104 protein-coding genes and 3 pseudogenes (1 of these 107 only partly in view) are annotated in these 113,334 nt (G+C 70.2%); 78 read left to right on the top strand and 29 right to left on the bottom strand.

Annotated elements, in window-relative coordinates; all coding sequences use genetic code 11:
- The 24 genes from rpsC to truA form a co-directional block, all read left to right on the top strand.
- Positions 1-131, top strand: the end of a protein-coding gene (rpsC, locus tag ACZ39I_RS31305; RefSeq protein WP_352389237.1) for a 30S ribosomal protein S3. It extends 703 nt beyond the left edge of the window; the window shows 131 of its 834 coding nt (coding positions 704-834); the start codon falls outside the window, past its left edge; the stop codon is at positions 129-131.
- A 5-nt stretch (positions 132-136) separates the two neighbouring features.
- Positions 137-556 (top strand): 50S ribosomal protein L16, encoded by a 420-nt coding sequence (rplP, locus tag ACZ39I_RS31300; protein WP_006140905.1) that lies wholly within the window; start codon positions 137-139, stop codon positions 554-556.
- Positions 556-780, top strand: coding sequence for a 50S ribosomal protein L29 (gene rpmC / locus ACZ39I_RS31295; RefSeq protein ID WP_005481220.1), 225 nt, complete (start codon positions 556-558; stop codon positions 778-780). Before rplP ends, rpmC begins: the two co-directional genes overlap by 1 nt.
- Complete coding sequence (rpsQ, locus tag ACZ39I_RS31290; protein WP_007384073.1) at positions 780-1,067, top strand: 30S ribosomal protein S17; 288 nt, start codon at positions 780-782, stop codon at positions 1,065-1,067. Before rpmC ends, rpsQ begins: the two co-directional genes overlap by 1 nt.
- A 97-nt stretch (positions 1,068-1,164) precedes the next feature.
- Positions 1,165-1,533 carry a 50S ribosomal protein L14 gene (rplN, locus tag ACZ39I_RS31285; RefSeq protein WP_003998823.1) on the top strand — a complete coding sequence of 123 codons (369 nt, stop codon included), beginning with the start codon at positions 1,165-1,167 and terminating at the stop codon, positions 1,531-1,533.
- Between the two features lie 2 nt (positions 1,534-1,535).
- Positions 1,536-1,859 (top strand): 50S ribosomal protein L24, encoded by a 324-nt coding sequence (rplX, locus tag ACZ39I_RS31280; protein WP_467248251.1) that lies wholly within the window; start codon positions 1,536-1,538, stop codon positions 1,857-1,859.
- The gene (gene rplE / locus ACZ39I_RS31275) at positions 1,859-2,416 is read left to right on the top strand and encodes a 50S ribosomal protein L5 (protein ID WP_007384074.1); all 558 of its coding nucleotides are present in this window, start codon (positions 1,859-1,861) and stop codon (positions 2,414-2,416) included. Before rplX ends, rplE begins: the two co-directional genes overlap by 1 nt.
- Positions 2,417-2,421: 5 nt before the next feature.
- Entirely contained in the window at positions 2,422-2,607 is a 186-nt protein-coding gene (locus ACZ39I_RS31270) for a type Z 30S ribosomal protein S14 (protein ID WP_003948630.1), read from the top strand.
- Positions 2,608-2,817: 210 nt separating this feature from the next.
- Entirely contained in the window at positions 2,818-3,216 is a 399-nt protein-coding gene (gene rpsH / locus ACZ39I_RS31265) for a 30S ribosomal protein S8 (RefSeq protein ID WP_007384075.1), read from the top strand.
- Between the two features lie 25 nt (positions 3,217-3,241).
- Complete coding sequence (rplF, locus tag ACZ39I_RS31260) at positions 3,242-3,781, top strand: 50S ribosomal protein L6 (RefSeq protein WP_352389236.1); 540 nt, start codon at positions 3,242-3,244, stop codon at positions 3,779-3,781.
- 3 nt (positions 3,782-3,784) lie between these two features.
- On the top strand, positions 3,785-4,168 hold the full coding sequence (gene rplR, locus ACZ39I_RS31255) for a 50S ribosomal protein L18 (RefSeq protein WP_352389235.1): 384 nt from the start codon (positions 3,785-3,787) through the stop codon (positions 4,166-4,168).
- Between the two features lie 38 nt (positions 4,169-4,206).
- Positions 4,207-4,815 (top strand): 30S ribosomal protein S5, encoded by a 609-nt coding sequence (gene rpsE, locus ACZ39I_RS31250; protein WP_005481208.1) that lies wholly within the window; start codon positions 4,207-4,209, stop codon positions 4,813-4,815.
- The gene (rpmD, locus tag ACZ39I_RS31245) at positions 4,815-4,997 is read left to right on the top strand and encodes a 50S ribosomal protein L30 (protein WP_005481207.1); all 183 of its coding nucleotides are present in this window, start codon (positions 4,815-4,817) and stop codon (positions 4,995-4,997) included. The genes rpsE and rpmD overlap by 1 nt, the downstream gene beginning before the upstream one ends.
- A gap of 2 nt (positions 4,998-4,999) precedes the next feature.
- Positions 5,000-5,455 carry a 50S ribosomal protein L15 gene (rplO, locus tag ACZ39I_RS31240; RefSeq protein ID WP_007384079.1) on the top strand — a complete coding sequence of 152 codons (456 nt, stop codon included), beginning with the start codon at positions 5,000-5,002 and terminating at the stop codon, positions 5,453-5,455.
- A 175-nt stretch (positions 5,456-5,630) separates the two neighbouring features.
- The gene (gene secY, locus ACZ39I_RS31235) at positions 5,631-6,944 is read left to right on the top strand and encodes a preprotein translocase subunit SecY (RefSeq protein ID WP_467248244.1); all 1,314 of its coding nucleotides are present in this window, start codon (positions 5,631-5,633) and stop codon (positions 6,942-6,944) included.
- Complete coding sequence (locus tag ACZ39I_RS31230) at positions 6,944-7,606, top strand: adenylate kinase (protein ID WP_057607909.1); 663 nt, start codon at positions 6,944-6,946, stop codon at positions 7,604-7,606. The genes secY and ACZ39I_RS31230 overlap by 1 nt, the downstream gene beginning before the upstream one ends.
- Positions 7,607-7,754: 148 nt before the next feature.
- Positions 7,755-8,591 carry a type I methionyl aminopeptidase gene (gene map, locus ACZ39I_RS31225; RefSeq protein ID WP_467248242.1) on the top strand — a complete coding sequence of 279 codons (837 nt, stop codon included), beginning with the start codon at positions 7,755-7,757 and terminating at the stop codon, positions 8,589-8,591.
- Between the two features lie 153 nt (positions 8,592-8,744).
- The gene (gene infA, locus ACZ39I_RS31220) at positions 8,745-8,966 is read left to right on the top strand and encodes a translation initiation factor IF-1 (RefSeq protein WP_003948620.1); all 222 of its coding nucleotides are present in this window, start codon (positions 8,745-8,747) and stop codon (positions 8,964-8,966) included.
- 59 nt (positions 8,967-9,025) lie between these two features.
- Entirely contained in the window at positions 9,026-9,139 is a 114-nt protein-coding gene (gene rpmJ, locus ACZ39I_RS31215; protein WP_003998809.1) for a 50S ribosomal protein L36, read from the top strand.
- A 185-nt stretch (positions 9,140-9,324) separates the two neighbouring features.
- Positions 9,325-9,705 (top strand): 30S ribosomal protein S13, encoded by a 381-nt coding sequence (gene rpsM / locus ACZ39I_RS31210; RefSeq protein WP_352389232.1) that lies wholly within the window; start codon positions 9,325-9,327, stop codon positions 9,703-9,705.
- Between the two features lie 70 nt (positions 9,706-9,775).
- On the top strand, positions 9,776-10,180 hold the full coding sequence (rpsK, locus tag ACZ39I_RS31205) for a 30S ribosomal protein S11 (protein ID WP_003956432.1): 405 nt from the start codon (positions 9,776-9,778) through the stop codon (positions 10,178-10,180).
- 159 nt (positions 10,181-10,339) lie between these two features.
- On the top strand, positions 10,340-11,362 hold the full coding sequence (locus ACZ39I_RS31200) for a DNA-directed RNA polymerase subunit alpha (RefSeq protein ID WP_003966937.1): 1,023 nt from the start codon (positions 10,340-10,342) through the stop codon (positions 11,360-11,362).
- An 84-nt stretch (positions 11,363-11,446) separates the two neighbouring features.
- Complete coding sequence (gene rplQ, locus ACZ39I_RS31195) at positions 11,447-11,944, top strand: 50S ribosomal protein L17 (RefSeq protein ID WP_467248237.1); 498 nt, start codon at positions 11,447-11,449, stop codon at positions 11,942-11,944.
- 137 nt (positions 11,945-12,081) lie between these two features.
- On the top strand, positions 12,082-12,936 hold the full coding sequence (truA, locus tag ACZ39I_RS31190) for a tRNA pseudouridine(38-40) synthase TruA (protein ID WP_467248235.1): 855 nt from the start codon (positions 12,082-12,084) through the stop codon (positions 12,934-12,936).
- A gap of 30 nt (positions 12,937-12,966) precedes the next feature.
- Here the strand turns inward: truA and ACZ39I_RS31185 are convergent, their stop codons facing one another.
- A complete protein-coding gene (locus ACZ39I_RS31185; protein ID WP_467248232.1) occupies positions 12,967-17,376 on the bottom strand; it encodes an Ig-like domain-containing protein in 4,410 nt (1,469 codons plus the stop codon).
- A gap of 291 nt (positions 17,377-17,667) precedes the next feature.
- Between ACZ39I_RS31185 and ACZ39I_RS31180 the strand changes: the two genes are divergently transcribed.
- The 6 genes from ACZ39I_RS31180 to ACZ39I_RS31155 all read left to right on the top strand — a co-directional run bounded on the left by ACZ39I_RS31180 (position 17,668) and on the right by ACZ39I_RS31155 (position 25,404).
- Positions 17,668-19,260: a glycosyltransferase family 2 protein gene (locus tag ACZ39I_RS31180; RefSeq protein ID WP_467248230.1), complete on the top strand. Its 1,593-nt coding sequence runs from the start codon at positions 17,668-17,670 to the stop codon at positions 19,258-19,260.
- Entirely contained in the window at positions 19,257-20,306 is a 1,050-nt protein-coding gene (locus ACZ39I_RS31175) for a glycoside hydrolase family 26 protein (protein ID WP_467248228.1), read from the top strand. The genes ACZ39I_RS31180 and ACZ39I_RS31175 overlap by 4 nt, the downstream gene beginning before the upstream one ends.
- A complete protein-coding gene (locus tag ACZ39I_RS31170) occupies positions 20,303-22,213 on the top strand; it encodes an ArnT family glycosyltransferase (protein WP_467248225.1) in 1,911 nt (636 codons plus the stop codon). Before ACZ39I_RS31175 ends, ACZ39I_RS31170 begins: the two co-directional genes overlap by 4 nt.
- The gene (locus ACZ39I_RS31165; protein ID WP_467248223.1) at positions 22,210-24,042 is read left to right on the top strand and encodes a glycosyltransferase family 39 protein; all 1,833 of its coding nucleotides are present in this window, start codon (positions 22,210-22,212) and stop codon (positions 24,040-24,042) included. The genes ACZ39I_RS31170 and ACZ39I_RS31165 overlap by 4 nt, the downstream gene beginning before the upstream one ends.
- A gap of 67 nt (positions 24,043-24,109) precedes the next feature.
- A complete protein-coding gene (locus tag ACZ39I_RS31160) occupies positions 24,110-24,868 on the top strand; it encodes a polyprenol monophosphomannose synthase (protein ID WP_467248221.1) in 759 nt (252 codons plus the stop codon).
- Positions 24,869-24,876: 8 nt separating this feature from the next.
- The gene (locus ACZ39I_RS31155; RefSeq protein ID WP_467248219.1) at positions 24,877-25,404 is read left to right on the top strand and encodes a GtrA family protein; all 528 of its coding nucleotides are present in this window, start codon (positions 24,877-24,879) and stop codon (positions 25,402-25,404) included.
- A 34-nt stretch (positions 25,405-25,438) separates the two neighbouring features.
- Here the strand turns inward: ACZ39I_RS31155 and ACZ39I_RS31150 are convergent, their stop codons facing one another.
- Positions 25,439-26,326, bottom strand: coding sequence for a hypothetical protein (locus tag ACZ39I_RS31150; protein ID WP_467248217.1), 888 nt, complete (start codon positions 26,324-26,326; stop codon positions 25,439-25,441).
- Positions 26,327-26,666: 340 nt separating this feature from the next.
- On the opposite strand from ACZ39I_RS31150, the gene rplM reads away from it, so the two are divergent.
- From rplM to glmM, 3 genes are all read left to right on the top strand, one after another.
- Positions 26,667-27,110 carry a 50S ribosomal protein L13 gene (gene rplM / locus ACZ39I_RS31145; protein WP_352389221.1) on the top strand — a complete coding sequence of 148 codons (444 nt, stop codon included), beginning with the start codon at positions 26,667-26,669 and terminating at the stop codon, positions 27,108-27,110.
- Positions 27,111-27,152: 42 nt separating this feature from the next.
- Positions 27,153-27,680: a 30S ribosomal protein S9 gene (gene rpsI, locus ACZ39I_RS31140; RefSeq protein ID WP_352389220.1), complete on the top strand. Its 528-nt coding sequence runs from the start codon at positions 27,153-27,155 to the stop codon at positions 27,678-27,680.
- A 189-nt stretch (positions 27,681-27,869) separates the two neighbouring features.
- Complete coding sequence (gene glmM / locus ACZ39I_RS31135; protein WP_467248214.1) at positions 27,870-29,228, top strand: phosphoglucosamine mutase; 1,359 nt, start codon at positions 27,870-27,872, stop codon at positions 29,226-29,228.
- An 80-nt stretch (positions 29,229-29,308) separates the two neighbouring features.
- On the opposite strand, the gene ACZ39I_RS31130 is transcribed toward glmM, so the two are convergent.
- The 6 genes and pseudogenes from ACZ39I_RS31130 to ACZ39I_RS31105 form a co-directional block, all read right to left on the bottom strand.
- Entirely contained in the window at positions 29,309-30,229 is a 921-nt protein-coding gene (locus tag ACZ39I_RS31130; RefSeq protein WP_467248211.1) for a DUF389 domain-containing protein, read from the bottom strand.
- 26 nt (positions 30,230-30,255) lie between these two features.
- A complete protein-coding gene (gene coaA / locus ACZ39I_RS31125; RefSeq protein WP_355741571.1) occupies positions 30,256-31,224 on the bottom strand; it encodes a type I pantothenate kinase in 969 nt (322 codons plus the stop codon).
- Between the two features lie 101 nt (positions 31,225-31,325).
- Complete coding sequence (locus ACZ39I_RS31120; RefSeq protein WP_467248209.1) at positions 31,326-32,258, bottom strand: CbrC family protein; 933 nt, start codon at positions 32,256-32,258, stop codon at positions 31,326-31,328.
- Positions 32,259-32,328: 70 nt separating this feature from the next.
- Entirely contained in the window at positions 32,329-32,595 is a 267-nt protein-coding gene (locus tag ACZ39I_RS31115; protein ID WP_467248207.1) for a hypothetical protein, read from the bottom strand.
- Between the two features lie 78 nt (positions 32,596-32,673).
- Complete coding sequence (locus ACZ39I_RS31110; protein ID WP_467248205.1) at positions 32,674-33,096, bottom strand: hypothetical protein; 423 nt, start codon at positions 33,094-33,096, stop codon at positions 32,674-32,676.
- Positions 33,089-37,368: pseudogene (locus ACZ39I_RS31105) on the bottom strand (RICIN domain-containing protein). The gene ACZ39I_RS31110 and the pseudogene ACZ39I_RS31105 overlap by 8 nt, the downstream one beginning before the upstream one ends.
- Before the next feature lie 722 nt (positions 37,369-38,090).
- Here ACZ39I_RS31105 and glmS point away from each other — a divergent pair.
- Complete coding sequence (gene glmS / locus ACZ39I_RS31100) at positions 38,091-39,938, top strand: glutamine--fructose-6-phosphate transaminase (isomerizing) (protein WP_467248203.1); 1,848 nt, start codon at positions 38,091-38,093, stop codon at positions 39,936-39,938.
- On the opposite strand, the gene ACZ39I_RS31095 is transcribed toward glmS, so the two are convergent.
- From ACZ39I_RS31095 to ACZ39I_RS31080, 4 genes are all read right to left on the bottom strand, one after another.
- Positions 39,925-41,700 carry a M16 family metallopeptidase gene (locus ACZ39I_RS31095; protein WP_467248202.1) on the bottom strand — a complete coding sequence of 592 codons (1,776 nt, stop codon included), beginning with the start codon at positions 41,698-41,700 and terminating at the stop codon, positions 39,925-39,927. The two genes, glmS and ACZ39I_RS31095, sit on opposite strands and share 14 nt — an antisense overlap.
- A gap of 17 nt (positions 41,701-41,717) precedes the next feature.
- A complete protein-coding gene (locus ACZ39I_RS31090; protein WP_467248200.1) occupies positions 41,718-42,683 on the bottom strand; it encodes a hypothetical protein in 966 nt (321 codons plus the stop codon).
- Positions 42,684-42,749: 66 nt separating this feature from the next.
- Entirely contained in the window at positions 42,750-42,938 is a 189-nt protein-coding gene (locus ACZ39I_RS31085; RefSeq protein WP_467248199.1) for a DUF397 domain-containing protein, read from the bottom strand.
- A gap of 7 nt (positions 42,939-42,945) precedes the next feature.
- Entirely contained in the window at positions 42,946-43,779 is an 834-nt protein-coding gene (locus tag ACZ39I_RS31080) for a helix-turn-helix domain-containing protein (RefSeq protein WP_467248198.1), read from the bottom strand.
- Between the two features lie 174 nt (positions 43,780-43,953).
- Here ACZ39I_RS31080 and ACZ39I_RS31075 point away from each other — a divergent pair, with 174 nt between their 5' ends.
- Complete coding sequence (locus tag ACZ39I_RS31075) at positions 43,954-44,367, top strand: ATP-binding protein (protein ID WP_467248197.1); 414 nt, start codon at positions 43,954-43,956, stop codon at positions 44,365-44,367.
- A gap of 9 nt (positions 44,368-44,376) precedes the next feature.
- Here the strand turns inward: ACZ39I_RS31075 and ACZ39I_RS31070 are convergent, their stop codons facing one another.
- Positions 44,377-45,000 (bottom strand): histidine phosphatase family protein, encoded by a 624-nt coding sequence (locus tag ACZ39I_RS31070; RefSeq protein ID WP_467248196.1) that lies wholly within the window; start codon positions 44,998-45,000, stop codon positions 44,377-44,379.
- Between the two features lie 743 nt (positions 45,001-45,743).
- Between ACZ39I_RS31070 and ACZ39I_RS31065 the strand changes: the two genes are divergently transcribed.
- Positions 45,744-45,941 carry a hypothetical protein gene (locus ACZ39I_RS31065; protein ID WP_467248195.1) on the top strand — a complete coding sequence of 66 codons (198 nt, stop codon included), beginning with the start codon at positions 45,744-45,746 and terminating at the stop codon, positions 45,939-45,941.
- Positions 45,938-46,309: a holo-ACP synthase gene (locus tag ACZ39I_RS31060; protein ID WP_390002629.1), complete on the top strand. Its 372-nt coding sequence runs from the start codon at positions 45,938-45,940 to the stop codon at positions 46,307-46,309. Before ACZ39I_RS31065 ends, ACZ39I_RS31060 begins: the two co-directional genes overlap by 4 nt.
- A 67-nt stretch (positions 46,310-46,376) precedes the next feature.
- Here the strand turns inward: ACZ39I_RS31060 and ACZ39I_RS31055 are convergent, their stop codons facing one another.
- Positions 46,377-46,667: a hypothetical protein gene (locus tag ACZ39I_RS31055; RefSeq protein WP_467248192.1), complete on the bottom strand. Its 291-nt coding sequence runs from the start codon at positions 46,665-46,667 to the stop codon at positions 46,377-46,379.
- Positions 46,668-47,547: 880 nt separating this feature from the next.
- Here ACZ39I_RS31055 and ACZ39I_RS31050 point away from each other — a divergent pair.
- From ACZ39I_RS31050 to ACZ39I_RS31015, 8 genes are all read left to right on the top strand, one after another.
- On the top strand, positions 47,548-48,024 hold the full coding sequence (locus ACZ39I_RS31050) for a DUF6531 domain-containing protein (RefSeq protein WP_467248190.1): 477 nt from the start codon (positions 47,548-47,550) through the stop codon (positions 48,022-48,024).
- 238 nt (positions 48,025-48,262) lie between these two features.
- Positions 48,263-48,460, top strand: coding sequence for a hypothetical protein (locus tag ACZ39I_RS31045; protein ID WP_467248188.1), 198 nt, complete (start codon positions 48,263-48,265; stop codon positions 48,458-48,460).
- 368 nt (positions 48,461-48,828) lie between these two features.
- Positions 48,829-50,262, top strand: coding sequence for an NAD(P)H-hydrate dehydratase (locus ACZ39I_RS31040; RefSeq protein WP_467248187.1), 1,434 nt, complete (start codon positions 48,829-48,831; stop codon positions 50,260-50,262).
- Between the two features lie 113 nt (positions 50,263-50,375).
- Entirely contained in the window at positions 50,376-50,999 is a 624-nt protein-coding gene (locus ACZ39I_RS31035) for a M23 family metallopeptidase (protein ID WP_467248185.1), read from the top strand.
- Positions 51,000-51,117: 118 nt separating this feature from the next.
- Positions 51,118-52,287 (top strand): alanine racemase, encoded by a 1,170-nt coding sequence (gene alr, locus ACZ39I_RS31030; protein WP_467248183.1) that lies wholly within the window; start codon positions 51,118-51,120, stop codon positions 52,285-52,287.
- Between the two features lie 84 nt (positions 52,288-52,371).
- Positions 52,372-53,625: an alpha/beta fold hydrolase gene (locus ACZ39I_RS31025; RefSeq protein WP_467248182.1), complete on the top strand. Its 1,254-nt coding sequence runs from the start codon at positions 52,372-52,374 to the stop codon at positions 53,623-53,625.
- Positions 53,597-54,103: a tRNA (adenosine(37)-N6)-threonylcarbamoyltransferase complex ATPase subunit type 1 TsaE gene (gene tsaE / locus ACZ39I_RS31020; protein ID WP_467248181.1), complete on the top strand. Its 507-nt coding sequence runs from the start codon at positions 53,597-53,599 to the stop codon at positions 54,101-54,103. Before ACZ39I_RS31025 ends, tsaE begins: the two co-directional genes overlap by 29 nt.
- Before the next feature lie 146 nt (positions 54,104-54,249).
- Complete coding sequence (locus ACZ39I_RS31015; protein WP_467248180.1) at positions 54,250-54,417, top strand: hypothetical protein; 168 nt, start codon at positions 54,250-54,252, stop codon at positions 54,415-54,417.
- 37 nt (positions 54,418-54,454) lie between these two features.
- On the opposite strand, the gene ACZ39I_RS31010 is transcribed toward ACZ39I_RS31015, so the two are convergent.
- Positions 54,455-55,006 carry a hypothetical protein gene (locus ACZ39I_RS31010; protein WP_467248178.1) on the bottom strand — a complete coding sequence of 184 codons (552 nt, stop codon included), beginning with the start codon at positions 55,004-55,006 and terminating at the stop codon, positions 54,455-54,457.
- A gap of 176 nt (positions 55,007-55,182) precedes the next feature.
- Here ACZ39I_RS31010 and tsaB point away from each other — a divergent pair, with 176 nt between their 5' ends.
- Genes tsaB through ACZ39I_RS30990 form a run of 4 tightly spaced genes read left to right on the top strand, consistent with a single transcriptional unit; the run spans position 55,183 to position 57,692 of the window.
- A complete protein-coding gene (gene tsaB, locus ACZ39I_RS31005) occupies positions 55,183-55,839 on the top strand; it encodes a tRNA (adenosine(37)-N6)-threonylcarbamoyltransferase complex dimerization subunit type 1 TsaB (RefSeq protein ID WP_467248176.1) in 657 nt (218 codons plus the stop codon).
- On the top strand, positions 55,836-56,366 hold the full coding sequence (gene rimI / locus ACZ39I_RS31000; protein ID WP_352389199.1) for a ribosomal protein S18-alanine N-acetyltransferase: 531 nt from the start codon (positions 55,836-55,838) through the stop codon (positions 56,364-56,366). Before tsaB ends, rimI begins: the two co-directional genes overlap by 4 nt.
- A complete protein-coding gene (tsaD, locus tag ACZ39I_RS30995; protein WP_352389198.1) occupies positions 56,359-57,444 on the top strand; it encodes a tRNA (adenosine(37)-N6)-threonylcarbamoyltransferase complex transferase subunit TsaD in 1,086 nt (361 codons plus the stop codon). Before rimI ends, tsaD begins: the two co-directional genes overlap by 8 nt.
- Entirely contained in the window at positions 57,441-57,692 is a 252-nt protein-coding gene (locus tag ACZ39I_RS30990) for a hypothetical protein (protein ID WP_467248173.1), read from the top strand. Before tsaD ends, ACZ39I_RS30990 begins: the two co-directional genes overlap by 4 nt.
- Before the next feature lie 9 nt (positions 57,693-57,701).
- Here ACZ39I_RS30990 and ACZ39I_RS30985 read toward each other — a convergent pair whose 3' ends face one another.
- On the bottom strand, positions 57,702-60,002 hold the full coding sequence (locus ACZ39I_RS30985; RefSeq protein WP_467248171.1) for a beta-xylosidase/alpha-l-arabinosidase: 2,301 nt from the start codon (positions 60,000-60,002) through the stop codon (positions 57,702-57,704).
- 128 nt (positions 60,003-60,130) lie between these two features.
- Here ACZ39I_RS30985 and ACZ39I_RS30980 point away from each other — a divergent pair, with 128 nt between their 5' ends.
- The 7 genes from ACZ39I_RS30980 (at position 60,131) to ACZ39I_RS30950 (ending at position 69,377) form a co-directional block, all read left to right on the top strand.
- On the top strand, positions 60,131-61,195 hold the full coding sequence (locus tag ACZ39I_RS30980; protein ID WP_467248169.1) for a LacI family DNA-binding transcriptional regulator: 1,065 nt from the start codon (positions 60,131-60,133) through the stop codon (positions 61,193-61,195).
- Positions 61,196-61,461: 266 nt separating this feature from the next.
- A complete protein-coding gene (locus ACZ39I_RS30975; protein ID WP_467248167.1) occupies positions 61,462-62,796 on the top strand; it encodes a glycoside hydrolase family 10 protein in 1,335 nt (444 codons plus the stop codon).
- 61 nt (positions 62,797-62,857) lie between these two features.
- Entirely contained in the window at positions 62,858-63,904 is a 1,047-nt protein-coding gene (locus ACZ39I_RS30970; RefSeq protein WP_467248164.1) for an LCP family protein, read from the top strand.
- 105 nt (positions 63,905-64,009) lie between these two features.
- Positions 64,010-65,401, top strand: a complete 1,392-nt coding sequence (locus ACZ39I_RS30965; RefSeq protein ID WP_467248161.1) for an FG-GAP and VCBS repeat-containing protein — start codon at positions 64,010-64,012, stop codon at positions 65,399-65,401.
- A gap of 137 nt (positions 65,402-65,538) precedes the next feature.
- The gene (locus ACZ39I_RS30960; protein WP_467248159.1) at positions 65,539-65,895 is read left to right on the top strand and encodes a YciI family protein; all 357 of its coding nucleotides are present in this window, start codon (positions 65,539-65,541) and stop codon (positions 65,893-65,895) included.
- Between the two features lie 47 nt (positions 65,896-65,942).
- A complete protein-coding gene (locus ACZ39I_RS30955) occupies positions 65,943-67,220 on the top strand; it encodes an RNA polymerase sigma factor (protein ID WP_467248156.1) in 1,278 nt (425 codons plus the stop codon).
- A 114-nt stretch (positions 67,221-67,334) separates the two neighbouring features.
- Positions 67,335-69,377 carry a cell wall-binding repeat-containing protein gene (locus ACZ39I_RS30950; protein WP_467248154.1) on the top strand — a complete coding sequence of 681 codons (2,043 nt, stop codon included), beginning with the start codon at positions 67,335-67,337 and terminating at the stop codon, positions 69,375-69,377.
- Here the strand turns inward: ACZ39I_RS30950 and ACZ39I_RS30945 are convergent.
- A complete protein-coding gene (locus tag ACZ39I_RS30945; RefSeq protein ID WP_467248152.1) occupies positions 69,355-70,548 on the bottom strand; it encodes a class I SAM-dependent methyltransferase in 1,194 nt (397 codons plus the stop codon). The genes ACZ39I_RS30950 and ACZ39I_RS30945 overlap by 23 nt on opposite strands.
- 91 nt (positions 70,549-70,639) lie before the next feature.
- Here ACZ39I_RS30945 and ACZ39I_RS30940 point away from each other — a divergent pair, with 91 nt between their 5' ends.
- From ACZ39I_RS30940 to groL, 4 genes are all read left to right on the top strand, one after another.
- Positions 70,640-71,587 (top strand): polysaccharide deacetylase family protein, encoded by a 948-nt coding sequence (locus tag ACZ39I_RS30940; protein WP_467248149.1) that lies wholly within the window; start codon positions 70,640-70,642, stop codon positions 71,585-71,587.
- Positions 71,584-72,360 (top strand): polysaccharide deacetylase family protein, encoded by a 777-nt coding sequence (locus tag ACZ39I_RS30935; RefSeq protein WP_467248147.1) that lies wholly within the window; start codon positions 71,584-71,586, stop codon positions 72,358-72,360. The genes ACZ39I_RS30940 and ACZ39I_RS30935 overlap by 4 nt, the downstream gene beginning before the upstream one ends.
- 297 nt (positions 72,361-72,657) lie before the next feature.
- On the top strand, positions 72,658-72,966 hold the full coding sequence (gene groES, locus ACZ39I_RS30930; RefSeq protein WP_007384130.1) for a co-chaperone GroES: 309 nt from the start codon (positions 72,658-72,660) through the stop codon (positions 72,964-72,966).
- A 112-nt stretch (positions 72,967-73,078) separates the two neighbouring features.
- The gene (gene groL / locus ACZ39I_RS30925) at positions 73,079-74,704 is read left to right on the top strand and encodes a chaperonin GroEL (RefSeq protein ID WP_352389187.1); all 1,626 of its coding nucleotides are present in this window, start codon (positions 73,079-73,081) and stop codon (positions 74,702-74,704) included.
- A gap of 87 nt (positions 74,705-74,791) precedes the next feature.
- Here the strand turns inward: groL and ACZ39I_RS30920 are convergent, their stop codons facing one another.
- From ACZ39I_RS30920 to ACZ39I_RS30910, 3 genes are all read right to left on the bottom strand, one after another.
- On the bottom strand, positions 74,792-75,481 hold the full coding sequence (locus ACZ39I_RS30920; RefSeq protein ID WP_467248144.1) for an ester cyclase: 690 nt from the start codon (positions 75,479-75,481) through the stop codon (positions 74,792-74,794).
- Positions 75,482-75,544: 63 nt separating this feature from the next.
- Complete coding sequence (locus ACZ39I_RS30915) at positions 75,545-76,318, bottom strand: SDR family NAD(P)-dependent oxidoreductase (RefSeq protein WP_467248142.1); 774 nt, start codon at positions 76,316-76,318, stop codon at positions 75,545-75,547.
- A 50-nt stretch (positions 76,319-76,368) separates the two neighbouring features.
- Positions 76,369-77,037: an MOSC domain-containing protein gene (locus tag ACZ39I_RS30910; RefSeq protein WP_467248140.1), complete on the bottom strand. Its 669-nt coding sequence runs from the start codon at positions 77,035-77,037 to the stop codon at positions 76,369-76,371.
- Between the two features lie 80 nt (positions 77,038-77,117).
- Here ACZ39I_RS30910 and ACZ39I_RS30905 point away from each other — a divergent pair, with 80 nt between their 5' ends.
- Entirely contained in the window at positions 77,118-78,014 is an 897-nt protein-coding gene (locus ACZ39I_RS30905; RefSeq protein WP_467248139.1) for a LysR family transcriptional regulator, read from the top strand.
- A 78-nt stretch (positions 78,015-78,092) separates the two neighbouring features.
- Here ACZ39I_RS30905 and ACZ39I_RS30900 read toward each other — a convergent pair whose 3' ends face one another.
- Entirely contained in the window at positions 78,093-78,419 is a 327-nt protein-coding gene (locus tag ACZ39I_RS30900; RefSeq protein WP_007384136.1) for a WhiB family transcriptional regulator, read from the bottom strand.
- 381 nt (positions 78,420-78,800) lie between these two features.
- Here ACZ39I_RS30900 and ACZ39I_RS30895 point away from each other — a divergent pair, with 381 nt between their 5' ends.
- The 4 genes from ACZ39I_RS30895 (at position 78,801) to ACZ39I_RS30880 (ending at position 83,189) form a co-directional block, all read left to right on the top strand.
- The gene (locus tag ACZ39I_RS30895; protein WP_003948568.1) at positions 78,801-79,412 is read left to right on the top strand and encodes a response regulator transcription factor; all 612 of its coding nucleotides are present in this window, start codon (positions 78,801-78,803) and stop codon (positions 79,410-79,412) included.
- 286 nt (positions 79,413-79,698) lie between these two features.
- Positions 79,699-80,286, top strand: a complete 588-nt coding sequence (locus ACZ39I_RS30890) for a sigma-70 family RNA polymerase sigma factor (RefSeq protein WP_007384137.1) — start codon at positions 79,699-79,701, stop codon at positions 80,284-80,286.
- A gap of 158 nt (positions 80,287-80,444) precedes the next feature.
- A complete protein-coding gene (gene guaB, locus ACZ39I_RS30885; RefSeq protein ID WP_467248135.1) occupies positions 80,445-81,947 on the top strand; it encodes an IMP dehydrogenase in 1,503 nt (500 codons plus the stop codon).
- 117 nt (positions 81,948-82,064) lie between these two features.
- Complete coding sequence (locus ACZ39I_RS30880; protein WP_393600370.1) at positions 82,065-83,189, top strand: GuaB3 family IMP dehydrogenase-related protein; 1,125 nt, start codon at positions 82,065-82,067, stop codon at positions 83,187-83,189.
- A gap of 685 nt (positions 83,190-83,874) precedes the next feature.
- Here the strand turns inward: ACZ39I_RS30880 and ACZ39I_RS30875 are convergent.
- Together ACZ39I_RS30875 and ACZ39I_RS30870 are read right to left on the bottom strand one after the other, a co-directional pair.
- A complete protein-coding gene (locus ACZ39I_RS30875; protein ID WP_467248132.1) occupies positions 83,875-84,447 on the bottom strand; it encodes a hypothetical protein in 573 nt (190 codons plus the stop codon).
- 123 nt (positions 84,448-84,570) lie between these two features.
- Positions 84,571-85,776: a nucleotide sugar dehydrogenase gene (locus ACZ39I_RS30870; RefSeq protein WP_467248130.1), complete on the bottom strand. Its 1,206-nt coding sequence runs from the start codon at positions 85,774-85,776 to the stop codon at positions 84,571-84,573.
- A 311-nt stretch (positions 85,777-86,087) separates the two neighbouring features.
- Between ACZ39I_RS30870 and ACZ39I_RS30865 the strand changes: the two genes are divergently transcribed.
- Positions 86,088-87,794, top strand: a complete 1,707-nt coding sequence (locus ACZ39I_RS30865) for a glycerol-3-phosphate dehydrogenase/oxidase (RefSeq protein ID WP_467248128.1) — start codon at positions 86,088-86,090, stop codon at positions 87,792-87,794.
- A 97-nt stretch (positions 87,795-87,891) separates the two neighbouring features.
- Here ACZ39I_RS30865 and ACZ39I_RS30860 read toward each other — a convergent pair whose 3' ends face one another.
- On the bottom strand, positions 87,892-88,962 hold the full coding sequence (locus tag ACZ39I_RS30860) for a serine hydrolase domain-containing protein (RefSeq protein WP_467248126.1): 1,071 nt from the start codon (positions 88,960-88,962) through the stop codon (positions 87,892-87,894).
- A 542-nt stretch (positions 88,963-89,504) separates the two neighbouring features.
- Here ACZ39I_RS30860 and ACZ39I_RS30855 point away from each other — a divergent pair.
- The 9 genes and pseudogenes from ACZ39I_RS30855 to ACZ39I_RS30815 all read left to right on the top strand — a co-directional run bounded on the left by ACZ39I_RS30855 (position 89,505) and on the right by ACZ39I_RS30815 (position 104,778).
- The gene (locus ACZ39I_RS30855; RefSeq protein ID WP_467248498.1) at positions 89,505-91,637 is read left to right on the top strand and encodes a serine/threonine-protein kinase; all 2,133 of its coding nucleotides are present in this window, start codon (positions 89,505-89,507) and stop codon (positions 91,635-91,637) included.
- 174 nt (positions 91,638-91,811) lie between these two features.
- The gene (locus ACZ39I_RS30850) at positions 91,812-94,478 is read left to right on the top strand and encodes a protein kinase (RefSeq protein ID WP_467248124.1); all 2,667 of its coding nucleotides are present in this window, start codon (positions 91,812-91,814) and stop codon (positions 94,476-94,478) included.
- A gap of 152 nt (positions 94,479-94,630) precedes the next feature.
- The gene (locus ACZ39I_RS30845) at positions 94,631-96,388 is read left to right on the top strand and encodes a serine/threonine-protein kinase (RefSeq protein ID WP_467248122.1); all 1,758 of its coding nucleotides are present in this window, start codon (positions 94,631-94,633) and stop codon (positions 96,386-96,388) included.
- 58 nt (positions 96,389-96,446) lie between these two features.
- Positions 96,447-98,057 (top strand): serine/threonine-protein kinase, encoded by a 1,611-nt coding sequence (locus ACZ39I_RS30840; RefSeq protein ID WP_467248120.1) that lies wholly within the window; start codon positions 96,447-96,449, stop codon positions 98,055-98,057.
- 75 nt (positions 98,058-98,132) lie between these two features.
- The gene (locus ACZ39I_RS30835; protein ID WP_467248118.1) at positions 98,133-99,716 is read left to right on the top strand and encodes a serine/threonine-protein kinase; all 1,584 of its coding nucleotides are present in this window, start codon (positions 98,133-98,135) and stop codon (positions 99,714-99,716) included.
- Positions 99,716-100,287, top strand: a pseudogene (locus tag ACZ39I_RS30830) (DUF3710 domain-containing protein). The gene ACZ39I_RS30835 and the pseudogene ACZ39I_RS30830 overlap by 1 nt, the downstream one beginning before the upstream one ends.
- Positions 100,284-101,216 carry a serine/threonine-protein kinase gene (locus tag ACZ39I_RS30825; RefSeq protein WP_467248116.1) on the top strand — a complete coding sequence of 311 codons (933 nt, stop codon included), beginning with the start codon at positions 100,284-100,286 and terminating at the stop codon, positions 101,214-101,216. The pseudogene ACZ39I_RS30830 and the gene ACZ39I_RS30825 overlap by 4 nt, the downstream one beginning before the upstream one ends.
- 126 nt (positions 101,217-101,342) lie before the next feature.
- On the top strand, positions 101,343-102,956 hold the full coding sequence (locus tag ACZ39I_RS30820) for a succinic semialdehyde dehydrogenase (RefSeq protein ID WP_467248114.1): 1,614 nt from the start codon (positions 101,343-101,345) through the stop codon (positions 102,954-102,956).
- Positions 102,957-102,999: 43 nt separating this feature from the next.
- Positions 103,000-104,778 carry a GMC oxidoreductase gene (locus ACZ39I_RS30815; RefSeq protein ID WP_467248112.1) on the top strand — a complete coding sequence of 593 codons (1,779 nt, stop codon included), beginning with the start codon at positions 103,000-103,002 and terminating at the stop codon, positions 104,776-104,778.
- A gap of 92 nt (positions 104,779-104,870) precedes the next feature.
- On the opposite strand, the gene ACZ39I_RS30810 is transcribed toward ACZ39I_RS30815, so the two are convergent.
- Entirely contained in the window at positions 104,871-105,902 is a 1,032-nt protein-coding gene (locus ACZ39I_RS30810; RefSeq protein ID WP_467248497.1) for an LPXTG cell wall anchor domain-containing protein, read from the bottom strand.
- Between the two features lie 214 nt (positions 105,903-106,116).
- On the opposite strand from ACZ39I_RS30810, the gene ACZ39I_RS30805 reads away from it, so the two are divergent.
- Positions 106,117-107,214, top strand: coding sequence for a hypothetical protein (locus ACZ39I_RS30805; RefSeq protein WP_467248110.1), 1,098 nt, complete (start codon positions 106,117-106,119; stop codon positions 107,212-107,214).
- A gap of 573 nt (positions 107,215-107,787) precedes the next feature.
- Here the strand turns inward: ACZ39I_RS30805 and ACZ39I_RS30800 are convergent.
- On the bottom strand, positions 107,788-108,042 hold the full coding sequence (locus ACZ39I_RS30800; RefSeq protein ID WP_390003735.1) for a chorismate mutase: 255 nt from the start codon (positions 108,040-108,042) through the stop codon (positions 107,788-107,790).
- Positions 108,043-108,358: 316 nt separating this feature from the next.
- Between ACZ39I_RS30800 and guaA the strand changes: the two genes are divergently transcribed.
- The gene (guaA, locus tag ACZ39I_RS30795) at positions 108,359-109,936 is read left to right on the top strand and encodes a glutamine-hydrolyzing GMP synthase (protein WP_467248107.1); all 1,578 of its coding nucleotides are present in this window, start codon (positions 108,359-108,361) and stop codon (positions 109,934-109,936) included.
- Between the two features lie 18 nt (positions 109,937-109,954).
- On the opposite strand, the gene ACZ39I_RS30790 is transcribed toward guaA, so the two are convergent.
- Positions 109,955-110,422: a pyridoxamine 5'-phosphate oxidase family protein gene (locus tag ACZ39I_RS30790; protein WP_467248105.1), complete on the bottom strand. Its 468-nt coding sequence runs from the start codon at positions 110,420-110,422 to the stop codon at positions 109,955-109,957.
- A gap of 140 nt (positions 110,423-110,562) precedes the next feature.
- Between ACZ39I_RS30790 and ACZ39I_RS30785 the strand changes: the two genes are divergently transcribed.
- Positions 110,563-111,369 carry a class II aldolase/adducin family protein gene (locus tag ACZ39I_RS30785; protein ID WP_467248103.1) on the top strand — a complete coding sequence of 269 codons (807 nt, stop codon included), beginning with the start codon at positions 110,563-110,565 and terminating at the stop codon, positions 111,367-111,369.
- A gap of 74 nt (positions 111,370-111,443) precedes the next feature.
- On the opposite strand, the gene ACZ39I_RS30780 is transcribed toward ACZ39I_RS30785, so the two are convergent.
- Positions 111,444-112,301 carry an ANTAR domain-containing protein gene (locus ACZ39I_RS30780; protein WP_467248100.1) on the bottom strand — a complete coding sequence of 286 codons (858 nt, stop codon included), beginning with the start codon at positions 112,299-112,301 and terminating at the stop codon, positions 111,444-111,446.
- A gap of 232 nt (positions 112,302-112,533) precedes the next feature.
- Positions 112,534-113,334: pseudogene (locus ACZ39I_RS30775) on the bottom strand (glycosyltransferase family 2 protein); the annotation flags it as partial.

Raw genomic sequence — 113,334 nt, 5'->3', positions numbered from 1 at the left:
CGGCCCGTGGTGGCCGTGGTGGCGAGCGCGGCGGTCGCGGTCGTAAGCCGCAGACGGCTCCCGCTGCCGAGGCCCCCAAGGCCGAGGCTCCGGCTGCCGCTCCGGCTGAGAGCACCGGAACGGAGGCCTGACCGACATGCTGATCCCCCGTAGGGTCAAGCACCGCAAGCAGCACCACCCGAAGCGCCGTGGTCAGGCCAAGGGCGGTACGACGGTTTCGTTCGGCGAGTACGGCATTCAGGCCCTCACGCCGGCGTACGTGACCAACCGTCAGATCGAGGCGGCCCGTATCGCCATGACCCGCCACATCAAGCGTGGCGGCAAGGTCTGGATCAACATCTACCCGGACCGCCCGCTCACGAAGAAGCCTGCCGAGACCCGCATGGGTTCCGGTAAGGGTTCGCCGGAGTGGTGGATCGCGAACGTGCACCCGGGCCGGGTCATGTTCGAGCTGTCCTACCCCAACGAGAAGATCGCCCGTGAGGCCCTGACTCGCGCAGCCCACAAGCTGCCGATGAAGTGCCGGATCGTCAAGCGCGAGGCAGGTGAAGCGTGATGTCGGCCGGTACCAAGGCGTCCGAGCTGCGCGAACTGGGTGACGAGGAGCTTCTCAACAAGCTCCGCGAAGCCAAGGAAGAGCTGTTCAACCTCCGCTTCCAGGCGGCGACGGGTCAGCTCGAGAACCACGGTCGGCTCAAGGCCGTCCGTAAGGACATCGCGCGGATCTACACCCTGATGCGTGAGCGCGAGCTGGGCATCGAGACGGTGGAGAGCGCCTGATGAGTGAGAGCAACGTGACTGAGCAGACTGCAGAGGCCCGCGGCTTCCGCAAGACCCGTGAGGGTCTCGTCGTCAGCGACAAGATGGACAAGACTGTCGTCGTCGCCGTCGAGGACCGCGTCAAGCACGCGCTGTACGGCAAGGTCATCCGCCGTACCAACAAGCTCAAGGCGCACGACGAGCAGAACGCTGCCGGCGTCGGCGACCGGGTCCTCCTCGCGGAGACCCGCCCGCTGTCGGCGACCAAGCGCTGGCGCGTCGTCGAGATCCTCGAGAAGGCCAAGTAATTCCTGCGGGGATCATCCCGCAGGACAGTTCCGCCAGGCTCCGGGAGCCGCTCGCTGAGCGGCTCCCGGGGAACCGGCAGACAAACAGGAGATAGACGTGATCCAGCAGGAGTCGCGACTGCGTGTCGCCGACAACACTGGTGCGAAGGAAATCCTTTGCATCCGTGTGCTCGGTGGCTCCGGTCGCCGCTACGCGGGCATCGGTGACGTCATCGTCGCCACCGTCAAGGACGCGATCCCCGGTGGCAACGTGAAGAAGGGTGACGTCGTCAAGGCGGTCATCGTTCGCACCGTCAAGGAGCGCCGCCGTCCGGACGGCTCGTACATCCGCTTCGACGAGAACGCCGCCGTCATTCTGAAGAACGACGGCGACCCTCGCGGCACCCGTATCTTCGGCCCCGTCGGCCGTGAGCTGCGCGAGAAGAAGTTCATGAAGATCATCTCGCTCGCGCCGGAGGTGCTGTAAGCATGAAGATCAAGAAGGGCGACCTGGTCCAGGTCATCACCGGTAAGGACAAGGGCAAGCAGGGCAAGGTCATCGCGGCCTTCCCCCGCGAGAACCGTGTCCTGGTCGAGGGTGTCAACCGGGTCAAGAAGCACACCAAGGCCGGCCCGACCGCTCGCGGTTCGCAGGCCGGTGGCATCGTCACGACCGAGGCGCCGGTCCACGTCTCCAACGTCCAGCTGGTCGTTGAGAAGGACGGCAACAAGGTCGTCACACGTGTCGGTTACCGCTTCGACGACGAGGGCAACAAGATCCGCGTTGCCAAGCGGACGGGTGAGGACATCTGATGGCTACCACCACGACTCCGCGTCTCAAGACGAAGTACCGCGAGGAGATCGCGGGCAAGCTGCGTGACGAGTTCAAGTACGAGAACGTCATGCAGATCCCCGGCCTCGTCAAGATCGTGGTCAACATGGGTGTGGGCGACGCCGCCCGCGACTCCAAGCTGATCGACGGCGCGATTCGCGACCTCACCACGATCACCGGTCAGAAGCCGGCCGTCACCAAGGCCCGTAAGTCCATCGCGCAGTTCAAGCTGCGTGAGGGCCAGCCGATCGGTGCCCACGTCACACTTCGTGGCGACCGCATGTGGGAGTTCCTGGACCGCACCCTGTCGCTCGCGCTGCCGCGCATCCGCGACTTCCGTGGTCTGTCCCCCAAGCAGTTCGACGGCCGTGGCAACTACACCTTCGGTCTCACGGAGCAGGTCATGTTCCACGAGATCGACCAGGACAAGATCGACCGTACCCGGGGCATGGACATCACCGTGGTCACCACGGCGACCAACGACGCTGAGGGCCGCGCGCTCCTTCGTCACCTCGGCTTCCCGTTCAAGGAGGCGTGAGCGAGATGGCGAAGAAGGCTCTGATTGCCAAGGCTGCTCGCAAGCCCAAGTTCGGTGTGCGTGGCTACACCCGCTGCCAGCGCTGCGGCCGTCCGCACTCCGTGTACCGCAAGTTCGGCCTGTGCCGCGTGTGCCTTCGTGAGATGGCTCACCGTGGCGAGCTGCCGGGCGTGACCAAGAGCTCCTGGTAGTCCCGTACTTCGGGACTGCAGGAACTCTCGGTAAGTAAAGGGCAGTGTCAGGTGCCCACCCCTTCATGGCTTAGGCTAGGAGGGTTGGGCGCCTGGACGCCCATACGACTTACTACGCCGTAGGTCCACCGCACCGCACCCGCCTCGTCTCGGATCGAGGAGAGGGATGGGCACCTGGAAACCCCGGCGAGAGAGGCCGAAGGCCAATTCATGACCATGACTGATCCGATCGCAGACATGCTTACGCGTCTGCGGAACGCGAACTCGGCGTACCACGACTCCGTGACGATGCCGGCGTCCAAGATCAAGTCTCACATCGCGGAGATCCTCCAGCAGGAGGGCTTCATCACGGGCTGGAAGGTCGAGGACGCCGAGGTTGGCAAGAACCTCGTTCTCGAGCTGAAGTTCGGCCCGAACCGTGAGCGCTCCATTGCGGGCATCAAGCGGATCTCCAAGCCCGGTCTCCGGGTTTACGCGAAGTCCACCAACCTGCCGAAGGTGCTGGGCGGCCTGGGCGTGGCGATCATCTCCACGTCGCACGGGCTCCTCACCGACAAGCAGGCCGGCAAGAAGGGCGTAGGCGGAGAAGTTCTCGCCTACGTCTGGTAGCGGAAAGGAATCGGAGGAAACAGCTATGTCGCGTATTGGCAAGCTCCCCATCACGGTTCCCGCCGGCGTGGACGTCACCATCGACGGCCAGACGGTCTCGGTCAAGGGCCCCAAGGGCGAGTTGACCCACACCGTCGTGGCGCCGATCGAGATCGCCAAGGGTGAGGACGGCGTTCTGAACGTCACCCGCCCCAACGACGAGCGTCAGAGCAAGGCCCTGCACGGCCTGTCCCGCACGCTGGTGGCGAACATGATCACCGGCGTGACCCAGGGTTACGTGAAGAAGCTCGAGATCAGCGGTGTCGGTTACCGCGTTCAGGCCAAGGGATCGAACCTCGAGTTCGCTCTGGGCTACAGCCACCCGATCACCGTCGAGGCCCCCGAGGGCATCACCTTCAAGGTGGAGGCCCCCACCCGGTTCTCGGTCGAGGGCATCGACAAGCAGAAGGTCGGCGAGGTTGCGGCCAACATCCGCAAGCTGCGCAAGCCTGACCCGTACAAGGCCAAGGGTGTCAAGTACGAGGGCGAAGTCATCCGCCGCAAGGTCGGAAAGGCGGGTAAGTAAGCCATGGCATACGGACAGAAGATCCTGAAGGGCGACGCCTACAAGCGCGCCGCGATCAAGCGCCGTCACATCCGGATCCGCAAGCGGCTCTCCGGTACGGCGGAGCGTCCCCGTCTGGTCGTTACCCGCTCCAACCGCCACATCGTGGCCCAGGTGATCGACGACATCAAGGGTCACACCCTGGCGTCGGCGTCCACCCTGGACACCACGGTCCGCGGTGGCGAGGGCGACAAGTCTGCGCAGGCCAAGCAGGTCGGCGCCCTGGTCGCCGAGCGCGCGAAGGCGGCCGGTGTCGAAGCTGTCGTGTTCGACCGTGGTGGCAACCAGTACGCCGGGCGCATCGCCGCCCTGGCGGACGCCGCCCGCGAAGCCGGGCTCAAGTTCTGAGCCGCTTCCGTAGCTAGCGGAAAGAGAGAGGTAATCCAATGGCTGGACCCCAGCGCCGTGGAAGCGGTGCCGGTGGCGGCGAGCGGCGGGACCGGAAGGGCCGTGACGGCGGCGCTGCTGCCGCCGAGAAGACCGCGTACGTTGAGCGCGTTGTCGCGATCAACCGCGTCGCCAAGGTTGTGAAGGGTGGTCGTCGCTTCAGCTTCACCGCGCTGGTCGTGGTGGGCGACGGTGACGGCACCGTGGGTGTCGGTTACGGCAAGGCCAAGGAGGTGCCGGCCGCCATCGCCAAGGGTGTTGAGGAGGCCAAGAAGCACTTCTTCAAGGTCCCCCGTATCCAGGGCACCATCCCGCACCCGATCACGGGTGAGAAGGCGGCGGGCGTCGTCCTGCTCAAGCCGGCGTCCCCCGGTACCGGCGTTATCGCCGGTGGCCCGGTGCGTGCCGTGCTCGAGTGCGCCGGCGTTCACGACATCCTGTCGAAGTCGCTCGGTTCGTCGAACGCGATCAACATCGTGCACGCCACCGTGGCGGCCCTGAAGGGCCTGCAGCGTCCCGAGGAGATCGCGGCTCGCCGCGGTCTGCCCCTCGAGGACGTCGCTCCCGCGGCTCTGCTGCGTGCGCGTGCCGGGGCTGGTGCTGCGTAATGGCTCAGCTCAAGATCACGCAGACGAAGTCGTACATCGGCAGCAAGCAGAACCACCGTGACACCCTGCGTTCCCTTGGTCTCAAGGGCATCAACACGCAGGTCGTCAAGGAGGATCGTCCCGAGTTCCGCGGCATGGTGCACACCGTCCGCCACCTCGTGACGGTCGAGGAGGTCGACTGATCATGGCGGAGAACAACCCGCTCAAGATCCACAACCTCCGTCCCGCCCCGGGCGCCAAGACCGCCAAGACCCGTGTGGGTCGTGGTGAGGCGTCGAAGGGTAAGACGGCCGGTCGTGGTACCAAGGGTACGAAGGCCCGTTACCAGGTTCCGGAGCGCTTCGAGGGTGGCCAGATGCCCCTCCACATGCGTCTTCCGAAGCTGAAGGGCTTCAAGAACCCGTTCAAGACCGAGTTCCAGGTCGTGAACCTCGACAAGCTGGGCGCGCTGTACCCCGAGGGTGGCGAGGTCACCGTCGAGGACCTCGTGGCCAAGGGTGCCGTTCGCAAGAACAGCCTCGTCAAGGTCCTCGGCCAGGGCGAGATCTCCGTGGCGCTGCAGGTGACGGTGGACGCCGTCTCCGGTTCCGCCAAGGAGAAGATCACCGCCGCCGGCGGCACGGTCACCGAGCTCGTCTGAGCACGATGACCTGAAGCAGTACCCACCGGGGATACCTCACAACGAGGTATCCCCGGTTGGTCGTTCCACGGCAGGCGGCGGCCCGGGTAAGGTGGCCTGCACTGCTTTCTCTCATATTCGTGAACCTCAAGACCGTCACCCTTGACGCAGTAGCGCGGGGGTCGCAGGAGGCACCGTGCTCACCGCGTTCGCCCGGGCGTTCAAGACGCCCGACCTGCGCAAGAAGCTGCTCTTCACGCTCGCCATCATCGTGGTGTACCGCGTGGGTACCCACGTCCCGATCCCGGGCGTCGACTACAAGTCCGTCCAGGAGTGTGTGGACCAGGCGTCCGGCAACCAGGGACTCTTCGGTCTGGTCAACATGTTCAGCGGTGGCGCGCTGCTGCAGATCACGATCTTCGCGCTCGGCATCATGCCGTACATCACGGCGAGCATCATTCTGCAACTGCTCACCGTGGTCATCCCACGCCTGGAAGCCCTCAAGAAGGAGGGCCAGGCCGGTACGGCGAAGATCACGCAGTACACCCGTTACCTCACGGTGGCGCTCGCCATCCTGCAGGGCACGGGCCTGGTGGCCACCGCCCGCAGCGGCGCCCTCTTCTCCGGCTGCACCGTCGCGTCGAGCATCGTCCCGGACCGGGCGATCTTCACCACGATCGTCATGGTCATCACGATGACCGCCGGTACGGCCGTCGTCATGTGGCTCGGTGAGCTCATCACCGACCGCGGCATCGGCAACGGCATGTCGATCCTGATGTTCATCTCGATCGCCGCCACCTTCCCGTCCGCGCTCTGGGCCATCAAGAAGCAGGGCACCCTGGCCGGCGGCTGGATCGAGTTCGGCACCGTCATCGCGGTCGGCCTGGTCATGGTCGGTCTGGTGGTCTTCGTCGAGCAGGCCCAGCGCCGCATTCCGGTGCAGTACGCGAAGCGCATGATCGGCCGCCGTTCCTACGGCGGTACGTCGACGTACATCCCGCTGAAGGTCAACCAGGCCGGTGTGATTCCCGTCATCTTCGCCTCGTCGCTGCTGTACATCCCGGCGTTGGTGGCGCAGTTCTCGAGTGGTACGTCGAGCTGGAAGACCTGGATCGAGGCCAACCTCACCAAGGGCGACCACCCGATCTACATCAGCATGTACTTCTTGCTCATCGTTTTCTTCGCGTTCTTCTACGTGGCGATCTCCTTCAACCCCGAGGAAGTCGCCGACAACATGAAGAAGTATGGTGGCTTCATCCCGGGCATCCGGGCTGGCCGACCGACCGCTGAGTACCTGTCGTACGTACTCAACCGGATCACCTGGCCGGGTTCGCTGTACTTGGGTCTGATCGCACTCGTACCGACGATGGCGTTGGTTGGCTTCGGGGCAAGCCAGAACTTCCCGTTCGGTGGGACAAGCATCCTGATCATCGTGGGTGTGGGTCTCGAGACGGTGAAGCAGATCGAGAGCCAGCTCCAGCAGCGCAATTACGAAGGGTTCCTCCGCTGATGCGTATCGTCCTCGTCGGGCCGCCGGGCGCCGGTAAGGGAACGCAGGCCGCGTTCCTCGCCCAGAACCTGTCGATCCCGCACATCTCCACGGGCGACCTGTTCCGCGCCAACATCAGCCGGCAGACGGACCTCGGCAAACTCGCGAAGTCCTACATGGACGCGGGCAACCTGGTTCCGGACGAGGTCACCATCGGCATGGCCAAGGACCGCATGGAGCAGCCGGACGCCGAGAACGGCTTCCTGCTCGACGGCTTCCCGCGGAACGTCTCGCAGGCCGAGTCGCTCGACGAGATGCTGCAGCACGAGGGCATGAAGCTGGACGCGGTGCTGGACCTCGAAGTACCCGAGGAGGAGGTCGTCAAGCGCATCGCCGGCCGCCGCATCTGCCGCAACGACTCGGCGCACGTCTTCCACGTGTCGTACAAGGCGCCGAAGCAGGACGGCGTCTGTGACGTCTGCGGCGGCGAGCTGTACCAGCGTGACGACGACTCCGAGGAGACGGTCCGCAAGCGCCTGGAGGTCTACCACACCCAGACCGAGCCGATCATCGACTACTACAAGGCCCAGGGCCTGGTGGTCACGATCTCGGCGCTCGGCAAGGTGGAGGACGTCACCGGCCGTGCCATGGAGGCGCTCCAGCACGAGGGCGACGCCGCGTAAGCGGTCTTCCCCAGCGGTTTTTCGCGTACGACAGCCGCGGTTCCCTTCCCAGGGGGCCGCGGCTGCTGTGTGGGTGCACGTATCGTTGAAGACGCCTTGTCGAAGGCGCTCCCCGCAGGTTTCCCGGTTTCAGAAAGGCTTCCGCCGCATGGTGCAGATCAAGACCCCCGAGCAGATCGCCAAGATGCGCGAGGCGGGGCTGGTCGTCGCCGCCATTCACGCGGCGACCCGAGAGGCCGCGGTGCCCGGGGCCACGACCAGGGATCTCGACCAGGTCGCGCGCAAGGTCCTCGCGGAGCACGACGCCAAGCCGAACTTCCTCGGTTACGGCGGCTTCCCGGCGACGATCTGCACCTCCGTGAACGAGGTCGTCGTCCACGGCATCCCGTCCGACGAGGTCGTCCTCAAGGACGGCGACATCATCTCCATCGACTGCGGCGCGATCATCGACGGCTGGCACGGGGACGCGGCCTACACGGCCTTCGTGGGCTCGGGCCACGCCCCGGAGCTCCTGGAGCTCTCGCGGGTGACCGAGGAGTCCATGTGGGCCGGCATCGCGGCGATGAAGCAGGGCAACCGGCTCGTCGACGTCTCCCGGGCCATCGAGACGTACATCCGCCGCCAGCCGAAGCCGGGCGGCGGCCGTTACGGGATCATCGAGGACTACGGCGGCCACGGCATCGGCACCGAGATGCACATGGACCCGCACCTGCTGAACTACGTCGACCGGCGCCGGGGCAAGGGGCCGAAGCTGGTCACCGGGTTCTGCCTGGCCATCGAGCCGATGGTGTCCCTGGGCACACCGAAGACGGAGGTCCTGTCGGACGACTGGACGGTCATCACGACGGACGGCACGTGGTCCTCCCACTGGGAGCACTCGGTGGCGCTGACGGACGAGGGACCGCTGGTCCTGACGGCTCCCGACGGGGGCAGGGCGAAGCTGGCGGAGCACGGCGTCACGGCCGCTACCGACCCGCTCGCTTAACGATCTCCGTTCCGGGGCATCCTTCCTCGATTCGTGTTTCGGAGTGGCCTGACGTAGACTGACTCGTCGGCTCTCGTGCACCCGCATGTCCGCATGCGCCCTTCAGGGAAATGCAGGAGAACCGATCAAGGTAGTCGATTCGAAGGGCGAAGCGTGGCCAAGAAGCAAGGTGCCATCGAGATCGAGGGCACTGTCGTCGAGTCTCTTCCGAACGCCATGTTCAAGGTCGAGCTCCAGAACGGCCACCAGGTCCTGGCTCACATCAGCGGCAAGATGCGTATGCACTACATCCGTATCCTCCCTGACGACCGGGTCGTGGTGGAGTTGTCTCCGTACGACCTGACACGTGGCCGGATCGTCTACCGGTACAAGTAGATCTTGCCCGCATCCCGCTGCGGCGGGGTGGTGGCACTGACCCGGAGAACCTCAATCCCATGAAGGTCAAGCCGAGCGTCAAGAAGATCTGCGACAAGTGCAGGGTGATCCGCCGTCACGGTCGGGTCATGGTCATTTGCGAGAACCCGCGCCACAAGCAGCGCCAGGGCTGACGCACGACCGACCCTCTGCTCTCGCAGAGTTTCGCGCGACGCAAGCTGAATTGTTCATACGCAGGACCCAGACGTCTTTCGTCTGACACCCCCGGTTCGGAGGCCGGGGACCCAGTTCGTACCTAGTACGGCGGCTGGGAACCGGTCCTGCGGAAGACCTCCGAAGATCACCAGGAGCCATTGAAGTGGCACGCGTTTCCGGTGTTGACATCCCGCGCGAAAAGCGCGTGGAGGTCGCCCTGACCTATGTGTTCGGCATCGGCCGGACCCTTTCGCAGAAGACGCTGGCCGAGACCGGCGTCAACCCGAACACCCGCGTTCGCGACCTCTCCGAGGAGGAGCTCGTCGCGATTCGTGAGTACGTGGACAACAACCTCAAGACCGAGGGTGACCTTCGTCGCGAGGTCCAGGCCGACATCCGCCGCAAGGTCGAGATCGGCTGCTACCAGGGTCTGCGCCACCGCCGTGGACTGCCCGTCCGTGGTCAGCGCACCAGCACGAACGCTCGTACCCGCAAGGGCCCGCGTCGCGCCATCGCCGGCAAGAAGAAGCCGGGCAAGAAGTAGTCCTCAGCGGACAACGCTTCATCAGCGGTCTTCGCTGTAGGACCGACCACCTCCCCGTAGGAGTTTGTAGATGCCCCCCAAGGGTCGTCAGGGCGCTGCCAAGAAGGTGCGCCGCAAGGAAAAGAAGAACGTCGCTCATGGGCACGCCCACATCAAGAGCACGTTCAACAACACCATCGTCTCGATCACGGACCCCTCGGGCAACGTGATCTCCTGGGCCTCCGCCGGCCACGTCGGCTTCAAGGGCTCGCGCAAGTCCACCCCCTTCGCCGCGCAGATGGCCGCCGAGTCGGCCGCCCGCCGCGCGCAGGAGCACGGCATGCGCAAGGTTGACGTGTTCGTCAAGGGTCCCGGCTCCGGCCGCGAGACCGCGATCCGCTCCCTCCAGGCCACCGGCCTCGAGGTCGGCTCGATCCAGGACGTCACGCCGACCCCGCACAACGGCTGCCGTCCGCCGAAGCGTCGCCGCGTCTGACGCGTCGGCCCGGGGCAGCTGGGCTGTCTTGAGGTTGCGGGCGGTACGGCTCTTCGGGGCGGTGCCGCCCGTACCCTTGCAGTACCCCGCGCTTTCGCCGGTGCGGGTCCGTCGGGCGTCAAATAGCGGGCGTCCACGAAAGAAGGATCTGATCCACACATGCTGATCGCTCAGCGTCCGTCACTGACCGAAGAGGTCGTCGACGAATTCCGCTCCCGGTTCGTCATCGAGCCGCTGGAGCCGGGCTTCGGCTACACCCTCGGCAACTCCCTCCGCCGCACCCTCCTGTCGTCGATCCCCGGTGCCGCTGTCACCAGCATCCGCATCGACGGCGTCCTGCACGAGTTCACCACCGTGCCCGGCGTCAAGGAGGACGTCACCGACCTGATCCTCAACATCAAGCAGCTGGTCGTCTCCTCGGAGCACGACGAGCCGGTCGTGATGTACCTGCGCAAGCAGGGCCCGGGTCTGGTCACCGCCGCCGACATCGCGCCCCCGGCCGGTGTCGAGGTGCACAACCCCGACCTCGTCCTCGCCACGCTCAACGGCAAGGGCAAGCTGGAGATGGAGCTCACGGTCGAGCGCGGCCGCGGTTACGTCTCCGCCGTGCAGAACAAGCAGGTGGGCCAGGAGATCGGCCGTATCCCGGTCGACTCCATCTACAGCCCCGTGCTGAAGGTCACGTACAAGGTCGAGGCGACCCGTGTCGAGCAGCGCACCGACTTCGACAAGCTGATCGTCGACGTCGAGACCAAGCAGGCCATGCGTCCCCGTGACGCCATGGCGTCGGCCGGTAAGACCCTGGTCGAGCTGTTCGGTCTCGCCCGCGAGCTGAACATCGACGCCGAGGGCATCGACATGGGCCCGTCCCCCACGGACGCCGCCCTTGCCGCTGATCTCGCCCTGCCGATCGAGGAGCTCGAGCTCACCGTTCGGTCGTACAACTGCCTCAAGCGTGAGGGCATCCACTCCGTGGGTGAGCTCGTGGCGCGTTCCGAGGCCGACCTCCTGGACATCCGCAACTTCGGTGCGAAGTCCATCGACGAGGTCAAGGCGAAGCTGGCCGGCATGGGCCTGGCCCTGAAGGACAGCCCGCCCGGATTCGACCCGACCGCCGCTGCCGACGCCTTCGGCGCCGACGACGACGCGGACGCGGGTTTCGTGGAGACCGAGCAGTACTGATCGGTTGTTGCCGGTGAGCATCCGCTCGCCGGGTTCCTGACCCCGGTACCTGATACGGCCGGGGCAGATACCAAGGAGAAACACATGCCGAAGCCCACCAAGGGTGCCCGTCTGGGCGGCAGCGCCGCGCACGAGAAGCTGCTCCTCGCGAACCTCGCGAAGAGCCTCTTCGAGCACGGCCGTATCACCACCACCGAGGCGAAGGCGCGCAAGCTGCGTCCGTACGCCGAGCGTCTGATCACCAAGGGCAAGAAGGGCGACCTTCACAACCGCCGTCAGGTGCTTCAGGTGATCACGGACAAGAGCGTCGTCCACACGCTCTTCACCGAGATCGGCCCGCGCTACGAGAACCGTCCCGGTGGTTACACCCGCATCACCAAGATCGGTAACCGCCGTGGCGACAACGCGCCCATGGCTGTCATCGAGCTGGTCGAGGCGCTGACGGTCGCGCAGCAGGCGACGGGTGAGGCCGAGGCCGCCACCCAGCGTGCCGCCAAGGACGCCGAGGCTGCTCCGGCTGCCGAGGAGACCAAGGTCGACACCACCAAGGCCGACGAGGCCGAGGAGTCCAAGGACGCCTGACGCTTCCGCGTCGTGACGGGCCCGCCCCTTTTGGGGGCGGGCCCGTTCGCGTGGTGCGGACGCACGCGGGAGGGCTCCGGCCGGTCGGGTCCGCCCCTCGGGGTGGGCCCGTGCCGGGTTCCTGAGAGGATCCAGGGGTGAGCGACGAAGTACAGCCCGGTTGTGTCCGTGTCCGCCTCGACCTGTCCTACGACGGCACCGACTTCTCCGGATGGGCCAAGCAGGCCGGTGGTCGGCGGACCGTACAGGGTGAGATCGAGGACGCGCTGCGCACGGTCACGCGGTCGAAGGACGTGACGTACGAGCTGACCGTGGCCGGACGGACCGATGCCGGGGTACATGCGCGGGGGCAGGTGGCGCATGTGGATCTGCCCGAGGCGCTGTGGGAGGAGCATCGGGAGAAGCTGCTGAAGCGGCTGGCGGGGCGGTTGCCGAAGGATGTGCGGGTGTGGGGGGTCACGGAGGCGCCGGGGGGGTTCAATGCGCGCTTCGCCGCTCTGTGGCGCCGGTACATCTACCGGGTGGGGGACCGGCCCGGTGGCGTGGATCCGCTGCTGCGCAACCATGTGCTGTGGCACGACTGGGAGTTGGACATCGCGGTCATGGACGCCGCCGCCAAGTCCCTCGTCGGGGAGCACGACTTCGCGGCGTACGCGAAGAAGCGTGAGGGGGCGACGACGATCCGCGAGATCCTCGACTTCGGTGTGCGGCGCCGAGCGGACGGGGTCGTCGAGATCGAGGTGCGGGCCGACGCCTTCTGTCACAACCAGGTGCGGTCGATGGTGGGTGCCCTGCTGTTCGTGGGAGACGGACACCGCGGCGCGGAGTGGCCCCGGAAGGTGCTGGACGCCGGTGTCCGGGACAGTGCCGTCCATGTCGTATGGCCGCACGGGCTGACGCTGGAGGAAGTGGGCTACCCCGCCGACGAGTTGCTGGCGGCGCGGAGCAAGGAAGCGCGGAACCGGCGGTCGTTGCCGGCGGCCGGTCGCTGACCGGCCGCCGGCCTCGGACCGCAGTCGGGGTCACTGCCTGACGGTGAAGTACTGCCAGGCCCCCCAGGTGCTGAGGTTGGTGTTGTCCCGGCTGCTGTGGACGTACTGCGCGGCCACCCGGTACTTGTTGTTGACGCCGTTGGTGAGGGACATCTGCTGGTTGCCGGTGCTGGCGGAGGTGAGGGCCGAGCAGGGCGAGGTGCTCTGCGTGTGCCAGGCGCCGCTGTAGTACCGCTGTACGCGGTAGAGGACGCACTGGCCGGCCTTGTTGGGCGAGACGGTGACGTCGAGCCGCTCCTTGGCGGTGCGGTGGTACACCCGGTAGAGGGTGCTTCCGTACTGCGTGTTCGTGTAGTAGCCGGACAGCTTCTCCGCGACCCCCGCATAGGAGTGCACGGCGTGGGCGGCGGTCTTCGGGGCGTACCGGTAGTCACCGGCGAACACCGCGCTGAACGTGGTGTTGCGGGCGAGCTTGTAGGACGCCGTCAGATTGCCGTGGGAGTCCACCGCCCCGGACTTCACCAGGACCTTCGTGCCGCTGTAGGGCTGAGCGTAGATCGACACCGTACGGCTGTTGTAGGTCGTGCCGAGGTGCGCGGTGATCTTCGCGGACTGACCGTAGTTGTAGGTGGAGTGGTCCGTGGTGACGGTCAGGGAGGTCGAGGCCCGGGACACCTGGACGGTGGCGGTGCTGCTGCCGGACTTGTGCGAGACGTCGCCGCCGTAGGACACCTTGTAGGTGTTGGCGCCGCCGATCTGCGGGGTGTCCTTGAGCGTGAACGAACCGTCCGTGGCGACCTTCACGTCGGCCAGAGCGACACCGGACGCATGCGCCAGGTCGGTCTTCGTCACCTTGACGACCTGACCGGCGACGAAGGGCGCGCCGGAGAGCTTGCCCGGCACGGTCAGCGCGGCGGCGCGGCCGGACGTGGCCGGAGCCGTCAGGGTGACCGAGGTGGGCAGCTTGGCGACCTGGACGAGGCCGGTGGCGCTCGCCGCCTCGTGGGTCGCGTCCCCCGCGTAGCTCGCCGCGTAGGTGTACGTGCCTTCCGTCGACGGGGTGTCGGCGAACGTGAAGGTACCGTCCGCCGCGGTCGTCACATCGGGCAGTGCCGTTCCGTTCCTCGTGAGGTGGACGACCTGGCCGGCGGCCAGTGCCGAGGCCGAGTCCAGCGTGCCCTTGAGGGTCAGCGCCCGGCCCGGAACACCCGTGCCGGGGGTGGTGAGCTGGAGCGAGCTCGCCGCCTTCGGATCCGTCACCGGGGGCGCAGCCTCGCTGACGACCGGGCCGCTCACCGTCTGCACGTCGGGGCTGTCGGCGGTGCCGCCGGAGAAGGCGAGGAGCGCGCTGGACGGCAGCGTCGGTGTCGCGTCCACCACCTGGGTCCCGTCGATCCGGACGTACAGATGGCCGGCGTCGATCTGGACGTCGATCTGGTGCGTGCCCTGGCGCAGGGCCGTGGTGAGGGGGACCACCGACTGGTAGTCGATCGCCGTCGAGCCGGCCGAACTGCGGCCCACGCCCACGAAGTTCATCGCCTGGAGCGTGTTGTTGAAGCCGGTGCCGAACGCGATCACCGTGCCCGGCCGCCCCGCGATGCCGAGGCCGTCGCCGTTCGCGCCGAGCGCCGAGGCGGAGTTCTGGGCCGGGTCGAGCAGCGAGAGCGTCATGCCCTTCCCGCCGGTGCCGGGACCGAACTTCGCGGTGAAGGTGGCCCGCAGACCGTCGGTGCGCAGCGCCTTGCCGTACACCGCTGTGCCCGCCTGGTAGTCGGTGGCCGGGGTCAGCTGGACGCCGCCGCCGTCGGCGGGCACCGCCGAGCCGTTGGTCTGCCACTGTCCGTCGGCGACCGAGGTGGTGGTGGCGGTGCCGGTACCGGTGCCCTTGATCGGCACGTACATGGCGCCCTGGGCGTTGCCGTTCTCGTCGGTCCCGGTGCCGGTGACCTCGTAGAAGGCGTTCAGGTCCGCCGCCGATCGCGGGGTGAACGTCACGGTCTGCACGGCGGTCTGCTCGGGGCCGATGACCAGGCCCTCCGACAGCTGCACCGGGCTGTTGAAGTCACCCGTGGGCGCCTTGGCCTTGGTCACCTTCACCGGGATGTTGCCGGTGTTGGTGATCGTGAAGGACAGCGACCTGGAACTGCCGATCGGGACCTGTCCGAAGTCCAGCGCGTCGGTGGAGAACTCCAGGTGCCCCTGCCCGGTGATGGCGGTCGCGGTGATCGGCACGCTCAGTGTGTGCGTGGCACCGCCGCCGCTGCTGCTGAGCACGAGTGCGTCGTTGTCGTCCTGGTCGCTCTGCGGCGCGTAGGTCACCGAGACCACGAACGAGCCACCGGCCGGTACGGCCGTGCCCGTGCTCGGCAGCCCCGAGGTGGAGAAGGCGCCGCCGGGCGAGGCGACCGAGTCGATGGTCTCCGGTTCGGTACCGGTGTTGGTGATCTGGAGGTTCAGCGTCGAGGTGCTGCCGGTGGGCACTTCCCCGAAGTCCAGGGCGGCGGGTGCCGCTCCGAGACCGGGCCTGGTGCCGACGCCGTGGAGGGCGAAGACCAGCTTCTGGCCGTCCGACAGGTTCGCGGTCAGCGTGCCGTTGACACCGCCGGTGGCGGTGGGGGCGAAGCTGATCGGAACGTCCAGGGTGGCGTCCGCCGCCAGCGCCTTGGGCTGCTCGGGGGTGGGTACGGCGGACGGGTCCACCGAGAACGCGCCGGAGGCCTTGAGCCCGGTGATGCTGACGTCCTGAGTGGCGGTCAGCTTCATGGCGGCCGAACTGCTGCTGCCCAGGCCGACCTGGCCGAAGTCCAGCGAGGTCGCGGTCAGGGCCGTCCTGGCCGGGCTGCCGAAGCCGTAGAGGACCCCGTCCCGGGTGCCGACGTACACCTTGCCGCGCTCGGCGGTCGGCGTGCTGAACTTCGTCGCGGTGCCGATCGGTGCCGACCACAGCAACGGGAGGTGGCCGTTGCCGTCGGGGGTGGGGCCGTAGGCGCGCAGGGTGCCGTCGGCACCGGAGGCATTGCTCGCGGAGGTCATCCACACCAGGGCGCTGGACTCGTCCGTGCCGTCGGACGTGACCAGGGGAGAGCCGCTGGTGTAGCCGAAGGTGTCCTGGCTCTGGCCGGTGAGGGTGAGCGCGGGCGTACCGCCGTTGCGCACGCCGTACTTGAGTGCACGCAGCGGGCCCTGGTTGCCGACGACGTAGACATAGCCGCCGTCGCCGCCCCAGAACGCGGGGTGTCCCCACATGCCCTGGTAGGGGCCGGACGTGCTCACCGCGGCGTCGCCGCCCTGGGGGCCCTGGCCCATGCCGCCGAGGTTGTCGCGGTCGAGCAGGAAGATCCGCCCGTCCTTGCCCTGCTGGATCAGCAGATGGGGGTGCTCGGCGGTACCGAAGCCGTCCGGCAGCGCCATCGGGGCGCCCGAGGAGATGTCCTGGTCGGTCAGGTCCAGGGTCGCGGCGTCGCTGGGGCTGAAGAAGTCGGCGGTGCTGAGGCTGTTGTCCGCGCCCACCTGGAGGCGTACGACGGACTCGGCGAGGGTGCCCTGAACGGTCTTGCCGGGCCCGGGCGCCGGACTGATGCCGTTGCCGGTGCTGAAGAAGATCCGGCCGGACTCGTCCGAGACCAGTCCGCCGCCGGACTGCCAGATGCCGGCGCCGCCCGTGCTGGCACCGGTCACCGAGGCCCACATCGAGGTGATGCTGTGTCCGGTGGTGCTCACGCCGACCACATAGCCGCGGTAGGGCCACGCGTCGCAGTGGCCGCCGAAGCCCGCGTAGACGACGCCGTCCATCAAGAGCAGGCCGGGGCGCTGCTGTTCGTAGTAGGCGTCGAACTCGTTGCCCGGGTCGTTGACGGGGCTTCCGGCGATGGTGACCGGCCACCCGGCGCGTTCGGCTCCGGAGGACGGGTCCACCGCGTGCATCAGCCACTTCGGGTGGCGGTGGGTGGAGGTGCCGTCGTCGACCTTGGTGGTGAAGTAGAGGGAGCCGGTGGCGGAGTCGTAGACGGGGGTCGCGGTGGCGCCCACGTTGGGCACCAGGTCTCCACAGCCGATCGCCGAGGCCGGCCAGGCCGGTCCGTAGTTCTTGCTCCACTCGATGGCACCGGTCGTACGGTCGAGGCCGTACAGGGTGTTGCTCTCGGTGACCGCGATCACCTGGTCGCCCAGCACCAGCGGCTGGGCGTATATCTGCCCGTCCAGCTTGGTGGCGAAGAGCCGGCCGAACGCGGAGGACTGGACGACCGCCGGGGAGAGCGCCGACTCGTCCTGGTCCCAGTTGGTGCGCAGGTTGTCGACGCCCTGGGTGGTCTGGTCGGCCTGGGCCGAGGACGCCACCAGGCTGATCGTCGTGCCGATCAGTGCCGAGGTGGCCAGGGCGACGATGGAGAGCAGCCATGTGCGCCGCCGGCTGCGGTGACGGCCACCGCGTGCGGGCATGAGAAACCCGGGCAAATCGGAACCCCCCTCTGGCGTCCGCGCCCGGAGCGGTCACAGGTACGGCACAAACGTGAAGACTGAGTGGTTGTTCCTATCATCAGTTGGGCTGATTGTGCACCGGGGCGTCGCTGTTACCCCTGCGACCCGTGATGAAACCCTCACTTAACAAGAAAGTTGAGACGTAACGAGAGAAGCCGGTTAGGCTTTCGCAGTCCGGCCGAGAGTTCGATTTATGGGGATGGCCGAACATCCGGTGGGGTAGGCAGGGCCGCTTCGGCCCTGGGGGGTTTGATGACTAGTGCAGTTGGCGTCGCCGCGCGCTCTCGTCGGCGCAGGCGGGTCGTGGAGACCCACGGGCTCCTGCCGCAGCCGCCGGACGACATCGAGAAGTACTCCTACACGCGCCGCCACCTGTGGGTTCTGACAGCGGGTTCACTGATCAGTTTCGCGTGTCTCGCGGTGAGCCAGCTCCTGTTCACCGCGTCCAGCCCGTGGTTCTGGCTGACGATGCCGCTGCTCGCCTTCGTGGTCGCGGACTACCTGATCTCGCTGTACCTGGACGGGCTGAGCAAGGACTTCGACGTCAAGGGGCACAAGCGCCTCGTCCGCGCGTGGCGGCCCGCGAGGTATCCGAGCGTGGACATCTTCCTGCCGGTGTGCGGTGAGCCCCTGGAGGTGCTCCACAACACCTGGGTCCATGTGAACCGGCTGGCCGGCAGCTATCAGGGCGTCGTGAAGACGTACGTCCTCGACGACGCCGCCGAGGACGAGGTCGGGGCCATGGCCGCCGACTTCGGGTTCCACTACGTGGTGCGGCCCAACCGCGGCTGGTTCAAGAAGGCCGGCAACCTCAACCACGCCTTCGAGAAGACCGACGGCGACCACATCCTCATCCTGGACGCCGACTTCGCGCCGCGCGCCGACCTGCTCGACGAACTGCTGCCGCACATGGACGACGACGACAAGGTCGCCATCGTGCAGTCGCCGCAGTTCTTCCGCATCGTCGACGCGCAGAACTGGATCGAGCGAGGCGCGGGCGCCGTGCAGGAGCAGTTCTACCGCTCCGTCCAGACCTCACGTGAGGACCATGACGGGTCGATCTGCGTGGGCTCGTGCGCCGTCTACCGGCGCACGGCGCTGGAGCAGACCGGCGGCATCACGCTGATCGAGCACTCCGAGGACATGTACACCGGCTTCGATCTGCGGGCCCTCGGCTGGAAGCTGCGCTACGTGCCCGTCGCGCTGTCCGCCGGCGTGTGCCCGGACACGGCAGGTGCGTTCCACAACCAGCAGTACCGCTGGTGCATGGGCTCGCTGGAGCTGCTCACCAGCAAGCGGTTCTGGGAGATGGACCTCAAGTTCAAGACGCGGCTGTGCTACGTCTCGGGCTTCCTCTACTACCTCCAGACCGCGCTCGCCACGTTCATCGCGCCGATCATCCCGCTCGGCCTGATGATCCTTCGCCCGGACCTGATGCGCGCCGAGGCCACCCTCTGGGTGCTGCCCAGCGTCGCGTACGTGACGCTGGTGCTGCCGCTCTGGCACCGGGCGCCGTACCGGCTGGAGGCCTGGGCCGTCCGCATCATGTACGGGTGGTCGCACGTCTTCGCCGTCTGGGACGTGATGCGGGGCCGTCCGATGGGCTGGAAGCCCACCGGTTCGGCGGGCGCCAAGAAGAACGGCATGCGCCGCTACTGGAACTGCATGATCCTCTGGACCGGCGGCACCGCCGTGGCCTGGATCCTCATTGCGGCCTGGCGGATGCTCACCCTCTATCCGCCGGACTTCGCGCTGATGCTGTCCGCCGGCCTCTTCTACGCCATGGTCGTCGGCCGTGTTCTCGTCCAGCCGCACGCCCACGAAGTGCAGGAAGCGACCGTATGAGTCTCTCCGTACGCCACGTACGAGTCCTGCGTCCCGTGCGGGTGCTGGCAGCCGTCCTGCTCGCCGGCGCGCTGACGGCCGGATGCAGCACGTTCTCCGACGAGGGCCGCTCCCAGTACGAGCGCAGCCAGGGCGAGCACCCGGACGCCACCGGCACGGCCGAGGCCACCGGGTCGGCGAAGCCCGAGCCGCCGTACGACGTGCGGCCACTGCTGGAGCCGAAGAAGAAGTACCTGGGCCTGGCCGCCGACGGGGCCCCCGCCAAGATGACATCCGTCGAGGACTTCGCCGGGCGGGCCGGCAAGAAGCCCAACCTCCTGGAGTTCTACTCGGCCTGGGGCGACCAGTACGAGCAGCGGCTCGTGCAGAACTCCTGGGACTACGGCGCGGTGGCGTTCATCGCCTGGGAGCCGTTCAAGACGAGCATGAAGGACATCGCCTCGGGCAAGGAGGACGCGTACATCCACGAGTACGCGCAGTCCGTCAAGGAACTCAACCTGCCCGTGGCGATCAGCTTCGGGCACGAGATGAACGGCTTCTGGTACCCGTGGGGCACCAAGAAGACCACCGCCGCCCAGTTCACCGCCGCGTACAAGCACATCCACGACATCTTCGACGACGAGGGCGCCACCCAGGTCATCTGGGTGTGGAGCCCGAACGTCACCCACCCGATGCCGAAGGTGAAGCTCAAGCCGTACTGGCCGGGCGACGACTACGTCGACTGGGTCGGCGTCATCGGCTACTACGGGGCCACCGGCCCCAGCACGTACCAGACGCTGTACGGGCCGACGATGACCCAGATCCGTGCCTTCACGAAGAAACCGTTCATCATCGCGGAGACCGCCGCGCAGGCCGGTGAGCGCAAGCCCGCCGACATCAAGTCCCTCTTCCGGGGGACCGCCGAGCGCGACGACGTCATCGGGTTCGTCTGGTTCAACTTCGACAAGGAGACGGACTGGCGCATCAACAGCGGTCCGCTGTCCGAGAAGACCTTCAAGGAGCAGGCCGCGAACCCGGACTTCGGATTCGATGTGGCGAAGCCATGAGCGATCCCACCACGCCCACGTGGGCGGACGACTCCGAGCTGCATGACGCATACACGTACGGGCAGGAGTCGTACGGCCGTACCGACCAGCAGCAGTACGGTCCCACCGACGACAGTGGGCGGCGGTACGCACAACGGGAGAGCCTGCGCCAGTATGCGCAACAGGCCCACTCGCCGGACCAGGAACAGGCCGGAAGCTACCAGCCCGGCCACTTCACCGAGACCGGCAGCTGGCGCTTCGACGTCCACGACCGGACGTCCTCGTACACCGACCAGCAGGCGTACGACACCTTCGCGCCCTTCGACCCGTACGCCTCCTACACCGCCGTCGAGCCCGAACCGGCGGCTCCCGCCGCCGCGGAGCCCGAGTCGCGGAAGCCCGCCTACACGCTGGCGCCCGTCGCGGAGTCGTCGTGGGCGGTGGACACGCGTCGCAGCAAGCTGCTCGGGCGCGGGGTGCTGCTGTGCATTCTGCTCGTGCAGGCGGGGCTCTCCCTGCGGCTGACCGGGACGGCCTTCCAGGACGAGGCGCTCTACATCGCGTCGGGCCACTACGAGCTGGCCAACCTGCTGCACGGCACCAAACTGCCGGTGGACTTCGCGGCCTACTTCTCCGGGCACCCCAAGCTGTATCCGGTGCTCGCCGGCGCCGTGGACAGCCAGTTCGGCCTCGCCGGTGTACGCGTGGTCAGCCTGCTGTTCATGCTGGGCGCCACCACGCTGCTGTATTCGCTGACCCGGCGGCTGTTCAACCTGCGCGCCGCGCTCGGCGCGGCCGCGCTCTTCTCGGTGCTCCAGTCGACGATGGTGCTCGGCAACTTCGCCACGTACGACGCCGCTGCCATCTTCCTGCTCGGACTGTCCGCCTGGGCGGTGGTGCGCACCGACCGGATGAAGTCCATGGCCGTGCTGCTCGCGGCACCGCCGGCCGCACTGGCCTTCGGCGTGAAGTACGCCTCCGGTCTCTACCTTCCGACCCTGGTGGTTCTCGCGGTGATCACCGCACACCGGCACCGCGGCCCCCGCGCACTGGGCCGGGGTGTCGTGCTGGGGACGGGCATCGCGGTCCTGCTCGGGATCGGCTACTACTTCTCCGGTCCGCTGGGCGGCATCAGCTCCACCACCACCGACCGTGCGAAGGGCACGGACACGGCGGCGACGATGCTCCAGCACAGCGCGGAGTGGGGCGGGCTGGTCTTCCTGGCCGCGCTCGGCGGCACCATCGCCTACGCACTGCGCGCGCGGATGGGCGAGATGCCGTGGATCGGCGGTGAGACCCCGGGGCGCTGGCGGCGCGCCGCGCTCGGCCTGGTCCTGACGGGCACCGCACTGCTCGCTCCCGCCTACCAGATCCACCTCCACACCGAGATCTCGCTCTACAAGCACGTCGGCTTCGGACTGTTCTTCGCCGCGCCGCTGGCCGGCCTCGGCATGGCCCGCCTGGTCGGCCCGCACTTCCGGCATCCACAGCTGGGGATCCTGCTGTACGTCGTCACCCTCGTGTTCGGCATGGTGCAGGCCCAACGGGCGTACAGCTTCCCCGACTCCACGCAGATGACCGCGTACCTGCGCACGGTCGTCGACAAGAAGGGCACCTACCTCGCCGAGGAGCAGGAGGTCCCCGCGTACTACCTGCGGGACAAGACCGACTGGACGCAGTGGCAGAACTCCTACTTCATGGACTACCGCGGCAAGGACGGCAAGCAGTACACCGGCCCCGACGCGTTCCGCCAGGCCGTCCGTGACGGAAAGTTCGACGCGATCGTGATGCACGGCAACGTCAGCCCGGTGACGTACGAAGCGGTGAAGGAGGGGTTGAAGAACAACTCCCACTACCGGCTGGCGGCCGTGTTCCCGTACACCACGAGCAGCGGAGATCACGCCTACCGGATTTGGGTGAAGCGATGAGTCCCCATGCCCCCGCTCCGTACGGTGGCGGCTACCCCGATGCCTCGGGCGGCCACGATCCCTACGCGGAACAGGGCGCCTACGCCGGGCAGGGCACGTACGCCGGCCCGGGGCAGGGCACCTACGCCGGCCCGGGGCAGGGCACCTACGCCGACCCGGGCGCGTACGGCGCTCCTGGCCAGTACGCCGATCCGGGCAGGCATCAGGGCGGGCAGGACTCGTACGCTCCCGAGCCCGCCGCTCCGGAACCGGTCGACCCGCAGTCACCCGCGGACGAGCCGGCCGAGGAGGAGCCCGAGGGCCAGAAGGGCAGCCGGCTCGCCACCGCGGTGGTCTTCCTGGTGCCCACGGCGCTCGCCCTCGCGCTGATCCTGCGCGGGATCGGTGACCGCCAGCTGTGGCGCGACGAGCACGCCACCTGGTGGGCGGCCACGCTGTCCTTCCACGACCTGAGCCTGCTGATCCGCTCCATCGACGTCGTGTTCACGCCGTACTACGTGCTCATGCACCTCTGGATCGCCCTCGCCGGGGACTCCCCGACCGCGATGCGCATCCCCGGTGCGGTGGCCATGGCGGCCTCCGCGGGCCTGCTCGCCCTGCTCGGGCGGCGGCTGTTCACCACACAGGTGGGACTGCTCGCGGGGCTTGCCTTCGCCGTCGTGCCGGTCACCACGCGGTACGGGCAGGAGATCCGCCCGTACGCCTTCGCGGTGGCCGCGGTGCTGCTGTCGACACTGCTGCTCGCCCGGGCGCTGGACAAGCCGTCGTTCAAGGTGTGGGTCGCCTACACGCTGTCGGTGCCGCTGATCGGCTGGAGCCACCTGGCCTCGATGGCCGTCCTGGGCGCGCATCTGGTGATGATCCTCATCGCCCGGCGGGCCGGCGACAGGATCGTGGGCTGGGCCTATGCCGCGGCCTGCACTCTGGGCATGTGCTTCGTCATTCCCATGGCCGTCTCCGGCTCGGGGCAGAGCGGACAGATCGCCTGGAACAATCCGGTGCTCAAGGACCTGATCGACTTCCCCAAGAACCTCTTCGGGTCCTGGGCGGTGGCCGTGCCGGTCATGGCGCTCGGCGCGCTCGGGCTGTTCTTCGCGGGACGGCGTGCCCTTCCGCTGGCCGTCTGGATCGTGCTGCCGCCCGTGGCGACCTACGCCACCGCCGAGCAGCTGCACCTCTTCCTGCCGCGCTACCTGCTCTTCACCGCGCCCGCCTGGGTACTGCTCGCGGCCGTCGCCGTGGTCCGGATCGCAGGGCCGGTGGCCGGGGCGAAGGCCGGTACGGGAGCGGCGGCGCGGCGAGGCCTCGGCTGGGTGCTCGTGGCGGCAGCGGTCGCCGGGATCGCCTTCCAGTCGCTGCCGGGCATCCGTGAGACCCGGCAGAACGCACTGGGCGAGCCCGATTTCCGCGGCGCCGCCCAGCTCATCGAGGCCGGGCAGAAGAAGGGCGACGGCATCGTCTTCAGCGGTGTGATGTCCGAGCGCCGGGCCATGGACTACGAGCTCCGGGACGACGCCGGGCGCCCGCGTGACTCGCTGATGTACCGCACTCCGCAGGAACTGGGGTCGTTCGGCGCGCTCGAATGCCCGGATTCCGCGAGGTGCCTGGCCAAGGCCGACCGACTGTGGCTCGTGTCGACGACGCTCGACGGGCAGCCGTTCAGCGGCATGCCGAAGACGACGGCGACCGTGATCCAGAAGAGCTTCAAGGTCGTGCGGACCAAGAAGCTGAACTACCTCCAGCTCGTCCTCCTCGAAAGGACACGCGCGGCGACGGACGACCCGTCCGAGGACAAGGACGACGCCGCCAAGCGCAAGGTGCACACCTGAGCCGGGTTCCGGACGCGGGACGACCCGCGTCCGGCGGGGGGAGTAATCAATTGGGGAGGGAAAGAAGATGACGTACGACGTGGGGGCGGACGTGCCTGTCACCGTGGTGATGCCCACGTACAACGAAGCCGCCAACCTGCCGAGAATGGCCGAGGCGGTGCTTCAACTTCCGCTCAGCGGGCTCCACTTGAAGATAGTGGACGACTCCAGTCCGGATGGTACAGGACAGATCGCCGAGGAGCTCGCCGAGAAGTACAACGCGGACGGACGGCGCCGGATGAGCGTGCTGCACCGGACCGAGAAGGACGGCCTCGGGCGCGCCTACGTCGCCGGCATGAGTGCCGCCCTGGACGAGGGCGCCGCGTACGTCGTCCAGATGGACGCCGACGGCAGCCACCCGGTGGAAGCGGTCCCACGCATGCTCGGTACGGCCGTGGCGTCCGGGGTCGGCCTGGTCGTCGGCAGCCGGTACGTGGAGGGCGGCTCACTGGACGAGGAGTGGGGCAGGCACCGCGTCCTGCTCTCCCGCTTCGCCAACCGGTACGCCCGGACCGTGCTCGGCACCAAGATCCGGGACATCACCGCGGGCTTCAACCTGTGGTCGGCGGCCACCCTGCGGGACCTCGACCTCACGACCCTGGACAGCGCCGGGTACAGCTTCCAGGTCGAGCTGAAGTTCAAGGCCGTCCGGGCCGGGCACAGCGCCGTGGAGATCCCGATCCGCTTCGAGGAGCGCACCGAGGGCGTCTCCAAGATGAGCCTCTCGACCCAGATCGAGTCGGCCGTGATGCCGGTGCGGCTGCGACTGCGCAACCGACGGGGTTGAGCGCGGCGGTGAGCAGCGGACGTCACGCGCTTCCCTCCCGGTGGGGGAGGCTGTACCGCGAGATCGCGAAGTTCGGCATGGTGGGGGCGTCCGGCTTCGTCGTCAACCTCGGGGTCTTCAACCTCATCAGGACCGTCACGGACTGGCAGACCGTCCGGGCGAGCGTCCTGGCCACGGTCGTCGCGATCCTGAGCAACTACCTCGGGCTGCGGTACTTCGCGTACCGCAACCGGGCTCAGGAGGACCGCAACAGCCGCAGGAAGGAACTCACCCTCTTCCTGCTGTTCAGCGCGATCGGACTGGTCATCGAGAACTCGGTCCTCTATGCCACGACCTACGGGTTCGGCTGGGACGGCACGCTCGCCACCAACGTCAGCAAGTTCATCGGCATCGGCGTGGCGACGCTCTTCCGCTTCTGGTCCTACCGCACCTGGGTCTTCAGGACGGCCGGGAGCCGGCGGACGGCCGGCAGCCTGCCGGAACCCGTCGTGCCGTATCCCGAGCCCGCCCTGATCGGCTCCCGGGAGCGGACCTGACCTGACCGGACCCGGCGCGCCGAGGCGCGCCGGGTCACTCGCCCGCGGCCGTCGAAGCCTGTGCCTCGCCGCGGCGGTGGATCTGGCGGAAGGTGAACTCGGCCAGGTTGTCGCCGATGCCGAAGACCGCGGTGTCCTTCTCCGTGACGTTCTTGCCGCTCGCGAAGCCGGCGATGGTGAAGTAGGCGTAGCGGCCGTAGGAGTTCGAGGTCGTGCGGCAGATCGCCGAGTTGCAGAAGGCCTTGACCGCGCCGCCGGACAGCGACTTGACGATGTCCTTCTTGGTGTTGACCTGGCTCTTCGCCTTCGTCGCCCGGGTCTCGGTGTCGAAGACGGCCACGCCGACCGTCACCGAGACGCCGTCCTTGGTGTAGCTGACGCGCATGAACTGGGTGCAGCCGTTGGCGTTGAGGATCTTGCCGAGGCTGGCCTGGACGCTGTCGGCCGCGGCGCAGTTCTTCGTGTCGGCGGTCGCGCCCTTCTTGTACACGGTCGAGCCCATGGTCAGCTGGGTGCCCGGGAAGAGGATCTTCGCGCTGAGCGGGGCCGTGTCCTTGGCCTTGCTGGCGATGAAGTCCTTCGGGTCCAGCGGCGGCGGGGCGCTGGTCGGCGCGAACGACGGGGCGGTCCCCGTCGCGCTGGGGATGGCGGCGGCCGACAGCGAGGACGCCGGCTTGTTCGCCTCGTCGTCGCCGTTCGCCGATACGACGGCCATCGCCACGGCGGTGCCTATCGCGACCGTGGCGAGCGCGCCGCCGACGATGAAGAACAGCCGACGCCGTCGGTTGCGGATCTCGGAGGCCTCGGCGAGCGCGGCCCAGTCCGGAGTCTGCTCGCTCCCGCCGTCGCCCCACGGCTGCTGTGACTGCGGTTTCCAGGGATCCCACTGGGACGGGGGTCCCCCCTGCTGCCCAAAGCTCATGGGGCGCATCTTAGACGGGGGACGGGAGGTGCTGTGGGGCCTCTCGCGGGGCTCCCGGGGACCTTTCCGGCAGGGGTGCACATCTCGGTCCCCGAGGTGCTGTGACGCTTGCCGCGGCGGACTCGTTTTGACCCGTCCGGGGCAGCGCGGGTAACCTTGCGGTTTGTTATGCGTATCGGCTTGGTCGTTCTCACGCGAGAGGCCCTTACGTAGGTTCCCTGGAGCAGTTACCAGTGGGCGGCATACGGGCAGTGTCCCCGGCCATTGTCGTCCCCAGCTGCACGATCGCTTCAGTGATGCCATGTGTCAGCACCCATCCACTGAAGAAGAAGGCTGCGAAGTGCGTACGTACAGCCCCAAGCCCGGCGATGTGACTCGCCAGTGGCACGTCATTGACGCTCAGGACGTCGTCCTGGGCCGTCTGGCCACCACCGCTGCGAATCTCCTCCGTGGCAAGCACAAGCCGACCTATGCCCCGCACATGGACATGGGCGACTTCGTCATCATCATCAACGCCGACAAGGTTCACCTGTCCGGCAACAAGAAGACCCAGAAGCTGGCGTACCGCCACTCCGGCTACCCGGGTGGTCTGCGCTCCGTCCGCTACGACGAGCTGCTGGCGAAGAACCCCGAGAAGGCCGTCGAGAAGGCCATCAAGGGCATGATCCCCAAGAACACCCTGGGCCGTCAGATGCTCTCCAAGCTGAAGGTCTACTCGGGCGACCAGCACCCGCACGCTGCCCAGCAGCCGGTGCCGTTCGAGATCACCCAGGTCGCGCAGTAGTTCCGGCCACCCCCTAAGACAGAAAAGAATCTGAGGAGCATCGTGGCCGAGACCACTGTTGAGCAGCCGGTCGAAGAGACCGAGACCGAGCTCGTCGACATCGACAGCTACACCACCGAGTCCGAGGTGCCCGTCGAGGGCGAGTACACCTCGGAGTCGCTCGCCGGCCGTTTCGGCGACCCCCAGCCGGCCGCCGGCCTGGGCCGTCGTAAGAACGCCATCGCCCGCGTCCGGATCGTCCCGGGCACCGGCAAGTGGAAGATCAACGGTCGCACCCTCGAGGACTACTTCCCGAACAAGGTGCACCAGCAGGAAGTCAACGAGCCCTTCAAGGTGCTCGAGCTCGAGGGCCGCTACGACGTCGTCGCCCGCATCTCCGGTGGCGGTGTCTCCGGTCAGGCCGGTGCGCTCCGTCTCGGTGTCGCCCGCGCGCTGAACGAGGCCGACGTGGACAACAACCGCGGCGCCCTCAAGAAGGCCGGCTTCCTCCGTCGCGACGACCGTGCGGTCGAGCGCAAGAAGGCCGGTCTCAAGAAGGCCCGCAAGGCCCCGCAGTACAGCAAGCGTTAATCTCGCTGCCTGTTCTGCTCGTACCGGCTCGTTCCCGCGAGTCAGCAGTACGTCCGTTCGCCCCGGCGGCACGCCACAGTGCCGCCGGGGCGTTCGTTTATCACAGCCTCGGGCGTATAACGGCACAAGGCGCTCAAAGGCTCATGTGATCGGATGATCTCCGTAATGACGCTTTCCTCAGGAGGACAAGTGGGACGACTCTTCGGCACGGACGGCGTGCGCGGTGTCGCCAACGCGGATCTGACGGCCGAGCTGGCGCTCGGTCTGTCCGTCGCGGCGGCGCACGTGCTGGCCGAGGCGGGTACGTTCCAGGGCCACCGGCCGACCGCGGTGGTGGGACGGGATCCGCGTGCGTCCGGGGAGTTCCTGGAGGCCGCCGTGGTCGCGGGCCTCGCGAGCGCCGGCGTGGACGTGCTGAAGGTCGGCGTGCTGCCCACGCCCGCCGTCGCGTATCTCACCGGTGTGCTCGGCGCCGACCTCGGCGTCGTGCTCTCCGCCAGCCACAACGCCATGCCCGACAACGGCATCAAGTTCCTCGCGCGCGGCGGGCACAAGCTCGACGACGAGCTGGAGGAGCGCATCGAGGCGATCTACGACGCGCACCGGCACGGTGAGCCCTGGGAGCGGCCGACCGGCGGCGGTGTCGGCCGGGTCCGCGAGTACACCGAGGGCTTCGACAAGTACGTGGCGCATCTGATCGCCGTACTGCCGAACCGGCTCGACGGGCTGAAGATCGTCCTCGACGAGGCCCACGGCGCCGCCGCCTGGGTCTCGCCGGAGGCCTTCTCGCGGGCCGGCGCCGAGGTGATCACCATCGGGGCCCAGCCGGACGGGCTCAACATCAACGACGGTTGCGGCTCCACGCATCTCGGACCGCTGAAGACCGCCGTCGTCGAGCACGGGGCCGACTTCGGCATCGCGCACGACGGGGACGCCGACCGGTGCCTGGCCGTCGACCACACCGGCGAGGAGGTGGACGGCGACCAGATCATGGCCGTACTCGCGCTGGCGATGAGGGACCGGTCGGCGCTGCGGTCCGACACCGTCGTCGCGACGGTCATGTCGAACCTGGGCTTCAAGCTGGCGCTGGAGCGCGAGGGGCTCCGGCTCGTCCAGACCGCCGTCGGGGACCGGTACGTGCTGGAGGAGATGAAGCAGCACGGGTACGCCCTCGGAGGCGAGCAGTCCGGGCACGTCATCATCCTGGACCACGCCACGACCGGGGACGGGACGCTGACCGGGCTCATGCTGGCGGCTCGCGTCGCGGAGAGCGGGCGGTCGCTGAAGGAGCTGGCCTCCGTGATGGAGCGGCTTCCTCAGGTGCTGATCAACGTGCCCGACGTCGACCGGTCGCGGGTTTCGACCTCCGGCGAGCTGGCGGCGGCCGTGACCGAGGCCGAGAGTGAACTGGGCGCCACGGGGCGGGTGTTGCTGCGACCGTCGGGGACCGAACCGCTGGTGCGGGTGATGGTCGAGGCGGCGGACATCGATCAGGCCCGGTCGGTGGCGGGGCGGCTGGCGGATGTGGTGAAGTCGGCGCTGGGCTGAACTGCCGGGTAGGGGTGGCGGGTTGCTGCGGTGCGCGGGCCGCTGGCCGGTTGTGGCTGATCGCGCAGTTCCCCGCGCCCCTAAGGGCGCTTGCGCCACAGCCACTTCTGGAAGAGCAGGGTGAGGGTGCCTGCCAGGACGATGCCCAGCAGGTTCAGCAGGAGCTGGTTCGTGGAGCCGACCGTCTGGCCCATGTCGCCGTAGGCCAGGGCCACCGCCGCGTTGGCCGCCGCCGGGACCGTGGTGACGGAGATCGCCACTCCCACCAGGGCCCCCGACTTCGCCGAGGTCAGGCTGAGGGTGCCGGCGATTCCCGCCAGGACCGCCACCACGAACGAGAAGGCGTCGGGGGCGTAGACGAAGGCGGTGTTGGGGCGGTCGCCCTCCAGGTCGGACTTGTGGAACAGGTTCAGGGCGTCCATGAACCAGGTGAAGCCGACCGTCACCGCCATCGCCGCCGCGAAGCCCACCAGCAGGGCGATCAGTGAGCGCACCGCCAGGCGTGGGGTGCGCTGCACGATCGCCGTGCTGAAGGCCGCCAGGGGCCCGAACTCCGGGCCCACCGCCATCGCGCCCACGATCAGGATCGCGTTGTCCAGCACCACACCGCAGGCCGCGATCATCGTGGCCAGGGTGATGAAGGCGAGATAGGTGATGGAGAGCGTCGACTCCTCGTGCGTCGCGTCGGTCAGGTGCTCCCAGATGACCGCGTCCACGCCTTCGCCGGGTGCGTCGTCCTCGGCCTTGTCCGCGCGGTCGGAGAGGGACAGGTCGATGTTCTCGACGGCGATGGAGCCGGTCTTGTCGAGGTCCAACTTCCGCAGCTCGCCGATGAGTTCGTCACCGGCCTCGCGGGCCACGTCACACATCACGACGTCACCCGCCGGGTTGCGGGCGGCGCCCGGCATGACGACGAGGTGAGTGGCGCCGACCGTGGTCTCGATGAGTCGGACCACGTCGTCGGTCGTCCCGGCCGGTGTGATCAGGCGCAGATGCAGCATGGCGCCTATTTAACAGGCGCGGCTTTCTAGAGCTTGCGGAGGCTGAGTTTGCGCACCTTGTGGTCCTGGCCCTTGCGGATGACGAGGGTGGCGCGGCCGCGGGTGGGGGCGATGTTCTCGACCAGGTTGGGCTTGTTGATGGTGCGCCAGAGGGTGCGGGCGTAGTCGACGGCCTCCTCCTCCGAGACCTGGGTGTACTTCCTGAAGTACGAGTCGGGGTTCTGGAAGGCGGTCTGCCTCAGCTTCTTGAACCGGCTGAGGTACCAGCGCTCGATGTCCTCGGCGCTCGCGTCGACGTACACGCTGAAGTCGAAGTAGTCGGCGAGACCGACGCGGGTACGGCCGTCCGTGCCCGGGAGGGCGGGCTGCAGGACGTTGAGACCCTCGACGATCAGGATGTCGGGGCGGCGGACGGTGAGCCGCTGGTCCGGGACGATGTCGTAGATCAGGTGGGAGTAGACGGGCGCGGTGACCTCGCCCTTGCCCGCCTTGATGTCGGCGACGAAACGGGTCAGCGCGCGACGGTCGTACGACTCCGGGAAGCCCTTGCGCGACATGAGCCCGCGGGCCTCCAGCTCCCGGGTGGGCAGCAGGAAACCGTCGGTCGTGACCAGCTCCACGCGCGGGTGCTCGGGCCAGCGGGAGAGCAGGGCCTGGAGAAGACGGGCGACGGTGGACTTGCCCACGGCGACCGATCCGGCGACCCCTATGACGAACGGGGTGCCGGACTGGGAGCCCTGTTCGCCGAGGAAGGTGTTCAAGGCTCCTCTCAGGCCGTCCGTGGCGCCGACGTAGAGGTTGAGGAGCCGGGAGAGCGGGAGGTAGATGTCCCGCACCTCGTCGAGGTCGATGACGTCACCGAGACCGCGCAGCTTCTCGACCTCTTCGGCGTTCAGCGGGAGCGGCGTTTTTTCGCGTAGCGCACTCCACTCGGAGCGGGTGAGGTCGACGTAGGGAGTCGCCTCCGGCTTGTGCCGGTGGGCGCTCCGGGGCATCGGGGAGACCGGGGAGATCACAGTCCATTGTTAACGGAGTTTGAACGGGGTGGGGGGTGGAGTGGGTCACGTCGGGCTGTGGGGTGCCTGTTCTGGCGTGGTCAGGTGAAGTCCGCGTAGGCGAGGTGGGTCGCGCAGACCCGGCAGCGGAAGAGGTACGCGGTGGGCCGGCCGTCCTTGTCGAGGGAGGCGAGGAAGTCGTCGAACCGGTCGTCCGGCCACCGCCCGCGGAGATGGTCGACGGCGTCCGGGTACTTCCCGAGCTCCTTCGCTCCGGCGGGACCGAGGAATACGGCGCCGTCGCCGCAGTGGGTCAGCCAGTTCGGGGTCTGCCGGGCGAGGAATCCGGGGGTGCGCTTCAGGAGGGTTTCCGCGACGTTCTGGGGTACGTCACCCTCGATACCGTCGATGAAGGTGGCGTCGTAGCGCTCGGCGGCCTTGCCGAAGGCGATGCAGTACGGGCAGATGCCGCTGTCCGGGGCGTCGGCGGCGTAGAGGGGGCCGGTGTACACCCAGCCGCGTTCCTGTCCGCAGCACACACAGGGGGCGTCGGAGGTGGTGACGGAGCCGGTGGCGACCGGGCTGGGGTGGTAGGGGAACCGGGGGAGGACGGGGCGTTGGCGGGGTTCCGGCCGCGGGGAGATCAGGAGCTGGATCGCGGGTCCGGTCAGGACCTCGGGTGCTACGACGATCACTTCTGTGCGGAGGCTCTCCGGGAGGTGTCTCCGGTCGGCCTCCCTCGTCAGGATCACCGGGCAGTCGAGCGGCAGGACGGCGGCACCGGTGCGGCGGGCGAGTTCGGCCACGCGGTCCAGGATCTGCCCGGGAGAGAAACGGTTGAACGTGAGGCCGAGGGCGTCGCCGTAGACCTCCGATCCGCCACCGTCCTCGGCTTCGAGGTCCCAGGAGCCCGGGAGACCGGTGGCCGGCATTCCGCCGACGGTGACGGGACCGAGGACGTCGCGTATCGCGGTCTCGTCCATGGGGGTGGGTTGTCCGTCGGCGAAACGGCAGAGGTACAGGCTGTAACTCATGCTGTGCCTTTCTATACCGAGCTCATCGGCAGGTATCTCACCACCCAAAAGTGCATGAGTCCCGGTCGGGTTACTGCTTCGCAAGCCAAGGCGAAAGGATGGCGGAAAACTGCTCGTCAGAAATAGACGTGCCTACCCAACCGAATCGCTGCCACGCTTGGGCGCGCTGCAGAACGGTCAGTGGAATGCTGAAAGCGAGACGGAAGGAAGCAATGAATGAGATGACGCCGAAGGTCACACCCAGCTTCTCTCGGCAAAGCAAAGCGAGATCCACGGCATTCATACCTTCAGCGTGAGCGGCTCGCAGTTCGCCTGCGATTTTCTCCAGATCGACCATCTCGCCCTCCTTGCAGGCGCGCAGGCCCCGCTGAAGCCAAGCTGTGCTGGCTTCGGCGGGGCCTGACGAGCGGTTGGATTACGGTTGGTGGCCCTTCACGTGGACCGCGCTTCCATGCCCATGCGGATCCGGTACTTCAATCTCGAACCCCGCCGAGGTGAGGATTCCCAGAAGGGCAGCCTGCATGTGCTTGTGGACGGAGTTGTGGTGGCGGACGACCGGAGGTGGGTTGGAGTAGTCGATCCCTTTCGCGAAGAGATCGATAGCGGCATTCCTCAGCTCCGCATCCGTCTCCCAGTCCACATACACCCCGCCGTCGATGAAAGGCTCCACGTGTACTTCCGCCCCCATCTGGCTGTCCGGGTAACTGGTAAGGTCCCCCCGGTACACGGGAAGACCGGCACGCTCCAGTTCTCGGCACACCTCCTCGGCCAGCGCCTCGCGCTGAGAGATGACCTCCGGTGAAGCCTTCGGGTCCAGGTCGAACTCGGGTTCAGCCATGAGCCTCTCGTTCCTCGCTCCTCTGATCGTTCGTTGCAGAGCGTGCTGCACGTCCCCCACCGGCCTGTCTGACGTAACGGGCGAGCAGTTCCTCTGCCTCCTTGCGGAATTCGGGGCTATACGGGACCGACCAAGTGACCGGCGTTCCCGGCTTGAGAGCGTCGGTCAGAGCAGAGTCACACTTCGGGCAGGGTTGTCGCTCAGTGTAGAGAATGGTGATCTGCTTGGGGTCGAATCCCTTTGCTTTCAGCATGTCCAGGATCGCTGTCTCTGAGTGGCCGTCGAAGCCGCTGTTGGCGACCACGAAGTCACCGGTCTTGGGGTCGTTCCATCCCGGTACCTTTGCCACAGCGACGTTACGCTTCCCCGGGGGGTATCCGTTCTCCGTCCTGTACTTGTACGCAAGGTGGCTCATTTCATCGCTGTTGTAGGCGATCAACCCCGTAGGACAACCCTCGGCGGCCATGGTCGCCCGTACGGCCAGAGGCGCGCGGACCTTGGTACAGGTCTGGACGAGTTCGTCGAGTCCCTTGACGCCGATACGCAAGACGACGTCCTCCGCCAGGCCGAGGCCACGCAGGGCCTGATAGGCCTCGGTGAAGCCGATGCCGGTGCGCGCGGCGGCGTCCACCGCCCTGACGGCGTCCGCGATCGGCCGGAGTACCTTGCCCGCGAACAGGCTCGCGACGTCCACGGCCGCCCAGCCACAGCCACCCCAGCTTCCTGCCGCGCCGCCCGGGGTGAGCTTCTGGACGCACTTGATCCAGCTGCCGAAGAGGATGTCGATCGGGTCGATGTCCTTCTGGAACTCCGCGATCGTGATGGTGTGCGTGACCTCGGTGGAGAGTCCCTTCGTGGGGTACTCGCCGAGGTACGTCGTCGCACCGGAGGGGCAGGTGTACCGCTCCAGATCCAAGTCCTGCGCACTGCACATGTACAGATCGAGGACCGCCTTGAAGCGGATCTTCGAGGTCATCGTGCAGTCGCCGTCGTAGAAAAGCTTGTCCCACCAGCCGTCGCAGCCGTCCGTCTTCTTCAGGACTTCCGGTTTGCTGACGTTTTCGAAGTGGTCGATGGTGTAGAACATGCCGCCGATGAGCGCACCGGTCTCGTCGGGGACTGTGCCCGTCTCGATCTGCTGCGCGTTCTCCGCTCGCTCGGCCCTGTCGGCCGCCTCCTGGGCCTCCTTCGCGTACTTGTCGGCGTCCTTCGCCGCTTCTTCCGCCTCCGTCGCCGCCGCGTCCGCGCGGTCGGCCGCTGCTCGGGCGTCCTTCGCCGCCTGTTCGGCTTCCGCCGCGGCCGCGTGGGCCGCTTCCGCGTCGAGGGCGGCCTGGTCGGCTGAGGCTCGGGCCGAGGTGGCGTAGCCCTCGGCGCGGCCGGCTGCCGCGTCGGCGGCTGCCGCGTCCTCGGTGGCCTGGCGGTCGTACTCGACCGTGCGGGCCAGCGACTGCGTGGCCTTGGCGGCGGCGCTCGCCGCGTCGGCCGCGTATCCCAGGGCTTCCTTCGCGTAACCGCGGGCGTCCCTGGCGTAACCGGCGGCGTTGGCGGCGTGCTGGTAGGCGGCCTTGGCGTCGGCCGTCGCCTGGGCGGCGAGGGACTTGGCCGCGTCGGCCTCCGCCTGGGCGTTCTTGGCGTGGGCGTCGGCGACGGCCTTCTGCTGCTCGGCGATCGACTTCGATGCCTGCCCTGTCAGGACGACGAGGCTCGCGGCGGAGTCGGTGTCCACATAGGGGGAACCGAGCTGGATCGCATCGTTGGCCGGGTTGGCGACCTGCGCGGCCGCCTTCCCCGCGTCCACGGCCGCCTGCGCGGTGACGTGGGCGAAGCCCACGGCCTTCGCCGAGGCGGCCATGGCTTTGGCGACCTCCGCCCGCGCCGCGTTCGCCTGGGACTTGGCGGTCCTCGCGTGGGCTTCGGCCTCGGCAGCGAGCTGGACCGCCGTCTTAGCTTCGGAGGCGGCGTTCTGGGCGGCGGCGATCGACTCCGCCACGGCGGCGGTCGCGGTCCGCACTGCGGCGTCGGCCCTCAGCTTGGCGGCCTGGGCGGCGTCCGAGTTCGCGCGGGCCCGCTCGGCGGCGGCCTCGGCGCGGGTGGCGGCCGCGTCAGCTTCGGCCGCTGCCCGGGTCGCCGCGTCGGCCTCGGAGCGGGCCCGACCTGCGGCCGCCTCGGCATCGCTCGCGTGCCGGTCGGCCTCGTCGGCGGCGGCGCGCGCCGCGGTCGCCGCGTCGCCGGCGTCCAGCGACTGGGCGTAAGCCTCCTTGGCGTCGGCCTTGGCGCGGGTGGCGTCGGCCTTCTGCTCGGCCTCCCAGGCGTCGTCGCGTTTGGCCTTGGCGTTGTCTCGGGCCGTGACCGCGTCGTTCTTGCGCGCGACCGCGGTCTGCTCGGCGGCCTCGGCCTTCTTCTTGGAGTCCTGCGCGTTGGCAGCCTCCGCCTGGGCGTGCTGCTTGTGCTGGTTGGCCTCGGCCTGCTTGGCGGCGGCGGTCTCCTTCTCCGCCTTGGCCGTCTTCTCTTCGGCCTCGGCGGCCAGCCGCTTGGCGTGGGCGTCGGCCGCGGCAGCCTTGGCGTCACCCTCGGCCTTGAGGGTTTCGGTGAGCTTGGCCTCCGCCGTCTCCTTGTCCTTCTTGGCGTTGTCTCGGTGCAGTTTGGCCGCGTCTGCCGCGGCCTTCGCCTGCGCCTCGGCCGCCGCGGCGGCGGCCTTGCGGAACTCGGCCTTCGACTGTGCCGCCTGTGCCAGCGCCCGCTGAGTGATCGTCTTGCTGTTCCCGGCGGAGGCCCGGGTGGCCGCCTCGGCGGTCTCAGCGGCCTTCGCCAGGGCCTCCAGCCCGGCCACGGCCCCCTTCGTCACCTGGGCCTTCTGCTGACCCACCAGCAGTCCTCGGCCGCGCGGGGCGCCACCCGCGTCCGCGATCCGGTAGGCGGCCTGCTCGGCGGCCTCACTCGCGGTGGCGGCCTTCTTCGCCGCGGCCAACTGTGCCTTGATGGCGTCGAGTTGCTTCTTCGCCTGGGTCTGCGCCGCGGTGATGCCCGCCTTGGCCTGGTCGAACTGGGCCTTGTCCGGGTAGCTCAGGCTGTCTGTGCCGTTGTGGCCCTTGGGGACGATCCGGAACTTCTGCGGATTGGTGCCGTTGCACGTCCACAGCCACGAGTCCTGACTGTTGTCGAAGGTGTGCAGGTCCAGGCACTTGTCCGTGACGACGTTGCGGAGCTCGCCCGCGGCGCGGACGTCGAAGGTCCACTGCTGGGCCTTACTGCCGTTGCAGGTCCAGATCTGGATCTTCGTGCCGTTGGCGGGATTGCTGCTCTGGACGTCGAGGCACTTCTGGGAGTTGACGTTGACCAGGGCGTAGGCGTCACCGGACGCTTCCCATCGCCACTGCTGTCCCGCGGTGTTGTTGCAGGTGTACAGCTGTACGGGGGTGCCGTCGGTCTCCTTCGCACCGGCCACGTCGAGGCATTTGCCCTGAGCCGCCTCGACCTGGATGACCGCCGGGGAGTCACCGATCCAGCCGAGGCCACCGGGGGACCAGTAGTCCTGCCAGCGGGCCAGGTGATCGGCGATCCAGGACTGGCCGAGCAGATCGGCCATCGACTCGGCGCTCTGGGTCAGCGCTGTCGTGGCGTCACGGTTGGCGGTGAGGATCTGGTTGCGCTGGGCGGCCTGGGAGGCGATCTCCTGCTGCCACTCCGCCGCGGCGGTGTCCTCCACCTGGCGAAGCGTCTTGTTCGGGTCGATCGGGTCCTGCCACCCGCAGGACGCGAAGCGGGTCTTCATGTCCTCGACGGCGATGCGGTACTCGACAGTGCCCGGCTGAGGGGCGGTACGAGGGAAGCCACCGGAGGCCAGGAAGAGACGGGCGTCGTCGGCGCCCTTGCCGCGGTAGGAATCGAACATCGCCTCGAACGCATTCTGTTCGTAGTACTGCCGATTCTGCTCCTCGGCTGGGAGTGACGGGTCGTAGGGCTTTTCGCCGTAGAGCGGTGAACCGAGTCCTCGCCGTCGTGGACGCCGGGCACCCACTTGAACTCGATGTCGCTGAACCCGCCCGGGGTCTCCAGACCGTGGACGGGCTTCTCCCAGGCGTTTCGTTTCGCGTGGAGGCGCTCCCAGTTGGCCTTCCAGGCGCTCTCGTCCTTCTCGTGGGCCTGACGCAGGGGACCGTCGAACGCGCCGTCCATGGTGGCGAGTTCGCGTAGTTTCTGCGGCGTCTGGTTCAGGGCGTCCTGAGCGAAGCCGTACATGCCGGGTCCACCCAGGCGTACGGCGTCGGCCATCAGGCACTGGTCGAACCGCAGCTGTTCGTCGGTCGTGGTCTCGAACCAGTCGTCCGGCCTGTCACTGGAGCTGGTCGAGGCATCACCCGCGAGGAGTCCCGCGAGCTCGGGTCGCACAGCGAGTGTGGCCAGCACAGCGACCGCACTCAGAAGAAGAACGACACGGGCGAAGAGCCCTTGCCTTCCCGACGCCGGGGTCAGGAAGGCAGGTGGTCTGGAACGCAAGAGCGCATCCCTTTCGTCGCAAGGAACCGACCGGGAGCCTGCCGATGGCGGCTCAAGGGTTGTGGAGACTGGCGAGTTGGCCTACCCCGGCGTCAGGGACGCCTGGGGCAGGCGGGCGTGGGACACGCGGATGGCAGGTATTGCGGCACAGAAGTCCCTCCCCCGTAGCGACACCGTTCCCCCGGTCGCTGACTGACGTGCACGCACTCCGGATTGGTCATGGTCCGGTCAAGCGCGGGTTACTTTAGGCAGCTTCCCCGCGGTGTGGGCAAGAGCTTTCCGCTGCCTGGCGCAAAGCCACCCCAAGTCTGGAGCGGTCACACGGAGGGTGCCTGCCCTGTGGGCGCAAGGGAAGCCTGTGTTCTTTCTGTGGCGATTCAGTGAGGGCCGTTGGGGTGGAGTGGATCGAGTTGGCTCGATCCCGCCCCCGCCGCAATATCCGGAATCGGGCACGAAGTGCCGTGTTCCGGCGGCTTCCGGCCCCTAGGCTGCCGCGCATGTGCGGAATCGTGGGATACGTGGGGTCGCAGTCGGCGCTCGATGTCGTGATGGCCGGGCTGAAGCGGCTGGAGTACCGGGGGTACGACTCGGCGGGTGTCGTCGTGGCGGCGGACGGCGGGCTGGCGGCGGCGAAGAAGGCCGGGAAGCTGGTGAATCTGGAGAAGGAGCTGGTCGACCGGCCGTTGCCGGCGGGGCTCACCGGTATCGGGCACACCCGGTGGGCCACGCACGGCGGGCCGACCGACGCCAACGCGCACCCTCATCTGGACAATGCCGGCCGGGTCGCGGTCGTCCACAACGGGATCATCGAGAACTTCGCCGCGCTGCGGGCCGAGTTGGAGGAGCGGGGGCACGCGCTCGCCTCCGAGACCGACACCGAGGTCGTCGCGCACCTGCTGGCCGAGGAGTTCTCGGCGACGGCCGACCTCGCGGAGGCGATGCGGCTGGTGTGCCGGCGGCTGGAGGGGGCGTTCACCCTGGTGGCCGTGCACGCCGACGAACCGGACGTCGTCGTGGGTGCCCGGCGGAACTCGCCGCTGGTGGTCGGCGTCGGCGAGGGCGAGGCGTTTCTCGCCTCCGATGTCGCCGCGTTCATCGCCCACACCCGCTCCGCGATCGAGCTCGGTCAGGACCAGGTCGTCGAGCTGCGCCGGGACGGGGTGACCGTCACCGGGTTCGACGGCCGCCCTGCCGACGTCCAGCCGTACCACGTCGACTGGGACGCCTCAGCCGCGGAAAAGGGTGGCTACGACTACTTCATGCTCAAGGAGATCGCCGAGCAGCCGAAGGCGGTCGCCGACACGCTGCTCGGCCGTATCGACGCGGCCGGCTCCCTCACGCTGGACGAGGTCCGGATCTCCGACGCCGAGCTGCGGGAGGTGGACAAGGTCGTCATCGTGGCCTGCGGTACGGCCTTCCACGCGGGAATGATCGCCAAGTACGCCATCGAGCACTGGACCCGGATCCCCTGCGAGGTGGAGCTGGCCAGCGAGTTCCGCTACCGGGACCCGATCCTGGGGCCACGGTCCCTCGTGATCGCCATCTCCCAGTCCGGCGAGACCATGGACACGCTCATGGCGCTACGGCACGCCCGCGAGCAGGGTTCCAAGGTGCTGGCGATCTGCAACACCAACGGGTCGACGATCCCCCGGGAGTCGGACGCGGTGCTGTACACGCACGCGGGGCCCGAGGTCGCCGTGGCGTCGACGAAGGCGTTCCTGACACAGCTCGTGGCCTGTTACCTGGTCGCGCTGTACCTGGGGCAGGTGCGGGGGACCAAGTGGGGCGACGAGATCTCCGCCGTCGTCCGGGACCTCGCGCAGATCTCCGGTGAGGTCGATCGGGTGCTGGAGACGATGGAGCCGGTCCGGGCGCTGGCGCGGTCGCTGGCCGACAAGAAGACCGTGCTGTTCCTCGGGCGGCACGTCGGGTATCCGGTCGCGCTGGAGGGCGCGCTCAAGCTCAAGGAACTCGCCTACATGCACGCTGAGGGCTTCGCGGCGGGGGAGCTGAAGCACGGGCCGATCGCCCTGATCGAGGAGGACCTGCCGGTCGTGGTGGTCGTGCCCTCGCCCCGGGGCCGGTCGGTGATCCACGACAAGCTCGTGTCCAACATCCAGGAGATCAGGGCCAGGGGAGCGCGGACCATCGTGATCGCGGAGGAGGGGGACGAGGCGGTGGTGCCGTACGCGGATCACCTCATCCGGATCCCGGCCACGCCGACCCTGCTGCAGCCGCTGGTGGCGACCGTGCCGCTGCAGGTGTTCGCGTGCGAGCTGGCCACCGCCCGGGGCAACGAGGTGGACCAGCCCCGGAACCTGGCGAAGTCGGTCACTGTGGAGTAGTCGGCTGCCCGGTCAGGTACAGGTTGCGGGCGGCGCGGATCAGCCAGAACTCCAGCACGCATCCGGCGATGACGGGCAATCTGATCGAGGGTTCCTGGATTCCGTTGACCAGGAAGGTGACGAGGAGCACGGGCCACACCGTGGCCAGCGCGGCCACGAGGACGAAGCGGCCCGACACCCGCCCGGCCGCCCTCGCCCCCCGGCCGCCTTCGCTCTGCTTGGGCCCGTCCGCCGGGGTCCGCGGGTCGGGGACCGTCCGTTCGCCCGGCTGAGGTATCTCCTTCGCCGGACGGGCCGGGAGGGGGACGACCGCGGTGGCGGGAACCGCCTTGTCCAGTACGGCGATCCGCTCGGCCGTGACGTCCCCGAAAAGGGTCGGCTCCACGGCCACGCGGAAGCCGTCGAGGCCGGTCAGGCGCCGGGCCCCGTCGGGGCGGGTGGTCATCGCGGCGCAGTCGTCGTACCGCACGGTGACCAGGCCGCCCGGCGTCGACAGCGTCACGCCCGCCACCCCGATGATCAGCGTGACGTCGTCGTCCTCCAGGGAGGGGTGCAGGGTGCCGGAGACCCCGGACGGCGAGAAGTGCGGGGCGCGGGTGAGGCCGGCCCAGTCGGCACTCTCGGTCGGTATCTGGAGCAGCCCGCCGTCCCACGCCTCGCGGGCGACCTCGCGCAGGTCGGCGACGCCGACCGCCTCGAGTTCGGCCCGGTACTGCTCGGGAGCCAGGATCCGGTGGCCGGTCAGCAGGCTGAGCGCGTACGACGGCAGCAGCGCCGCACCGAGGTCGGGGGTGTCGTACGACTTGAGCAACTTCCCGCGCGCGGAGTCCAGTTCGGCCTGCTCGATACGGCCGGCGCGCAGCCGGGCGAAGGCGTCGACGAACCCGCCCACCGCGGCGTCCTGCTTGTGCGGCAGCGCGTCGGCGTACGCGGTGAGGGTGGCGAAGTCGGGGTCGCGCGGGGAGTAGTCGGCCTCAGCCGAGTACGAGTAGCCGCCCTTCTGACGCAGGTCCTGGAAGAGGGCGCGGCCCAGCACCTCGGCGAACACGGCGGCCGCGGTGGAGCGGCGCAGGACGGAGGTGAAGACGAGGTGGCCGTCTTCGCCGCGGAAGTACGCCGGCGTGACGGGAAGCGCGCCGGTCGCGGCCGGGGTCGGGAAGCGGCGGCCGGCGGGCAGGGTGAGGTCGAGGCCGTCCGGCACGCGGTCCGCGCTGAGGAACAGCACGGCGTTGTCCCGGGTGAAGCGGGTCTCGGCCCAGTGCCGCACCTGGTCGGCCGTCACGCTCCGGGTGCCGAGTTCGTCGTAGCCGGCCAGGCCGTAGCCCTGGGCACCGTAACGCCAGGGCGGCATCGAGGACGTGGGACCCTTCCCGCGGCTGCCCGCCTCCGTGCGCAGGATCTCCTTCTCCGTCTCCAGCCGGTCCATGGGGAGGTCGCGCAGGGCCGCGCAGACGCTGTTGAGGTACGTGACGACCTCCTCCTCGTCGCCGGTGACGTGGAAGAGGGTGTACGTGTCCGCCGTGGCCCCGTTGTAGTGCAGGTCGGACAGGCCCAGGCGGTACAGGGCGAGGTGCTCCACGAGATGCGTGATGCCGGAGGTGGGCAGGGTCTCGTCGGCGTGGCCCACCCGGAAGGTGAGACCGGCGGTGATCGGGCCCGGGCGCGGGGAGAAGAGGGTGGGGATGCCGTGGACGGTGGTGTGGCGGACGAGGCCGTCGAGGGCGTCCAGTTCCGGGGCGGCCGAGTGTTCGTGCGTGGTCATGTCGGGTGTCGCCTTCCTCAGCGCGTCGCCGACGCGGCGGTGCGGTACTCCGTGAACCGGGTCTTCCAGCCGGGCAGCTTCCGCCAGACGGACTCGGACACCGTGTCGCCCAGGGCGGCGAAGTGCCGGGCGGCGTCGCCGAGATGGCCGCCGAGGGAGAAGGCCAGGGCGAAGGCGCTGTGGCTCTCGGTCCCGTGCCAGTCGCGGCGGTGGTCGGGGTGCAGGACGGACGCGCGGGCGGCGCGGCGCAGTTCGTCGCGGACCGCTACGTCCCGCAGGTACTCGGTGGCCTCGGCGGTGTCCTGGTGGTCCTGGTGGTCCGCCCAGTGCTCGATGTGCGCCTCGGCGACCAGGACGCCGGCGTGTGATCCCTCCGGCGCGGCGCTCACGCACTCCTGGGCGAAGCCGTGAGCGGCCTCCCAGGAACCGCCCCACTCGGGGCACAACTGTTGCAGCAGGTGCGACTGCGCGCGGAAGTGGTGCGGGTGGTGCTCCGTGAGCCGGTCGTAGCGCCGCCGGGCCTCGGACTGCCCCAGCACCAGCCCACGGGCGGTCGCCAGCCGGGCGGTCCACGCCGGGACGTACGCCGGCTGCTCCGCACACACCTCGATCAGCAGCCGCTCCGCCTTGCGCAGCCAGTCGCGGGACTGCTCGGCCTGGTCCCACGAGAGGTCCTCGGCGAGGCCCCGGCCGCGGGCCCGCCAGCCGAGGTGGATGTACCGCTCGGCGAGAAGCGTGCGGGGGAGTGGGTCGGTGGGCTCTGCTTTCGCCGCCTTCTCCAGGTACCACTCGGTCCGGTCGACCCCGGCGAGGAGCGCCGCCGCGAAGGAGACATCCACGGGGGAGGAGATCTCCTCGAAGAACGCCCGCGTGGCCACCCAGTCCCCGTCCCACGCGGCGGTGCGGAGCGGTTCGAGTCCGGGCACCGCGGCGAACGGGTCGGTCACCGGTGGTGTGGTCCCGCCGACAGTACTTTCGCCCATACGACGGTCCCCCTGGCCTGGCCGATACGCGGTGCTGCGCAGGCTAGCAGGAGGGGTTACGCGGGGTTACTGAGTTATGGGGGTGGTCTTGAGGGCGTCGATGAAGGCGGTGAAGGTGGGGGTGGGGAGGGTGAGGGTGGCTCGGGTGGGGGCTTTGGAGTCGCGGATGGATACGTGGGTGGGGGAGTCGGCTATCTCGACGCATTCGTTGCCGTCGCCCTCGCCCGAGTATGAAGACTTCTGCCAGTGGTCCATGAAGGGCTCACAGCTCCTTTGCCAGCCTGTGGATGAAGTCGCGGGACTCGTTCGGTTCGAGTGATACGGCCTCCACCATATGGAAGCGAGTCCGGTAAATGTTGAGTTGCGCCTCGGAGTCGATGAGGACCGAGCCATGAGGCGCGTCTCGTACCACGGTGTCCAGCTTGGGCAGAGGGCCACCCGCGTACGTCATCGTGCTGGAAGCGGCAAAGCCGTCCAGGTCGAACGGAACGGCTCGCAAGGTGACGTGCTCCGCTTCGGAGAGTTCAAGGAGCCGTGTGAGCTGGGCCTTTGAGGTGGCGCGATCTTTGACTCTGATGCGAAGCGCCGCCTCATGTACCAGTGCCTGGTATGGGATGGCGATCTTCTGGCGCGCCTTGCGGTGCTGGATGCGCAGCTCAAGCTCTTCATGAGGGAGTTCGGGCAGCCTGGACGAGAAGACGGCACGGGCGTAGCCCTCCGTCTGCAACAGGCCCGGCACATACAGGACGGCTACGTGGTGCAGGAACCGGGCATGGTGCTCCAGTTCCGACAAGTCGAGGAAGGGCGTGGGCAGCAGGCCCCGGTACTTCTCCCACCAGCCGCGCGTCCGGTCGGTGGCCATTGAGATCAGGGCTTCGATGAACTCCTGGTCGGTGCAGGCGTAGTGGGAGGCGAGGCGGCGCACCCGCTGCTCGCTCACGCCGGTGATGCCGGATTCGATGTGGGTGATCTGAACCCGGTTCACTCCTAGCAGTGCCGCGGCCTCGATGGTGGTCAGCCCCGCAGCTTCACGGAGCCTTCGGAGTTCGACCCCGAGGCGCATCTGACGTGCGGTTGGTTCGCGCCTCTGGACCATCTACTGCTCCTCGTTCGGGGGCGGACTACGCGATCGCCTTGCTCCGACATACATGTTACCCCTACTGTCGGTGACGCAACGAACACGCTACGGAAGCGCACCGCTCCGCCCTGCCATGGCGACCGCGGCACTGCCACCGGAGCCAATCCCCCTCCAAGTGAACGGAGTTGACGTATGCCCGAAAACGGGCCCGAACCCTGGGAGTACACCCTGTACATCCCCAACGACCTCCGAGCCGTCACCGTCGCTCGCCGCACCCTCCGCCTGATCCTCACCCTGCACGGCCTGATCCGCCTGACCGACACCGCGGAGCTGCTCGCGGCAGAGTTGGTCTCGAACGCCGTACGCCATACGAAAGGGCCGGCCGCACTGCGAGTGCGCTGGTCGGCCGGCGTGCTGCGGATCGGGGCGTGGGACGCGTGCCCCGAACCTCCCGAACCGCCGGGGGAGTTCGACCTGTTGGGGGAGGCGGAGGAGGGGAGGGGGCTGGCGCTGGTGCGGGCCTGCGCGGATCTGTGGGGGTGGCAGCCGCTGGCCCGGCACGGTAACCGGGGGAAGTGCGTGTGGTGCGAGCTGGCCGCGGCCTGACCGGCACGGTTAGACGTGTGACTCGTCAGGGAAGCCGGTCCAGCGCAGCTCGGTGGGCAGGTGTCTCATGTCGTTGGAGACAAGCACGGAGGCCGCTCGGCCGGGCGCGTATCGGATGACCGTGAGTGCCGCGTTCGCGTGGTTGAGGCCGAGCCAGCGCCACTTCGGGGCGTGCAGGGCGTCCCGGACGAGCCAGGCGACGAGGAAGTTGTGGGTGACGACCAACTCGTGGCGGTCCTCCTCGCCGTCCACCGGTCCGGTGAACAGGTCGAGTGCCTGACGCGCCAGCACGGCACCCTGCTCCCGTTCCTCGGCGGTGGTGTCGGCGAGGAAGCGGAGGTAGAAGTCCGCTGATTCGGGCGGGAGTTCGTTCTTCTGGGGGACGTAGGGCACGTAGTCCCCCGCGACTTCCGAAGTGAGTAGGGGAAGGTCCTTCAGCTGGTCGTGGATCAGTCGGGCCGTCTGTGCCGCGCGCGGCAGCGGGCCGTGGTGAACGGCTGTAAGGGGGATGTCCTGAAGGCGTCGGCCGAGCAGTGTGGCCTGCTGTCGGCCCGCCGGGGTCAGCCCGCTCTCGTCCGGCAACGCCTCGCCGTGCCGGGCGAGATAGAGGTAACGGGTGGCTGTGCCGGTCATCGCAGGCTCCCTCTGTGAGCGATCTCCTGGACCTGTATACCTGGCGTGATCACGGTCACTTTGGCCTGGGGAAAGAAGGCGAGGCCCTTGCGGGCTGCGTAAAGGCCGCATAAAACTCTCTTCGCTCTTGGTTCCTGAACGTGGGAGGTCCCGTGCGTCCGGCACGTCCGCTCGGTGTCCCTGCCGCCTTCGGGCTGGCCATGGTCGTGACTGTGTTGTGTGTGGGCGGATGCTCGGCAGATCCCGAGAGGGCGGACCGTTCGCCGGCCAGCTCGCAGTCTCCGACGGAGGATGCCCTGAACGCCAAGCCCTCCCTGTCCCCCTCTCCGAGCGAATCCCCCTCCGCGTCCGCCACGCCTTCGCCCTCCCCCACGTCCACGCCGACGCGGCGGGCCCGGACTTCCTCGTCCCAGGTGGGTGGGTCCGGCGGATCAACCGGTGCCGGTAGTTCCGGTACGACGGGCGCTGGTTCGGGGGACGGCTCCGGCACCGTTCCCCAGAACCCCAACCGCGGCCAGAATCCTCCGCCCGCACCGCCCCGGCCGTCCCCCACTCCGGAGTGGACTTCCGGCGCGTGGCAGCCCGGCGGCCCTGTGGAGACGACCGCTCCGGTAATGACACCCAGTCAGGGCTGACCCGCGAGGGGAACGTTTCGGTGCCGCTCGAAAGGGTGAACGTACTCCGGGTTTTCGGATGGGCCGGTCGGTGATCGATCGGAAGGCGAGGCCGAGGGGATCCTCTCCGTGCTGGAGGTGCGCGGCATCCCCGTGACCGGCCGGGTGCGCGAGCGCATCACCAACTGCACCGATCTCGACCGCATGGACACCTGGCTGGAGCGTTCCCGCACGGTCGAGCGGGCCGAGGACCTGTTCGACGACGACGGAAGTGCCGACAAGCCGATCCGTGACCGGCGCCGAACGGATCGTAGAGTGCCCGGATGAGCATCATCGGGGTCGGTATCGACGTAGCCGAGATCGAGCGGTTCGCGGCGTCGCTGGAGCGTACGCCCGGCCTGGCCCAACGGCTGTTCCGGGACGACGAGTTGCTGCTGCCCGGCGGGGAGCGGCGGGGTGTCGCCTCGCTGGCGGCGCGCTTCGCCGCCAAAGAGGCCCTGGCGAAGGCGCTCGGGGCCCCCGCGGGCCTGCACTGGACGGACGCCGAGGTCTACGTCGAGGACAGCGGCCGGCCGCGGCTTCGGGTGACCGGGACGGTCGCGGCGCGGGCGGCGGAACTCGGGGTGCGGTCCTGGCACGTGTCGCTCAGCCATGACGCCGGGGTTGCGTCGGCGGTGGTGATCGCGGAGGGATGACGAACGGGCGCGGGGCGGCGGGCGTTTGCTCAGGCCGCGTTGTCGTGGCGGACGCGGGCGACCGTGTTCAAGCGGCCTGGTCCCACTCCGCGTAGACCTCCTCCTCGGCCTGCGGGTCGTCGTCACCGCCGCTCAAGACGTGCTTCTCGCGGGCGCGCAGCACGGCCCAGAGCAGGGCGGAGACGACCGTGGCGTACCAGGGCAGCGGCCACAGGGTCTGCCACCAGGAGGTGCGTGGGGCGACGGTGAGATCGACGGCGGCCGTGGCCATGCCGGCACCCAGGCTCCAGCACAGCAGGCGCGCGGCCCAGCGGACTGCCAGGGCGAGGGACCGGAGGGAGCTGTCCGGATCGGTCATCGCGGGAAAGTCCTCCACGGCATGGGCGACGGCCACGGCTGGGGCTGCGCTCGCTGAACGCCCACAGTGTGCATTTCGTGAAAGGCCGTGCACAGGGGCGTTCTGTGGCGGACGGGCCATCTGAGACAGTTTCAGGTTCGGGCATATGCCAGCAACTGCGCGATCGAACCTGGTAAGCGCTTCCTCGAACATGGTACGGCGACGGCAAAAGATGGCTCAAAGTCGCCGAGCAGGAGGCCTGGGCGGCGCGCTGACCTGGAAGGGAATGTTCTTTCGGGCATCTGAATTGCCCTGACCCTGGCCGGAATTGATCATTCCTCGCCTCCTCCGGGGTAGTTGCTGGGCATTCATCCCTGTATCTCCCTGATAACAGGTAGGGCCGATTCCGGCTCGCATGGCAGGCAGCTTCATGGGCACGGCGAGTTCATTTGCGTGCTCCTTGTGACAACTTGTGCGGCACCTGTGACCGCTGGGGTCACTGGTTCTGACTTCCTGTGGGGGGAAGCTGATGCATTCGCGTGCCGCACGCACGCTGTCTCGGCGTGCCCGGAGATCACCCAGAATCGCTCTCACCGCCGCCTTCGCCACGGCCGCGTTGGTGGTGGCCGCCGCGCCCGGTCTGGCGGCCACTCCCAAACCCGAACTGCCCACGCCGGAAAGCCCGTGGACGAGGCCGACGAAGGTCGACGTCCCGGCCACCCCGGCCGGCGTGACGAAGGCGCCCGCCTCCAGGGCCGAGGCGCCACGCCACCGTCCGAGGTCACCGCCTGGCGGACGGCACAGAAAGCCCGTACCTCCCAGGGGGCGACCGCGGCCGGGGCGGCCGGTGCCGCTGTCGCCGCCGAGATCCCCCCCGTACGTCCCCGAGGGCCAGGGTCAGGTGCCCTGGCACCGCCTCCTCGACACCCGCCTGAGCGATTCCGTGGTCGCGCGGACGAACCTGTCCAACGGCAACCTGATGCTCGCCGCCACCGACTTCGACATCGCCGGCGTCGGCCAGAAGCTCCGGCTGGCACGGACGTACAACAGCCTCGAAGCCCCCTGGGGCAAGGTCTCGCAGCGCTGGTGGCAGGAGTACGAGCGTTACCTCCAGATCAGCGACACCGAGGTCGACGTCTTCGACGCCACCGGCGCAGGGCTGCGGTTCAAGGAGACCAGCACCGGCGGCTTCACGACCCCGACCGGCTACTCCAAGGACCTGACGAAGAACGCGGACGGCACGTACAGCCTCACCGACCGCAAGTCCGGCAGCCGCGACACCTACGACCATGCGGCGGCTTCGAGGGCCAGCGCTGCACCGCCAAGGACGGCAACGGCAAGGTCACCTCGTTCACCTACGACGACGAGGGCAACCTGAAGAAGGTCACCCCGCCCGCACCGCTGGGCGCGACCTCGTACACCTACGACGAACTGGGCCGCGTCGAGACGGCGACGGACGGGCGTGGCATCAAGACCGTCTACGGGTACGACACCCGCGACCGCGTGAAGACGGTCTCCTCGACGCGGGCGGCGACTTCATCAACAACAGCGACCCCACAGGTCTCGTCGCATGGGCGAAATACGGTAAGGCCTGCTTGCAGGGCGGAGCGCAATCGGTGGTGGTCGGTCTCTTCACCGGCGCGTCGGGAACGGGCGTGGGAGCCGTCGGCGCCTTCGCGGGTGGCTGTGCAACCGACGTCGGTCTGGAGGTTCTGGCCGATTACGGGGGCGAAGACGGTTCGTCGGCATCTCAGGCGATAGACGTGGTCACGAAAGCCAAGGACGTCGTCGACGTCGCCAAGGCTGTGCTCTGACATTCATCCACCGGGAGGCGAGGGGTTCTGCCCTCGCCTCCCCCGGTAAAGGAGGATCAGGTGAACGGATTCGGTCTCGTTGTACTCATCGTCATAGTGGCAGCGGTGGCTGCGCTGGGCATGTGGCTGCAGGGCACGGGATTCCGTGACTATCTGCGTCGTAGGCGTGGAGAGAGGTGAGTGGGGCCGCCTGGCCGACGCTTCTCGGCATCTCCGCCACCGTGGTCCTCTTCGTGCTGATCTACATCTTCATGCGCAACCGGTGAGACGTGGGCCCCGGCGATCCGCCGCGGGCGCGGAGGGTGCCGATGTTCGTGCCATGACCGGCTCTTCGCGTTGCACGGCGGTTCTGCGGCAGACTCGATCACATGCGTACTGCGTACAGCGTGGAGACGGTCAGGACCGCCGAGCGGGAGTTGATGGCGCGGCTTCCGGACGGGGCGTTGATGCAGCGGGCGGCGGCCGGGCTGGCCGCCGCCTGCGCGGATCTGCTGGGGCGGGTGTACGGCCGGCGGGTCGTGCTGCTCGTCGGGAGCGGGGACAACGGCGGCGACGCCCTGTACGCCGGAGCCCGGCTGGCCCGGCGTGGGGCCGGTGTCACCGCCGTGCTGCTCGCGCCCGAGCGGGCCCATAACGGGGGGCTCGCGGCGCTGCGGCGGGCGGGAGGCCGGACGGTGGCTCCGGGCGGCGCCGAGGAACTCATCGAACGCGCCGATCTCCTCCTCGACGGCATCGTCGGGATCGGCGGCAAGGGCGGGCTCCGCCCCGACGCGGCCCGGCTGGCCGAGGTCGCCGAGCGGTCCCGCGCCGCCGTCGTCGCCGTGGATCTGCCCAGCGGGGTCGACGCCGACACCGGTGAGGTGCGCGGGGCGGCCGTGCGGGCCGACCTCACCGTCACGTTCGGGACGCACAAGCCAGGGCTGCTGATCGATCCCGCGCGGGAGTACGCCGGGTCGGTGCGGCTCGTCGACATCGGACTCGCGCTCCCGGCGGAGGCCGAACTGGAGGCCCTCCAACACGCCGACGTACGGCGGCTGTTGCCCGTGCCGGCCGGGGAGAGCGACAAGTACCGGCGGGGCGTCGTCGGGATCGCCGCCGGGTCCGCGCGCTATCCCGGGGCCGCCGTGCTGGCCGTGTACGGGGCGCTGCGGGGTGGCGCCGGAGCCGTACGGTACGTCGGGCCCGCCGGGGACGCCGTGATCGCCCGCTTCCCCGAGACGCTCGTCTCCGACCGGGGGCCGAAGCAGGCCGGGCGGGTGCAGGCGTGGGTGGTGGGACCGGGGGCCGGGGACGACGCCTCGGCCGTCGCGGAGGTACTGGCGTCGGACGTGCCGGTGCTCGTCGACGCGGACGGGCTGCGGCTCGCCGACCGGGAAGCCGTACGCGCGCGTACCGCCCCGACCCTCATGACCCCGCACGCCGGAGAGGCCGCCGCGCTCCTCGGGGTGGCGCGCGAGGAGGTCGAGAGGGCCCGGCTGGCCTCCGCGCGGGAACTCGCCGGGCGCTACGGCGCGACCGTGCTGCTCAAGGGCTCGACCACGCTGGTCGCCGACGCGGGCGGCGGGGCCGTACGCGTGAACCCGACCGGGACGGCCTGGCTGGCCACCGCCGGCAGCGGGGACGTCCTGTCCGGCCTCGCGGGGTCCCTGCTCGCGTCGGGGCTGAGCGCCCTGGACGCCGGCAGCGTGGGCGCGTACCTGCACGGGCTGGCCGGACGGTTCGCGGCCGACGGGGCCCCGGTGGGTGCCCACGACGTGGCGGAGGCGGTACCGGCGGCCTGGCGGGACGTCACGGACGCGTGACCCTGGGCCATTTGGCCCGGCAAACGGGCGAGTCACCGCGAACTACTACCTGATGGGACCAATACCGGTCGGTCGAATATGCGGAGCCGAAAGAGCGATGTTTCGCTGGCCGCATGGATGAGCCAATAATACGAGGCACCACCCGGCGTGAATTGCTGGGAGGAGCGGCAGTCGTTCTGGGGAGTCCCGTTCTCGGTTTCCGCGGGGACAGCCCAGAACCGTTAGAGGAAGAGCGCGACGGGAATTGCGGCAGCGACTACGACGCGGAATACGAGGAGCTCCTCGAGTCCGCCGAGGACGTCGAGGTCAGCGACCGCTCCCTCGCAGCGGCCAAGTGGACTCGCCCCATCCGGAAGCGGGCCAGAGTGACCATGCGCTACCGCGTGCGGGGAAACTGGCTGGCCGGATACCACACCGGAGTGGATCTTGCCGTGGCCAAGGGAACCCCGGTTTACGCGGTGGGCACCGGCGTCGTCGTCCTGGCCAGCTGGTCGGGGTCGTACGGAAAGGCCGTGACGATCAAGATGAGCGATTCCCGGTACGTGCTCTACGCCCACCTCTCGCGCATCTCCGTCGCGCGCGGTGCCAAGGTCAGGGCCGGCACCCGCATCGGGAGCAGCGGCGCCACCGGGCGCGCCACCGGCCCGCACCTGCACTTCGAGGTGCGTTCCCGCCGCCCGTACGGCTATGACATCGACCCGGTGAAGTACCTGGCCCGGCACGGTCTGATCCTCTGAGCCGCGCGACCCACATGTGCCCCGACGTGTCACCCGACGTGTGACCCACACGCGTGTGGGTGCGTCCCGGGACGTGCTCATCGGCGGTGTCAGTCGCCTCTGAGACACTGGGGGCGCCATGAACGAGACACCAACCGCCCCGACCGCACCGCTGCGCGCCCGCGCCGAGATCGACCTGGCCGCGCTGCGGGCCAATGTGCGGGCCCTGCGCGCCCGCGCGTCGGGGTCCGCCCTCATGGCCGTGGTCAAGTCCGACGCGTACGGCCACGGCGCGGTGCCCTGTGCCCGCGCCGCGGTCGAGGCGGGGGCCGGGTGGCTCGGGACCGCCACGCCGGAGGAGGCTCTGGCGCTGCGCAGGGCGGGGCTGCCGGGGCGGATCATGTGCTGGCTGTGGACACCCGGCGGCCCCTGGCGGGAGGCGATCGAGGCCGACCTCGACGTCTCCGTCAGCGGGATGTGGGCGCTGCGGGAGCTCGTCGCGGCGGCCCGCGAGGCCGGCGTACCCGCGCGCGTGCAGCTCAAGGCCGACACCGGCCTCGGGCGCAACGGCTGCCAGCCCGGCGAGGACTGGGCCGAGCTGGTCGCCGAGGCCCTGCGCGCACAGTCCGAAGGGCTCCTGCGCGTCACCGGCCTCTGGTCGCACTTCGCCTGCGCCGACGAGCCGGGCCACCCCTCCATCGCCGCCCAGCTCACCCTCTTCCGCGAGATGCTCGCGTACGCCGAGGGCCAGGGCGTGCGCCCCGAGGTGCGGCACATCGCCAACTCGCCCGCCACCCTCACTCTTCCGGAGAGCCACTTCGACCTCGTCCGGACCGGCATCGCGACCTACGGCATCTCGCCGAGCCCCGAGATGGGCGGCCCCGCCGACTTCGGACTGCGCCCGGTGATGACGCTGTCGGCGTCGCTCGCGCTGGTCAAGCGCGTTCCGGCAGGCCATGGCGTCAGCTACGGCCATCGCTATGTCACCCCGGGCGCCACGACCCTCGGTCTCGTGCCCGTCGGATACGCGGACGGCATCCCACGGCACGCCTCCGGCGCCGGGCCGGTGCTGGTCGACGGCAAGTGGCGCACGGTCGCCGGGCGGATCGCCATGGACCAGTTCGTCGTGGACCTCGGCGGCGACGAGCCCGCCACCGGCACCCGGGCCGTGCTCTTCGGCCCCGGCGACCGGGGCGAGCCCACCGCCGAGGACTGGGCGCAGGCAGCGGGCACCATCGCCTACGAAATCGTGACCCGCATCGGAACGCGCGTTCCCCGCGTCTATGTGAATGAGGGACAAGCGGGGTAACCGCAACAGTGCGCGTCAGATCAGCCAGTCCCGCAACACCGGTATCACCCGGCCCTTGAACGACCCAGCGAACAGGAGCGGTACGTGAGCGAGAGCAGTGCGGAGGCCGTCGTCGACGCCGCCGCTTCGGTGGCCCTCGCCTCCGCTACGGCGGCGGGTGGCGGGTGGCGCCGGGCGACCGGGGTCGCCGGCGCCGCGATAGGCGTGATCGCCGCGGGCGCCGCGGCGGGTGTCGCCCTCGAGCGGCTCACCGTCGGACGAGGCATGCGGGAGCGGGCCCGGCTCGCCCTCGACTCGACCGGGCCGTACGGCGCAGTGCGCGGCACCCCCGGCAAGGCGCAAGCCGACGACGGCACCGAGCTGTACTACGAGGTCGACGACGTCGATCCGGAGGCCGCTCCCGCGCTGTCGCCGCGCCGGCGCCGGCTGTTCGGGCGCAAGGCCCCCGCTCCCGTGACGGTCGTCTTCAGCCACGGCTACTGCCTCAGCCAGGATTCCTGGCACTTCCAGCGCGCGGCGCTCAGGGGTGTCGTACGGACCGTGCACTGGGACCAGCGCAGCCACGGGCGGTCCGGGCGGGGTGCCCGGCAGGTGCGGGACGGGGTGCCGGTCGACATCGAGCAGCTCGGACGCGACCTCAAAGCCGTCATCGACGCTACCGTCCCCGAGGGCCCGATCGTGCTCGTCGGTCACTCCATGGGCGGAATGACCGTCATGGCACTGGCCGACCAGTACCCCGAACTCATCCGCGACCGCGTGGTCGCGGTGGCCCTGGTCGGTACGTCGTCCGGGCGGCTCGGCGAGGTCAACTTCGGATTGCCCGTCGCGGGCGTCAACGCCGTACGGCGGGTGCTGCCGGGCGTCCTCAAGGCGCTGGGGCAGCGCGCCGACCTGGTGGAGAAGGGCCGACGGGCCACCGCCGACCTGTTCGCCGGGGTCATCAAGCGCTACTCCTTCGCGTCCCGGGACGTCGACCCGGCCATCGTCCGGTTCGCCGAGCGGATGATCGAGGGCACCCCGATCGACGTGGTCGCCGAGTACTACCCGGCGTTCGACAACCACGACAAGACCGCCGCCCTCGCCCACTTCGTGGGCAAGCCGGTGCTCGTGCTCGCTGGAGTGGGCGACATGGTCACACCCAGCGAGCACAGCGAGGCGATCGCCTCCCTGCTGCCGGAGGCGGAGCTGGTGCTGGTCCCCGACGCCGGGCACCTCGTCATGCTGGAACACCCGGAAGTGGTCACCGACCGCCTCGCCGACCTGCTCACCCGCGCGGGAGCGGTACCCGCAGGGGCTACCGTTGGCGGTTATGGAAGCAGTACCGCGCAACCCGGTTGAGACCGAGCTGACCGTCACCTCCCCCGAGCAGATGCGCGAGCTGGGCCTGAAGCTCGCCAAGCTGCTGCGCGCCGGGGACCTCGTGATGCTCAGCGGGGAGCTCGGCGCGGGCAAGACGACACTGACCCGCGGACTCGGTGAGGGGCTCGGGGTGCGGGGGGCCGTGACCTCGCCGACCTTCGTGATCGCCCGGGTGCACCCGTCCCTGGGGGACGGGCCGCCGCTCGTCCACGTCGACGCGTACCGCCTGGGCGGCGGGCTCGACGAGATGGAGGACCTCGATCTCGACGTCTCGCTGCCGGAGTCGGTGATCGTCGTGGAGTGGGGCGAGGGCAAGGTCGAGGAACTGACCGACGACCGGCTCCAGGTGCAGATCCACCGCGGGGTCGGTGACACGACCGACGAGGTGCGGCACGTGACGCTGACGCCGGTCGGGGAGCGGTGGGCCGCGGCCGACCTCAGCGTGCTCACGGCCTGAGAAGCCGTCCGCCACCCGCCGTGTGAACGTTTCCGACAATCCGTCGGCAAGATATTGCACAGTGCGTCATGTGCGTGGTCACATGGTACCCAGCTCGTGGTTAGGCATACCTAACCACGCCCGCCCCCGAACTCCTGGAGGCGTCCATGTCGGCCACCGAGAACCGGCCCCAGCCGTACGTGCTCGTCGGCGGTGTGTCCATGCGTGATCTGCTGGCGTCCTGTGCGGCCGCGGAGGCCGTCTCCGCACCGCCGCGGCTGCCCGACCCGGGGACGACACGGACGGCTGCCACCGAGCGCCCCAAAGCGGCCTGAGCTCCAAACCGGCCTGAGCCGCCCCAAAGCGGCGGGGTCAGTGGATGACCGCGACCTTCGCGCCGATCGTCGCGAAGGCCCACATCGCGTCGCCGTCCTCGCGGGACTCCCGGATGCCGCCCGTCGGCACCGTGGTCGCGGCGGGAGCCGGACGCCCCGCCTGCTCCACGGCCGAACTGAAGCCGATCGCCACGCCGTCGATGCTCGTGAAGCGGACCACGTGCTCGATGGGCGTGCCGTCGGTGCCGGTCACGGAGTTCGAGCGGGAGGTCACCACATAGACGCCGGGCGCGGGGTCGATGGTGCCGGGGATGACCTGGAAGGTGCGGGTGACCTGGCCGCCGGCGTTGACCAGCCAGACACGGTTGTCGTCCAGGGAGTACACGACGCGCTCGCCGGCGCCCGAGCCCGGCGGCAGCGCGGCGGGGTTGCGCTCGTCGCGGGGGACCTTCGAGGTGACGGCCGCGGGGCCACTGCTGGTGTGCGCCCTGGCGGGGACCGTCGCGGAGGCCTGGTAGGCGAGGAAGCCGACCGTCGCGAGGGCCGCTGTGGTGAGAGTGGTCACGAAAGCCGCGTTGCTGGTTGCCACCGGTCACCTCTCGAGTACTTGGTCCTGATTTGTGGCGACCGTAGCAGGTCGTCGAGGGGGTGCCGTGCCGTCATGGCTGCTCGCGCCCGCGCGCCGGAACCGTAGGCCGTCACACCCCCGAGGGTCAGTAGCGGCCTGCGGCCACCCGGGTCCTCCCGGAGCCGTAGGCTGTTTGCGTGCTCTTGCTCGCTCTGGATACCGCCACCCCCGCCGTGACCGTCGCCCTGCATGACGGGCGGGACGTCGTCGCCTCGTTCAGTCAGGTGGACGCGCGCCGGCACGGGGAGCTGTTGTTGCCGGCCGTCGACCGGGTGCTCGCGGACGCGGGGGTGAAGCTGGACGCGGTCACCGGGATCGTCGTGGGAATCGGACCCGGGCCCTACACCGGGCTGCGCGTCGGGCTCATGACCGCCGACACCTTCGGCCTCGCGCTCAAGATCCCCGTGCACGGGGTGTGCACCCTGGACGGACTCGCCTACGCGGCCGACGTCGGCGACGGCCCCTTCGTCGTGGCGACCGACGCGCGGCGCAAGGAGGTCTACTGGGCCACCTACTCCGACCCCCGCACCCGCGTGAGCGATCCCGCGGTCGACCGGCCCGCCGACATCGCCGAGCAGGTCGAGGGGCTGCCCGCGGTCGGCGCCGGGGCCCTGCTCTACCCCGACACCTTCCCCGACGCCCGCGAGCCCGAGCACGTGTCGGCAGCCGCGCTCGCCGCCCTCGCCGCCGAGCGCATCGAGGCCGGGGCGGAACTGCCCGCGCCGCGCCCGCTGTATCTGCGGCGGCCGGACGCGCAGGTGCCCAAGAACTACAAGGTGGTCACCCCCAAGTGACCACACCCGTGATTCCTGTGCTGCGTGAGATGCGGTGGTGGGACATCGAGCCCGTCCTGGAGCTGGAGCGGGACCTGTTCCCGGAGGACGCCTGGTCCCGGGGCATGTTCTGGTCCGAGCTCGCGCACTCCCGGGGCCCCGAGGCGACCCGGCGGTTCGTGGTGGCCGAGGAGGGCGAACGGATCGTCGGATACGCCGGACTCGCCTCCGCGGGCGAGCTGGCCGACGTCCAGACGATCGCCGTCGCCCGCGACCACTGGGGCACCGGACTCGGGGCGACGCTGCTGACCGAGCTGCTGCGGGCCGCGACCGCCTTCGAGTGCGCCGAAGTGATGCTGGAGTGCCGGATCGACAACATCCGCGCCCAGAAGCTCTACGAGCGCTTCGGCTTCGAGGCCATCGGGTTCCGGCGCGGCTACTACCAGCCGGGCAATGTGGACGCCCTGGTCATGCGGCTGACCACAGCATCCGACAGCGGCTCCGCCGAGCGACCGACATCAGAACGAGGAACCGAGATCAATGGCTGACGAACCGCTTGTCCTGGGCATCGAGACCTCCTGTGACGAGACCGGCGTCGGCATCGTCCGGGGTACCACCCTGCTGGCCGACGCCATCGCGTCCAGCGTCGACGAGCACGCCCGGTTCGGCGGCGTGGTGCCGGAGGTGGCCAGCCGGGCGCACCTGGAGGCGATGGTGCCGACCGTCGAGCGCGCCCTGAAGGAGGCCGGTGTCTCCGCCAAGGACCTCGACGGCATCGCCGTCACCGCGGGTCCCGGACTCGCCGGCGCGCTGCTTGTCGGGGTCTCCGCGGCGAAGGCGTACGCCTACGCGCTCGGCAAGCCCCTCTACGGCGTGAACCACCTCGCCTCCCACATCTGCGTCGACCAGCTGGAGCACGGGGCGCTGCCCGAGCCGACGATGGCGCTGCTGGTCAGCGGCGGGCACTCGTCGTTGCTGCTGTCCTCGGACATCACCTCCGACGTACGGCCCATGGGCGCGACCATCGACGACGCCGCCGGCGAGGCCTTCGACAAGATCGCCCGGGTGCTGAACCTCGGCTTCCCGGGCGGCCCGGTCATCGACCGGTACGCGCGCGAGGGCGACCCGTCGGCGATCGCGTTCCCGCGCGGACTGACCGGGCCGCGCGACCCGGCGTACGACTTCTCCTTCTCCGGTCTGAAGACGGCGGTGGCCCGCTGGATCGAGGCCAAGCGGGCCGCGGGGGAGGAGGTGCCGGTGCGTGACGTGGCGGCCTCCTTCCAGGAGGCGGTGGTGGACGTGCTGACCCGCAAGGCCGTGCGGGCCTGCAAGGACGAGGGCGTCGACCATCTGATGATCGGCGGTGGCGTGGCCGCCAACTCCCGGCTGCGGGTCCTGGCCCAGGAGCGCTGCGAGGCCGCCGGGATCCGCCTGAGGGTCCCGCGGCCCAAGCTGTGCACCGACAACGGCGCGATGGTCGCCGCCCTCGGCGCCGAGATGGTGGCCCGCAACCGCCCCGCCTCCAGCTGGGACCTCTCCGCCGACTCCTCCCTGCCGGTGACCGACCCCCATGTGCCGGGCCACGACCACGTGCACGAGGTCAGCAAGGAGAACCTCTACTCGTGACGGTCGCGTTGATGTGGGAGGCCCGCGCGGTCGAGGGCCGGGGCGACGACCTGCTCGCCTGGGCCCGCCGACAGGAGCTTGCCGTACGGCCGTTGCGGCGCGAGACCTTCCGGGCGCCGCAGGACCGCGTCCTCGTCATCACGTGGTGGGACGCGGCCTACGACGCCGAGCTGCCCGAACTCCCCGAGCCGGACGGTGAGTTGGCAGCGAGGGCGGTGCACCGGTGGCGGTTCGAGTCGGTGGGGTGACGGCGACCGCTACGACACTTCCGTCTCGCAGCGCAGTCGGCGGTCCGCGCCCAGCTCCCGCACCGGGCCCGTCAGACGCAGCCGTGCCGTATGCCGGACCTCCGCGCTCGACGCCGACAGCCGTAGCTCCAGGTCGCCCGGTTCGACGATCCGGCGGCCCTTGCGGTCGGTGAACGCCGACAGCTCCGCGTGGAAGCGGAAGGTCACGCGCCGGGACTCGCCCGGCTCCAGCTCCAGCCGCTGATAGCCGATCAGCCGGACGTCCGGGCGGGTCACCGAGGCGACCGGGTCGTGCAGGTACAGCTGGACGACCTCGGCGCCCGCCCGGCCCCCCGCGTTGCGCACGGTCAGCGACACGTCGTACGTGCCGTCCGTGCCGATCTCCGCCGGCGCGCCGCCCGTGAAGTCCTCCCACGCGAACTGCGTGTAGGAGCGGCCGTGTCCGAAGGCGTACAGCGGGGTCGGGTCCAGGTTGCTGACCTCGCCCGCGAGGCCGAGGGGCGGCTGGAGATAGGTCCACGGCTGACCGCCGGGCACCCGCGGCACGCTCACCGGGAGGCGGCCCGAGGGGTTGATGCGGCCCGACAGCACTCCCGCCACCGCCGGGCCGCCCTCCTCCCCGGGGAAGAAGGCCTGCACGACCGCGCCGAGCCGGCCGTCCCAGCGGCCGAGCGCGTAGGGGCGGCCGGTCAGCAGGACCAGCACGACCGGGACGCCGGTGGCGACCAGCGAGTCCAGCAACTCGCCCTGCACGCCCGGCAGTCGCAGGTCCGTCACATCGCAGCCCTCGCCCGAGGTGCCCCGGCCGAACAGGCCCGCCCGGTCACCGAGCACCGCCACACAGACGTCCGCCTCGGCCGTCCGGGCCACCGCCTCCTCGAAGCCGCCGGTGTCCGGCTCGTCGACCCCGCAGCCCTCGGTGAACGTCACCTTGGCGTCGGGGAGTTCGGCGCGCAGCGCCTCAAGGACCGTGGGGATTTCGATGCCCATCGGGATGTCGGGGTGGTGGGTGAGGACATGGGAGGGGAAGGAGTAGCAGCCCAGCATGGCGAGGGCGTCGGCGGCGCGGGGCCCGACGACCGCGATCCGGGTGTCCGGGACCAGCGGGAGCAGGCCGTCCGGGTTGTCGAGGAGGACCACCGACTCCTCGGCGAGGCGGCGGGCCAGTACGCGGTTCGTCCTCGAGTCGAGGTCGATCCGCTCGGTGGGCTCCGGGCTCCAGTCCTCGTCCAGGAGGCCCAGCTCGCACTTCTGGAGCAGGACCCGGCGGGCCGCCCGGTCGATCAGGGTCTCGGGCACGTCCCCTGCCCGGACGGCCTCGAGGAGCGGGTTTCCGTAGCACTTCACCGTCGGCAGTTCGACGTCGAGGCCCGCCGCGAGGGCCGCGTGCGCCGCGCCCGCCTCGGTGCCGGCGATCCGGTGCTGGGTCTGGAGGAAGCCGACGCCGAAGTAGTCGGCGACCACCGTGCCGGTGAACCCCCACTCCTCGCGCAACAGTTCGGTCAGCAGGCCGGGGTCGGCGGAGGCCGGGACGCCGTCGGTGTCGGTGTACGCGGCCATCACCGAGCGGGCCCCGCCCTCGCGCAGGGCGAACTCGAAGGGCGGCAGGGTGATGTCGGCGAACTCGCGCACGCCCGCCCGCACGGGCGCGAGGTTGCGGGCACCGGCCGAGGAGGCGTACCCGGCGAAGTGCTTGAGCGTGGCGACGATCCCCGCCGACTCCAGGCCGCGGACGTAGGCGGCGCCGATCGTGCCCACCAGGTACGGGTCCTCGCCGATCGTCTCCTCGACCCGTCCCCAGCGCGGGTCGCGGACGACGTCCAGGACGGGGGCCAGACCCTGGTGGACGCCGACCGTGCGCAGGTCGCGGCCGATGGCGCCGGCCATCTCCTCGACCAGTTCGGCGTCCCAGCTCGCACCCCAGGCGAGCGGGACCGGATAGGCGGTGGCCCGCCAGGTGGTGAAGCCGGCCAGGCACTCCTCGTGCGCGAGCGCGGGAATGCCGAAGCGGCCGGCCTCGGCGATACGGCGCTGGGCGCGGGCCAGTGCCTGCGCGCCCAGCGCCGGGTCCACGGGGGCGGTGCCGAAGGGCCGGGTGAGCTGCCCCAGACCCCGGGTGATCAGCTCGTCCCAGTCGTAGTCGGCGGTCATCTCGCGCTGGAGGGGGGCGACTCCGTCCCCGTCCGTGCTGGCGCCCACCCACACGCCGTAGAGCTGGGCGGTCTTCTCCTCCAGGGTCATCCGGGAGAGGAGGTCGTCGACGCGGGCGGAGGCGGTCAGTGCGGGGTCACGCCAGGGCGCGGTGGTCATGTAACTCCTGTCGGGCTCGACTGTCGGGCCGACTTCGCGAATGTTTCGACATTTAATCCGAATGTTTTGGGAACCTAGGGCCGCACGGAGGGTTCGTCAAGAGGTCGTGCAGGGATACGATCGCCGCCATGACGCCCCCCGAGCCCGCTGAAACCCGGACGACTTCCCCGACGGCAGGACGGTCGCCGCAGACGGCCACGCTGGCCGAGATCGCCCGCGAGGCGGGTGTGTCGGCGCCGACAGTTTCGAAGGTCCTCAACGGCCGGGCCGACGTCGCGCCCGCGACCCGCGCCCGCGTCGAGGACCTGCTGCGCGCGCACGGCTACCGGCGCCGGCGTGCCGAGGCGAGCCGTTCGCCCCTGATCGACCTGGTCTTCCACGAACTGGAGAGCGCGTGGGCGATGGAGGTGATCCGGGGTGTGGAGAACGTGGCCCGTGACGCCGGGCTCAGCGTCGTGCTGAGCGAGAGCGCGGGACGGCTCACCCCCGGGCGCACCTGGGCCGACCAGGTCGCCGCCCGCCGCCCGCACGGAGTGGTCCTGGTGCTGTCCGGGCTCGACGAGTCCCAGCGCGCGTTGCTGGGCAGCAGATCGATCCCGTTCGTGGTGATGGACCCGGCCGGCGATCCGGGCGCCGACGTGCCCTCCATCGGCGCGACCAACTGGCAGGGCGGGCTCGCCGCGACCCGCCACCTGGTCGAGCTGGGGCACCGCAGGATCGGCGCGATCAGCGGGCCCTCCCGCATGATGTGCAGCCGCGCCCGCATCGACGGCTACCGGGCCGCCCTGGAGACGGCGGGGCTGCCCGTCGACCCCGGGCTGATCATGGCCGGTGACTTCCACCATGAGACCGGCTACCGCCAGGGCCTGGAACTGCTGCGCCGCCCGGACCGGCCCACCGCGGTCTTCGCCGGCAACGACCTCCAGGCGCTCGGCCTCTACGAGGCGGCCCGCGAGCTGGGCCTGCGCATCCCGGAGGACCTGAGCGTGGTCGGCTTCGACGACCTTCCGGTGGCGCCCTGGGTGGGCCCGCCGCTGACGACCGTACGGCAGCCGCTGACCGAGATGGCCGAGGCCGCGGCCAAGCTGGTGCTCGACCTGGGCCGGGAGGGCGGGAGCCCGGCGGCGACCCGGGTGGAACTGGCGACGAGCCTGGTGGTGCGCAGCAGTACGGGGACACCTCCGGCGGTTTGACCGGGCGGGTACGACCCCGACCGCGCTCCGGCCGACGGCCCCCGCGCCAACGGCTTGGTGGTGCTCCTCGTGGGGCGGCCGCGGGTTTGTCGTGGCTGGTCGCGCAGTTCCCCGCGCCCCTGGGTGGGACATCGCGGCCGGTGCCATGGACTTCGGGTGCCGCAGTACCGCCGAGGCCGGGGAGTGGTTCTTGACGGGTGCGGTGCGTGCCCCCACACTCCACCGAAGCCAATCGGTTGCACGACCGAAACTTTCGGAGGCCCCGCATGAGATCTCTGAGAACCGGCTTACCCCTCCTCTTCCTGGGCGCGCTCCTGGCCACCGCGCCCGCCGCCCACGCGGCCGGCACCACCCTGCGGGACCTCGCCGCCGCCAAGGGCAAGGTCATCGGTACGGCCGTCACCGGGTCCAAGCTCACCGGCACCTATGGCGACCTCGCCGGGACCCAGTTCAACTCGCTGACCCCCGGCAACGCCATGAAGTGGGGCTCGGTCGAGCCGAGCCGCGGCAGCTACAACTGGGCCGAGGCCGACCAGATCGTGAACTTCGCCGAGGCCCACGGCCAGCAGGTGCGCGGCCACACCCTGGTCTGGCACAACCAGAACCCGGACTGGCTGACCAACGGCACCTGGACCCCGGCCCAGCTCAGCCGGCTCCTGGACGACCACATCGCGCTCGAAGTGGGCCGTTACAAGGGCCGGCTCGCCGCCTGGGACGTCGTCAACGAACCCTTCAACGAGGACGGCACCTACCGCCAGAGCCTCTGGTACAACGGCCTCGGCACCGGCTACATCGCCCAGGCCCTCACTGCCGCCCGCGCCGCCGACCCGGCCGCCAGGCTGTACATCAACGACTACAACGTCGAGGGCGTCAACGCGAAGTCCACCGCCCTGTACAACCTGGTCAAGTCGCTGAAGGAACAGGGCGTCCCGATCGACGGCGTCGGTCTCCAGGCCCATCTGATCGTCGGCCAGGTCCCCGCCACGCTCCAGCAGAACATCCAGCGCTTCGCCGACCTCGGGGTGGACGTGGCGATCACCGAGCTGGACATCCGGATGACGCTGCCCTCCGACAGCGCCAAGCTCACGCAGCAGGCCGCCGACTACAAGGCCGTCATGAACGCGTGCGTGGCGGTCGCCCGGTGCGTCGGCGCCACCGTCTGGGGCTTCACCGACTCCGACTCCTGGATCCCGAGCACCTTCCCCGGCCAGGGCGCGGCGACGCCGTACGACGAGAACTACGCGCCGAAACCGGCGTACCACGCGATCGCGGAGGCGCTCGGCGGTACGACCACCCCGCCGCCGACGGGTGCGTGCAGCGCGGTCTACAGCGTGACCAGTCAGTGGAACACCGGCTTCACGGGGCAGGTGACGATCTCCTGCTCGGGTGCCGCCCTGCCGTCCTGGAAGGCCGGCTGGACGTACGGCGCCGGGCAGCGGATCACCCAGGCCTGGAACGCGATCTGCACCCAGTCCGGGACCGCGGTCAGTTGCACCAACGCCGCCTACAACGGGACGGTGCCGGACGGCGGCTCGGTGACCTTCGGATTCAACGGCTCGTGGAGCGGGAGCAATCCGGTTCCGGTCGTGACGCTGGGTTGAGAAGTCTGAGATTTTCCGAAGAAAGCTGCCCGAGAGGCGTTCCTCGTAATAATTCGGACTTATGTTCCTCTCTGTGATCGGAGACGACGAGGACAGACGAGTGGGTCGGCGGCCGGGCGTACTGAAGGCCGTCGGCCTCACCCTCGCGGGTGCGCTGGTCGTGGGCTGCGCCGCGGCGGGCTGGGCGTACTGGCACCTCAACAGCAACATCAAGAGCGTCGACATCAACAGCGCGCTCGGCGACGACCGCCCCGCCAAGGCGACCCCGACCCCCTCGGTCGCGCAGCAGGCACCGCTGCCCACCGAGGCGCTGAACATCCTGGTCCTGGGCTCCGACTCGCGCAGCGGCAAGGAGAACCAGGCGCTCGGCGGCGGCAGCAGCACCGGCGCCCGGTCCGACACCGCGATGGTCGTGCACATCGACGCGGGCCGCATCACGGCCACCGTCGTCAGCATCCCGCGCGACACCCTCGTCACCCGGCCGTCCTGCCCCCTGGAGAGCGGGGGCTCCACGGCGGTCTCGTACGGCGCGATGTTCAACAGCGCCTATGCGGTGGGCGGTCCGGTGTGCGCGGTCAAGACCGTCGAGTCGATCACGGACGTCCGCATGGACCACTACATCGAGATCGACTTCTCGGGCTTCGCGAAGCTGGTGAACGCGCTCGGCGGGGTCACGGTGACCACGGACGAGGACATCGACGACAACGACAGCCACCTGCATCTGAAGGCGGGCACCCATCGCCTCGACGGCAAGCAGGCCCTCGCCCTCGCCCGCACCCGGCACGGTATAGGCGACGGCAGCGACCTGGGCCGCATAGGCCTCCAGCAGAAGCTGGTGACGGCTCTGCTGGAGCAGATCTCCTCGACGAACCTGCTGACCAGCCCCACCAAGCTGTACTCCGTGGCCGACGCCGTCACCGGCAGCCTCACCACCGACACCGGCCTGGACTCCCTGACCGGGCTGATGAGCCTCGGCGAGAGCCTGAAGGGCCTGGCGGCCGACGACGTGAAGACGGTGACCATGCCGGTCGTGACCGCGCCCTCGAACCCGAACCGGGTGGTGGCGAGGGAACCCGCGGCGAGCGAGCTGTGGGAGTCGCTGCGCTGAGCCCTCGCTGACGTGTTCACCGAAAAATGAACGCCTGCTGCAACCAGTGAGCGCCCAGGGATGTCTGTTGCGGTGACCACATTGCAGTAACCAGGGGGAACACCGATGTCCAACTCGCGTTCGTACAAAGCTTGGTCCGTGCCGCTGATCGCCGGAGTGCTCGCGCTCGGCGGGATACCCGCCCTGGCGGGCACTGCCGCGGCGGCCGAATCGAAGGCCGTCCAGAACGACTTCAACGGCGACGGCTACAAGGACCTCGCCGTCGGCGCCCCGATCGCCACGGTCGGCGGCAAGCAGGGGGCGGGCTACGTCACCGTCATGTACGGCGGCCCGCACGGCCTGACCAAGGACAGCCGCACCATCATCAGCCGTTCCACCAGCGGGATCCCGGGCGATCCCGCCGCGGGCGAGAACTTCGGCTACCAGCTGTCCACGGGGGACCTGGACGGCGACGGACGCACCGACCTGATCATCGGGCAGGCCTCCTCGACCCGGGACGCGGTCGTCGTCTGGGGCACCAAGGAGGGCCTGTCCGGCGGGGTGTCCGTGCCCGCGGCGACCACCCAGGCGGGCGACTTCGACGGTGACAGCTGGCCGGACCTGGTCCTGTTCCGCGGCGGCCGTTCCCCGGGCGACGACCCGCTCGGCACCGAGGCCACCGTCTGGCGGGGCCCGATCTCCCGGACCGGGAAGCCGGCCGCCACGCAGGACTTCGGCTCGCCCAAGGTGGAGCCCTTCGACGTGATGAACGCGGCCGCCGGGGACGTCAACGGCGACGGCCGCGACGACCTCGCGCTGACCGTCTACACCGGCGACGGCGGCATCGGCTCCCAGCTCTACCTGTCCAACGCCTCGGGAGGCGTTTTCACCTATGTCGCCGGCCCCGAGGGCAGCGGCCAGGTGGCCTTCGGCGACGTCAACGGCGACGGCTTCGACGACGTCGTCCGGGGCGTCCCGAACCAGTCCACGGTCACCGTGGCCCTCGGCTCGGCCTCCGGTCTGAAGCCGGCGTCGACCTGGAAGTCGTACAGCCAGGACACCGAAGGGGTTCCCGGCGCCACGGAGGAGGAGGACCGTTTCGGCGACGCGGTTTCCGCCCGTGACGTCAACGGCGACGGTTACGCCGACGTGGCCGTGGGCGCGCCCGGCGAGGCGCTCGGCGACAAGGGCGGGGCGGGCATGGTCAACGTCCTGTACGGCAGCCGCGACGGCCTGACCGGCTCGGGTGCCCAGGGCTACACCCAGGACACCGACGGCGTCCCCGGTGCCGCGGAGTCGAGCGACAACTTCGGCGGCTCGGTCAGCCTCCTCGACATCAACGGCAACGGCTACGCGGACCTCGCGGCGGCGGCGCCCCGTGAGAACACCGGTGACGGAGCGGTCTGGTCGCTGCGGGGGCGTCCGACCGGCATCGTGACGGACGCGGCGTTCACCTTCGGCCCGGTGACGATCGGGGCGCCGTCCGCCAAGGCGTGGTTCGGCGGGGTGCTGTCGTAGCAGGTCAGGACCCTGTTTCGGGGCCCTGGAAAAAATCTCCGAGGAAATCCGCGGGGTCTGTCGATCCCGGCCTCTCCCGATCGACGCACTGGTGAGAGGCCGGGAAGGACCGGCCCCGTAGCGACCGAGGAGTCACCATGCCGCGTTACCTGTCGATGGTCCGGATCGACGAGAAGACCGCCCCTGCCGAGGGCCCCAGCGACGCCCTGATGCAGCGCATGGGCGAGCTGATCGAGGAGATGACGAAGGCCGGGGTGCTGCTCGACACCGCCGGGCTCACGCCGACCGCGCAGGGGGCCCGGGTGCGCTGGGAGAAGGGGCAGCTGTCGGTGACCGACGGGCCCTTCACCGAGGCGAAGGAGGTCGTCGGGGGGTACGCGATCATCCAGGCCAAGGACATGGCCGAGGCGATCGAGTGGACCAAGCGCTTCCTGAAGGTGCACGAGGAGCACTGGACGGTCACCTGCGAGGTGCGGGAGATCGCGGAGGGCTGAGCCCGCTTCCTTGGCCGCGGGGACGTACGGGTGTCGAATGGGGGGTTGTGACCTCACAGCCCCCCACCACCGACGCCCGCTCCTCCGTGCAGACCGTCGTGGAGACCGTCTTCCGGATGGAGTCGCCGCGCATCATCGCCGGTGTCACCCGGGTCGTCCGGGACGTCGGCATCGCCGAGGAACTCGCGCAGGACGCGCTGGTCGCGGCGCTGGAGCAGTGGCCGCGCGACGGCGTCCCCGACAACCCGGGCGCCTGGCTCACGGCCATCGCGCGGCGCCGGGCCGTGGACCTGGTCCGCCGCCGGGAGAACTACGCCCGCAAGCTGGCCGAGATCGGCCGGGACCTGCCGGAGACCGCCCCGCCGCAGGAGCCCGCCGACCCCGAGGACATCGACGACGACCTGCTCAGGCTCGTCTTCACCACCTGCCATCCGGTGCTGTCCGCCGAGGCCCGTACCGCCCTCACCCTGCGGCTGCTCGGCGGTCTGACCACCCCGGAGATCGCCCGCGCCTTCCTCGTCCCGGAGGCGACGGTCGCCCAGCGCATCGTGCGCGCCAAACGGACCCTCGCCACGAAGAACATCGCCTTCGAGGTGCCCTACGGCCCCGACCGCGAGGCCCGCCTCGGCTCGGTCCTCGACGTCATCTACCTGATCTTCAACGAGGGGTACGCGGCCACCGCGGGCGACGACTGGCTGCGCCCCTCCCTGTGCGAGGACGCCCTGCGGCTGGCCCGCCTGCTGTCCGCCCTCATGCCCAAGGAATCCGAAGTGCACGGCCTGGCGGCCCTGTTGGAGTTCCAGGCCTCCCGCACGGCCGCCCGCACCGGACCGCGCGGCGAGCCGGTCCTGCTCAAGGACCAGAACCGCAGCCGCTGGAACCGCATGCTCATCGCCCGCGGCATCAAGGCCCTGAGCCGCGCCGACGCCACGGCCACCGGCGCCCCGGGCCCCTACGTCCTGCAGGCCGCCATCGCCGCCTGCCACGCGCACGCGTACTCCTACGACGAGACCGACTGGCCGGCCATCGCCACCCTCTACGCCCTGCTCGCCGCCCGCACCCCCTCCCCGGTCGTCGAACTCAACCGCGCGGTCGCCGTCTCGATGGCCGAGGGCCCGGGCCCGGCCCTGGAGATCGTCGACGCACTCATCGACGAACCCGCCCTGGCCGACTACCACTTGCTGCCGAGCGTGCGCGGCGATCTCCTGGCCCGCCTCGGACGCACGACGCAAGCACGGGCCGAGTTCGAGCGAGCGGCGGCGCTGACCCGCAACGAACGCGAGCGGGAGATGCTGCTGGACCGGGCGCGGGAGTGCGGTCGGTAATCCGTTTTCGAACAGTTGCACATCAGTAAATTTGTTCCCCTGCTGTCCCGTTGGCGTCCTACAGTGGCCCAGTCTCTGTGTGGAGACCGTGAAAACCCTGTAGAGGATGACAACTTGAGACTGTTCACGCGCCGCCGTGCCGCGGCGCTCGCGACCGCGGCGGCGCTCGCCGCGGTGGGCACCCTGGCCGCCGCACCCGGCGCCGCCGCCGACGACGCGGGCCCCTGGCCGGGCGTCGAGGGCCGGATCCTCACCGACGGCCCGGTGCTCGTCGACACCGCCACAGGCAAGCAGACCGCGGTGCCCAACACCTACGGCGGCTACGCCGCCTGGGCCCCGGACGGCAGCCGTCTGGTCACCTCCGCGAGCCAGATCAGCAGCATCCGCCCCAGCGGCGGCTCGAAGTTCACCCTGCCCTGGGCGGAGGGCGTGCGCTCCAGTGCCCAGTACCAGGACCTGACCTTCTGGTGGGGCGGCCGTTACGTCGTCTTCTCCACCGGCGGCCAGCTCGCCTACGGCCCCTCCGACGCCTCCTGGGCGCCCCGCCCGCTGCTGTCGTCGGCCCTGGAGCCGGACACCGTCTGCGACACCGACCCGACGGTGAGCCCGTCCGGCACGGTCGCCTTCGAACGCCGTATCAACTACGGCTGCTACGACAACGCCGGCGTGTACGTCTACGACCCGACCGCCAAGACGGTCAAGCGGGTCCTCACCAACGCCGGGCAGCCCGCCTACTCGCCCGACGGCACCAAGCTGGCCTTCGTCCGCAAGGACACCGACGGCAAGCAGCAGATCTTCACGGCCAAGGCCGACGGCACCGGCGTCAAGCAGCTCACCACCGGGCCCGGCTACGTCGCCAACCCGTCCTGGTCGCCCACCGGCACCCGGATCGTCTTCGACGCGCACACCACGGGCGACAGCACCGACGTACAGACCACCGAGTACGCCGACGTCGCCACCGGTGAGCGCACGGCCGTCCCGGGCACCCCGCAGGGCGGCAACCCCAGCTGGCAGCCGCTGCGCAAGAACACCACCGCCCGGATCTGGGGCTCCGGCAGCACCCCGACCGTCGTCGCGGCCTCTCGCTGGACCTGGAACAAGGTCGGCACCAGCGCGCCGGGCCTGATGGACGCCAAGGCGGCCGTGCTGACCAACCAGGACAGCACCGCGTACGCGCTGACCGCGCCCGCGCTGGCCGGCAAGAAGCAGGGGCCGGTCCTCGCGACCCCGAAGGGCGGGCTGTCGGCGGCGGTGAAGGCCGAGCTGAAGCGGGTGCTGAAGCGAGGCGCCAACGTCTACCTCCTCGGCTCCCCGTCCGTCCTGAGCTCCACGGTCACCTCCCAGGTCAAGGCCCTCGGCTTCACGCCCAAGCGGCTGACCGGCGCGGACCGCTTCGCGACCTCGGTCGCCGTGGCCAAGACGATCACCACCAGCCCGAAGTACGTCTTCCTGGCCTCCGGCACCGACGCCTACGCGTCCCTCCCGGCCGCCGCAGCGGCCGGCGCCGACGGCACGAGCAGCGCGGGCGGCCTCGTGCTGACCAACGGCAAGAAGCTGTCCTCGTCGGTGAAGTCGTACCTCAACGGCCTCAACCCCGCGAAGACCATGCTCATCCCGGTGGGTGCGGACGCCAGGTACGCGCTGACCCACACGGACTTCTCCCGGTGGCCCTCCTCGTACTCGTACTACCCGATCTCGGGGAAGACCAGGGCCGCCCTCTCGGTGGCCGTCGCCAAGTTCTGGTGGAGCACGCCGAGCAACGTGGCCCTCGCCTACTCCGGTTCCTGGCGTGACGGGCTGTCGGCGGCCGGGGCGATGAACGTCTTCGGGCCAATCCTGTGGACCTCCCGCGCCTCCCTCTCGCCCGAGCTGACGAGCTATCTGCTGCGTGAGTCCGCGAGCACCAACGCCGTGATCGCCTTCGGCGGTACCGGCAACCTCTCGGCGAGCACCCTCGGTTCGGCGGGCGCCTCGGTCGCCGCGAACAGCGCCCAGGTCCTCTACACGCCGTTCCGCAACGGCGACGAGCCGGCGAGCAGCCGCACGAGCGCCCTGCGCACCGGCGGCGACGAGACCCGGAACGCCACCGCGGCGCGCACCGGCCCGGTCGGCGCCGACCCGCACCTGGAGTCGCTCAGGACGGTCCAGCACCAGTAAGAGCCCTCGCGGGGGCGCCGATCAGCATGGTCGGCGCCCCCGCGACCCGGGTCAGGAACACGGTCGCCGAGTGCGGCCCCTGCGGCTTCGGCAGCGCCTTGCGCCGCAACTCCTCCGGCTCGACGGCCGACCCCCGCTTCTTCACGGTGAGGATCCCGACCTCCCGCTCCCGCAGCAGGGCCTTCAACTTCTTCACGTTGAAGGGGAGTTGGTCGGTGATCTCGTAGGCGGTGGCGTACGGGGTCGGGTGCAGTGCGTCGGCGGTGACGTAGGCGATGGTCTCGTCGACCAGCCCGCCGTCCAGGTCCTCGGCCACCTCGGCGACCAGATGGGCCCGGATGACGGCTCCGTCCGGCTCGTACAAGTACCGCCCCACGGACCGGACTTCGGGGTCGGGGAGACCCCGCCCCAGCAGCGTCCGCGGTCCCGGCAGCAGCGTCGCCCGGACGGCGCCCGGCGCGGTGCCGAACCACAGCACCGCCTCCTTCACGTCCCCGCCGTCGGAGATCCACTCCGCCTCGGCCTCCGACGGAACCGCCTCGTGCGGGATGCCCGGCGCGACCTTCAGCGCGGCGTGCGGGGCCTTCAGAGCCGCCCGCACGGCCCAGGACAGCGGCGGTGAATAGGCCTCCGGATCGAAGATGCGGCCCCGCCCGCCGCGCCGCGCGGGATCCACGAACACGGCGTCGTACGCGGCCGTGTCGACCTCCGTGACATCCGCCTCCAGTACGTCGATCAGGCCGGCGAGTCCCAGCGCGTCCGCGTTCGCCCGCGCGGCCGCCGCCGTCAGCGGATCCCGGTCCACCGCGAGGACCCGGATCCCGGCGCGGGCCAGCGCGATCGCGTCACCGCCGATCCCGCAGCACAGGTCCGCGACGGAGGTGACCCCCAGGGCCCGCAGCCGCTCGGCCCGGTACGCCGCCACGCTCGCCCGTGTCGACTGCTCGACCCCGTTGGGCGTGAAGAACATCCGCTCCGAGTCCTCGGCCCCGAACTTCGCCGCCGCCCGCTGCCGCAGCCGGGCCTGGCCGAGCGCCGCGGAGACCAGCTCGGCGGGGTGCTCGCGGCGCAGCCGGGTGGCGACGGCGAGTTCGTCGGCGGGGGCGGTGCCGCGCACGTCGTCGAGGAGGGCACGGCCCTCGGGGGTGAGGAGGGGGGCGAGGTCGGTCACCGGGTCATTGTGGGCCAGTCGGTGGACGGTCCGCTTCCGGGCGGCGGTGTCGGCCCGGGTGCTCCGCCCTGACCTGCGAGGATCCGGCGCCATGGGAACAGTAGGACAAAACGATAAAAATGGTGCGTTGAGGGTGTCGATCCGCGGCGGACTCGTCCTCCTGGCCGTGGCCGCCCTGGTCTCCGGCTGCGCCCGTCCGGCCGGGACGGACGCACGGCCGCAGCGGCCCCTCAAGGCACCTCCGGCCCCCACGGCCGCCCCCGCCGCCGACCTCCAGGCCGACAAGACCGTCATCCGGGCCGCCAGGCTCCGCGCCGAGCAGAGACGGATCGCCATCGCCAGGCACTGGGGGTTGAAGCAGGTCCCACTGACGGCGCCGCCCGCGCCCGTGAACAAGCCCCGCATCACCACCCGCGATGGCTTCGAGGTCGAGGGCCACGAGGAGAAGGGGCTGCCTCCGGTCTTCACCACGATCCCCACCGAAGAGAAGATCGTCTTCCTCACCATCGACGACGGCGCCGAGAAGGACCCCGCGTTCCTGCGGATGATGAGCGAGCTGAAGATCCCCTACACCGCCTTCCTCAGCGACTACCTGGTCAGGGGCGACTACGGCTACTTCGCGAAGATGCGGGACGCGGGGGTCGTGCTGAACAACCACACCCTCCACCACCCCTACCTGCCCGCGCTGTCGTACGCCCGCCAGAAGCGCGAGATCTGCGGCATGCAGGACGTCATCGAGAAGCACTACGGCACGCGGCCCGCGCTCTTCCGCCCGCCGTACGGCAACTACAACGAGGACACCCTGCGCGCGGCCAGGTCCTGCGGCATCGGATACGCGCCGATCTGGAACGAGGAGGTCTTCGTCGACCACTGGGAGTACCGCGAGGAGGACCAGAGGATCCACCCCGGCGACATCGTGCTCAGCCACTTCCGGGGCCGGGAGGACTGGAAGGGCACGATGACCGACATGGTCCGCCGCTTCCTGGACAAGGTCACGGCCGAGGGGTACGCCGTCGCACGCCTCGAGGACTACCTGTGAGACCGCGGACCCTGCTCTCCGCCGCACTGGCGGCCGTACTCCTCGCCGGCTGCGCCCAGTCCGTCGATCCCATCGAACGGCTGGGCAAGAAGGCGGCCCAGCGCGTGGGGTCCTACGGGCCGGCAAGGGCGGACGGACGGCCGTACCGCCACTGGGGTCTCGCGGCCCCGCTGCCGTCGCCCCCGCGGGTGCCGGCGCGCGCGGTGGCGGGCCCGGGCCGGGTGCCGCCGGTGGTGAAGCGGGTGCGGACGTCCGACAAGGTCGTCTTCCTCACCTACGACGACGGCGCGGAGAAGGACCCGCGCTTCGTCGACCTGGTCCGTGAACTGCGGCTGCCCGTCAGCATGTTCCTCACGGACAGCGTCGTCGGCCCCGGCTACGGCCACTTCGCGCGCCTCAGGTCGGTCGGCGCGAGCATCCAGAACCACACCCTGGACCACCCCGCCCTGCGCGGACTGCCGTACACCGGCCAGCGCGCCGAGATCTGCGGCCAGCAGGAGAAGGTGCGCTCCCGCTTCGGGATCCGGCCACGGCTGTTCCGGCCGCCCTACGGCACGTACGACCGCACGACCCTGCGCGCGGCGGCCGACTGCGGGCTCTCGGCGGTGGTGCTGTGGAGCGTGTCGGCGGAGGGCGGCGTGCCGGAGGGGCCGCTGCGGGCGGGCGACATCGTCTCGGTTCCGTCGGGAGCGGCGACGGGCCCGACCCTGAGACTGCTGCGGGAGATCCAGCGCCGAGGGCTGACAGTGGGTCGACTGGAGGACTACCTGTAGGCATTTCAGCCTGTCCGGCGTTTGAGGACGAGGCCCTTGGGCCGAAGCGGGGGTCCGGGGGCGGCAGCCCCCGGGACGGCAACCCCCACCCACGCGCACCCGAATTCCGCTCAGCCGCGCCGCGAATTGGCACTCCGCTTGACCGAGTGCTAATCACGGTCATAGTCTCGGGTCTGGCACTCCCCCCTGGAGAGTGCCAACACAGCGACGGGCAGGTCCGGCACCCGCGACGACGGATCCACCTGGTCGCCACCTCAGACAGTCAACCCCGTGATCTCCGAAGGGGGAGGTCGGATCGTGACGACCACCAGCTCCAAGGTTGCCATCAAGCCGCTCGAGGACCGCATTGTGGTCCAGCCGCTCGACGCCGAGCAGACCACCGCCTCTGGCCTGGTCATCCCGGACACGGCGAAGGAGAAGCCCCAGGAGGGCGTCGTCCTGGCCGTGGGCCCGGGCCGCTTCGAGGACGGTAACCGTCTTCCGCTCGACGTCTCCGTCGGCGACATCGTGCTGTACAGCAAGTACGGCGGCACCGAGGTGAAGTACAACGGCGAGGAGTACCTCGTCCTCTCGGCCCGCGACGTGCTCGCGATCATCGAGAAGTAATTCACCGAAGCATTTCTTTGAGCTGCGCCCCTGGCCCCCCGACCACTGACAAGCCGGGCGCCCGGGGCGCAGTCTCTTTTTCCCCTAGATTTCCGAGAGGGCTCACGCTCCCATGGCGAAGATCCTGAAGTTCGACGAGGACGCCCGTCGCGCCCTCGAGCGCGGCGTCAACAAGCTTGCCGACACGGTCAAGGTGACGATCGGCCCCAAGGGCCGCAACGTCGTCATCGACAAGAAGTTCGGCGCTCCCACCATCACCAACGACGGTGTCACGATCGCCCGTGAGGTCGAGCTCGACGACCCGTACGAGAACCTCGGCGCGCAGCTGGTGAAGGAGGTGGCGACCAAGACCAACGACATCGCGGGTGACGGTACGACCACCGCCACCGTGCTCGCCCAGGCGCTGGTCCGCGAGGGCCTGAAGAACGTCGCCGCGGGTGCCTCCCCGGCCGCCCTGAAGAAGGGCATCGACGCCGCGGTGAAGGCCGTGTCCGAGGAGCTCCTCGCGACCGCCCGCCCGATCGACGAGAAGTCCGACATCGCCGCCGTAGCCGGTCTGTCCGCCCAGGACAGCCAGGTCGGCGAGCTCATCGCCGAGGCGATGGACAAGGTCGGCAAGGACGGCGTCATCACCGTCGAGGAGTCCAACACCTTCGGTCTGGAGCTGGACTTCACCGAGGGCATGGCCTTCGACAAGGGCTACCTGTCGCCGTACATGGTCTCCGACCAGGAGCGTATGGAGGCCGTCCTCGACGACCCGTACATCCTGATCAACCAGGGCAAGATCTCCTCGATCCAGGACCTGCTCCCGCTGCTCGAGAAGGTCATCCAGTCGGGTGCCTCCAAGCCGCTGCTGATCATCGCCGAGGACGTCGAGGGCGAGGCCCTGTCGACCCTGGTCGTCAACAAGATCCGCGGCACCTTCAACGCGGTCGCCGTCAAGGCCCCCGGCTTCGGTGACCGCCGCAAGGCGATGCTCCAGGACCTGGCGGTCCTCACCGGTGCCACGGTCATCTCCGAGGAGGTCGGTCTCAAGCTCGACCAGGTCGGCCTGGACGTGCTCGGCACCGCCCGCCGCGTCACCGTCACCAAGGACGACACCACGGTCGTCGACGGTGCCGGCGACTCCTCCGAGGTCACGGGCCGCGTCGCCCAGATCAAGGCCGAGATCGAGAACACCGACTCCGACTGGGACCGCGAGAAGCTCCAGGAGCGCCTCGCGAAGCTGGCCGGCGGCGTGTGCGTGATCAAGGTCGGCGCCGCCACCGAGGTGGAGCTGAAGGAGAAGAAGCACCGCCTGGAGGACGCCATCTCCGCGACCCGCGCCGCGGTCGAGGAGGGCATCGTCTCCGGTGGTGGCTCCGCTCTGGTCCACGCCGCCAAGGTGCTCGAAGGCGGTCTGGGCAAGACCGGCGACGAGGCCACCGGTGTCGCCGTCGTCCGCAAGGCCGTCGTCGAGCCGCTGCGCTGGATCGCCGAGAACGCCGGCCTCGAGGGCTACGTCATCACCGCCAAGGTCGCCGAGCTCGACAAGGGCCAGGGCTTCAACGCCGCGACCGGCGAGTACGGCGACCTGGTCAAGGCCGGCGTCATCGACCCGGTCAAGGTCACCCGCTCCGCCCTGGAGAACGCCGCCTCCATCGCCTCCCTCCTCCTGACGACCGAGACCCTGGTCGTCGAGAAGAAGGAAGAGGAGGAGCCGGCCGCCGGTGGTCACAGCCACGGCCACTCCCACTGAGCCTCATCGCTCGCAAAGGGCCCCGTTCCGCACACGAGTGCCGGACCGGGGCCCTTCCCCTTCGCGGGTCACTTCCCCCTTCGCGGGTCACTCCCCGAGCACTCCCAGCTGTTCCAGCAGCCCGGCCCGGTCGTACTGCCACCAGCCCTCGCAGATCATCCCGTCCCGGAACCGGTGCCAGGTGGTGCCGGTCATGGTGACGTTCTGGCCGGTGGCCGGAATGCCGAGGAAATCGCCCTTGTGCCGGCCGGCCAGGGTCCAGCGGGTGCACACCTGGTCGCCCTGGGCGATCTGGTCGTCGACCCGGAAGGCGAGATCGAAGGCCTGGCTCCACTCGGCGTACACCTGGCGCGAACCCTCCAGGTCCACGTCGTCGGGGTTGCCCGGGACATGCTCCAGGTAGTCGTCGGAGAACCCTTCGAACACGAGGTCCGTCTCGGACCGCCCGGCCCGCTCGAAGAACTGCCGTGAGGTCGCCGGGTCGAGCTGCTCGTCCCGCACCACGTCCAGATCCGTGAAGGTGGGCGTCTCCTCGCACAGGGCGACCATGTCCTCGAAGATCCGCCCCGTCTCCGGCAGTCCGGAGTTCCGCATCGCCTCCTCGTACGACGGGAACTCCACGATCTCGACGAAGTGCGACGCGTCGGAGCGGTCCTTGCCGACCACCGCGTGCGTCGCGGTCCGCTTCCCCTTGGTCTGCTCGACCCAGGTGTCCATCAGCCGGTCCATCTCGTCGAAACGGCTGGTCCTGCAGTCGATGAGCTGTACGAACGTCATACGCGATCGCCTCCGGCCCCCCTGGGTCCGGCATTACGGCACCATTGTCCGCCTTTTCGGGCCCTACTGCGGCCCGTACTTGCGCCCAGTCCTCGACGTGATCCCGCCCAGCAGCCCCCGCGGCGCCACCTTCACCAGCCCCATGAGCGCCTTGTACCGCGGATCCGGGATCGACAGGGTCTTGCCGCGGGACAGGTCACCGAGGGCCGCGGCGACCAGTTTGTCCGCGTCGAGCCACATCCAGCCGGGGATGTTGTCTGTGCCCATCCCGGCCCGCTGGTGGAACTCGGTCCGCACGAACCCCGGGCACAGGGCCATCAGCCGGACCCCGCTCCCGGCCAGATCCTTCGCCGCGCCCTGCGTGAACTGCACGACCCACGCCTTCGAGGCGCCGTACGTCCCGCGGGGCACGAACGCGGCCACCGACGCGACGTTCACGACACCCCCGCGCCCGCGCTCCCGCATCCCCTCCGTCGCCGCCGACGTCAGTCGCAGCACCGCCTCGCAGTGCACCTTGAGCATCTTCAGCTCGTCGGCCATGGAGACGTCGAGATAGCGGCCCTTGTTGCCGAAGCCGGCGTTGTTGACGAGGAGGTCGACGGGGGACCTGCGGTCGGCGAGGCGGGCGGCGACCGCCTCGATGCCGGGGTCGGTGGCGAGGTCGGCGGTGAGGACCTCGGCCTCGATGCCGTGCCGGTCGTGGAGTTCGGTCGCCTGCTCCCGGAGCCGCTTGGTGTCGCGGGCCACCAGCACCAGGTTGTGCCCGTCAGCCGCGAGCCGTCGTGCGAACGCGGCACCGATGCCCGCGGTCGATCCCGTAATCAATGCCGTTGTCATGGCGCAAGGTTAATGACCGGGGCCGACAGCGTCCGCTTGCCGAGGGCCCGTCAGGCCCCGTACTTCTCCACATACTCCAGCGCCCACTGCCGCACCTCCGGATGGAGCGCCTCGCCCGCCGCCAACAGCCGTGGCTGGAGCGGCCGTTCGGTGGTCATCGCCCGGAACGCCAGGGCGACCGTCACGTCGTGGTCCGGCCGGTGCACGATCTCGACCGGGTCCCCGGTACGGATCTCGCCCGGCTGGATCACCCGCAGGTACGCGCCCGGCGCGCCCTTCTGCGTGAACCGCTTCACCCACCGCTCCTCCGCCATGTGGCCCTGGAAGGTGCCGCACGGTATCCGCGCGCTGGTGACCTCCAGCACCACCTCGCGCCCGATGCGCCAGCGTTCCCCGATCCGCGCGCCGGAGACGTCGATGCCCTCGGTCGTGAGGTTCTCGCCGAACGCGCCGTTGGCCAGGGTGCGCCCCAGTTCGCCCTCCCACACGTCCAGGTCCTCGCGCGCCATCGCGTACACGGCCTGGTCGTCGCCGCCGTGGTGCTGCTTCTTGCACACCGCGTCCCCGGCGAGCGCGCTGCCGCCGATGCCCTTCGGTCCGGGCGCGGTCACCCGCACCGGTCCGTCGACCGACCGCTTGTCGATACCGGTGACACCCTCCGGGTTGTCCGTGTACGGAACGGCCTGCGCGCGGCCCACATTCACCGACAGAAGCTTCATGCCCGCCACGGTAGGGGCCCGGACTCAAAGGTGCCATGCATTATTCGGCGCCACATCAAAGCGCGGCTTATCCTCGTAGGGTGATCGAGGCCCGTCATCTCCGTGTCCTGCGCGCCGTCGCCGCCACCGGCTCCTTCTCCGCGGCGGGGCGCGAACTGGGCTGCACCCAGCCCGCCGTCAGCCAGCAGATGAAGGCCCTGGAGACGTCCGTGGGCACGCCGTTGCTCATCCGCACCGGACGCGAGATGCGACTGACCCAGGCGGGGCAGGCCCTGGTGCGGCACGCCGCCGGCATCCTGGCGGGCCTCACCGCGGCCGAGGAGGAGGTCGCCGCCATCGCCGGGCTGCGGGCCGGGCGCGTCCGGCTCGTCTCCTTCCCCAGCGGCAGCTCCACCCTCGTCCCCACCGCCCTCGCCGCCCTGCGCGCCGCCCACCCCGGCACCCGGGTCTCCCTGGAGGAGGCCGAACCCCCGCAGTCCGTCGCCCTGCTGAGGGAGGGCGACTGCGACATCGCGCTCGCCTTCCGGTACGAGGGGGCCGCGGGCGGCGACGAGTGGGACGACCTCGTCGTACGGCCCCTGTTGACCGACCGGCTCGTCGCCCTGGTACCGGAGCGGCACCGGCTCGCGCGCGCGGAGTCCGTGGCCATCGGGGAGCTCGCCGGGGAGTCGTGGATCGCCGGATGCCCGCGCTGCCGGGGCCAGTTGGTCGAGGTGTGCGAAAGCGCCGGCTTCACGCCCCGCATCGACTTCGCGACCGACGACTACCCGGCGGTCGTCGGCCTGGTGGGCGCGGGTCTCGGCGTCGCCGTCCTGCCCCAGCTCGCCGTCGAGTCCGTACGGCCCCGGGGTGCGCGCACGGTGACGCTGGAACCGGCGGTCCGGCGGGAGATCGTCGCGCTCACGCTGCCCGATCTGGCACAGGTGCCGGCGGTGGCGGCGACCCTGGAGCAGCTGGCGCACGCGGCCGACCGATAGGCACAGGCGGCGCCCCACCGCCCCGCCGAACAGAAGGAAGGGCACGCGCGTGCGTGCCCTCTATGGAGAAACGTTCCTTCAATTGTTCGATGCGCCGCTCCCGACGGATGAAGCCGACACCAGCCGGTGCCGCGCCCGCCCCATGAGCTCCTCGCGCTCGTCCTCGGTCAGTCCGCCCCACACGCCGTACGGCTCTCTCACCGCCAACGCGTGCGCCGCACACTGTGCGCGCACCGGGCATCTCATGCAGACCTCCTTGGCCGAGTTCTCGCGAGCGCTCCGGGCCGCACCGCGCTCGCCCTCCGGATGGAAGAAGAGCGAGCTGTCCACTCCGCGACAGGCGGCCAGGAGCTGCCAGTCCCACAGGTCCGCGTTCGGTCCGGGAAGGCGGGAGAAATCTGCCATTGCGTGACCCCTTGTAGCCGTTCTGGGCGGATACGGTGTCTACGACCGTACATCTACGATCTAAGGAGATGAAAATATGACTCATTGCGAATCTAGCCTCAGACACCAAGAAATGGGAAGAAAAGGGTCTGAATGGGGCATGGGTTGTGATGAAACGTTGTGGGTCCGTCGTGCATGTCTGCACCGTGTCCGACCCCTCACGTAGAGTGCCGAAGACAGTGCGCAGCCCCGTAACTCTTTCGGGTGACCGTCGTTGAGAGTGCGGAGGCGGTTGAAACAAGAAGTGCTCGGGCAGGCGTCCGAGACGGTCGACCGCACAGGTGACGATTTCGTACCAGCCTGGAGGCTCAAGGTGACGTGCATCAGCTGCGGAGGACGGCCATGACATCCGTCCTCGTCTGCGACGACTCCCCGCTTGCCCGAGAGGCGCTCCGCCGCGCGGTCGCGACCGTGCCCGGCGTCGAGCGCGTGACGACCGCGGCCAACGGCGAGGAAGTCCTCCGCCGCTGGGGCGCGGACCGTTCGGACCTGATTCTGATGGACGTACGCATGCCCGGTCTGGGCGGCGTCGAGACCGTACGGCGGCTGCTGTCCGCGGACCCCGGTGCGCGCATCATCATGCTCACGGTCGCGGAGGACCTCGACGGGGTCGCTCTCGCGGTCGCCGCCGGTGCGCGGGGCTACCTCCACAAGGACGCCTCACGCGCGGAGTTGCGCGCCACGGTGACGCAGGCGCTCGCCGACCCGACCTGGCGGCTCGCCCCGCGCCGGCTGCGGTCGGCGGAGATGGGCGCGGCGCCCACGCTCACCGCGCGTGAGATCCAGGTCCTCGAAGGCATGAGCCACGGTCGGTCCAACGCGGAGATCGGGCGGGAGCTGTTCCTGTCCGAGGACACCGTCAAGACCCACGCGCGGCGGCTGTTCAAGAAGCTCGGTGCCTCGGACCGGGCGCACGCCGTGGCGCTCGGGTTCCGGTGGGGCCTGGTTCGCTGAGCACCTCGCCGTAGTGAAGCTGCGGGTCGCCACCGGCTGGTCCTGCAGCTCTCCGCGCCCCTGGAGGGGCGCGGTCGCGGGGTCGGCCGGGCAGTCACATCGGCGCCCGCTGCTTGTTTCGGCGCGGATGCCGCATCCTTGAGATGTGGAGTCTCTCGGGGACGATTCGGTCGAGCGGAAGGGGAGGGCGCAGGGTATGGCTTCCGGCGCACCTGCTCATAACGCTTCGGTGCACAACAACCAGCGCGATGCCGCGGATCCAACGACGCCAAGGCACCATGGACCGATGCGTGACGACGAGGCGGCTCATCCCCATGGGGCGATCGGTGCGCTCGTCCACAGTGCCGTGGAAGGGGACGAGCAGGCCACGCACGACCTGCTCGCCCATGTCCACCCCCTGGCCCTGCGCTACTGCCGCACCCGGCTGTCCCGTCTCCCGGGTGATGCCCGGCACTTCGTGGAGGACCTCGCGCAGGAGGTCTGCGTAGCCGTTCTCCTCGCCCTGCCGCGCTACCGCGACACCGGGCGCCCCTTCGAGGCGTTCGTCTTCGCCATCGCCGCGCACAAGGTCGCCGACCTGCAGCGCGCGGCCATGCGCCACCCCGGTTCGACGGCGGTGCCGTCCGACGAGATGCCGGAGCGGCCCGACGACTCGCTCGGCCCCGAGGAGCGCGCGCTGCTCAGCAGTGACGCCGAATGGGCCAAGAAACTGCTGGCCAACCTCCCCGAGAACCAGCGCGAGCTGCTGCTGCTGCGCATCGCCGTGGGGTTGACGGCGGAGGAGACGGGTCAGATGTTGGGAATGTCACCCGGTGCGGTCCGTGTGGCGCAGCACCGGGCGCTGAGCAGACTGCGGGCGCTGGCCGAGCAGTAGGGCGCGCTCCTGAACAGGCGGCACGCCCGTCCCGTACGAACATACAAAGCCCGGAGCGGGTCCGAAACCGTGGATCCGCGAAATCCGTGGAATGTGACATCCCTGCTTCCCGTTAGCATGGACATCCGCACCGATCAAGGCCATTTGGGGAAGGTGTCATGACTGCAAACGTCGACGGAGTGCCCGGTAAATTCGCGACGCTCGGGCTGACCTACGACGACGTGCTGCTGCTGCCGGGAGCGTCCGAGGTGCTCCCCAACGCGGTCGACACCTCGTCCCGCATCTCCCGCAACGTCCGGGTCAACATCCCGCTGCTCTCGGCCGCCATGGACAAGGTGACCGAGTCCCGCATGGCCATCGCGATGGCCCGCCTCGGCGGCGTCGGCGTGCTGCACCGCAACCTCTCCGTCGAGGACCAGGTCAACCAGGTCGACCTGGTGAAGCGGTCCGAGTCCGGCATGGTCACCGACCCGATCACCGTGCACCCGGAGGCGACCCTCGCCGAGGCCGACGCCCTGTGCGCCAAGTTCCGCATCAGCGGTGTCCCCGTCACCGACCCGGCCGGCAGGCTCCTCGGCATCGTCACCAACCGCGACATGGCCTTCGAGTCGGACCGCAGCCGCCAGGTGCGCGAGGTCATGACGCCGATGCCGCTGGTCACCGGCCAGGTCGGCATCTCCGGCAGCGAGGCCATGGAGCTGCTGCGCCGCCACAAGATCGAGAAGCTTCCCCTGGTCGACGAGGCGGGCGTCCTCAAGGGCCTGATCACCGTCAAGGACTTCGTCAAGGCGGAGAAGTACCCCCACTCCGCCAAGGACGCCGAGGGCCGGCTCCTCGTCGGTGCCGCCGTCGGTGCCAGCCCCGAGGCCCTGGAGCGGGCCCAGGCGCTCGCCGAGGCCGGTGTGGACTTCCTGGTCGTCGACACCTCGCACGGCCACAACAGCAACGCCCTCAGCTGGATGTCGAAGATCAAGTCCAGTGTCGGCGTCGACGTGATCGGCGGCAATGTCGCCACCCGTGACGGCGCCCAGGCGCTGATCGACGCCGGTGTCGACGGCATCAAGGTCGGTGTCGGACCGGGCTCCATCTGCACCACCCGCGTGGTCGCCGGCATCGGCGTCCCGCAGGTCACCGCCATCTACGAGGCATCCCTCGCCGCCCGTCCCGCGGGCATCCCGCTGATCGGCGACGGCGGCCTGCAGTACTCCGGCGACATCGGCAAGGCGCTCGCCGCCGGCGCCGACACCGTGATGCTGGGCTCGCTGCTCGCGGGCTGCGAGGAATCGCCCGGCGAGCTGCAGTTCATCAACGGCAAGCAGTTCAAGTCGTACCGCGGCATGGGTTCGCTCGGCGCCATGCAGTCCCGGGGCCAGGGCAAGTCGTACTCCAAGGACCGCTACTTCCAGGCCGAGGTCTCCGCCGACGACAAGCTCGTGCCCGAGGGCATCGAGGGCCAGGTGCCCTACCGCGGCCCGCTGTCCAGCGTCCTGCACCAGCTCGTCGGCGGCCTGCGCCAGACCATGGGCTACGTGGGCGCGGCCACCATCGACGAGATGGAGTCCAAGGGCCGCTTCGTACGGATCACCTCGGCGGGCCTGAAGGAGTCGCACCCGCACGACATCCAGATGACGGTCGAGGCACCGAACTACAGCCGTAAGTGAGCCTTCGCTGAAGTCCACGCGCGCGTGAGGGCGGTCCCGGAGCACCGGGGCCGCCCTTGTCGTACCCGTCGGGGATACTGGGAGGCGCTGCAACGCATCAGGGAAAGGCCACACATCGTGACTGAGATCGAGATCGGGCGCGGCAAGCGCGGCCGCCGGGCGTACGCCTTCGACGACATCGCCGTCGTCCCCAGCCGTCGTACGCGCGACCCGAAGGAGGTCTCGATCGCCTGGCAGATCGACGCCTACCGCTTCGAGCTGCCGTTCCTGGCCGCCCCCATGGACTCGGTCGTCTCCCCGGCCACCGCGATCCGCATCGGTGAGCTCGGCGGCCTCGGCGTGCTGAACCTCGAGGGCCTGTGGACTCGGTACGAGGACCCGCAGCCGCTGCTCGACGAGATCGCCGAGCTGGACGTGGACGCCGCGACCCGGCGCCTCCAGGAGATCTACGCCGCTCCCATCAAGGAGGAGCTGATCGGGCAGCGCATCAAGGAGGTGCGCGACGCTGGCGTGATCACGGCGGCCGCGCTCTCCCCGCAGCGCACCGCACAGTTCTCCAAGGCCGTCGTGGACGCGGGCGTGGACATCTTCGTGATCCGCGGTACGACCGTCTCGGCGGAGCACGTCTCCGGTTCGCACGAGCCGCTGAACCTGAAGCAGTTCATCTACGAGCTCGACGTCCCGGTGATCGTCGGCGGCTGCGCCACGTACACCGCCGCCCTGCACCTGATGCGCACCGGCGCGGCGGGCGTGCTGGTCGGCTTCGGCGGCGGCGCCGCGCACACCACGCGGAACGTGCTGGGCATCCAGGTGCCCATGGCGACGGCGGTCGCGGACGTGGCAGCCGCCCGCCGGGACTACATGGACGAGTCCGGCGGCCGGTATGTGCACGTCATCGCCGACGGTGGCGTGGGCTGGTCCGGCGACCTCCCCAAGGCGATCGCCTGCGGCGCGGACGCCGTGATGATGGGCTCCCCGCTCGCCCGTGCCACGGACGCGCCGGGCCGCGGCCACCACTGGGGCATGGAGGCCGTCAACGAGGAGCTGCCGCGCGGCAAGAAGGTCGACCTCGGCACGGTCGGCACCATCGAGGAGGTCCTGGCGGGCCCGTCGCACATCCCGGACGGCTCGATGAACTTCTTCGGAGCGCTGCGGCGGGCGATGGCCACGACCGGGTACAGCGAGCTGAAGGAGTTCCAGCGGGTCGAGGTCACGGTCGCGGACTCGCAGCACAAGCGGTAGGGCTTACGACGGGAGGGGCCGGTCGCCTGGTGGGTGACCGGCCCTTTTGCGTACCCAAAAGGGCTGGTGGGGGCGCGTTTTGCAGATGAGGGGCGTGCGGTTGGGTTCGGGGCGAATATGGGCTGAATGGGCGTAGCGGGGCAGGAGTGTCCTTGATCGGCGACCCGCTCTCAGGGGCGCCCCCTTCCAGGAGCACGTCTCCGGACCCGGTGGCCCGGGGCCCGGCCCGGAGCTCCAATGGACCGCCCAACCGGGTTGACGGGCGGCGTCATGGAAGGGGGCGTGCCCATGGGCCGTCACCGCAAGCCCACTCGTCGGGACAGGATCCGTCTTCGGATGGTGCAATGCCGGAGGAGGTGGGTTTTGCGGATTTTCGGCTGGTGAGCGGCCGCCCCCATAAGGGCTAGGGGCGGACACCCGTAAACCAGTCAGGGGCCCACTGCAGCACCCACTGCGGTGGGCTCCACCTTGTTGGTGGGCTGGTGAGCGGCTGCCCCCATAAGAGGTAGGGGCGGACACTCCGTGAACCATCCAGGAGCCTGCCGCAGCACCCACTGCGGAAGACCCCACCTGTCTCCGTAAGGTACCCGCGCCGCGCCCCGCATGCCACCGGCTCCGGAGCCGGGTCCACCCGTGCGCCCCCTTCACAACCGATGCGCCGCCCCTTCGCCGGGCACTGGCAGCGTCAGAGCGCCGCCTTCTTGGCGCCGGTGAAGGCGACGTACGCGGCGATCGCGAAGAACAGGAACGTCAGCGGGTCGGCGTCCGCCTTCCACGCCTCATGGAGGACGTCGAAGTGCTGGAAGAAGAGTTCGCTGAAGCTCAGCGGGGTCTCCTTGGCGCCGATCACGGCCTCGCCCACGAGCTGGCCGATGTAGACGGAGCCCAGCGACAGGACCGCGCTCGCGACCGGCAGCACGGGGTTGCGGCCACCGAGACGCCCTGCGGCGAGGCCGACCAGAAAACCGACGCCGACCGCCGCCCAGCCGATCTCGTGCTTGGTCAGGCCGATGATCGCACCGTAGACACCGCCGGCGACCACGGCGGCGACGAAGGCGGCCACCAGACCGAGGCCGAGGTTGTTGCGCACCGGAGCGGGGGCGGGGACGGCCCCGTACGGGACCCCCGGTGCCGGAGGCGCGGGTACGGCGCCCGGCTGCTGGGCGTACGGGTTGCCGTCGACCGGCTGGGGCTGGGGCTGGGGCTGGGCCTGCGGCTCGACAGGCGGCTGGGCAGGCGGTGGAGCTGACTGGCTCATGACAGAAATCCCCCCACGGGATGGAACGAGCGGAATGGTGAAGCAGAGATGCGTGCGCACGACTGTGCGACAAGTGAGGGGAGATTAACAGGTGGGTCCGACAGAGCCACCTGCGTTTTGACGTCAGAGGCGGTGCGCCGCCCCCGTAGGCGTGGCCCCCCGTGTGTCCAGCAGCAGCTGGGCCTTCACCGACAGGCCTTGCAGGTCGTAGGTCCGGTGCTGCTGGAGCAGGATCGTGAGGTCCGCGTCGGCCGCCGCCTCGTAGAGGGAGTCCGCGCGTGGGACCGGGCGGTCCAGGACGCTCCAGGACGGGATGTGGGGGTCGTGGTAGCTCACGGCCGCGCCCAGTTCCATCAGGCGTACGGCGACCTCCTGGGCGGGGGTGCCCTGCTGGTCGGCGAGGTCGGGCTTGTAGGTGACGCCGAGGAGGAGGACACGGGCCCCGCGCGCGGACTTGCCGTGCTCGTTGAGGAGGGCCGCGGCGCGCTGGACGACGTAACGGGGCATCTGGTCGTTGACCTGACGGGCGAGTTCCACCATGCGCAGGGAGCGGCCGGCGCTGGTGAGGTCGCGGGGGATCGCGTGGCCGCCGACGCCGGGGCCGGGGCGGAAGGCCTGGAAGCCGAAGGGCTTCGTCTCCGCGCAGCGGATGACGTCCCACAGGTCGACGCCGAGGTCGTGGCAGAGGACGGCCATCTCGTTGACCAGGGCGATGTTGACGTGCCGGTAGTTGGTCTCCAGGAGCTGGACCGTCTCCGCCTCGCGCGGGCCACGCGCGCGTACCACCTTGTCGGTGAGGCGCGAGTAGAAGGCGGCGGCCGACTCCGTGCACGCGGGCGTGAGGCCGCCGATCACCTTGGGGGTGGTGGCGGGTGTGAAGTCGCGGTTGCCGGGGTCGACCCGGGTGGGGGAGTAGGCGAGATGGAAGTCGCGGCCCGCGCGCAGGCCGGAGCCCGTTTCGAGGAGCGGGCGCAGGAACTCCTCGGTGGTGCCCGGCGGGACGGGGGACTCCAGGATGACGGTGGTGTGCGGGCGCAAGTGTGTGCTCAGTGTGCGGGCGGCCGCCTCCACCTGGCTCAGGTCCGGGCCGCCGTCCGGGCTCGGCGGGGTCGGGGCGCAGATGACCGCCGTACGCACCCGGCCGAGTTCGGCGGGGCCCGCTGCCGTCCGGAAGCCCCCCGAGAGCATCCGGCGCAGTTCGGCGGGGCTGAGGGAGCCGGCCTCGGGGCCGGTGCGGTAGCCGAGGGTGGAGATGCCGGCGGCGACAGCGGCCTGGGCCAGGGGCAGTCCGTAGGGACCGAGTCCGATCACGGCGAGATCTGCGGGCATGGCGGGGGCCGTCCTTCCCAGTAACCGAAGCGGGACAGGTGCGCAAGCCCTGTGGACTGGACGAGCGAGCGCAATGTCAGACTAGGAGTAAATATGACCGATATACGGGATTGATTCCGTGTGTCTTCCTGTGGGGTTGTGAGCGTTGGCCCACGCAGCGGTGAAAGTTATCCACAGGCTGAGAGTGACTGGTGGCTGAAGTCGGGCAAGCCGGTCAGGATTGGGCATGAGGGATACGGACCGGGCCACTCCTCAAGGACGATCCGGCCCGCGACGGTGACCGGCGCGATCTACAGCTGGAGGCAGCAGTGGTGAGGACAGCGACACTGGGGCCGGCGCAGCGCGCCGAGTCACTCGCGGCAATGGCCGAGCGTGAACTGGACATCCTGGTGGTGGGAGCCGGTGTGGTCGGTGCGGGAACCGCGCTCGACGCGGTGACCCGTGGCCTGTCCGTGGGCCTTGTCGAGGCGCGTGACTGGGCCTCCGGCACCTCCAGCCGCTCCAGCAAGCTGATCCACGGCGGTCTGCGCTATCTGGAGATGCTCGACTTCGCCCTCGTCCGCGAGGCGCTGAAGGAGCGCGGACTGCTGCTCGAGCGGCTCGCCCCGCATCTCGTGAAGCCCGTGGCCTTTCTGTATCCCTTGCAGCACAAGGGCTGGGAGCGCCTGTACGCCGGTTCGGGCGTCGCGCTCTACGACGCCATGTCGATGGCCCGTGGACACGGCCGGGGCCTGCCCACGCACCGGCACCTGAGCCACCGTCACGCCCTGCGCGTCGCGCCCGCCTTGAAGAAGGACGCCCTGGTCGGCGCGCTGCAGTACTACGACGCCCAGATGGACGACGCCCGCTTCGTGGCCACCCTCGTGCGCACGGCGACGGCCTACGGCGCCAAGACGGCCAACCGTGCGCGGGTGACCGGGTTCCTGCGCGAGGGCGAACGGGTGGTCGGGGCCCGGGTGCAGGACGTCGAGGCGGGCGGGGAGTACGAGATCCGCGCCAAGCAGGTGGTCAACGCGACCGGGGTGTGGACCGACGACACCCAGGCGATGGTCGGCGAGCGGGGACAGTTCCACGTCCGCGCCTCCAAGGGCATCCACCTCGTCGTGCCCAAGGACCGCATCCACTCCACGACCGGACTGATCCTGCGCACCGAGAAGTCCGTGCTGTTCGTCATTCCCTGGGGCCGGCACTGGATCATCGGCACCACCGACACCGACTGGGACCTCGACAAGGCCCACCCGGCCGCGTCCAGCGCGGACATCGACTACCTGCTGGAACACGTGAACTCGGTGCTCGCGGTACCGCTGACCCGTGACGACGTCCAAGGCGTGTACGCGGGCCTCAGGCCCCTGCTCGCCGGTGAGTCGGACGCCACCAGCAAGCTGTCGCGCGAGCACACCGTGGCGCATCCGGTGCCGGGACTCGTCGTCGTGGCGGGCGGCAAGTACACGACCTACCGGGTGATGGCCAAGGACGCCGTCGACGAGGCGGTGCACGGGCTCGACACCCGGGTCGCCGCATGCGTCACGGAGGACGTACCGCTGCTGGGCGCCGAGGGCTACCGGGCGCTGTGGAACGCGCGGGCGCGGATCGCGGCACGCACCGGGCTCCATGTCGTCCGGGTCGAGCATCTGCTGAATCGGTACGGCAGCCTTGCGGAGGAGGTCCTCGACCTCATCGCCTCGGACGTCACGCTGGGCGAGCCGATGCAGGCCGCCGACGACTATCTGCGTGCCGAGATCGTCTACGCCGCCTCGCACGAGGGCGCGCGGCATCTGGACGACGTGCTGACCCGGCGCACCCGTATCTCCATCGAGACCTTCGACCGGGGTGTGCGCTCCGCCCGCGAGGCCGCCGAGCTGATGGCGCCGGTGCTGGGCTGGGACAAGGACCAGATCGAGCGCGAGGTCGAGCACTACGAGAAGCGGGTGGAGGCGGAACGGGAGTCACAGCGGCAGCCGGACGACCTGACGGCGGACGCGGCGCGGTTGGGGGCGCCGGACATCGCGCCGTTGTAGTCCGCGTAGGCCGCGTAGTCCGCCGGAAGAGGCCTCTCCACTGGCCGCACCCGAACGAGTGTCGGGAGTCGGGATCTCCGTTCGGAACCCGGTCGTTCTACGAGGTGCGGGGGCAGAACTCGGCGGCGAGCAGGGCCGGTTCGAGGTCGGGGTCTGCGATCGACGTCGTGTTCACGCGGAAGGTGAGGACGCGACGGCCGCCGACCGTGGCTGCGGTGCGTACGTAGCTGCCGGCGATGCGGCCGTTGTGCCCCCACACCGTGGTGCCGCACGGCAGCTTCACCGGGAACAGGCCCATGCCGTACAAGCCGTGTGCGGTGCGGGTGTTCGTCATCTCGTGCAGCCAGTACGGGGACAGCAGCCGGCCGCCGAGCAGCGCCGCGTAGAAGCGGTCCAGATCGGCGAGGGTGCTCACCAGCTCGCCCGCGGCCCCGGCCACCCGCGGGTCGAGCCCGGTGATGTCGGATCCGCCGGTTGTGTAGGCGCGGCCGTGCGGGGCGGGCAGTGAGGTGCGCGAACCAGGAAAGGAGGTGCCCGTCAGGCGCAGTGGGGCGATGATCCGCCGCTCGGCCTCGGTGGCGTAGGAGTCGCCGGTGACCTGTTGGATCACCATGCCGAGCAGGACGTAGTTGGTGTTCGAGTAGGAGTAGCGGCCGGGGTCGGCCGGAGGGTGGGTGAGTGCGATACGGACGGCTTGAAAAGGAGTGAGGGGGACCAGGCCCCAGGTGTCCGTGGTGAAGTCGCTCAGGCCGCTGGTGTGGGTGAGCAGGGCGCGCAGGGTCAGCGCGCGACCGTCGTTGCCCGCTCCGCGCACCAGGCCGGGCAGGTGCTGCTCCACCGTGTCGGAGAGCTTCAGGCGATGCTCCGAGGCCAGTTGGAGGACGACCGCCGCGATGAAGGTCTTGGTGATGCTGCCGGCGCGGAAGTGGTCGGCGCGGGCGATGTCCGGTCCTGCCTCGGCGTAACGGGTCCCGCCGTCGTCGCCGCTCTGCTCCGTCGCCAGAAGCGCCGCGGCGGGAGCACCGCCCTGCGCGACCAGCAACGGGAGCAGTGTGTCTGTGGGCTGGGCGGAGGGGGCGGAGGGGGCCGGGGAGGCTGCGGGGGTCAGGGCGAGCAGCATCAGGGACACCGGGACGGCCAGCAGTGCCCGTGCACGAAGTGGCAGCATCGCGGAACCTCCCTTTCGGGGACATCATGCAGGGTGGCGGGGGTGCGGGTTCGGTGGGGGGCGGGCGTTGTGCGCAGTTCCCCGCGCCCCTGAGTGCCTGCGGCGGCCTGTTCGGCTCCGGTGGGGGCGTGTGTAGCGCGTGCGGTTCGGTGGGCGGGTCACCCCGTCCCCTCGCCGCCGTACGCGGGTGCACGAGTCCCACCCAGGGGCGCGGGGAACTGCGCCACCAGGCCCCACCTGCCCGCAACCGTCCGACGACCTGACCCGGCACCCCCACAGGCGCCCCGCTCAAGCCCAGCGCAGCGGCACCGCGGGGAACTGCGCGACCAGCCACGATGCACCCGCGCCCGCCCGACAACCCGACCCGGAACCCCCATGGGCGCCCCGCTCAAACCGAGCGCAGCGGCACCGCGGGGAACTGTGCGACCAGCCCCCACTGACCCGCACCCGCCCCACAAACCGACCCGACACCCCTGGGCGTCGGGCACTTGTCGGGTGAGGGACAATGGAGGCTCTGTCAGGGCGGGTTCATGAGGGGACGCATGTCGGACGCGGAGCGGGCGGGAGCATCCCGGCAGGACGAGAGCGAGCGTCTCCTCGCCGGGCGGTACCGGCTGGGAGGAGTGCTCGGCCGCGGAGGCATGGGCACGGTGTGGCGGGCCGAGGACGAGACCCTGGGCAGGACGGTGGCCGTCAAGGAGCTCCGGTTCCCGTCCAGCATCGACGAGGACGAGAAGCGCCGGCTGATCACACGCACGCTGCGTGAGGCCAAGGCGATCGCGCGGATCCGCAACACCAGCGCGGTGACCGTGTACGACGTGGTCGACGAGGACGACCGGCCGTGGATCGTGATGGAGCTCGTCGAGGGCAAGTCGCTCGCCGAGGTCATCCGGGAGGACGGGCTGCTGGAGCCCAAGCGCGCGGCGGAGGTGGGCCTCGCGATCCTCGACGTGCTCAGGTCCGCGCACCGCGAGGGCATCCTGCACCGGGACGTGAAGCCGTCCAACGTGCTGATCTCCGAGGACGGCCGGGTCGTACTCACCGACTTCGGCATCGCCCAGGTCGAGGGCGACCCGTCCATCACCTCCACCGGCATGCTCGTCGGCGCCCCCTCCTACATCTCCCCGGAGCGGGCCCGTGGGCACAAGCCGGGGCCCGCGGCCGACATGTGGTCGCTCGGCGGGCTGCTGTACGCGGCGGTCGAGGGCGCCCCGCCGTACGACAAGGGGTCCGCGATCGCGACGCTCACGGCGGTGATGACCGAGCCGCTGGAGGAGCCGAAGAACGCCGGTCCGCTCAAGGACGTCATCTACGGCCTGCTCACCAAGGACCCCGCCCAGCGGCTCGACGACGTCCGCGCGCGGGCCATGCTCACCGCGGTGATCCACGCCCCCGAGCCGAAGCACTCCGAACCGGAGCCGGCGGCCGACGCGACCCGGGTGGTGCCGTTGCCGGCGCAGCCGCAGGAGCGGGCGGGCGGGGAGCGGCTGCGCGGGGCGCTGCGTTCCGTGCGCAAGGCGGCCGGGGCGGCGGCGACGTCCGCGGCCGTGTCCCTCACCAAGTCCGGGAGTGGCACGGCGGGTTCGGGCGGGTCGGGTTCGGGTGAGGCGGGTTCGCGTGGCGGCAAGGTGCCCGCCCAGGCTTCCGGGGCTGCTTCGGCGGCTCCGGCCCCCTCCAAGGCTCCGGCCTCCCCGGCTGCTTCGGCCTCTCCCGCTTCCCCGGCGCCTTCCGCGTCGGAGGCGCCCCCGGCCCCGGCATCGGCTTCGGCGCCCGCTTCGACGTCGGCCACCACTGGGGCGGCCGGGGTCCGGGACGCGAAGACGCGGGAGGCCGACGCGGTCTCCGGCGGGCGGAGTTCGGGGTGGCCCGTGATGACGCCGCCGCCGGACCTGGCTCCGAGGCCGGTGCCCAGGGCGCCGCTGACCGACGTGGTGCCGCGGCGGACGCTGGTGATCATCGCCGTGGTCGTGGCGCTGGCCGTCATCGGTACCGTGCTGGCCCTCACGCTCGGCGGGGACGACGGCAGCGACGGGGCGAAGGGCGGCGGCGCCAAGGTGACGGCGAGCGCGAGCTCCAGTGCCGGCACCAAGGAGGACAAGAGCGGGGGCACCGGGACCGACGGGTCCTCCACCGGGTCCGCTTCGCCGGAGACGGGCGCGGGGGCCGCGAACACGCCCAGCACGGAGGAGAGCGGCCGGACTTCGGAAGGGGCCTCCGGTTCGGGGGGCTCCGCCGATGACGGTGCGGTGGCCTCGACGTACACGGGGAGCCAGGGGTACTCGATCGGGCTGCCCGAGGGGTGGAAGTTCCGGACCAGCAGCTCCGCGGGCGACCGGTTCACCGGGCCCGAGGGGCAGAAGCTGCTCATCGCCTGGACCAGCACGCCCAAGGGTGACCCGGTGGCGGACTGGAAGAGCCAGGAACAGGGCATGCGCCGCGCGCAGTACACCAAGATCCGCATAGAGAAGGTGGGCTACCGGGGCTGGAACGCGGCCGACTGGGAGTTCACCTATGCGGAGAGCGGGACGAAGTACCGGACCATAGACCGTGGGTTCGTCGTGAACGGCCATCTCGGATATGCCCTGATGTACACCGCGAAAGCCGCGAACTGGGGCACTGAGCTGCGCAAGGACACATGGCACACGCTCGCTCGCACCTTCGAACCGAAGTCGTGAAGCGCTGTGCGGTAAACGGTCATGTGTTTGAAGCCTGAGATCTGGAATCCCCTCTTTGCGGGTTGCCTCCGGCACGTATCGTGAAGGTTCGTGGACCGTCCGCATCCAGGTTCGGGTGCGGAACGGGCCGCGAGGCGAACGGAATTGACCAACCGGGCGGCCGGGGGAGGCAACGTGGACGACTATGCGGGTCGGGTGCTCGCCGACCGCTACCGCCTGCCGCTGCCTCCGTCCGACGAGTACGAACTCACCGAGACGCGCGCCTTCGACACCTACAGCGGGCAGGAAGTCCTGGTCCGGCAGGTCCCGTTGCCCGAGGTCGTCGAGGCGGAGGTGCTCGACGCCGAGGGGCTGCCCGACGGGTTCACGGCCCGGGAACCCCGGGACGCGCGGCGGGCCCCGGGGAGGCGCGGCGCACGCCGGCCCACCGAGCCTGCCGTGCGGCGGGCCGTCGAGGCCGCGCAGGCCGCCGCCCGGATCCCCGACCATCCGCGGCTCGACCAGGTCTTCGACGTGTTCGCCGAGGGCGGTTCGCTGTGGATCGTCAGCGAGTTGGTGCCCGCGCGGCCGCTGGCGGCGCTGCTGGCCGAGAAGCCGCTGACGCCGTACCGGGCGGCCGAGGTCGCCTCCGACGTGCTCATGGCGCTGCGGGTGCTGCACGCGCACGGCTGGGTGCACCGCAACATCACCGCCCGTACGGTGCTGGTCTGCGACGACGGCCGCGTCATGCTGACCGGCCTGGCGGTCGGCGCGGCCGAGGAGGCACTGTGCGGCTATGACCCGGTGCCGGCCGAGGCGGGTGAATGGGGCGCCGGGGGCGAGGAGTTCGGGCCCGGGGCGGACGACGGTCCGGGCGCCGGGGCCGACAGGCGTGGTGCACCGGGTGGACACGTGGTTCCCGGCCAGGCGACGGGCAGGGCCGGTGGAGCCGGGGTACCCGGAGGGGCGGCCGGCGCTCGTACGGCTCTCGGCAAGAGTGGGGCCGGTGCGGCCTTCGGACTGGGCGCCCAGAGCACCGGACCGGGTCCGGGCAGTGCGCTCACCTTCGGTGGAGGCGATCCCGAGGCCGCCCGGCGGGCCGCCATCGAGGCGCGGGAGGCCCGTGGGCTGCCCAGCGCCGGGGTGGAGGCGGCGAACGGGACCGGGGCGTCGGCCGAACTCGTCCGCAGGGAGCCCGACAGCGGTACGGACATCCGCGCGGCGCGGGCCGGAGCGATCGCCGCGTACCGCGCGGGCGCACGGGCGGCGGCCCGGGTCCAGGAGGCGCAGAGCGGCAGGACCGCCCTGCCCGGAGCCCGCCCGGCACCGGAGGCCGACCCCGCCGTACGCACACGGGACGCCGACCCCGCCGTACAGCCCAACGTCGTGCCACAGCCACCGCAGTCGCCGTATCCCTCCGCCAACGGGCTTGCGCAGTCGCCGTATCCGGCCGTGGACGGTGTCGAGCACGTGCCCGACGCCGGGGCGGCGGGGCGGACGGCCGATCCCTACGGAGTGCGTCCCACCCCCTGGCACGGGGCGGTGCCGCGCGATGCGGTCGCCGCGTCCGAGCCCGCCCGCTGGGAGGACCTGCGGCCGAGCGGTGCCCCCGCCCGCCGCGGCCCCGCCACCGCGCTCGCCGCCGAGCGGGCCCGGCAGGCACGGATGGCCGTGGTGGGCCCCGTCACCGAGCGATGGGCGCCGGAGCAGGCCGGGCCGGTGCACGAGAACTGGCAGCTCGCCGCGCCCATCGGGCCCGCGACCGACCTGTGGGCTCTCGGGGCGTTGCTGTTCCGGGCCGTCCAGGGGCACGCGCCCTATCCCGAGGAGTCGACGGCCGAGCTGGTGCAGCTGGTGTGCGCCGAGCCGCCCGCCTTCGCGGAGGAGTGCGGGCCGCTCAGGCCGGTCGTGGAGTCGCTGCTGCGGCAGGACCCGACCGAGCGGCTGGACTTCGAGGAACTGCGCGGCTGGCTGCGGTCGTTGGTGCGGTCCGCGCCCGAACCGGAGGCCGGCGCCCATGTCATCGCCGCGCCGCCCGTCGACGCGAGCCGGCTGCCGATCGTGCGGCGCCGGGGCGAGTTGGTGCGCCGGCGGCGTGCCGGGCTGCCCGCGAGGCACGGACGGCACAAGCGCTCCCGGGAGGAGGCCGCCCCCTCACCGCGCCGCCTCGGCCGCACCCTGCTGCTGCTGATCCTGCTGGTGATGGCCGCGGCGATCGCGTACGCCATGTACTTCATGCCGAAGGCGAACCCCGACGACAAGGGCGCCGCACAGGAGACGGGCTCCACCAGCCAGGCCAATCCGGCGCAGTCCCCGGAGGCCGGCGGTGAGCCCCGGCCCGAGCCGACCACCCCCGAACCCTCGCAGTCCAGCGGCGCTGCCGAGACCCAGACCGCCGGGCCCGAGGTCGCCGACGGCTTCACCCTGCGCACGGACGCCGAGGGCTTCAAGGTCGCGGTGGCCGGCGGCTGGGACCGCACCCCGAGGAACGGCCGCGGCCAGGTGGTCTACTCGCAGGGCAACTTCGAGCTGATCGTCGTCCCCGGGCGGGACACCGCGGCCGCGAACGGCAGCGATCCCATGGTCTACCAGCGCGAGAAGGAGCCCGAACTCCAGCCGTACCGCGACTCCAGCTGGGCCACCGCCACCGGCCTGAAGTCGATCCAGGTCGGCACCAGGAGCATGGCCGAGGGACAGTTCACCTGGACCGGCGACGACGGGCGCGAGCTGTACGTGCGCAATGTCGCGATCCTGATCGGCGGGAAGTACCACGTGGTGCAGGTGCGCGGTCCGGAGGCGGAGCGGGACGAGGTGACCCGGCTCTACGAGCAGGCGTCGGCCACGTACCAGGTGACCGGCTGACGGACGCCGTACCGGCGCTGCAGGTTCACCCGTTCTTCGCGGAAGCGACAACCGTCACAGTGAGGTCTCCTTGACGCCCCCCTGGTTCCCCTCGGCGCGGGCCGGTCCTTAGTCTGACTGCGTCAAGAGCATTGCGGGGAAACGTGAATCAAATGCAGGGCCTGCTCCTCGCGGGGCGCTACCGGCTCGCCGACCCGATAGGCAAGGGCGGTATGGGCCGGGTCTGGCGTGCCCATGACGAGGTGCTGCACCGGGGCGTGGCCATCAAGGAGTTGACCGCCGCGCTCTATGTTTCCGAGAGCGATCAGGCCGTACTGCTCGCCCGTACCCGCGCCGAGGCACGCGCGGCCGCCCGGATCAACCATTCGGCCGTCGTCACCGTGCACGACGTGCTCGACCACGACGGCCGGCCCTGGATCGTGATGGAGCTGGTCGAGGGCCGCTCGCTGGCCGACGCCGTCAAGGAGGACGTCCGCATCGAGGCGCGCGAGGCGGCCCGGATCGGGCTGTGGGTGCTGCGGGCCCTGCGCGCCGCGCACACCGCCGGCGTCCTGCACAGGGATGTGAAACCCGGCAACGTCCTTCTCGCGCGCGACGGCCGCGTCCTGCTCACCGACTTCGGGATCGCCCAGATCGAGGGCGACACCACCATCACCCGCACCGGGGAGGTCGTCGGCTCGGTGGACTACCTCGCCCCCGAGCGGGTCCGCGGCGCCGACCCCGGCCCGTCCGCGGACCTGTGGGCGCTCGGGGCCACGTTGTACACGGCGGTCGAGGGACGTTCGCCGTTCCGGCGTACGACACCGCTGACCACCATGCAGGCCGTGGTCGACGAGGAGCCCGCCGAGCCGCTGAACGCCGGTCCGCTCGGGCCCGTCATCGCCGCCCTGCTGCGCAAGGACCCCGCCGTGCGGCCCGAGGCGGCCGAGGCCGAGCAGATGCTCGCCGAGGCGGCGGAGGGACGGCGGCCGAGCGCGGCACAGGCGTATGTGCCGACGCAACATGTGCGTTCCCGCCATGAGCCGGGGGCGCACAGCGGGTCCCACAGCGGGTCCCACAGTGGGTTCGGCACACCGACGACGGGCACACAGGCGACGGGCACACCGGTCGGCGGAACCTCGTATCCCTCGGCCTCGGGGCCGTCGTACTCCTCGGGCTTCGGCCCGACGTACCACTCCGGTTCCCCGTACGCCCAGGTCCCCGTCCCCACGGTCATCGGCCCGCCGCACCACACCGGGACGGCCCCGGCCGGTCCTTCCAGGCGCCGCAGGCTGCGCTCCGTCGCGCTCATCGTCGCGCTCGCCGCGGTCGTCAGCGCGGGGACCGTGGTCGCGCTGCAGAAGTGGGACGAGAGGCGGGACGGGGGCGGCACCTCGGCCTCCGCCTCCTCTAGCGCCTCGCCCAGCACCACGGCGGGGGCGGGCTCGGACGAGGCCCTGGACGGCTGGATCCGTTACCCCGACCCCGTGGGCTTCAGCGTCTCCCTCCCCAAGGGCTGGGACCGCTCGGTCTTCGGGACCCCGGCCGACGGCCTGACCCAGATCGACTACTCCCCGGACGAGGGCAAGCACTTCCTCCGGATCGCGATCGACACCTCGCCGGACTTCGACGATCCCCTCCAGCACCAGCGCGACCTGGAGAAGCAGATCGACGGGCTCGAGGACTACCACCGCGTGGGCATGGTCGAGAACACCTACCGGGACCGGCCGGGCGCCCGGTGGGAGTACACCTGGACCGCGCAGGCGAAGGACAGAGCCTTCCCCGGACCGCGCCGGGCCGTGGAGGAGACGTACATGTCCCGGGACGGCGTCGAGTACGTGATCTACATGTCGGCGCCCACGGAGAGCTGGCCGACCACCAGCAAGCAGTTCACGAGGGTGCTCCAGGGCTGGAAGGAGCCGAACAGCTGATGGAGTTGGCCGGTCACCGCCCCGGAGGGCATCCGTCCGCTGCGGCATGATGGGGCGCATGGGGACCGAGGGGGACACCTTCCGTGTGATCGCGGGCCGCTACCGCCTGGAGGCGAGGATCGGGCGCGGCGGCATGGGCGTGGTGTGGCGGGCGACCGACCAACTGCTCGGCCGGCAGGTCGCCGTCAAGGAGATCCCGCTCGACGAGACACTCTCCGCCGAGGACGCCCGGCTCCAGCGCGAGCGCACCCTGCGCGAGGCCGGCGCGGTCGCCCGGCTCAGCCACCCGCACATCATGGTGGTCCACGACGTCGTCGAGCAGGACGAACGGCCGTACATCGTCATGGAGTTGATCGACGGTGGCTCCCTCGCCGACCGGATCTCCGCCGACGGCCCGGTCGACGCCGCCGAGGCCGCCCGGATCGGCGCCGACCTGCTGAGCGCGCTGCGCGCGGCGCACGCGGCCGGGGTGCTGCACCGGGACATCAAGCCCGCCAACGTCCTCGTCGAGTCCGGCACCGGCCGGGTCGTCCTCACCGACTTCGGCATCGCCCAGGTTGCGGGCGCCACCACGCTCACCGAGACCGGCTCCTTCGTCGGCTCGCCCGAGTACACCGCGCCCGAGCGGATGTCCGGGGTCAGGACCGGTCCGGAGGCCGACCTGTGGTCGCTCGGCGCGCTGCTGTGCACGGCCCTCAGCGGTGAATCGCCGTTCCGCCGCGACTCGTTGGGCGGCATCCTGCACGCCGTCGTCATCGACGAGATCCGGCCGCCCGCACAGGCCGCGCCGCTCCTCCCGGTCGTACGGGGCCTGCTGGAGCGGGACCCCGAGCGGCGGCTGGACGCGGTGGAGGCCGAGCGGATGCTGCGGGCCTTCCTGGAGACGGGCCGCACGCCCACGCGCCGGGCGCCCGAGCGGTCGTACACGCCGACCCAGCGGGATCTTCCGCTACGGCGTTCCCCGGCGCCGGAGCGGCCGAGGCGGAGCGTGCTCATGGCGCCGCTGCGGTCGAGGCGGGGCGTGCTCACGGCGGCGCTGCTGGTCGCCGTGCTGGCGGGAGCGGGGGCGTCGGCGGCGGTGCTGCTGATGGACCGGGGCGGGCGGGACGGCCGTACGACCGTCGGCACCTCGGCGCCCGGGACACCCGCGAGCGGCTCCACCGGGACAGGGGAGCCCACGCCCACCGGGCCCACTGGGCCCACCGCGCCGACCGCGACCCTGCCCTCCGCGCCCTCCGGATATCACGTCGCCGAGGACCCCGCCGGGTTCGCGCTCGCCGTGCCCGACGGGTTCACCCGTGAGCCGCAGGGGGAGCGGGTCTTCTATCTGTCGGCCGGGGAGACCTTCCGCCTCGGTGTCAAGGTCACCGACCCCCAGCCCGGGGGCCCACTGGGCGTGATGCGGCGAGCAGCCGCCAAGGGGCCGGAGGCCAACCCCGGTTACCGCGACGGCCGGATCACCTCGGTCACGCACCGTGGACATCCCGCCGCGCTGTGGGAGTTCACCTGGGACGGCTTCAGCGCGGCCGAGGGCGCCCGGCACACCTACGACATGTGCTGGGAGGAGAACGGGCGGCTGTACGACGTGTGGGTGTCGGCGCCGGTCGGGAAGGTGCGGGAGGCCAGGGAGCACTTCGACGTGGCCGTCGACACCTTCACGAGACGGTAGGGATACGTCACGGGTGTGTGACCGGAACGCGTCACCTCTGGATGCCCGCGGGTCTGGCGCGATATGGATGAACCCATGAGCACCAGCGGGGGAGTCGGCCACGAGTCCGACGAGACGACGAGTTATGTTCTGCAACCTCCCAGGCCCCGTCAGTCGGAGCCGGGCGTCGGCCGGCTCATCGCGGGCCGGTACCGGCTGCTCGCCAAGCTCGGGCACGGTGGCATGGGTACGGTGTGGCGGGCCAAGGACGAGACGGTGGACCGCGAGGTGGCCGTCAAGGAGCCTCGCCTCCCGGATCATCTTCCCGAACGCGAACAGGGAAACGCCTTCGAGCGGATGCGCCGTGAGGCGCGTGCCGCGGCCCGGCTGGACCACCCGTCTGTCGTGAACGTGCACGACGTGGCGGTCGTGGACGGCCGGCCGTGGATCGTGATGGAGCTGGTGCAGGGCCGTTCGCTGGGTGACGCGTTGCAGGAGGGCACCCTCGGGGCACGGGAAGCGGCGAGAATCGGCCTGGAGGTGCTCGGGGCGCTGGAGGCCGCGCACGCGGCGGGCATCCTGCACAGGGATGTGAAACCGGACAACGTCCTGCTCGGCCGCTACGACCGGGTCGTGCTCACCGACTTCGGCATCGCCCAGATCGAGGGCGAGACCAACCTGACCGACACCGGCGGCTTCGTGGGCTCCCCCGAGTTCATCGCCCCCGAGCGGGTGCTGGGCCAGCGCCCCGGCCCCGCCTCCGACCTCTGGTCCCTCGGTGTTGTCCTGTACGCGGCGACGGAGGGCGTCTCGCCGTTCCGCCGCAGTAACACCCCCGCGACCCTCCAGTCCGTCCTCCACGCCACTCCCGCGCCGCCGGCCGCCGCGCCCGGCCCGCTCGCCGACGCCATCAACGGCCTCCTCCAGAAGGACCCGGCGCACCGCCCGAACGCCGCCCAGGTCAGGGCGCTCCTGGAGGCCACCGCCAACCCGCCCGCCCCGGAGCCCACGCAGGTCGTGCGGACCGTGCAGGTGCCGGTGGCCGGCGGCCTCCGGCTGGGCCGCAAGGCGTGGCTCAGGCTCGGGATCGGGCTCGGCGCGGTGGTCGTCGCGGCCGCGGTGGCGGCGTATCTGGTGATCGCGGACCCGTTCGCGGGACCGCTGCCGGACGGCTGGACGAAGAAGCACACCAAGGACGTGGCCGCGACGCTGGCGGTGCCGGCGGACTACCGGCCCACCACGCCCGACCGGAAGACGGACAAGACCCACTGGATCACGTACGCCGACTACAGCGGCGGCATCTGGATCGGCCTGAGGCTGGACCGGAAGGCCGAGGACACCGCCAACAACATCGCGGGCTCCGCGGCGGCCGAGATGTACGACGACGACAGCCGGTTCAAGGAGAGCGGCGACTACGACCTCAGCATGCCGGACACCCCGAAGACCCGGCCCGAGGACCGGACCTACCAGGGCCGGAAGGCCGCGGCGAACACCGTCACGTACGAGACCACGGACAGCCAGAACCCCCGCCCGCGCGAGCTCCAGATCTTCTACTACCGCACCTCCGCCGGCGACATGTACGAGCTCACCGTCAGCTATCCCGGCAAGGGGGACTTCACGGACAGGGGGCGGGAGGTGGCGCGGACGGCGATCGCGAATCTGGGGGTGGACAGGCTCTGATGCCGGAGGAGGAGTCCGACGCCGGTCGGCCGCGGGACGGTGAACCGGTCGATCTCGGGGGCCTGTTGGTGCCGACCGGGCCGGGAGTGAAGATGGAGCTCATGACGTCCCGTGACGGTTCCCCAGCGGCTGTCACCGTCATTCGCGGCCGGACGGCGATCCAGCTCCAGGCCTTCCGCGTGCCCTCGGACACCTCTTGGGCGACCATCCGTGAGCGGCTGACCCGGTCGATACGCGGTCAGGGCGGTTCCGCGAGGAGCGCGTCGGCCCCGCGGGGACCGAACTCCAGGCCGTCGTGCGGATCCAGGGACCTCCCGGCAAGGACCGCCAGACCGCGCGGGCGCTGGGCCACGACGGCCCGGGGTGGATCCTGCGCGCCTTCGTGACGGGCGTCGGCGCGGAACCCGACAGCACCGAGGAGTGGCCCTACGCCACGTTCCAGGGCGGTGGTCCGCCCGCCCTCCGCTCCCTCGGACACCGACCCGCTGATCCGGCCGCACCGGCCCAAGTCGGGGGTCTGAGCCCGCCGCTTAGACAAGGGCATGACCCGCACGGTACTCATGTGCCATGAGTGAAGACGGCGAACTCCCGCCCGACGGACGTCTGATCGGTGGGCGGTACCGGCTCGTCGAGCGGGTCGGCTCCGGGCCGGGCGGCACGGTGTGGCGGGCTCGTGATGAGCAGGACGAGCGGTACGTCGCCGTCAAGGAGCCCCGGCTGACCGGGGATCCGGAGGACGAGGAGCGGCGGCGGGCCGCGCACCGGCTGCCGCACGAGGCACGGGCCGCGGCGTGGGTCGACCACCCGGCGGCTGTCGCCATCCATGACGTACTCCTCGACGACGGACTGCCCTGGATCGTCATGGAGTTGGTGGAGGGCGAGTCGCTGGACGCCGCTCTCGCCGGGCGTGGGCCGCTGCCTGCCGCCGAGGCCGCCCGGATCGGGCTCGCCGTCCTCGGCGCACTCCACGCGGCCCACGGCGTCGGCATCGTCCACCGCGACCTCAAGCCGTCCAACGTCCTGCTCGAAGCGGGGACTGGACGCGTCGTCGTCACCGACTTCGGGATCGGCGGCGCCGGCCACACCGATGGCCGGGAGGTCTCCGCCCAGTTCGCCGCCCCGGAGTGCGCGTCGGGGCCCGGCGCCGGACCCGCTTCCGATCTGTGGTCGTTGGGGGCGGTGCTCAGGGTGGCCGTGGCGGACGACGCCCGGTCCGGTCCGCTGGAGTCACTGCTGGAGCGACTCCTCGTCCCCGAGCCGGAGAAGCGGCCCCCGGCGGAGGAAGCCGCCCGCGTGCTGGCCGAGGTCGCCGGAGCGAGCCTGCCGGAGTGGGCCGCGGAAACGCCCGCCCCGCCTCGGGCCCTGGAAGCCCCGGCACCCACCCCCGCCCTGCCTGCGACCGACGTCCCCGACCCGGCCACCGCGACCCAGGAGCCCCGCCGCCTCACCGCACTCTCCGCCCTCGGCCTCCTGCTGCAGAAAAAACCCGAACGCGGCTGATCAGCCCCTCTCAACGCCCTGATCAGCACATTTACCGCCAGTCATCACTGGCAAGGTGTGTGTATGTCGTGAGCGCCCGTTACCGGCGGGTACCCAAAGGCCCCGCTCCCGAATACCCTGCGGCTCATGACGGACGCGCAGGCCCCGGCCAAGACCGGCACGAACCCCCTCGCCCCCGCGCCGCAGGGCGCACGCACCGCGGCCGACGTGGTCACCCCGGAGCTGGTCGCCCAGCTCACCAAGGGGGTGACCGGGTCCGGCCGCACCGCCAACCACACGCCGTTCACCGGCGAGAAGCTGGCGGACCTGCCCGAATCCACCCCCGAGGACGTGGAGAGGGCCTTCGAGGCGGCCCGCCGGGCGCAGGCGGTGTGGGAGCAGACCCCCGTACGGCAGCGCGCGGCCGTCCTGCTCCGCTTCCACGACCTGATCCTCGAACGCCAGGCGGAGGTCCTCGACCTCATCCAACTGGAGACCGGCAAGGCCCGGCTGCACGCCCACGAGGAGGTGCAGGCGGTTGCCGTGGCGGCGCGGCACTACGGCCGTAAGGCGCCTGCCTATCTAAAGCCGAAGCGGCACACCGGCGCCGTGCCCACCCTCACCAAGGTCACCGAGCTGCGCCACCCGCGTGGCGTCGTCGGCCAGATCGCCCCCTGGAACTACCCGCTGGAGCTGTCCGTCGGCGACGCGCTCCCCGCCTTCGTCGCGGGCAACGCCGTCGTCATGAAGCCGGACACCGAGACCTGCCTGACCGCCCTGTGGGCGCGGGATCTGCTGGTCGAGGCGGGCCTTCCCGCCGACGTGTTCCAGGTCGTCCTCGGCGAGGGCCCCGTCGTCGGACCCGAGGTCGTCCGGCACGCCGACTACGTGTCCTTCACCGGCTCCACCCGCACGGGCCGCGAGGTCGCCCAGGGTGCCGCCGCCCGACTGGTCGGCGTCTCCCTCGAACTCGGCGGCAAGAACGCCATGCTGGTCCTGGAGGACGCCGACATCGAGAAGGCCGCCGCCGGAGCCGTCCGCGCCTGCTTCTCCTCGGCCGGCCAACTCTGCATCTCCATCGAGCGGTTGTACGTCCACGAGTCGATCGCGGACGCCTTCCTGGAGCGCTTCGCCGCCCGTACGAAGGCCATGCGGCTCGGCACGTCCCTCGCCTACGGCGCCGACATGGGATCCCTGGTCGGAGAGCGGCAGCTGGAGACGGTCACCCGGCATGTCGAGGAGGCGGTGTCCAAGGGGGCCAAGGTCGTCGCCGGTGGCGTCGCCCGTCCGGACATCGGCCCCTACTACTTCGAGCCGACCATCCTCGACGGCGTCACCGAGCCCATGGCGGTCTGCACCGAGGAGACCTTCGGCCCGGTCGTCTCGATCTACCGCTTCACGACCGAGGACGAGGCGGTCGAGCTCGCCAATTCCACGCCGTACGGACTGAACTCGTCGGTGTGGACGAAGGACGGCAGGCGCGGCCGCGAGATCGCCTCCCGGGTGCGGGCCGGCACCGTCAACGTCAACGAGGGATACGCCTCCGCCTACGGCAGCGTCCAGTCCCCGATGGGCGGCATGAAGGACTCCGGCCTCGGCCGCCGGCACGGCTCCGAGGGCATCCTCAAGTACACCGAGGCCCAGACGATCGCCCAGCAGCGGCTGCTGCCGATGGCGCCCTCGCTGGGCATGGACGACGAGAAGTACGCGCAGTTCATGAGCCGGAGCCTGAAGGTGATGAAGGCCCTCCGCTTCAAGTAGGAACAACACCCGCCCCGAGCAGGGTTCTCAACGAGGAGAGCACGTGCCACAGGACACCTACGACTACGACGTCATCGTCGTCGGCTCCGGCTTCGGCGGCAGCGTCACCGCCCTTCGCCTCACCGAGAAGGGCTACCGCGTAGGTGTCCTGGAAGCCGGCCGCCGCTTCACCCGCGAGACGCTCCCCAGGAACTCCTGGGACCTGAAGAACTACCTCTGGGCGCCGAAGCTCGGCATGTTCGGCATCCAGCGCATCCACCTCCTGGGCAACGTCATGGTCCTCGCGGGGGCGGGCGTCGGCGGCGGCTCCCTCAACTACGCCAACACCCTCTACGTCCCGCCGACACCCTTCTTCGAGGACCCGCAGTGGCGTGACATCACCGACTGGCAGGAGGAGTTGAAGCCGTACTACGACCAGGCCCGCCGCATGCTCGGCGTACGGCTCAACCCGACGATGACCCCCTCCGACGTCCACCTCAAGGCGGCCGCCGAACGGATGGGCGTCGGCGACACCTTCCACATGGCCCCGGTCGGTGTCTTCTTCGGCGACGGCGAGGACGCGGAGGGCAAGTGGAAAGCCGCCCCCGGCGAGCAGGTCGACGACCCCTACTTCGGCGGCGCGGGTCCCTCCCGCAAGGCCTGCATCGAGTGCGGCGAGTGCATGACCGGCTGCCGGCACGGTGCCAAGAACACCCTGAACGAGAACTACCTCTACCTCGCCGAGAAGGCGGGCGCGGTCGTCCACCCGCTCACCACCGTCGTGTCGGTCACGGACGACTCCCAGGGCGGCTACGCGATCGCGACCCTCCCCACCGACGACCGCCGCAAGGCGAAGGGCCGCACTTTCAAGGCCCGCAAGGTCGTCATCGCCGCCGGCACCTACGGCACCCAGACCCTGCTGCACCGCATGAAGGCGGGCGGCCAACTGCCGTACCTCTCGCACCGGTTGGGCGAGCTCACCCGCACCAACTCCGAGGCCCTGGTCGGCGCCCAGACCGACAACCGCCGCTACCGCAGGGCGACCGGCGCGCCGAAGGCCGACTTCACCCGGGGCGTCGCCATCACCTCGTCCATCCACCCGGACGAGAACACCCACATCGAACCGGTCCGCTACGGCAGGGGCTCCAACTCGATGGGCAGCCTCTCGATCCTCCAGGTGCCCTACGCCGAGGGCTCGTCGAGGGCCATGGCCTGGCTGGCGAACGCCGCGAAGCACCCGCTTCTCGTGCTGCGCTCCCTCTCCAACCGCCGCTGGTCGGAGAAGACCATCATCGGCCTGGTCATGCAGTCACTGGACAACTCCCTGACGACGTACCTGAAACCGGACGGCGTCGGCAGGGGCCTGCTCACCGCCCGTCAGGGCCACGGCGCCCCCAACCCCAAGCAGATCAGGGCCGCTTCCGAGGCCGCTTCCGCGATCGCCGCCGACATCAACGGCTTCGCCGGCTCCAACGTCGGCGAGCTGATGGGCGCCCCGCTCACCGCCCACTTCCTCGGCGGATGCCCCATCGGCTCCTCCCGCGACACCGGCGTCATCGACCCGTACCACCGGCTCTACGGCCACCCCGGGATCTCGGTCGTGGACGGCGCCGCGGTCTCCGCCAACCTCGGCGTGAACCCCTCGCTGACCATCACCGCGCAGGCCGAGCGGGCGATGTCGTACTGGCCCAACAAGGGCGAGCAGGACCCGCGTCCGGCGCAGGGCGAGGCCTACGTCCGTCTCGACGCCGTCGAGCCCAAGTCGCCGGCGGTCCCGGCGGAGGCCTTCGGCGCGCTGAAGCTGCCGTTCCTGGGGATGCCGGCGGTGCCGAAGAAGTCGTAGCGCCAAGAAAGACAGAAGAGAAGGACCCGCACCCCCCTCCGAGTGCGGGTCCTTCTCCTGTCTGCGCCGAGCCGCGCCTACCGCGCTACGACTCAGGCGTGGGCGCCGGCCGCGCCCTTGCGCCGCTTCACCGCGAAGACCACACCGGTACCGGCGACGACGGCGAAGCCGCCGACGAGACCGAGGACCGGCAGGGCCGAGCTCGAACCGGTCTCGGCGAGCTGGCCGTCGGCGTCGACGGTGTTGACGTCGGAGATGACGTTCTTGCCGCCGGTCTGCGGCGTGGAGTCGTTCGGCTTGCCCGCGTCGGAACCGGCCGGCAGGACCTCGAAGTAGTAGATGCCGGCGTTCTCGTCGGAGGAGACCCAGCAGCCCTTGTCGTCCGAGTACTGGGCGAGACCGATGGCGATGCCGATCGCGCTCGGGACCTGACGGTCGACCTTCACCCGCAGCTGGTAGCTGAGGGAGTCGCCGCCGTCGAGGGAGAAGGCGTTGAACGCACCGCCCTCGCCGAACTCCGTGGTCACGTCGACCCAGGCGCCACCCTGCTTCACCTGCAGGGTGAGCAGGTCGCTGTAGTCCTCCTCGAAGTCCCAGTCGACCGCCCCGACACCGACGATGGGCTGAATGTCCTTGATCGTGTCGTCGCCGGTGTTGCTGACGTTGAACTTGAAGTTCGTCCAGCCGCTGCCCGCCACGATGCTCTCGGGCAGGCCGGTCAGCGAGCTGTGCAGCGCGTCGCTGTCGTTGAAGATCGGGCCGTCGTCCTCGTCGACCTCGCACTCCTCGACGGGCTTGCCGCTCTCGCTCGGGGAGGGGCTGGCGCTGGCACTCGCGGAGCCGGACGGGCTCACCGAGGAGCTGGTGGAGGGGGCCGGGCTGGACTGGCCGGCGGCGGGGGAGCTCTCACCCGTGGCAGGCGTGGTCTCGGGGCCGGCCGGGGTCGACTCCGGGGCCGCCGGGGTGCTTTCGGGCGCCGCCGGGGTGGTCTCGCCGGCGGGCGTGCTCTCGGCCGCGGTCGGCGTGGGGGACTCGTCAGCGAACGCGCTCGGCGCGGCGAACAGGGCCAGCGGCGCGATCGCGGCGGTCGCGGCCGCGGCGGCCAGTGCACGACGAAGCTTCATGAAGACCTCGGATGTCAGGTGCGCCGCGTCGTCCGCGGCACGCGTCAAGGAGAGGCCTCCGCGTGTGGGGCGCGGGTGGGGCCCGTGATTCGTGAGGTTTGATTCGCGACAACTGTGAATGGTTGTGCGGGCGTTCACAGAAACCTTATGTGGGCTGAGTCACATACAGGTTCGCCTTGTGAAAGGCCTTTCCCAGGCCTTAGAACTGACCGACGTGTCTGAAGACCCCAAGATCCCGGACGACGTCTGGGAACAGTTCGCCCGTGATACCGAGCGGGACATCCGAAGCTCCGCCCCCAAGGAGCCGTCCGCACGGGCCCGTCAGGTGACGGAGCGGCTGCGGCGACAGGAAGCGCGCGGTGAACTGCCGGAGGGCTGGCGCACCGGGCCGGTCCGGCAGCAGAAGAAGAGCCGACGGGGTCTGTGGGGCGTACTCGGTGTCGCCGTCGCGGTCGTGGTGGCCGTCGTGGCGGTGAAGCCGTCCCTGGTGCCGGGCGATCCCTTCGGCGCCGGGACCTCCGAGACCGCGTCCTCCCCGCTGCCCATGGAGACGGCGGCCCCCACCGCGGCCCCGGGTGCCGTGGACGCCGAGACCCCCACCCTCGACGACCCCTTCGCCGGCTCCCCGGCCAAGCAGTGGGCCGACGGCGCGGCCGGGATCGTCGTACCGGAGGCGAAGGCCGTGGGCGGCCAGTCCGTGGCGAAGGTCGGCCAGGCCCTGAAGCTGACCAAAAAACTCCTGGTCGAGTCCAACCTCTCCCCGGCCACGCTGCGCGGCGAACGGCCCGCCGCGGCGCTCGCCCTGCTGGACCCGCGGCAGGACGACGTCCTCGACCGGCTCGAGACCGGCCTGCGCACGCCGGACAAGGAGCACGACCCGCTGTCGATGTTCAGCCGCTTCGACCCCGCCGAGGTCAGGCTCGCCGGTGACGTGGTCAAGCTCCGTGGCCGGATCACGGTCAAAGCGGGCGAGCACGCCTCCGTGGCCGTGCACGCCGACTACACCTTCGTCTATCCGGTCGTCCGCACCGACGGCACCACCGAGGTCACCCGCACCATCGTCCGCCGCGTCCTCGACGTCGAGCTTCCCGACCCGGCCAAGTACCGGGTCACACCGGGCAGGCTCAACGTCCTGCGCCACGACGAGAGCGCCGGCAACACGTCCTGCGATGTGTACGACGGCTTCCTGCACCCGAACTTCCCCTCGTCCCAGCCCACGGAACCGGCACCCTCGGGGGAGACCAGGGACCCGTACGACCGCAGCGAGGACATCGGCCGGGCCAAGGACTGCGGCACGGTGTCCCGGGTCTGAGTCCGTATGTCCGCGGACCCGAGGATCCGAGTCCAGGCAGGCGAAGGGCCCCGCGGGACGGAGCCGCGGGGCCCTTCATTCCTCAGCACCGACGTCAGGGCTGCGCCGGTGCCTGGGAGCGGCGCCGGGGGGTTGCGCCGCTTGCCTTGGCTGCCCCGGGTCGGCGCCCCGGCGCACAGGGGGCGCGCGGATGGTCTGGACCTCTGGCAGTACGGCAACACAATGCGGATGTGGTTGTCTACGGCGGGACTTGGGGGCTTTGTAGGCATCGTGCTGGATGGACGCGGCCTCCGCAACCGCTTGACCCAGCCTTGTGCCGGTACTTGTCCCGTCGGCCGGCCCCGGGCGTCCCCGGAGCCGGCCGTTCTCTTGGGTGACCGGGCTGCTGTCCCCTGCCGTCCGGTCACTTCCTGGAGCGAGGTCCCACGGCGCACGGCGTGATCCGTACGCCTCATCGCTCCAGCGAGCCACGCGTGGTTCTGTCGGGCCCGCCCCTGGCTGGCACGGACACCACCACCAACGAGGCGGCGCGCGCCGCGGTCACGCGCCGTACGGGTGAGGCGGGGCCCGAACTCAGATGCGACCGCGGCACAGTTCGAGCAGCGTCATGGCGAGGGAGGTGCCGGGCCTGCCGAGGGCGTCGCGGTAGCGGCCGAGGATCTCCATCTCGCGGGCGAGGTGGACTCGTCGGCCGCCGGAGGCGATACGGGTCTGCTGGACGACCGACGAGACGGCCATCCGTTCCTGGATCAGACCGATGATCCGGTCGTCGAGCGCGTCGATGCGCTCACGGGCGTCCGCGATGGTCGCTTCCGGTGTGGTGGTCACGTGGGGCTCCTGGGTGGGGTGGGTGCCCCGGAGCGGCAAGGTCCGGAAAACACCAGGCGCCCCGGACCTTGTCGGCCCGGGGCGCCTGGGAAGTCGCTTGTCAGTTGCTCAAGCAGCACGACCGTGGCAGCCGGCGGGCCGGGTGCCATAGGTAAACAGGAAGGTCGTCTGCGCGAGCATGGCAGCAGTATGCCGGGCCGTACGGGAGGGTCCAACCGGGTTCGCATCCTGAGACGGAGCTCGGCCCCGAACCGGCTCCACGACTCCCGGTAGACTCGGTACCACACACACCTCGCTCACCGCCGGAAGGCAACCCGTGTCATCAGCGAACCCCGCCGCCGCCCCCGACACCGTCCTGGTCGTCGACTTCGGTGCGCAGTACGCCCAGCTCATCGCCCGTCGTGTCCGCGAGGCCCGGGTCTACAGCGAGATCGTGCCGAGCACCATGCCGGTCGCGGAGATGCTCGCCAAGAACCCGGCGGCGATCATCCTCTCCGGCGGTCCCTCGTCGGTGTACGCGGAGGGCGCCCCGCGCCTGGACCGCGAGCTGTTCGAGTCCGGCGTCCCGGTCTTCGGCATGTGCTACGGCTTCCAGCTGATGGCCACCACCCTCGGCGGCACCGTCGACAACACCGGCGCCCGCGAGTACGGCCGCACCCCGCTGCACGTCTCGAAGTCCGGCTCGACCCTCTTCGAGGGCACCCCGGACGAGCAGTCGGTGTGGATGTCCCACGGCGACGCCTGCTCCGCCGCCCCCGAGGGCTTCAGCGTGACCGCGTCCACGGACGTCGTCCCGGTCGCCGCCTTCGAGAACGACGAGAAGAAGCTCTACGGCGTCCAGTACCACCCCGAGGTCATGCACTCCACGCACGGCCAGCAGGTCCTGGAACACTTCCTGTACCGGGGTGCCGGTCTGAAGCCGGACTGGACCACCGGCAACGTGATCGAGGAGCAGGTCGCCGCGATCCGCGAGCAGGTCGGCGACAGGCGCGCGATCTGCGGCCTGTCCGGCGGCGTGGACTCCGCGGTGGCGGCGGCGCTCGTCGCGCGCGCCATCGGCGACCAGCTGACCTGCGTGTACGTCGACCACGGGCTGATGCGCAAGGGCGAGACCGAGCAGGTCGAGAAGGACTTCGTGGCCGCGACCGGCGTGAAGCTGGTCGTCGTCGACGCGGAGGAGCGCTTCCTGACCGCTCTCAAGGGTGTCTCCGACCCCGAGGAGAAGCGGAAGATCATCGGCCGGGAGTTCATCCGGGTCTTCGAGCAGGCCCAGGCGGAGATCATCGCGGACGAGGGCCCGGCGGTGGAGTTCCTCGTCCAGGGCACGCTCTACCCGGACGTGGTCGAGTCCGGTGGCGGCACCGGCACCGCCAACATCAAGTCCCACCACAATGTGGGCGGCCTCCCCGAGGACCTCGAGTTCCAGCTCATCGAGCCGCTCCGCAAGCTGTTCAAGGACGAGGTGCGCATGGTCGGCCAGGAGCTCGGGCTCCCGGACGAGATCGTCCAGCGCCAGCCCTTCCCCGGCCCGGGCCTCGGCATCCGCATCGTCGGGGAGGTGACGAAGGAGCGTCTCGACCTCCTTCGCGACGCCGACGCCATCGCCCGCGAGGAGCTCACCGCGGCCGGCCTCGACCGCGACATCTGGCAGTGCCCGGTGGTCCTGCTCGCCGACGTCCGCTCGGTCGGCGTCCAGGGCGACGGGCGGACCTACGGCCACCCGATCGTCCTGCGCCCGGTCTCCTCCGAGGACGCCATGACCGCCGACTGGTCGAGGCTGCCGTACGACGTCCTCGCGAAGATCTCGACGCGGATCACCAACGAGGTGGCCGACATCAACCGTGTGGTGCTCGACGTGACGTCGAAGCCGCCGGGGACGATCGAGTGGGAGTAGGGCTCCCGCTCCTGAAGGTCAGGTCCGCTTGATCGTGCGCAGGGGCTGACCGGGCTTCCAGACCTGGAGGACCAGGTACTTCTCGTCCTCGACGGAGGTCCGCACGACCTCCGTCAGCTCGGTGCGGAAGAGGTGGAACGGCTCCGGCGGTTTCACCTCTTCGCCGTATGCGGCCTTGGCCGCGGGATCGGTGACCTCTCTCGCGTGACCGCTGATCCTTACGTCCCCGCCTCCCAGGCTCTGGCCCTCGCCGGGGTTCGCCTGGAGAGAGAAGCGGGGGTCGCGGAGCAGGTCCCGCGCCTTCAGCGAGTCCGGCATCATGCCGAGCCAGAGCTCGCCGCCGAGGAAGCGGACCTCCAGGCCCGTCGTGCGCGGGGAGCCGTCCTTGCGGAGCGTGGCGAGGACGTGGTGCGTGAAGGCGGCGAACCGGTCCTCGACGGTCCTGGCGAGGTCGGGTTCCGCGGCGGAGAAGGCAGCCCAGTTCATACCGGACAGTGTTCCTTCGATACCCGACATCCTCTGTCTGGTATCCGCCGGGTACGCCATCTTTACGAATCACCCCTGTTCTCTTGCGCTGACCGACGGTAACTTCCGCCACGTAAAGCAACCCAGTGCTGGAGGAGCACATGCACGGGACGCCCCTCGGGCCCACTCCGCCGATGCCGCTGCCCACCGAGAAGCTGCAGTTCGCGATGCCGCCGATGCACGACTCCGTCGAGGAGGAACGCCGGTACCGCAAGGAGCGGCTCGCCGGCGCGCTGCGGATCTTCGGCCGGCTCGGCTTCGAGGACGGGGTGTCCGGGCACATCACCGCACGCGACCCGGAGTTCACCGACTGCTTCTGGGTCAACCCCTTCGGCATGCCGTTCAAGCACGTCACCGTGAGCGACCTCGTGCTCGCCAACTCGGACGGGCAGGTGCTCGACGGCCGCTACCACGTCAACCAGGCGGCCTTCACCGTGCACTCCCAGGTGCACGCCGCCCGCCCCGACGTCGTCGCCGTCGCCCACTGCCACTCCGTGCACGGGCGCGCGCTGTCCACGCTCGGCGAGCTTCTCGACCCGCTCACGCAGGAGAGCTGCGCCTTCTACGAGGACCACGCGCTGTACGAGGCCTATACCGGGGTCGCCGTCGACGCCGAGGAGGGCCGCCGGATCGCCGCCGCGCTCGGGTCCCGCAAGGCGCTGGTCCTGCGCAACCACGGGCTGCTGACCGTCGGGGACTCGGTGGATGCGGCGGCCTGGTGGTTCCTGTCGATGGAACGGTCCAGCCAGGTGCAGCTGCTGGCCCGCGCCGCCGGACGGCCCGTGCTCATCGACCACCGGGCGGCGGTGGCGACCTGGCAGCAGCTGGGCGGGGATCTCGTGGCGTGGATCAACTACCAGCCGATGTGGCAAGACATCAGCCGCAGCGAGCCGGATCTGCTGAGCTAGTGCTCTGACCGCATGCCTTCGCCGGATTGGGCGGGTGTGGGGCCACTACTGCCGGCCACTTGGCCACGAAACGGTCAGCGGTGATTGCGCGCGGTGGTGTGGAGGTGTTCCAGGGCGTCGAGGACGACGGTGTGGCGATGCCAGTGCAGCCACCGACCCACGGTGGCCCCGGTCTTCTCCAAGGCGGTGAGCTGTGTCCGGCTGAGGCCTGCCAGGGGTCGTTCGTGGTGGGAGGAGATCATGCCGAGCACGTGGCCCCGGCTGGTCAGGGGGAGGCTGTGGGCGGCGCGGCTGCCGGCCTGGAGGATGGCGTGGCGGGAATCGTCATCGAAGATGTCGGCTGATTCGACGTCTTTCACGGTGATCTGCTGACGCTGCTGGGCAGCTTGCGCGCACAAGGTGGTCGAATCCTGGACGAAGGCGAAGAAGTCGGTGAAATGCCGGTTCAGGCCGGTGTGCTTCTCCAGGCGCAGCATCCCGTGTTCGGCGAGCTGGACGTTGCCCATATCGGTTTCGGTGACGTGCAGGACCCGCCGCAGCGCCGTCCGAAGAACCAGTGCGTGGCTTTCGGCCCCCGCCCCTTGCAGCGCCAGATCCGGCAGCGCGGGGGCGACGAAGCGGACCCGGCGCGGAAACCACTGCACGGCACCGGAGTCCGGGCCGGCGATGCGCACCACGGCATCGGCGAGCGTGTGCAGTTTGATGTTGAAGCGCTGAGACGTCTGCTTCAGCAGTTCGAACCCTGCGGCGGGACCGGCCAGACGGTAGCGGTGGACCAGGATCCGCTGCGCCGGTTCGACCGCGGCCCGCGCGAGCTGCCGGTTGCGCACCTCAAGTGCAGCTGCTGAAGCGGTGGGTATGTCCTCACGAAGCTCGTCCGTGCGGGGACCGACCGGCAAGGGGCCGGACATCCCTTGGCTTTCGTCGATCACAACGGCACCTCCTGAGGGCATAAGGACACGAAGGGACCGCAGGAGCGCACGCTTGCTCGCGACGCGTCCCGCGGTGTGCCTGTGGCCTAAGCACTCACCCTCACCCTAAACACACAACCGCCCAGCTCGACACAGGGCCTCACCTGCCAGAAGTTCCACATCGCGGGCTCGCCGTTGAGGAGCTGCCCGTCGTGGATGGTGTGAGCGACCATCGACAGGCCGGTGCGGCTTGCTACGGCCGGCCGCCGCTCCACGGGTCGGCCCTGCGCGCCAGCTTCTTCGCCCGGCGCCGTACGTCCGGGGGCAGACGGTGGAGGACCGTGCGGGCCGTCCGGCGCAGGGGCGGGGCCGATGTGGTGCGCAGGTAGAGGCGGTGCGGGAGTGTGGCCTGGCCCGGTGGGCGGACGGAGAGGCGGAGTTGGCCGTCCGGGCCGTCCCAGGCCGGGATCACCAGGTGGGGGCGGGCTCCGGCCCTGACCGAGCCGAAGCCGACGTCGAAGCCTGCACCGAGCGTTCCGTCGTCGCTGCGTGTCACTCTCGCCCTGCGGCCCACGCCGAGGAGTTGGGCGCTTGCCCACACCACGTGGGTGCCGGTTTCCATCGCCCGGCCGCCGGCCAGGGTGAGGGGGTCGATGGCTGTCTCGCCGGTGACCACGACGCGGTGGCGGCCGCCGCCGAGGGGTTGGGTGCAGGGGATCAGGTCGGCGTCGGGGAACCACCACATGTTCCGGGCCGTGTCGTGGACCAGGAGTTCGCCGTGGGCGTGGCCGAGTGGGTGCGGGGCTTCCCAGCCCTCGGCGCCCTGGATGCCGGCCAGCAGGTCGGGGTCGAGGAGCATACGGCCGTAGCGCTCGACGAGGACGAGGGGTTCACCGTTGGCGTGGCGCATGCCGATCGTGGTGGTGACGTGGAGTTTGCCGTCGCGCCAGCGGATGTCATCGACGGTGAGTTCGGGCCTGATGCGCCGGGTGCGGCGGGCGAGTTCGACGAGGGAGTCCAGCTGGCCCTCCTCCAGCAGGTGCGCCCGCAGCCG

The organism is Streptomyces sp. NPDC024687 (assembly GCF_055559055.1).
The sequence above is the reverse complement of the archived record's forward strand: the minus strand, read 5'-3'. Positions and strand labels throughout refer to the sequence as shown.

Excerpts from the sequence above, each read along its gene's own strand:
- rplP (WP_006140905.1), top strand. The coding sequence starts at position 137 with ATGCTGATCCCCCGTAGGGTCAAGCACCGCAAGCAGCACCACCCGAAG.
- rpmC (WP_005481220.1), top strand. The coding sequence starts at position 556 with ATGTCGGCCGGTACCAAGGCGTCCGAGCTGCGCGAACTGGGTGACGAG.
- rpsQ (WP_007384073.1), top strand. The coding sequence starts at position 780 with ATGAGTGAGAGCAACGTGACTGAGCAGACTGCAGAGGCCCGCGGCTTC.
- rplX (WP_467248251.1), top strand. The coding sequence starts at position 1,536 with ATGAAGATCAAGAAGGGCGACCTGGTCCAGGTCATCACCGGTAAGGAC.
- rplE (WP_007384074.1), top strand. The coding sequence starts at position 1,859 with ATGGCTACCACCACGACTCCGCGTCTCAAGACGAAGTACCGCGAGGAG.
- ACZ39I_RS31270 (WP_003948630.1), top strand. The coding sequence starts at position 2,422 with ATGGCGAAGAAGGCTCTGATTGCCAAGGCTGCTCGCAAGCCCAAGTTC.
- rpsH (WP_007384075.1), top strand. The coding sequence starts at position 2,818 with ATGACCATGACTGATCCGATCGCAGACATGCTTACGCGTCTGCGGAAC.
- rplF (WP_352389236.1), top strand. The coding sequence starts at position 3,242 with ATGTCGCGTATTGGCAAGCTCCCCATCACGGTTCCCGCCGGCGTGGAC.
- rplR (WP_352389235.1), top strand. The coding sequence starts at position 3,785 with ATGGCATACGGACAGAAGATCCTGAAGGGCGACGCCTACAAGCGCGCC.
- rpsE (WP_005481208.1), top strand. The coding sequence starts at position 4,207 with ATGGCTGGACCCCAGCGCCGTGGAAGCGGTGCCGGTGGCGGCGAGCGG.
- rpmD (WP_005481207.1), top strand. The coding sequence starts at position 4,815 with ATGGCTCAGCTCAAGATCACGCAGACGAAGTCGTACATCGGCAGCAAG.
- rplO (WP_007384079.1), top strand. The coding sequence starts at position 5,000 with ATGGCGGAGAACAACCCGCTCAAGATCCACAACCTCCGTCCCGCCCCG.
- ACZ39I_RS31230 (WP_057607909.1), top strand. The coding sequence starts at position 6,944 with ATGCGTATCGTCCTCGTCGGGCCGCCGGGCGCCGGTAAGGGAACGCAG.
- map (WP_467248242.1), top strand. The coding sequence starts at position 7,755 with ATGGTGCAGATCAAGACCCCCGAGCAGATCGCCAAGATGCGCGAGGCG.
- rpmJ (WP_003998809.1), top strand. The coding sequence starts at position 9,026 with ATGAAGGTCAAGCCGAGCGTCAAGAAGATCTGCGACAAGTGCAGGGTG.
- rpsK (WP_003956432.1), top strand. The coding sequence starts at position 9,776 with ATGCCCCCCAAGGGTCGTCAGGGCGCTGCCAAGAAGGTGCGCCGCAAG.
- ACZ39I_RS31200 (WP_003966937.1), top strand. The coding sequence starts at position 10,340 with ATGCTGATCGCTCAGCGTCCGTCACTGACCGAAGAGGTCGTCGACGAA.
- rplQ (WP_467248237.1), top strand. The coding sequence starts at position 11,447 with ATGCCGAAGCCCACCAAGGGTGCCCGTCTGGGCGGCAGCGCCGCGCAC.
- ACZ39I_RS31185 (WP_467248232.1), bottom strand. The coding sequence starts at position 17,376 with ATGCCCGCACGCGGTGGCCGTCACCGCAGCCGGCGGCGCACATGGCTG.
- ACZ39I_RS31180 (WP_467248230.1), top strand. The coding sequence starts at position 17,668 with ATGACTAGTGCAGTTGGCGTCGCCGCGCGCTCTCGTCGGCGCAGGCGG.
- ACZ39I_RS31175 (WP_467248228.1), top strand. The coding sequence starts at position 19,257 with ATGAGTCTCTCCGTACGCCACGTACGAGTCCTGCGTCCCGTGCGGGTG.
- ACZ39I_RS31170 (WP_467248225.1), top strand. The coding sequence starts at position 20,303 with ATGAGCGATCCCACCACGCCCACGTGGGCGGACGACTCCGAGCTGCAT.
- ACZ39I_RS31165 (WP_467248223.1), top strand. The coding sequence starts at position 22,210 with ATGAGTCCCCATGCCCCCGCTCCGTACGGTGGCGGCTACCCCGATGCC.
- ACZ39I_RS31160 (WP_467248221.1), top strand. The coding sequence starts at position 24,110 with ATGACGTACGACGTGGGGGCGGACGTGCCTGTCACCGTGGTGATGCCC.
- ACZ39I_RS31150 (WP_467248217.1), bottom strand. The coding sequence starts at position 26,326 with ATGAGCTTTGGGCAGCAGGGGGGACCCCCGTCCCAGTGGGATCCCTGG.
- ACZ39I_RS31130 (WP_467248211.1), bottom strand. The coding sequence starts at position 30,229 with ATGCTGCATCTGCGCCTGATCACACCGGCCGGGACGACCGACGACGTG.
- coaA (WP_355741571.1), bottom strand. The coding sequence starts at position 31,224 with ATGCCCCGGAGCGCCCACCGGCACAAGCCGGAGGCGACTCCCTACGTC.
- ACZ39I_RS31120 (WP_467248209.1), bottom strand. The coding sequence starts at position 32,258 with ATGAGTTACAGCCTGTACCTCTGCCGTTTCGCCGACGGACAACCCACC.
- ACZ39I_RS31115 (WP_467248207.1), bottom strand. The coding sequence starts at position 32,595 with ATGGTCGATCTGGAGAAAATCGCAGGCGAACTGCGAGCCGCTCACGCT.
- ACZ39I_RS31110 (WP_467248205.1), bottom strand. The coding sequence starts at position 33,096 with ATGGCTGAACCCGAGTTCGACCTGGACCCGAAGGCTTCACCGGAGGTC.
- glmS (WP_467248203.1), top strand. The coding sequence starts at position 38,091 with ATGTGCGGAATCGTGGGATACGTGGGGTCGCAGTCGGCGCTCGATGTC.
- ACZ39I_RS31095 (WP_467248202.1), bottom strand. The coding sequence starts at position 41,700 with ATGACCACGCACGAACACTCGGCCGCCCCGGAACTGGACGCCCTCGAC.
- ACZ39I_RS31090 (WP_467248200.1), bottom strand. The coding sequence starts at position 42,683 with ATGGGCGAAAGTACTGTCGGCGGGACCACACCACCGGTGACCGACCCG.
- ACZ39I_RS31085 (WP_467248199.1), bottom strand. The coding sequence starts at position 42,938 with ATGGACCACTGGCAGAAGTCTTCATACTCGGGCGAGGGCGACGGCAAC.
- ACZ39I_RS31080 (WP_467248198.1), bottom strand. The coding sequence starts at position 43,779 with ATGGTCCAGAGGCGCGAACCAACCGCACGTCAGATGCGCCTCGGGGTC.
- ACZ39I_RS31075 (WP_467248197.1), top strand. The coding sequence starts at position 43,954 with ATGCCCGAAAACGGGCCCGAACCCTGGGAGTACACCCTGTACATCCCC.
- ACZ39I_RS31070 (WP_467248196.1), bottom strand. The coding sequence starts at position 45,000 with ATGACCGGCACAGCCACCCGTTACCTCTATCTCGCCCGGCACGGCGAG.
- ACZ39I_RS31060 (WP_390002629.1), top strand. The coding sequence starts at position 45,938 with ATGAGCATCATCGGGGTCGGTATCGACGTAGCCGAGATCGAGCGGTTC.
- ACZ39I_RS31055 (WP_467248192.1), bottom strand. The coding sequence starts at position 46,667 with ATGACCGATCCGGACAGCTCCCTCCGGTCCCTCGCCCTGGCAGTCCGC.
- ACZ39I_RS31040 (WP_467248187.1), top strand. The coding sequence starts at position 48,829 with ATGCGTACTGCGTACAGCGTGGAGACGGTCAGGACCGCCGAGCGGGAG.
- ACZ39I_RS31035 (WP_467248185.1), top strand. The coding sequence starts at position 50,376 with ATGGATGAGCCAATAATACGAGGCACCACCCGGCGTGAATTGCTGGGA.
- alr (WP_467248183.1), top strand. The coding sequence starts at position 51,118 with ATGAACGAGACACCAACCGCCCCGACCGCACCGCTGCGCGCCCGCGCC.
- tsaE (WP_467248181.1), top strand. The coding sequence starts at position 53,597 with ATGGAAGCAGTACCGCGCAACCCGGTTGAGACCGAGCTGACCGTCACC.
- ACZ39I_RS31015 (WP_467248180.1), top strand. The coding sequence starts at position 54,250 with ATGTCGGCCACCGAGAACCGGCCCCAGCCGTACGTGCTCGTCGGCGGT.
- tsaD (WP_352389198.1), top strand. The coding sequence starts at position 56,359 with ATGGCTGACGAACCGCTTGTCCTGGGCATCGAGACCTCCTGTGACGAG.
- ACZ39I_RS30985 (WP_467248171.1), bottom strand. The coding sequence starts at position 60,002 with ATGACCACCGCGCCCTGGCGTGACCCCGCACTGACCGCCTCCGCCCGC.
- ACZ39I_RS30980 (WP_467248169.1), top strand. The coding sequence starts at position 60,131 with ATGACGCCCCCCGAGCCCGCTGAAACCCGGACGACTTCCCCGACGGCA.
- ACZ39I_RS30975 (WP_467248167.1), top strand. The coding sequence starts at position 61,462 with ATGAGATCTCTGAGAACCGGCTTACCCCTCCTCTTCCTGGGCGCGCTC.
- ACZ39I_RS30970 (WP_467248164.1), top strand. The coding sequence starts at position 62,858 with ATGTTCCTCTCTGTGATCGGAGACGACGAGGACAGACGAGTGGGTCGG.
- ACZ39I_RS30965 (WP_467248161.1), top strand. The coding sequence starts at position 64,010 with ATGTCCAACTCGCGTTCGTACAAAGCTTGGTCCGTGCCGCTGATCGCC.
- ACZ39I_RS30960 (WP_467248159.1), top strand. The coding sequence starts at position 65,539 with ATGCCGCGTTACCTGTCGATGGTCCGGATCGACGAGAAGACCGCCCCT.
- ACZ39I_RS30940 (WP_467248149.1), top strand. The coding sequence starts at position 70,640 with ATGGGAACAGTAGGACAAAACGATAAAAATGGTGCGTTGAGGGTGTCG.
- groL (WP_352389187.1), top strand. The coding sequence starts at position 73,079 with ATGGCGAAGATCCTGAAGTTCGACGAGGACGCCCGTCGCGCCCTCGAG.
- ACZ39I_RS30920 (WP_467248144.1), bottom strand. The coding sequence starts at position 75,481 with ATGACGTTCGTACAGCTCATCGACTGCAGGACCAGCCGTTTCGACGAG.
- ACZ39I_RS30915 (WP_467248142.1), bottom strand. The coding sequence starts at position 76,318 with ATGACAACGGCATTGATTACGGGATCGACCGCGGGCATCGGTGCCGCG.
- ACZ39I_RS30910 (WP_467248140.1), bottom strand. The coding sequence starts at position 77,037 with ATGAAGCTTCTGTCGGTGAATGTGGGCCGCGCGCAGGCCGTTCCGTAC.
- ACZ39I_RS30900 (WP_007384136.1), bottom strand. The coding sequence starts at position 78,419 with ATGGCAGATTTCTCCCGCCTTCCCGGACCGAACGCGGACCTGTGGGAC.
- ACZ39I_RS30895 (WP_003948568.1), top strand. The coding sequence starts at position 78,801 with ATGACATCCGTCCTCGTCTGCGACGACTCCCCGCTTGCCCGAGAGGCG.
- ACZ39I_RS30890 (WP_007384137.1), top strand. The coding sequence starts at position 79,699 with ATGCGTGACGACGAGGCGGCTCATCCCCATGGGGCGATCGGTGCGCTC.
- guaB (WP_467248135.1), top strand. The coding sequence starts at position 80,445 with ATGACTGCAAACGTCGACGGAGTGCCCGGTAAATTCGCGACGCTCGGG.
- ACZ39I_RS30875 (WP_467248132.1), bottom strand. The coding sequence starts at position 84,447 with ATGAGCCAGTCAGCTCCACCGCCTGCCCAGCCGCCTGTCGAGCCGCAG.
- ACZ39I_RS30870 (WP_467248130.1), bottom strand. The coding sequence starts at position 85,776 with ATGCCCGCAGATCTCGCCGTGATCGGACTCGGTCCCTACGGACTGCCC.
- ACZ39I_RS30860 (WP_467248126.1), bottom strand. The coding sequence starts at position 88,962 with ATGCTGCCACTTCGTGCACGGGCACTGCTGGCCGTCCCGGTGTCCCTG.
- ACZ39I_RS30855 (WP_467248498.1), top strand. The coding sequence starts at position 89,505 with ATGTCGGACGCGGAGCGGGCGGGAGCATCCCGGCAGGACGAGAGCGAG.
- ACZ39I_RS30845 (WP_467248122.1), top strand. The coding sequence starts at position 94,631 with ATGCAGGGCCTGCTCCTCGCGGGGCGCTACCGGCTCGCCGACCCGATA.
- ACZ39I_RS30840 (WP_467248120.1), top strand. The coding sequence starts at position 96,447 with ATGGGGACCGAGGGGGACACCTTCCGTGTGATCGCGGGCCGCTACCGC.
- ACZ39I_RS30835 (WP_467248118.1), top strand. The coding sequence starts at position 98,133 with ATGAGCACCAGCGGGGGAGTCGGCCACGAGTCCGACGAGACGACGAGT.
- ACZ39I_RS30825 (WP_467248116.1), top strand. The coding sequence starts at position 100,284 with ATGAGTGAAGACGGCGAACTCCCGCCCGACGGACGTCTGATCGGTGGG.
- ACZ39I_RS30820 (WP_467248114.1), top strand. The coding sequence starts at position 101,343 with ATGACGGACGCGCAGGCCCCGGCCAAGACCGGCACGAACCCCCTCGCC.
- ACZ39I_RS30810 (WP_467248497.1), bottom strand. The coding sequence starts at position 105,902 with ATGAAGCTTCGTCGTGCACTGGCCGCCGCGGCCGCGACCGCCGCGATC.
- ACZ39I_RS30790 (WP_467248105.1), bottom strand. The coding sequence starts at position 110,422 with ATGAACTGGGCTGCCTTCTCCGCCGCGGAACCCGACCTCGCCAGGACC.
- ACZ39I_RS30785 (WP_467248103.1), top strand. The coding sequence starts at position 110,563 with ATGCACGGGACGCCCCTCGGGCCCACTCCGCCGATGCCGCTGCCCACC.